The following is a 112,781-nucleotide window of genomic DNA, read 5'->3' on the forward strand; positions in this document are numbered from 1 at the left end:
GCTGCGCTCGGCGGGCATGCTGGAACTGCATGTGGCACCGGTTGCCACAAGGGCGCATGCGGAAGAGCCGCCGCGCATGCAGGGAAATTCCGCCCCGGCGCGCAGCGAGTTCATGCGCGGCCTCATCGGCGGCATCCGTCGCCGACTGGGCCTCGGAGCGACGCGATGAGGGAATACAAGATCCTCTTCACCGGCTCCGTGGGCTCGGGCAAGACGACCGCGATCGGTTGCGTGAGCGACGCGGCACCGGTGGTGACCGACGTGCGCAACTCCGACGCGTCGATCGACAAGGAGCGCACCACGGTGGGCCTGGACTTCGGCCTGCTCACGCTGGAGAGCGGGGACCGCGTCCGCATGTACGGCACGCCCGGGCAGCCGCGCTTCGAATTCCTCTGGAAGATCCTGGTGCGCAACGCGTTGGGCGTGATCGTCCTGATCGACAACTCGCGACCCGATCCGCTGGCGGACTTGGCCATCTACATGACTGGATTTTCCGAAGCGCTTCGCACGATGCCTTGCGTCGTCGGAGTGGGGCGGCTGCGGGCGCATCCGGTGCGGACCCTGGACGACTACGCGGAAGCACTCGCTGCAACGGACCGGGTGCATCCGATTCTTGAAGTGGACGTGCGAAACAGGAGCGATGTGATCCTGCTGATCGACACGCTGCTGGTGCAACTCGAAGCTGATTGTGGGAGAGAGACAAAGTGATGGATCGACAAGACCTTTCCCGTACGGCAGCCGCGCATGCGCAGCGCGAGGCACGCAAGCTGGTCGACGAGCTGGACGGCGTGACGGCCGTCGTGGTCGCGACCATCGACGGCTTCAACGTGGCCTCCGCGGTCATCGGCAATGCGGACCCCGTCCGCGTCGCGGCAATGGCCAGTTCCATCGTGGCCATTGCCAGCGTCGTCTCCGAAGAGGCGCGCCTGGGTCGCCACAAGAGCGTGATCGTGCAGACGGACTCGGGCTTCGCCGTCTTTTGCAGTGTGCCCCGGCGCGACGTCGAACTCGTCATCAATGTGCTCGCCCACGATGCGGCCGTGCTGGCGCTGGTGGCCTATCGCGCCGCGCAGCTGGCCAGGACCCTCACCGACGCATGACCCACCGAGCGGCAAGGCCGCATTTTTTTGAACCACTTTTTTTACTGGAGAACAACTTGGCAACCATCAAGCAGACCCTCGACGACATCCTGACCATCGACGGCGCCATGTGCGCGGCCGTGGTCGACTCTGCCAGCGGCATGATCCTTGGCGCCGCCGGTGCGGGCGTGGACATCGAGGTCGCTGCGGCCGGCAACACCGAGGTCGTGCGTGCCAAGCTCAAGACCATGCGAGCGCTGGGCCTGAACGACGTGATCGAAGACATGCTGATCACGCTGGGAAAGCAGTACCACATCATCCGTCCCTCGGCCTCCAAGGAGGGGGTGTTCATCTACGTCGTGCTGGACAAGCAGCGCGCGAATCTCGCGCTCGGCCGCCGCAAGACGCAGGACGCCGACAAGCACATGGAGTTTTGAGACCGCTCATGCTGGCGAGCGCCCGTTTCGGAGTCCGCGCTTCTATCTATCGCGTGGCCAGCGGAATTTAGATCGCGGAGAAAGCGGGCGATCCATGTCGATGGCCAATCAAGCACCGCGTGTTGACCATTGCTATTTGCAAGCGAAGCTGGAGGCCAGCTCGACGTCGCCGCTCACATAGGTCGCCACTTTGGGGTACGGGCACAGCGGCCGCGTCCGGGTGGCCGACCAGGCGCCGGGCAATTCCGTGTTGACCACGTTGGCGCCCGCCCCGCGCGCAGCGGCGGCGACCGAGTCGGGCGCCTTGCCCTTCTCCACCCACGCCACCAGCGGGGTCAGCATGTCGAACTGGTCCGTCGCAGCGCCTCCTGCGCAGTGGTTCATGCCCGGCACCGGGAAGAAGCGCGCAAAGCCGGAGGCATCGCCGCCATTCGCCGCGCGCAGCTCGTCGTACCAGCGCGTGGTGTCGTCCGACGAGAACACCGCATCGCTGGTGCCGTGGTAGACCATGAGCTTGCTGCCGCGGTCGCGCAGCGTGGCGAGGTTGGCCGGGTTCGGCGGCGTCATGAAGGACATGGCCGACTCGGTGTAGAGCGCGGTGGTCGCGAAGATGCCTGGTGCGTCGGCGTCCATGCTGAAGCCCAGCGCGAAGTCGATGCCCGACGGGCGGCTCGTGCCCAGCGGCGGCGCACTGAACACGAAGCCGACCGCGGCGGTGTCCAGGCTCTGCGAATTGGAGAACTTCCATCGCCGCCAGTCGGCGCGGTTGATGCCCGCGTCGTAGGGGAAGCTGCTGTAGAGCGCGGTGCCCGCGGTGTTGCGTGCACCGGTGAACACGTTGTCCAGCACGGTCTTCTGCGCGGCTGTGAGGCAGGAGCCGGTGCGGGCGCCGCCGCACGTGGGCACATCGGTGGCCAGCGTGAAGGCGGCCTTGCATGCCTGCACGTTCGCGACGAGGCCGTCGGCGGCACCGTCGAGCGCATCGCACTTCGACAGCACTGCGCCAGCGACCGTGTCCATCTCTGCTTGCGTGAAGGCGGTCTGCAGATCCGGTTTGCCGGCAGGCGTGTTGGCCGTGGTGACCTGCGCATATTGCTGGACGCCGTAGAGTTGCGCGACCGCCGCCTTCGGTAGATTGAAACCCGGGTCACCGGCCAGGATGCCGTCGTATTCGTTGGCAGAGCGTGCGGCGGCAACCATCGCGTGGCGCCCGCCATTGGAACAACCACCGAAGTAGGAGCGGTCCGCCCCGCGGCCGTAAGCCTTGGCGATCAGGTTCTTGGCCATCGGCGTCAGTTGCGCCACGGCGTTGTAGCCGTAGTCCAGGCGAGCCTGGGGGTCGATGCCGAAGAATGGAATCTGTGAACCGGAATGCCCCGCGTCGGAACTGATCACCGCGAAGCCCATGTTCAGCGCGGTGGTTGTGGGCGCGCCGCCGCCAACGCCGCCTGTTGCCGGAACCACGCTGCCGTCGAGCCCGCCATTGGCCTGATAGAAGAAGCGTCCGTTCCAGTCGACCGGCAGGCGCATTTCAAAGCCGATGGCGTAGACGCGGCCGTCGACGCTGCTGGTGCGTTCGTTCATCTTCCCCTGAACCAGGCAATGCGCCGACGTCGGGGTGCTCACGCCGGTCACCGTGAGCACGCCTGCGGCAACCGAGGTCACGCTGGTGTAGACCGTGCCGGTGAACGCCGCCTGGCTTGCAAGGTCGGTGCACGACTGCAATGTGCCGGGACGAGCCTCCGAGGAAGTTGCGGGTGGCGTCACGACGGCCGGCGGCGAGGTATTCGGTGCGACAGGAAAGATCGGAAAAAATCCGGCGTTTCCCCCGCCGCCTCCGCCGCACCCTCCGAGCAAAGCGGCCGTACCCACCACGGCCCATGCCGTGCGCCATGACGATGACCCGATGCGATTCATGCTTGTCTCCTGGGACGGCTATTTGCCGGCTTTAAGGTTATTGAAGATAACCAATATAGTTTTCAAACATAACTAAAAAACGAGGAAAAACCCGAATGCGGCGAGATCTGATCTCTCGGATCGAGGTCCGCCGCGAGGTCGTGGAAATGGCACAGGCCAAGCGCTCCTTCAAGCCTGTCAAGGAAGCTGAGCAATGAAGGTCGGCGTGCGCGACCACAGTGCAGTACATGGCGGCCGCGGCGAGTCGTGGCACCCATCTCTGAGCCGCCCCGCAGTTAACTGCGTCGCGGCGGCGGCTTCGGAAAATGGTCGTGAACTCGAGCAACACCCGATGACCAGTGATGTTCGATTGCAGTCGACTTGCCTCTCCTCACGGATCGGCGCGCGGGCGTCTTGGCGACACGGGCTTGCTCTCCTGGTATCTCTCCCAGAGATAAAGACCGGGCAGGGCCAGAAGATGCGCAAAGGCCGCGATGAGTCCGGTTGCGAACAGCGCGACAGCGAACAGCGGCATCGCCGCAATCTCCAGAATCGTTCGGATCAACTTCATGTTCATCGTTTCGGACCCCGGGTGTCCTGTGAGACGCAGTTGCTGCGCGTGTGGGCGCAACCGCCGATGGGTGTCATCACCGCTTCGCCAGCGCTTGGCGGCCGAGTTCAGTGATCTGATGCACCCGCGCCTCGGCGTGCCTGGGATCCGAAGAGATCACGACGGCCTTGATGAAACCGACCGTGTGGAGCATTTCCACACAAGTGACGCCCGGCTGCCCGGTGACGATGAGCGGAAACTCGCGCCCTTGCAGTTCGCGCAGAAAATCCTTCGGCTCAAGCTTCATTGTCGCGCGGCCTCACGGTGGCGAGCTTTCGCGGGCCATCGGCGACCTCCTGTCTGCCGTCGGCGCCTCCATGGCAACCCATTGGCATTCCGGACGCGCCCGCTTGCAGTCCCGCCGTCGATCAAACGATCCGTCATACGTGCTCTCTTAAATGCCCGTTTCAGTGCACAAGCACTTTCGGCATCGGTGAAGACTGGCGCTATCCGCCAAAGGCGACGCCGGCTGCCCGTACCTGTCCTACGTTGCGCGAAGGGCAGGTCGCAAAGGGGTACTGCGACGCGTATGGGTGTGCCGCTCTGGCGTTGACGGCGGCGGCCGCCGCTTCTCTCGGGCCACGAGCGCGGGCGTCGTTCGGTTCGCCGCGCGCCGGGCTCTCTCGGCGCTGCGGCTACACTGCCGCCGCTCGCCGCGGGCATCCGCCTGCGGTGGGCACAGGCCCTGAGCCCGATTTCTCGTCATAGGAATAAATCAACAGTGAACCGCATCGAACTCGTCGAAAAAATCGCCACCACCCACACCGTCAGCAAGGCCGAAGCTGCGCGCATCCTCGAGACCGTTACCAGCGCGATCGTCGCCGCCGTGAAAAAAGGCGATCCCGTGCAGATCGTCGGCTTCGGCACTTTCAAGCAGGTTGCGCGTGCGGCGCGCACCGGCTTCAATCCTCAGGCCGGCACCAAGATCAAGATCGCGGCGCAGAAGGTGCCGAAGTTCGTGCCTGGCGCTTCGTTCAAGGCGGCGGTAGACCCGAAGGCAGCCAAACGCAAGGCGGACAAGGTTGCGGCCGCCAAGCCTGCCGCCAAGAAGGCTGTTGCAAAGAAGAAGTAAGCATCGCGCAGCAATGCGCAAGCGAGCGTGTGGCCCTTCGGGGCCGCTTTGCTTTGCGGGCTCTTTCGCAGCTACCTTTGAAGTAAGCGCCGCGGGCAGCTAGCGGTCGGACGGCGCTGCTGATTGCGGTGGCAGCCGCGATCTGCTCTGCGATGGTCGTATCAAACGCAGAGCTTAAAAAATTGAGTGCTGCGACTGGCAGCAATTCGCGGTCCCGGAATTTTCGGTATGCAAGAGCGAAGCTCACGGTAACGGTATCGCCTGCCACCACTTCAGTATCAAGCCTGAGTAGTGTTCATACCTAGACCCTTGCCGTTTCCCCCTGACGCAGTGCGTTCTGTGCAACTCGCGGAGCCAAGCCTCTAGTCTCTCAAGTTCTGAAGGAACACCGCCGCGATCATGGCGGCCGCTCGAGCGTCTTCGACGATGTCCTCCAAGCGCAATCGAGACCCGTTTTCCCGGCGAAGATCGATCGTGTATCGCAGAACGAGATCTCGGTCGGTCCTAAAAGATGGACTGCTTTCCAACAGCCAGTGATTCACTTCCGAGCGAGATGCGAGACGGAACAATGCACTTACCGGGAAGGCCGCGCGATATTTCTCGCCAGTCTGAAAGTGCAGGTTGAACCGGCAGGGGACCGTATCGTCATCCGACGAGCGTGACGACCAAGCGGCTTCATATTCGGTCGATACACCAATTGACCGGCCTTGTCCCGAACTGCTTATCTGCATGGAATTGATCTAGATGCGTTTTGATGCAATGAGAACGAAAGGCGTAAGAGCCGACTATAAATTTCGAAAGCAGCACCCGGGTCGAGCACTGCGTTGTTTCTTACTGCACTTGTGATGCAGGACACACATCTGAGTGGTCGCCGCGATGTCTCGAAACTCGACGAATAGGCGAGATGTCGATTCGTTGGATGGCAGCTGCGATCTGACGTATCGCAAATTGCATGAAGACCTGATCCTCTTGTCCTGAACTGCTTCGACGTTGACGCCGTATCTCAGGAATCGTTGGGCAGCGATGAGGGAGGCGTATTCCTGGCGTCCATTCGCAGATATACAGCGTGATCGTCTTTCCAAAGCAAACCGCGCAGCTCCATGCTTCGCATGGTCCTATTGACGATTTCGCGCGAAAGTGCCGCATACGAGGCAATCACTTCCTGCGAGATCCGCTTGTCGTAGCCTCCTTTGCGAGCCGGTGCCAAAGAGGTGAGTTCATGAAGAACGCAGGTGATCAATGGTTCCGACGATAGTGAAGAGATGCGGTGCAAATGGACGCGCAGGTTTGCGATGCGGTCCATGATGAGTCTGAGAAATTCGAACGCCACCGGGGGATGTCTTCTGCAAATTGCCCAGATGTCCTCCGCCGGGATGAAATAGACGGAAGCGGGCAAGGCTGCGACGAGGGTGGCCCTTGCATGGAGTGCCGCGTCGCTCATCTCGAGGTTCAGGCAGAAATCTCCTTCGCGAACGAAGTCGGTCGTGACATCGTCATCGACCACCACGCGAAGCAGGCCGGTAGCCACCAGGCATATTTGGCCGCTCCGCTCACCCTTTGCGTAGAGAGTCTCGCCGCGCCGATATGTCCTGAGCTCACTGCGACCGACCAGGAATTCGCGCTCGGGCACCGGGAGGCGTTTGAGGAGGCTGTGCAAAGACATGGGCGTAAAAAAATCAAGATCAACCCGGTCCGCACGGCCCACGGGACTGCAGTGGTTTCCGACGATCAACTCGAGTGAAAAGGGGATGCGGCATCCGCACGTGGGTTGATAGCCCGCTGCGCCGCGGGCTTCAGGCGGCGGCGGAGGCATCGGCTCGGCCGGCTGCGGCTGGGCCTCGGCGCACCAGGGTGGTGCTGCCCGTCAGCAGGGCGCGGTCGCGGAGAAAGGGAGGGATCTAATCCGGTGGCTCCTTGGTGTGGATGTCCAAAGATCTCACACAACGTGCCAGGGCATGAATCCTTTGAAATCAATGACTTGCGCGCGCGGATGGCGCGCCGCTGGATGATCCCAGGACGCCTGGGTGTCCGGTTTTCGGACGCCTGCCAACTTGAGCGATTGAGTGACCCTTCAGGTGCCGCAGCTGCATCACACTATGGGAAATCTCATGCTCATCGCGGCGAGTTGTGAGCTGGGACACATTCATGAATCAAAAGTGAATGCGAAAACCCACTGATATCCGTAGTATCAATTTGTTATCAGTTGCCCACGGAGTTCGCCGGGTGAAGGTGCTTAGAGCCAGCTTTCATCGACGATGAAGGCTGCCAGGCCCGCTAAAAGATTTTTTCCGTGGATCGGCTTGTGCTGCCAGTTCCGAAGGGCAGCGCCATGGCGCCCTTTTGATTCGGATCTCGTGCGGACATAACCCTTCGTCGGCTGTGCATGTGCCGTCGCGCGGGGGACCAAGGGGACAGGTGCGTACGTCCGCGTCTGATCAAGCCGCAACCTCTGTTCACCCAATTTGGCGGGCGGAGACCATTAATTGAAGCACGCGTTTTCCAGCTCTGAAAAATTCGTCCATCGAGGATCCAATGTCCGCTCTCCCGCAGATCGCCGATATGCCCTTTCGGTCGTGCATGTCGACCGTGCCAACTCAGGCGCCGAGCAATTGCTCCTTGCGGAAAGTCTCGCAGCCTCAACTCCATGCGCCCATCCGGAGAGCCTGCGCCTTCGTTCTTATCGAGAATTTTCCGCAACTCGCTGAAGCCTATGACCTGGACTTCGCGAAAAGCGTGAGTCGTGAGATCAGGCAGCGGCTTTGCGCTCGTTTCCTGACTTCAGTCAAAGCCGACCTTGCGTGTCTACGCGATGACTGCTTTTTGTTGTGGAGCAATGATTTCTTCATGAAAGACGATTGCTCCGCTTTGGAACAGTCCGCCAGTGAGCAACTCGAATTGCTGCTCTCGGCGCTTGGAAGCGAGCCCATATCCGCCAGAGGGATCACGGCGTTGGCGCGATTGCATGTGAACTGGATCGATGTGCAAGCGCCGGACCAAATGGGCGATTCGGAGATCGAGCTCACGCTATGGACCGCCCAGCCCTTTCCCGACGCACATGAAAAGCCCACCGATGGGTGGCTACAGAACTATCGTGCCGACATGGACGTGGCCGTCCGTCTGAGTGAAGCACTCCGGGCCGGGCGTCTCACTTTCGCATGGCGACCAGTCGTCAACGCCTACGCTTCGGCATCGACGCTTTACTGGGAAGCACGTCCGGAAGCATTGGTGTACTCAGATCAGCAGACATCGCTCACGCCGGAGGTGTTCCTGCCATGCTTGCAGCGCCTCGGCCTGACTCGCGCGTTCGACAGGCTGGTGGTACGACAGGTCATCGACGCATTGAGACATCAGCCCTTGGTGCAGCTCGGGGTAAGTCTCTTTGCACAAAGCGCGCGAATTGATCACTGGTGGGCGTCCGTTCTGTCGACTTTGAAGTCTTCTCCCGAACTGGCGTCCCGCCTGACAGTGGAGATTTCCGATTCGATGGCGTTCTCGAGTCTGCAGGCGGTCCGAGATTTCTGCGCCAGGCTCCGGTCGTTTGGCTGCCGGATCGCCATCAAGGATTTCGGTGCTGGGCGCGGCAACCTTGCTGCAGCCCAAGCCTGCCGCCCTGACATCATCAAACTCGAGGCATCGTTCCTTCGGCGGGCACGGGAAAGTGAATTCGGCGGCGAGTGTCTTCGCGACATGCTGACGCTCTGCGGCCATTTGGCGATGTACGTCGTCGCTGACGGGATCGAACGCGAAGATGACCTGGGCGTCGCACTCGACGCCGGTGTGCAATGGGTTCAGGGCTATCACCTGCGCGGTACCGAAGAACCCTCAAGACTTGCATCACCGATGAGTTCAATTCAGCGGAGCCTCGACGTAACCAAGGCGACGTATTGCGCTGAAACGCGATGAGGGGTTGATGCATCCTCTGGTCGCCGCGCGATCGAACCATATCTCTTCACCTGACGATGGCCAGTGTTCAAGTGTCTTCGTGAACGCTTGGAAACTCGCGGGACGAACGGCGGCTTCGTCATCTGCGATCGCTCGCCCCGGGGGCATGCAGCACTTCAAAAAATGTATCTGCACCCGCTTCTTAGCAGTTTGAGCACGGCAGACCGAACGGCCTTGATCCAGCGCAGTGAGTTTCGGTCTTACCGGCGCAACGACCTGGTGATCGAGTCCGACGAATGGACTGATCGCATGTACTGCGTCACCGGCGGGTTGCTGCGGGTCGTGGCACGCGGCAATGCGGGCAACGCTGACGTCACGACCGACTTCATCCGACGTGGCGACATTTTTCACGGACCTTTGCTCAGCGAAGATCGCTATCAAGCCGCGTCCACGCTGATCGCCGCTCTGCCTTCGTCGGTTTACCTTGTCCCGGTCGCAGCGGTGCGCGAGCTTTGCGCGAAGCACCCCGAAATGGCGCTTGGCCTGGTCGATCTCACGCTACAGCGCACGGGCCTGCTACGCAGGCAACTGCGACGCATCTCTTCGCTGTCCGCGGAGGCGTTGGTGGGCCGTGTGCTTCATGAGTTGACGCAGCTTGCACCTGTCGGTTCGGGCGGGTACGACAAGCGCATCACGCAGGCGGTGATTGCCTCCTATTCGGGCCTCTCACGTGAAGTGGTCAATAAAACCATGCGCGATATGGAAAGTCGCGGCCTCGTCCGGCGGGACGGGGAGGGCATTCATGTGCCTTCAGATTTTGGCTCGACGGATGTTGGCAACTTGCTGCCCGCAGAGAACAAGCTGTCAAAGGACGACTACCGCCAGCGGGTGCCACCGCCTCGCCCGGATTCTCGTGGATCGGACAACTGAGATGCTTCTTTCATGCAGCGAGGGCTTCATGCGTGGTTGCGCATCCCAATGAATCGATCTCTGATGAATAGTGATGCGGGTCACTTCCGATGCGCAATAGTCCGCGTGAGCGCGAACAGACGAAAGCAAAATATTTGGTTGGAGATTGCGCGTGCGCTGTCCTTCAGTAAATCCGGTGCCGGATCAACTCATTCCATCCTGACCGACTCGAGCAATCAACTGTTCTTCATGATCCACCTATTCTTTCGTTGCCAGTGCCATGCCAGAAAGCTGTCACGCATACATCGAAGGATGTGGATGCGTCTGTTGCCCGGAATGCGCTTGTATCTCTGCGCCAATTGCCAGAGACCACAACTTCTTTCCAGGCGTTTCGTCGATCGCGCACGTGCGATCCGGGATGGCGCCAGCGCGTCTCGAGGGGATTGATATGGTGGGCGCCTCGGAAGCCGATGCGATGGCGCTAGGCGGCGGCTTCTCGGAACGCTTGGGCCAGCTCGTCGCAGCCAAAGGTCGCGGATGCAAAGCTGAATTGGCACGTTGTTGCGGCGTCACCCGACCTGCGATTACGCACTGGCTTTCGGGTCGGAACAAGGGCGTCGAATCGACTTGCCTGTTTGCCATCGCGGATTACTTCGACGTCGATCCCCGCTGGCTGGCCGTGGGCATCGGGTCCGAATGGCCCATTCCTCCGATGGAACGAAAAGTACATCCTCCTATCGGTGAGGTGCTGTCCAAGATCGAGGAAGTCGCTTCTCGGTGCAGACAGATAACACATGAGGAACGCATCGGAATCTATATGTGGTTGACCGGTGAAAGCTGCTGTTGCGCTTCATCTTCGAAATCCGTTTGATTCTCTGTTTGAGAGCATGACTTGGTCACATAGACAGCCGCACTAGGAAAGACAAAATACAGGTCATGGTCTGATCTTCGTGGGCAGGCTCTGGAGCGAAGCGGAGCTTCTTGCTCCGCTCGACGTGGCGGCCGCGCTGCAGCTCGCGGAGGGGACCACAGTGCTGAAGGTGGTGCGCGTGCGTGCAACTGGGCGCACGCCGATCCTGCACAGCGTGGTCTATCTGCCTGAGGCTGTGGGACGGCGTTTTGCGAAGGCGGCATTCGGCAGCGCGGCGCTGAGCGAACTGCTGCAGGACAAGGGCATTCGCTACGACCGTATCGAGATGGTCACCCGTGCCACGCTGGCTGACCTTTCGATTGGAAGCTGCGCGATGTTGCCATCGGGTCCGCGTTGGTGGATGGCATGCGCGTTGGCTACAGCGAGACGGGCTGGCCCTTCGAGTCCAGATTCCGCACAGGTCATCGGACCGCGTCCATACGCACGTCAAGATCGGAGGCTGATCCCCAGAGGGATCTATATCGCTCGGCAAGTGCTGCAGGATCGTATGGCTTCACAAGTCGACCTACGGAATTTCGCGCGTGCTAGATGGCTGCTTCAGACTGAAGCAGCCGATCGTGCTCCGATCTCTCGGTGACCGGTGTCGCGGTAAGCGGTCGTTGACTGGCTGTCTCTCTCAGCACGACCAAGACGGGCGGGGCTACTGGATCGGCGGCGACGCCAACTATCTCGTCCGCCGCGGAAGAGACTATTTCGCAGACGAGAAAGAGGTTGGCGCCAAGAACGAGTTGTCCATCTTCGCAACGATCGGTCCGGCTGCCTCGCTCGCCTTTCTGACCTCGACCCATTCAGGATCGACGACAAACTTGCCCCACTTGGCCTCACGATCGGCCAAGCTCTCCCAGACAAGCATGTAGGTAAGCGCGTTGCTGTCAGGTCCGACTGCAGTCGTCCAAGTTGGCGGCCGAGGCATCCTCAACCGGAATGCTGGCAAGCCTCTAGTGCGTTGACACCGACAGCGGGTTGCGTGGGACGGATCGGGCCTGCATGGGCGTCGCTCGCTCAGGTTGCACAGTTCGATCATGGTGGCGGAAGCGCGCTTGATTTGCCGGGCTGACATGCAACATCGCTCGAAAGCTCGGCAGTCGCTTGCGAAAGGTTGCCACTGGTTCTTCCCAGTCATGTGGGTCTCAGCACCTCAGCAACCAACGAAAGATGCACAGGGTAGTAGGCGTAGAAGACCCGTCGACAGCGGCGCAACGGAATGCCAGTACTTGCCCGCTGCCTTGACCCGAAGGTACATGTCGCCACCATCGGCGTAGCGCTCGCCGATCGCAGTGCCCTTGTGCTTTACGTGCCTCACGAATGTGTCGGTCAGTGGCATGGTGATCCCCCGTGCCGTCGGTACCTGGCTTGCGGCCACGTGCAGGTACCTGTGGAAGTGCCGACAAATTGCGAAGATTCGATGCGGCGGCCCGACATCGTGAGCAGCAAAGAAAAACCCGCCACTCCTGTGAGAAGTGCGAGTTCTGAGGCAGCGTGAAGCTGCATGAAATGGGGGATTGGCCTGCCCGGAGGGGATCGAACCCCCGACAACCTGCTTAGAAGGCAGGTGCTCTATCCAACTGAGCTACGGGCAGATTCCGGGCCGGACAGAAGCAAAAACGAAAACACTGAAAGAAAACTTGGTCGGGGCGAAAGGATTCGAACCTTCGACCCTCTGGTCCCAAACCAGATGCGCTACCAGGCTGCGCTACACCCCGACAAGCCTTCTATTCTAGCCCGGATATTGACCGGATATTGACCGGTTCTTGAGCTTTCTCAGCGTTTCTCGTATTGCGTCTTGCCGAAAAGAACCTGGCGCTCCTTGTCGCCGGTGAGCGGCTGGCGCAGATCGGCCAGCACTTTCACGCCGCGCTGCACCGCCGGGCGCGCGGCAATGCCGTCGAACCAGGCCTTCAGGTGTGGGAAGTCGGTGAGGGTGATGCCCTGGTTTTCCCAACTGCGCAGCCACGGGAAGATGGCGATGTCCGCAATCGAATAACTCTTGCCGGCGATGAACTTGTTCTTCGACAGCTGCTTGTCGATCACGCCGTAGAGGCGCCGCGCCTCGTTGGTGTAGCGGTCGATCGCATAGGCGATCTTCTCGGGCGCATACAGGCGGAAGTGATGCGCTTGCCCGAGCATCGGACCGACGCCGCCCATCTGGAACATGAGCCACTGCAGCACGTCGTAGCGTTCACGGTCGCCGGTGGGCAGGAACTTGCCGGTCTTGCCTGCGAGGTAGACGAGGATCGCGCCCGATTCGAAGAGCGAGATCGGCTTGCCGTCCGGACCGTCGGGGTCGGTGATGGCGGGGATCTTGTTGTTGGGGCTGATCTGCAGGAACTCGGGCGCGAACTGGTCGCCCTTGCCGATGTTCACCGGGTGCGCGCGGTAGGGCAGGCCGCACTCCTCCAGCATGACGTGAACCTTGTGGCCGTTGGGCGTGGGCCAGGAATAGACCTCGATGGGCGATGCGGGCATGTCTCGGGCTCCGGGAGAGGGGATGTGATGGGAGGGAGGCAGCATATACGTGCCCATCCAAACCCGTGCCAGCGCGGGAATTCGCCTTGCGGCAGTCTCTTTCAGCCCACCTGCAGCTGGTGCGTGTTGCACCACATCCAGTCTTCGCCCGGTTCCAGGGACTTGATGACCGGATGCCCCTCGGCCCGTGAATGCCGTGTGGCATGACGGTTCTTCGACGAGTCGCAGCAGCCCACATGGCCGCAGTGCACGCACAGGCGCAAGTGGACCCAGGTGTCGCCGGTCTTCAGGCAGTCCTCGCAGCCCCGCTGCGTGTGAGGTTGCGCGATGGTGGAAGGCACGTGGTCGCAGGCTTTGATGGGCACCGAAGAACTCCTTGGTATGTGATTGAGTGGGTCAGGCCACGACCGTCGCCTGCGACAGGTGCTGATGGATCAGCGCCACCGCCGCAGCGCCTTCGCCGATCGCACCGCCCACGCGTTTGACTGAGCCCGAGCGCACGTCGCCCACGGCGTACACGCCAGGCACGCTGGATTCGAGCGCCGTGGCCGGGCGCGCGGGAAAGCCGCTGCTCGCCGGTGCGCCGGTCAGCACGAAGCCGTGCTTGTCGACCGCGACACCGCAGCCTTCGAGCCACGAGGTTTCGGGCTCGGCGCCGACGAACAGGAAGATGTTGCGCGCCGGGCAGTCGTGCTCGTTGCCGCTGGTGTGACAGCGCCATGTCGCACCCGTGAGGCCTTCGTCGGAGCCGCCATGCAGGCGCACGAGTTCGGTGTGGGGCTGCAGCTCGATGTTGGGCGTGGCCTCGATGCGGTCGATCAGATAGCGCGACATGCTGGCCGCCAGCGAGGGTCCGCGCACCAGCACATTCACCTTGGCCGCATGCCGCGAGAGGAACACCGCGGCCTGGCCCGCCGAGTTGCCGCCGCCGACCAGCGCCACTTCCTGCTGCGAGCAGATCTTCGCTTCGATGGCCGAGGCCCAGTACCAGATGCCGCGGCCTTCGAATTCGGCGAGACGCGGAACGTCGGGGCGCCGATAGCGCGCGCCGCTCGCGATGACCACCGTGCGTGCGTGGATCGTGCGGCCGTCGGCCAGCGCGATGCCGAGGCTTTCGCGCTCGTTCTCGCGCGAGCAGTCCAGCGAGGTGACCTTCGCCGGAATCAGCATCTCGACACCGAACTTCTGCGCCTGCACGAAGGCCCGCCCAGCCAGCGCCTGCCCCGAGATGCCGGTCGGAAAGCCCAGATAGTTCTCGATGCGCGCGCTGGCGCCGGCCTGGCCGCCGAACGCGCGGCAGTCGAGCACGATCACGCGCAGTCCTTCGGACGCGGCGTACACCGCGGTGGCGAGGCCGGCCGGCCCCGCGCCGACCACGGCCACGTCGAACAACTCGTTGTGCTCGACGGTGTCGACCATGCCGAGGCAGCGTGCCAGCGCATCCTCGGCCGGGTTCACCAGCACCGAGCCGTCGGGGCACACGGCCAGCAGCTGGCAGGTGCCATATTGGTTGAGTAGCGCGGCCGCATCGGGGTCCTCGGCGGCATCGACCAGGTGATAGGGGTAGCCGTTGCGGCGCAGGAAGTTTTCCAGCCGCGCCATGTCGGCCGACTGCGGCTTGCCGATCAGCACCGGCCCGCTCGCGCCGGATTCGATCAGCGCCACACGCCGCAGGATCAGCGCGCGGGTGATGCGTTCGCCAAGATCGGCTTCGGCGACCAGCAGCGCGCGCAACTGCTGGGGCGATACGAGCAGCGCCTCCACGTCTTCGTCGGCGTGCCCGTCGACCAGGGCAGGGCGGCCGCTCAGCTGGCCGACTTCGGCCAGGAATTCACCCGGGCCCTGCCGCACGATCGGCACCACGCGCCCGAGCCCGTCGCGCTGTGTGACAGCCACCACGCCCTTGAGCAGAACGAACATGCCGGGTCCGGTTTCGCCGGCGGTAAAGAGGCGCTCGCCGCGTGCGAATTGCTGCACGCTGCCGAAGCGCGCGATGCGCGCAATCTCGGTGTCACTGAGGACGGGAAAGGTCTGGTGAAAGCGGCTGCTGTCGGTGCCGGCTGCTGCGGTGGCCATGTGTCCAAGCTCCATGTCGCGAGTTCACCCGAATTAAACGACGAAGTGCGCCAGGCCGGCTGTAACACCGTCATGCGTATGCAATCTTCCTGACACGCCGGCTTCATCGCAGGTGCGGAGACTCCCTCGGCAGAAAGGGTTCCCCATGAAAGAACTGCCCAACCCGACGTTTCCGCTCTCGCAGCTCGGGCTGCGCGCGGCCTTGTGGCCTGCGCCCACGGTCGTCGCTGTCGCCGGTGCTTCCACCGCGGCCCGCGTGTCGGTGCCGCAGGCACCCGCCGTCATTCTTCCCCCGCCCGTCGAAGCCAAGCAAGGCATCACGGTCGGCTGGGCCCGTCACCTGGACGACGTGCGCGCCGCGCAGCGCCTGCGCTACGACGTGTTCGTCGGAGAGATGGGCGCTCGCGTTTCCTCGCCGCTGGCCGGCCACGACATCGACCTGTTCGACGACTTCTGCGAGCACCTGCTGGTGCGTGACGAGCTCACCAACCAGGTCATCGGCACCTACCGCGTGCTGACGCCGGCCCAGGCGCGCCGCGTCGGCAGCACCTACAGCGACACCGAGTTCGACCTGACCCGCCTGCGCGACCTGCGCGAACGCATGGTCGAGCTGGGCCGCAGCTGCGTGCATCCCGAGCACCGCCAGGGCGGGGTGATCCTTGCGCTGTGGGGTGCGCTGGCCGGCTTCATGCACCGCAACAAGCTGGACACCATGATCGGCTGCGCAAGCATTCCGATGTCGCACAACGGTGTGACGAATGGTGACGCGGCCGCCAGCATCTGGCGGCAGGTCTCGGCCAGCCACATGGCGCCGATCCAGTACCAGGTGCAACCCCGCCTGCCGCTGCCGGTCGAGCGGCTGGACAGCACGCTCGACGTGGAGCCGCCGGCGCTCATCAAGGGTTACCTGCGACTGGGCGCCAAGGTGCTGGGCGCACCGGCCTGGGATCCGGACTTCAACGCCGCCGACCTGCCGATGCTGATGCGCATCGACGACCTGCCGGCGCGCTACCGCAAGCACTTTCTCGGCGCATGAAACCGGCGGCCGTCCGTCCTGACGACGGGCCGCCCGCCCTCCCTCCGGGCATGATGGAGCCGCACAGGGCAGGAGACGCTGCGTCACGCGATCGTCACTCAACTGTCACAAATGACATCGACACTGTCATATTTCCGCCTACGTCTGCTCCCGTGCCGCTTGCTCCAGAATCAGTGTCCATGTCACCAGTCCCTGCAGACCGGTCGCCCGCCGCCGCGGCGCCCACGTTCACCCTGCTCGACCGGGATCACAGCATCCTGTCGTTCAACGAGCGCGTGCTCGACTGGGCCCACCGGCCCGAGGTCCCGCTGATCGAGCGTCTTCGCTACCTTTGCATCGTGTCTTCCAACCTCGACGAGTTCTTCGAGGTCCGCGCCGCGCCGCACCTGATTGCCGGCAGCGCCGGTGACCAGAAGGGCACCTACACCGTCGACTCGTTCGAGCAACTGGCCGAGGCGGCGCACAAGCTGGTGGCACGCCAGTACGCGCTGTACAACGACGAGCTGATGCCGACCTTCGCGACGCACGGCATCCACATCATTTCGCATGGCGAGCGCAACCCGGCGCAGCGCAAATGGGTGAGCGAGTATTTCGAGCGCGAGGTGCGCCCGCTGCTGATTCCCGTCGGGCTGGACCCGGCGCACCCGTTCCCGCAGGTGGCCAACAAGTCACTTAACTTCATCGTACGGCTCGGCGGCAAGGACGCTTTCGGGCGCGAGAACCCGATCCAGATCGTCAAGCTGCCGCGCGTGCTGCCGCGACTGATCCGCATGCCGGCCAAGGTGTCGGACGGCAAGACGCTGTTCGTGGCGCTGTCGAGCGTGGTGCGGGCCCATCTGTCGAGCATGTTCCCGGGCCGCGAGGTGGGTGACTTCTCGCAGTTCCGCGTCACACGGCATTCCGATCTCGCAGTGGACGAGGAAGACGTCAAGAACCTGCGCACCGCCCTGCGCCAGGGCCTGCAGCACCGTCACTACGGACAGGCCGTGCGGCTGGAGGTATCGGCCAGTTGCGCCGAATCGCTCGCGAGCTTCCTGCTGGCGCAGTTCAACCTGCCGCCCGAGTCGCTGTACCGGGTGCATGGGCCGGTGAATCTGGCGCGGCTCACGCAGCTGATCGACCTGATCGACGAGCCGCAGCTGCGCTTTCCGCCGTATTCGGCGTCGTATCCCGTCACGCTGTCACCCGCCCAGTCGTTCTTCGAGCGCCTGCAGCGCGGTGACGTGCTGATTCACCAACCCTTCGAGAGCTTCGACGGCGTGCTCGCCTTCCTGCGCGAAGCGGTGCTCGACCCGCAGGTGCTGGCCATCAAGCAGACGATCTACCGCACCGGCGCCGATTCCGAACTGATGGACCTGCTGCGCGAAGCCGTGCGCCGGGGCAAGGAAGTCACCGTGGTGGTGGAGCTGAAGGCGCGCTTCGACGAAGAGGCCAACATCAACTGGGCCGAAATGCTGGAGTCGATCGGCGCGCAGGTGGTGTACGGCGTGGTGGGCCTCAAGACCCACGCCAAGATGCTGCTGGTGACACGCCGCGAGGGCAAGCAGCTGCGCCGCTACGGCCATCTTTCCACCGGCAACTACAACCCGCGCACCGCCAAGCTCTATACGGACATCAGCCACCTCACGACCGATCCGCTGCTGACGGCCGACATGGAGGCGGTGTTCGTCCACCTGGCGAGCCAGAGCCGCCTGCCCAAGCTCAACCGCATGTGGCTGGCACCCTTCGACCTGCACAAGAACCTGGTCGCGCAGATCGACGCGCTGGGCCTTGCCGCATCGAATGGCGAGCCGACGCGCATCGTCGCCAAGATGAATGCGCTGACCGACGACGCGCTGATCGCCGCGTTGATCCTCGCGGGGCAGAAGGGCGTGAAGATCGACCTGATCGTGCGCGGCGCCTGCACGCTGCCGGCGCAGGTGCCGGGCCTCACCGACAACATCCGCGTGCGCTCGGTGATCGGGCGTTTCCTCGAGCATTCGCGGGTCTTCTATTTCCGCAACGGCGAGGACGAGGCGCTCTACCTCTCGAGCGCCGACTGGATGAACCGCAACATGATGCGGCGCATCGAGCTTGCCTGGCCCGTGACCGACCCGGGCCTGCGCCAGCGCCTCATCGACGAGTGCCTGGTGGCCTACCTGCACGATGGCCGCGACGCCTGGGACCTGGGCGGCGACGGCGTCTACACCCGCGTCGACCGCGACACGAACCCTGGCGAAGAGGGCGCGTCACGCGCCGTCGAGGCGCATGGTGCGCAGACCGCGCTCATGAACCGTTATGCGGCGCGAGGGCATCACGGCGATGCATCCAGCAACTGACGACCGAAAGACGATGACCATGGACTTGATCTTCTGGCGCCACGCCGAAGCCGAGGACTGGACCGAGGGCTGCGACGACATGCAGCGCTCGCTCACCGCACGCGGCGAAAAGCAGGCCAAGCGCATGGCCAGCTGGCTCGATCGGCAACTGCCCGACGGCACCCGCATCGTCTGCAGCCCCGCGCGGCGCTGCGAGCAGACCGCCCTCGCGCTGGGCCGCAAGTACAAGCTGCGCAACGAACTGGCGCCCGACACCACGGCCGATGCGCTGCTGGGCGCGGCCGGCTGGCCCAACGGCAAGTCGGTGGTACTGATGATCGGCCACCAGCCCTCGGTGGGGCAGGCCATCTCGCTGCTGCTGGGTCTCAAGCAGGACAGCTGCCCGGTGCGCAAGGGCGCGCTGTGGTGGATTCGCACCCGCGAGCGCGATGGCGACGTGCAGACCGTCGTAGTGACGGTGCAGTCGCCCGAACTCCTTTAAGTCCGGGTCAAGCGCCGTTCAGTTCCACGCGCCAGTTGCTAGTTTTTTGCCAAGCCAGCACTTCCTCGCGCAGGAGGTGCGCCGACTGCGGATAGGCATCGGCCCAATCGGGTGCGCACACGATGGTGAACGCCCGCGCGCCCAGTGCCGCGAGGTGCAGCGCCTGCGGATCGGGGTCGCGCCGCGCATGGCAGAGGATCACGGCCAGCCGCAGCGCCAGCAACTGCATCACGAAGGTCTCGTCGTCGAGCGCGGCTTCGAGCTTGCGCAGCTTGCCGCGTTGTCCCAGCACCAGTTGGCCGAGGGCGTGCAGTTCGTTCACCGCGAAGCCGGGCGCGTCGGTGTTGTCTAGGATGTAGGCGCCGTGCTTGTGATAGTCGCTGTGCGACACCAGCGCGCCGATCTCGTGCAGTTGCGCGGCCCAGCCGAGCTTGCGCAGCGCGCGGCCCGCGCGGTTGGACGTACTGCCGCCGCGTGCGGCAGGGGCCAGTTGCACGAAGAGCCCGGCAGCGGCTTCGCCCACCCGCTTGGCCTGCGCCGCATCGACCGCGAAACGCGTGGCGAGCCGCGCCACCGTGGCGGTGCGCATGTCGGCCACGCTGTCGTCGCGCTCCAGAAGTTCGTAAAGCACGCCATGGCGCAGCGCACCCTGGGCGACCTTCATCTCCTCGATGCCGAGCAGGTCGAACACCGCGCGCAGTACGCTCACGCCGCCGCCGATCACGGCCTTGCGGTCTTCGCGCATGCCGTCCATGCGCAGCTTGTCGACGCTGCCGGCCTTGAGCAGGCGGTCGAGCAGCCAGTCGAGGCCCTCGCGGGTGACGAGGCCGGGCTCCGCGCCGGCGGCCGCCAGCACGTCGCCGACCGCGCCGATGGTGCCGGAAGCCCCGTAAGCCACGTCCCACTGATCGCGGGTGTAACTGCCGAGCGCGTCGTCCAGCACCGCCTTGGCGGCCACTTCGGCGGCGCGGAAGGCGGCGGGGGTGAACTGGCCTTCTGCGAAATGCTTCATCGACCACGCGACGCTGCCGACGCGGTAGGACTCCACCAGTTCGGCGTCGAGCGCGCGGCCGATGATCATTTCGGTGGAGCGCCCGCCGATATCCACCACCAGACGGCGTTCGCGGTCGGAGGCGTCGGTGTGCGGGAGCATGTGCGCCACGCCCTGATAGATAAGGCGGGCTTCTTCCCGGCCCGGGATCACGTCGATGCCGAAGCCCAGGATGGTGCGTGCACGCAGCAGGAATTCTTCGCGGTTGCGCGCCTCGCGCAGCGTTTGCGTCGCTACGGCGCGCACCTGCGAACGCTTGAAGCCGGCCAGGCGTTCGCCGAAACGCGCCAGCGCGTCCCAGCCGCGCTGCATGGCTTCGGTGGTGAGATTGCGGGCGCTGTCCAGGCCATTGCCCTGGCGCACCGTTTCCTTCAGGTACTCGGTGCGATGGATCTGGCCGTGGTCGACCTGTCCGATTTCGAGCCTGAAGCTGTTGGAACCGAGATCGACTGCCGCGAGGCGGGTGCCGTTTTGCATGTAGTTGTAGTGAAGAGGGCGGTGTTGTCTTTGATCGTAGCGCCGTGACAGGCGCGCCGCCTCCCTAATCGCTCAGCGGCGAGGTTGGGAGGCTAGGCGCGGTGCATGACGGTTGTGTGACAGCGTCACACGGCTGGCGGGGGGGAACACAGGCATTTTCCCTCGACAGCGGGGTGTCATATTGATGTCACACAAGCTTTCTAGAGTCCGTTCCAAGCCCGAAAGGGACTACTTCTTACTTCTAAAGGAAGCTTCATGAAAACGACGTTCAAATTTGCAACCGCCGGTCTCGTGGCCGCGCTGTTCTCCATTCCCGCCCTTGCCCAAGACGTGACCGGCGCCGGCGCCAGCTTCCCGGCACCGCTGTATGCCAAGTGGGCTTCGGACTTCAACAAGGCCACCGGCGTCAAGATCAACTACCAGTCGGTCGGTTCGGGCGCTGGCCTGAAGCAGATCGAAGCCAAGACCGTCGATTTCGGCGCTTCGGACGCTCCCCTGAAGGACGACGAACTCCAGGCCAAGGGCCTGATGCAGTTCCCCACCGTCATCGGCGGCGTGATCCCCGTGGTCAACATCACCGGCATCAAGCCGGGCGAACTGAAGCTCAACGGCCAGGTCCTGGGCGACATCTACCTGGGCAAGATCACCAAGTGGAACGACCCCGCCATCAAGGCACTGAACGGTTCGCTGGCCCTGCCTGACGCCGCCATCGCCCCGGTTCGCCGCGCCGACGGTTCGGGCACAAGCTTCCTGTTCACCAACTACCTGAGCAAGGTCAACGCCGAGTGGAAGACCAAGGTCGGCGAAGGCACGGCCGTGAACTGGCCCACCGGCGCGGGCGGCAAGGGCAACGAAGGCGTCGCAGCCTTCGTGAACCGCCTGCCCAACTCGATCGGCTACGTCGAATACGCCTACGTCAAGCAGAACAAGATGACCTATGCCCAGCTGCAGAACGCTGCCGGCAACTTCGTCGCGCCCGACGACAGCGCCTTCAAGGCCGCTGCTGCTGCCGCCGACTGGAACAAGAGCTTCTACCAGGTGCTGACCAACCAGGCCGACAAGGGCGCATGGCCCATCACCGGCGCCACCTTCATCCTGATGCACAAGGTGCAGGACAAGCCCGCCAACGCGACCACCGTGCTCAAGTTCTTCGACTGGGCCTACAAGGGCGGCGACAAGACCGCTGATGACCTCGACTACGTGCCGATGCCCGACGCCGTCAAGGCCACCATCGCCAAGGCATGGGGTGACGTGAAGGACGCATCGGGCAAGCCCGTCGCGTTCAAGTAAGCCATCCACCCACCAGTCCAGAACGGCGCATCCATGAGCAGCACTTCGCTCGGGGATGCGCCGCCTTCGTCTTTGCCGGAGCGACCCGTGTCATCCACTCTTCCTGCTGCCGCCACGTACGACCTCGCGGCCGACCGTGGCCGCGCCACTGCGCCGCCACCGCCGGTGAAGGCGCCGCGTTCCGGCCCCATGGCCGACCGCCTCTTCGGCTGGGCCGCCAAGGGCGCCGCGCTGCTGACGCTGGCGATGCTGATCGGCATCCTGGTGTCGCTGATCGCCGGTGCCTGGCCCGCCATTTCCAAGTACGGCCTTAGCTTTCTCACCAACAGCACGTGGGATCCGGTCAAGGAAGAGTACGGCGGCCTCGTGATGATCTATGGCACGCTGGCCACCTCGTTCATCGCATTGGTGATCGCGGTGCCGGTGAGCTTCGGCATTGCCCTCTTTCTGACCGAGCTGTCGCCCAACTGGCTCAAGCGCCCGCTGGGCACGGCCATCGAATTGCTCGCCGCCGTGCCGTCCATCGTGTACGGCATGTGGGGTCTCCTGGTGTTCGGCCCGATTCTCTCGACCTGGGTGCAGCAGCCGCTGCAGAAGCTGCTGACGGGCGTGCCGTACCTCGGCGCCCTGGTGTCCGGCCCGCCCGTGGGCATCGGCATTTTGTCGGCCGGCATCATCCTGGCGATCATGATCATCCCGTTCATCGCCTCGGTGATGCGCGACGTGTTCGAGGTGACCCCGCCCCTTCTCAAGGAGTCGGCCTATGGGCTCGGCTCCACCACCTGGGAGGTCGTCTCCAAGGTCGTGCTGCCGTACACCAAGGCCGGCGTCATCGGCGGCATCATGCTCGGCCTCGGCCGGGCGCTGGGTGAAACGATGGCGGTCACGTTCGTGATCGGCAACATGAACCAGCTCAACTCGCTGTCGGTGTTCGAGGCTGCCAACAGCATCACCTCGGCCCTGGCCAACGAATTCGCCGAAGCCGGCGCGGGCCTGCACCAGGCTGCGCTGATGTACCTGGGCCTCGTGCTGTTCTTCATCACCTTCGTCGTGCTGACGCTTTCCAAGATCCTGCTGGCCAAGATGAAGAAGAGCGAAGGAACCAAGTCGTGAGCACTGCGCAAGACCTCCTCAACGCCAAGGCGCTCACCGAGACGCGCCAGGCCAAGTTCGCCTCGCGCAACCGCGTCAACAAGATCGCGCTCACGCTGTCGCTCGCTGCGATGGTGTTCGGCGTGTTCTGGCTGGTGTGGATCCTCTGGGAAACGCTGCGCCTGGGCATCGGCGGCCTGGCCATCGCCACCTTCACCGAAATGACGCCGCCGCCGAACGAAGTGGGCGGCATCGCCAACGCGATCTTCGGCTCGTTCGTGATGGTGATGCTCGCCACCTTCGTGGGCACGCCGATCGGCATCATGGCCGGCATCTACCTGGCCGAGTACAACCCCAAGGGCTGGCTCGCCTCGGTCACGCGCTTCGTCAACGATATTCTGCTATCGGCGCCCTCGATCGTGATCGGCCTGTTCGTCTACGCGGTGGTGGTGGCCTACTTCAAGACCTTCTCGGGCCTGGCCGGCGCGCTGGCGCTCGCGCTGATCGTGATTCCGGTGGTGATCCGCACCACCGAGAACATGCTGCAGCTGGTGCCGCCGGGCCTGCGCGAAGCGGCCTACGCCCTGGGCACGCCGAAGTGGAAGGTCATCATCAGCATCACGCTGCGCGCCGCACGCGCCGGTGTGGTCACCGGCATCCTGCTGGCCGTGGCGCGCATCGCGGGCGAAACCGCGCCGCTGCTCTTCACCGCGCTGAACAACCAGTTCTGGACCGCCGACGTGAGCCAGCCGATGGCCAGCCTGCCGGTCACGATTTTCAAGTTCGCGATGAGCCCGTACGAGAACTGGCAACAGCTGGCCTGGGCCGGCGTGTTCCTGATCACCGTCGCCGTGCTCGCCCTCAATATCCTGGCGCGGGTCCTCACGCGCAACAAACACTGACTGAAGAAGAAGATCTCCCATGCCAAATACCGTCGTACAACCGTCGCGCTCGAAGATCTCGGTCAAGGACCTGAACTTCTACTACGGCAAATTCCACGCGCTCAAGGGCATCAACCTCGAGATTCCCGAGAACAAGGTCACGGCCTTCATCGGCCCGTCGGGCTGCGGCAAGTCGACCTTGCTGCGCACCTTCAATCGCATGTTCGAGCTCTATCCCGAGCAGCGCGCCGAGGGCACGATCGCCCTGGACGGCGAGAACCTGCTCACCTCCAAGCAGGACGTGGCACTCATCCGCGCCAAGATCGGCATGGTGTTCCAGAAGCCCACGCCGTTCCCGATGTCGATCTACGACAACATCGCCTTCGGCGTGAAGCTGTTCGAGAACCTCTCGGCCAGCGAGATGGACGACCGCGTCGAGTGGGCCCTGAAGAAAGCCGCCCTTTGGACCGAAGTGCGCGACAAGCTGCAGCAAAGCGGCTCGGGCCTCTCCGGCGGCCAGCAGCAGCGCCTGTGCATTGCGCGCGGCATCGCGATCAAGCCCGAAGTACTGCTGCTCGACGAGCCGTGCTCCGCCCTCGACCCGATCTCGACCGCCAAGATCGAAGAGTTGATCGCCGAGCTGAAAAACGAGTACACCGTGGTCATCGTGACGCACAACATGCAGCAGGCGGCCCGCTGCAGCGACTACACCGCCTACATGTACCTGGGTGACCTGATCGAATTCGGCGCGACGGAACAGATGTTCTTCAAGCCGCAGCGCAAGGAAACCGAGGACTACATCACCGGCCGTTTCGGCTAAGGAGACACCATGAGCGAGAAACATCTTTCCAGCCAGTTCGACAGCGAACTCAACGGCGTCTCGTCGCGCGTGATGGAGCTCGGCGGCATGGTCGAGTCGCAGATCCACACGGCGGTCTATGCGCTGCTGCAGTTCGATGCCGAGGCGGCCGACCGCGTGATGGAAACCGAGCACCGCGTCAATGCGATGGAAATCGACATCGACCGCGAACTCTCGTCGATCATCGCGCGCCGCCAGCCGACCGCACGCGATCTGCGCCTGCTGATCGCCATCAGCAAGACCACGGCCAACCTCGAGCGCGTGGGCGACGAGGCCAACAAGATCGCGCGCATGGTCAAGTCGATCATCGAGAGCGGTTCGGCCCGCCAGCTGCCCACGACCGAACTGCGCATCGCCGCCGACCTGGCCTCGGGTCTGCTGCGCACCGCGCTGGACGCGTTCGCGCGCCTGGACACGGCCGCGGCGCTGTCGATCCTGAAGGACGACGACCTGATCGACAAGGAGTTCGACGGGTTCGTGCGCAAGCTGGTCACCTACATGATGGAAGACCCCCGCACCATCTCGGCCAGCCTGGACCTGCTGTTCCTGGCCAAGGCCATCGAGCGCATCGGCGACCACGCCAAGAACATCGCCGAGTTCATCATCTACATCGTCAAGGGCGCCGATGTGCGGCACACTTCGATGCAGGAAATCGAGTCCGCGCTGCAGTGACCCCGGCGGCAAGACTCCCCAAAACAGCATGAAGAAACCCCGAGTCCTGATCGTCGAAGACGAGTCCTCGATCGCCGAGCTGATCGCCGTCAACCTGCGCCACAACGGCTTCGAGCCGATATGGTCGGAAGACGGTGTGGCAGCCCAGCGCGAAATCGACGCCTTCCTGCCCGACCTGATCCTGCTCGACTGGATGTTGCCGGGCCAGAGCGGCCTGCAGCTCGCGCGCCAGTGGCGCAAGGACCCGCGCACCAAGGCCATCCCGATCCTGATGCTGACCGCGCGGGGCGACGAGCCCGACAAGGTCGCAGGCCTGGATGCCGGCGCCGACGACTACATCACCAAGCCGTTCTCCACGCAGGAAATGCTGGCCCGCATCCGTGCGGTGCTGCGCCGCCGCGCGCCCGAGGTAGTGACCGAGCGCGTCGAGATCGGCGAGCTCGCGCTCGACACCTCCACGCACCGCGTGACCTGGCAGGGCGCCGCGCTCAAGGTCGGCCCGACCGAGTTCAAGCTGCTGGCTTACCTGATGCAGCACGCCGAACGTGTGCACAGCCGCGCGCAGCTGCTCGACAAGGTGTGGGGCGACCATGTCTACATCGAGGAACGCACGGTCGACGTTCACGTCAAGCGCCTGCGCGAATCGCTGGGTGCCGCCGCGCCGATGGTCGAAACCGTCCGGGGAGCAGGCTACCGCCTGACCGCCCAAGTCACGGTTTGAACGCCGTGGCGTCCCTTGGCCGCGGGCGCGGATAATCGCCCGCCATGCCTTTCCGAATTGCTACTTTTTTAATAGCGTCCCTGGTAATAGGAGCGGGCGCTGTCGGCATTTTTGGCTGGAAGTTCGGATGGCTGGGCGCCTGGCTGGGCGCGGTGCTGTGGCTCGGGCTTGATGCCTGGCGCGCCGAACGGCTGCTGCAGGTGCTGCGCAACGACGCTACCGGCCTGCCGACCCGGGGCCCCGGCGTCTGGGGCGAACTGGCCGAACGCATCCGCAAGCTGCTGCGCGACCGCGAGCAGCAGACTCGTCAGGCCGAAGACCGCCTGCAGGAATTTCTGGCCGCCATCCAGGCGTCTCCCAACGGCGTGATCCTGCTCGACGAGCAGGGCCGCATCGAATGGTGCAACCAGACGGCCGCCGCTCAGTTCGGCATCGATGCCGAGCGCGACCTGCTGCAGCACTTGGCCAATCTCGTGCGCGACCCAGCCTTCGTGGCCTACCTAGCGTCGTGGAACTACAGCCGCGACGTCGTCATCGACGCTTCCGGCCCGGGCCATACGCATCAGCGCAGCCATCCGGTGCGGCTGTCGGTGCAGGTGCACCCCTACGCGGGCAACCGTCGCATGCTGCTGACGCGCGATATCACGGCGCTGGAGCAGGCCGAGGCGATGCGGCGTGATTTCGTGGCGAACGTGTCGCATGAAATCCGTACGCCGCTCACGGTGCTGGCGGGTTTCGTCGAGACGCTGCAGAATCTGCCGCTCGATGCAGACGAACGCACGCGCTATCTCTCGCTGATGGGCCAGCAGTCGCACCGGATGGAAACGCTGGTGAACGACCTGCTGACGCTGTCGCGGCTGGAGGGCAGCGCGGCGCCTTCGGGCAACCAGTGGATTCGCATCCGTGCCTTGCTGGCGCAGTGCGAGGACGAAGGGCGCGGCCTGTCGGGCCGGCTCGCACCGCTGGGCCACCGCCTGTCCTTCACCATCGATGCCGAGTCGGAACTGTCGGGCGCGCCGACCGAGTTGCAGAGTGCGATGTCGAACCTGCTGAGCAACGCGATCCGCTACACGCCCGGCGGCGGCGAGGTGGCTGTCAGCTGGCGGGTGCTGCCCGATGGGCGCGGCGAGTACGCGGTGAAGGACACCGGCCCGGGCATCGCCGCAGAGCACATTCCGCGGCTCACCGAGCGCTTCTATCGCATCGACCGCAGCCGTTCGCGCGAGACCGGCGGCACGGGGCTGGGGCTGGCGATCGTCAAGCACATCGCACAGCGGCACGGCGCCGAACTGCGCATCGAAAGCACGGTGGGCAAGGGGAGCCGGTTCGCGCTGGTGTTTCCGGCGGCGCGGGTGCGCGAGGCGCGCGTGCTGGTGAAGTGAGCCGTTTCAGGCCGGCCGCTTCTTCATCGTCCACTGCAGCAGCGCACCGAACAGCAGGGCCGTGAGCACCAGCGCACCGGCGCTCATGATCCAGAACGCCATCGGCGACTGCATGGCCTCCCACGGCCCCAGGCCGCGGTAGGCGAGCAGGTAGCTGCCGCCCAGCCCCAGGCCCCAGAGCATCGCGCAGTAGATGACCAGCGGCGCCAGCGTCACGCGGTAGCAGCGCAGCAGGAACACGCAGAGCGTCTGCAGGGCATCGGCGACGTGATAGAGCGCCACGGCCAGCAACAGCGCGGCCGCCACCGCGATCACGGCGGGGTTGTCCGAATACACGTTGGCAAGCTGATGGCGCAGCGCGACCATCACGCCCGCGTAGAGCAGCGCGCATGACAGCGTCAGCTCGAAGCCCAGCCGGCAGGCGTGCCTGGCCTTCGCCGCATCGCCGGCGCCCAGCCAGAAGCTCACGCGCGCACTGGTCGCGATGGCCAGCGACAGCGGCGTCATGTAGGCCACGGCCAGCAGGTTCGAGGCGATCTGGTGCGCAGCCGCCGCGGCTGTGCCCAGGCGCGCGATGAACAGCGCCATCAGCGTGAACGAGGTCACTTCCACCAGCACCGCGAGGCCGCCGGGCACGCCCAGCCGGGCGAACTGGCGGATCTGGTGCCAGTCGGGCGGCTCGATGCGTTTCCAGAGCGCATAGCCGCGATAGAAGGGGCTGCTGCGCAACAGCCAGACGGCGCAGCCGAGCATCGCCCAGTTCACGCACAGCGTGGCCCACGCGCAGCCGACGAGGCCCATGGCCGGCAGGCCTGCGCCGCCGAAGGTGAACCAGATCGACAGCGGCAGCTTCGCCACCAGCGACGCCAGTTGCAGCCAGGTGACGAGCTGCGGCTTGCCCAGGCTCTGGTTGAGGGTGCTGAAGAGGCGAAAGAGCAGGGAGGGCGCCAGTGCGAAGGCCAGCACTGCGAGGTAGGCCTCGACCTCGCCGCGCATGTCCGCCGGCACCTGGGTCCAGCGCAGCGCGCCGCCGGGCAGGAGCAGCATCACCATGCCCACCGCGATCAGGATCGCGGCCAGGTACAGCGACTGCCGCACCGAGCGACCCACTTCATTGCTGCGGTCCGCGCCGTGCAGTTCGGCCCACACCGGCAGCAGCGCTTGCAGCACACCCATCAGCGAGACATAGACGCTCACGAAGATGGCCGCGCCGACCGAGAGCGCGGCCAGCGCGTGTTCCGAATAGCGTCCCGCGATGATGGTGTCGGTCACGCCGAAGGCCATCACGGCCAGCTGGCCGACCAGCACTGTGCCGGCGTGGCGTGCGATCAGTCCCCGTTCACCTGTCACGGGTCAGGGCACGATCTTTTGATAGAGCAGCAGGTCGTCCGCGGCGCTGCTGGGGCGGCGCAGGGTGCCGCTGAAGCGCCACTTCTCGAGAGGAATGATGGTGTGCAGCCGCTCGATCGTGTCGGGGCTCACCACCAGCCAGGGGCAGTCGGTGCCCAGCAGCAGCGGCTGCAGGTTGAAGTTGCCGTGGTGGCGCAGCGCCGCGATGTGCGGCCGGCTGAGTGCCAGTTCGGCAATGCAACTGGGCTGGCCCACGCGTTCGGCGACGGCGTGTACCTGGGGCAGGTAGCTGCGCGCGTAGTCGATGGGCGGCAGCCAGAGCGTCATCAGCAGCATCCAGCAAAGCGCAGTGCCGCCGGCCGGCAGCACCAGCGTCTTCCAGAGCGCGGCGCGATGGCGCCCGGTACGCCAGCGCACCAGCCAGCACCATGCAATGGTCGCAGCCAGCGCGAGCACGAAGGCAATCGGCGAGAACTCGGCCACGAAGCCCGGCACCAGGCGCGCGACGCTGGCCGCGGGCTTGCGTGGCATGCCGGTCAGCATCGCGATCCAGTAGAGCCAGCCCAGCACGGCCAAGCCGCTGAAAAAGAGCACGTTGAACCAGTCGATCAGCGCCGAGGCGCTGCGCCGGAAGGTCGGCAGCGCGAAGGCCGCGAGCGTGGCGAAGGCGGGCAGGGCCAGCAGCAGCGAGCGGTCGGAGTAGTCGGTGGTCCAGGTGGCGGCCAGCGGCACGAGCGCGAACCAGAACGGCAGTGCGACGTGGCGTGCCGTGAGCTGCCGGCGCCAGCGCCAGAGCGTCCAGATGGCGAGTGGCCAGACCGGCCAGGTGAACCACAGCAGGAGCTTGGCCTGGCTCCGGATTTCGCCGAGCACCGAGTTGCCGTCGAGCGTGATCTTCCACTGCGTCAGGCCGAGGCCGAACACCAGCGCGGCGGCCAGCAGCGTGACGCCGATCATCGTGAAGAGGGCGCCGCGGGTGTAGCCGGGGCCGTCGTCGGTGCTGGCGTCCGCCCCCGCCTTGGCAGTGCGGCGCCGTTCGTAGGCGATGTAGAGCGCGCTGCCCGTGGCCAGCGCCAAGCCGACCGTCGGGGCGCCGCTCAGCGTCATGCCGAGCGTGCCGATCACCAGCGCGATCACCGGGCCCGCGCGGCGGTACGGCAGCGCGGCCACGCCATAGAACAGGTGCGAGGCGAAGTACAGCTGCGCGAGCGCCGGCGTGGTTTCATGACCGAGCTGGGCGAGGCCCAGACAGGCGATCAGCGCGAGCAGGCCGCCGTCGGCGATGGCGCGCGCGTAGTCGGTCGGGCGCGCCTCGCCGCCGAAGGCGAACGCCACCGGCTGGGCGCGTGCGGTGCGGGCGAGGTAGTAGACGGCGTACCAGGTGGCAGTGAAGGTGCCCCAGAGCAGCAGCGCGAAGACGAATCGCACGGCCAGGTCGGGGTTCAGCCACGCCGGGGCGAGCTTGATCGCCAGGGCGCCGATCCAGTACGGGACCAGCGCGGGCGTCTCGGGCTGCATGCCCAGCAAGAGGGGATCGAACCAGCGCGCGATGCCTTCGGTGCTTCGGGCCAGTTCGGCCATGTAGCCGAAGGCGGTGATGTCGGCGCTCTTCCACGGTCCACGGCCCACCAGGCCCGGCAGCAGGTAGGCCGCGCACAGCAGCAGCAGCGCGATGCGTGGCAGCCGGCGCACGGCATTCTGGGCAACGATCGCGGGAGTGGGCTGGTTCAAAAGGGCGAAAGGAGATTCGGAATGAAAAAGGGCAGCGCGGTAAACCGGGCTGCCCTCGACGCCAAAGCGCGTGCTTTACTTCGAAGCGGCGCCAGTGGTCTTGCCGAAGCGGTTGCGGAACTTCTCGACGCGACCGCCCATGTTGTCGACCGACTTCTGCGTGCCGGTGTAGAACGGGTGCGATTCGCTGGTGGTGTCCAGCTTGAACAGGGGCAGCTCGCGACCGTCGTCGGTCTTGCCCATTTCCTTGGTGTTCGCGCACGAACGGGTCACGAACTTGAAACCGTTCGACATGTCGACGAACAGGATTTCGCGGTAATTCGGGTGGATGCCTTCTTTTGCCATGGTTTTTCCTTTTGCGCTGTTGGAATCAATGCGCGGTCGATGCGAGAGCCACAAGCGCGCTGACGGTCGATGGACTGGGTCGGCGGCTGTCCCGGGATGAGGGGATCGCTGGGCAGGACGCCCGGCTGCACTTTTCGCGGAGCCAGCGATTATCGCATACTGGCCGTTTTGCGCGAAAAGCGGCCTACAGATGACTTCCACAGCGTTGCGAGCCGGCCTCGTCGGCTACGGTTTTGCCGGCCAGACCTTTCACGCGCCGGTGCTTTCGGCGGTTCCGGGGCTCGAACTGGCGGCTGTTGCGAGTTCGCAGCCGCACAAGGTCCACGCGGACTGGCCCGATGTGGCCGTGGTGCCGGACGTGGCGGCGCTCGTGGCCCGGGCTGACATCGACCTGGTCGTGGTCGCCGCGCCCAATGCCCAGCACCATCCGGTCGCCAAGGCGGCGCTGGAGGCCGGCAAGCACGTGGTGGTGGACAAGCCCTTCACACTCGATGTGGCCGAAGCGAGGGAGCTCGAATTGTTGTCTCGACGCAACAATCGCGTCCTGGCGGTCTATCAGAACCGGCGTTTCGACGCCGATTACCTGACGTTGAAGGATCTTCTCGCGAGCGGCGAGTTGGGCCGGCCGGTGTATCTGGAATCGCATTTCGACCGCTTCCGGCCCGAGGTTCGCGAGCGCTGGCGGGAGCAGCCGGTGCCGGGTTCGGGCCTGTGGGTGGACCTGGGCTCGCACTTGGTCGACCAGGCCGTGCAGCTCTTCGGTCGCCCTGACACGCTGCAACTCGACACGGCCGTCTTGCGCGATGGCGCATTGGTCGAAGACTATTTCCACGCCGTGCTGCGCTACGAAAGCGGCCCGCACGCGCCCTTGCGCGTGGTGCTTCATGCCACGACGCTCGCGGCCCACCCCGCGCCGCGCTACATCGTGCACGGCACGCGAGGGAGCTACGTCAAGCACGGCGTTGATCCGCAAGAAGATGCTCTGCGCGCCGGGCAGCGACCGCCGGCCGAAGGTTGGGGTGCCGATTCGCTCGATGGCGAGCTCACGCTGATCGGTAGTGACGGGGCGCCGCACTTTCGCGCCTTGCCAACGCAGGCCGGCAACTACGTCGACTACTACGCGGCGGTCCGCGACGCGATCCTGGGCAAGGGTCCGAACCCGGTCCCGCCCGAGCAGGCCGTCGCGCTGATGGAGCTCCTCGACATCGGCCGCCAGAGCGCAGCCGAAGGCCGCGCCATCCGTATCGAACGCCCATGAAAAAAACGCGTCGGTCCGTGAGGGCCGACGCGCTTTTGCGGGAGAGCGTGGTGCTCAGCCGCCGCGACGCATCATGTCGAAAAATTCGACGTTGGTCTTGGTCGCCTTCATGTTCTTGAGCATCAGCTCCATCGACTCGATCTCGTCCATGTTGTACATGAGCTGACGAAGAATGCGGGTCTTCTGCAGGATCTCGGGTGCCAGCAGCAACTCTTCGCGGCGCGTGCCGCTGCGGTTGAGCTGGATCGAGGGGAACACGCGCTTTTCGTACAGGCGGCGGTCCAGGTGGATTTCGGAGTTGCCGGTGCCCTTGAACTCTTCGAAGATCACTTCGTCCATGCGGCTGCCGGTGTCGATCAGCGCGGTGCCGATGATGGTCAGCGAGCCGCCTTCTTCCACGTTGCGCGCGGCGCCCAGGAAGCGCTTGGGGCGCTGCAGCGCGTTGGAGTCCACACCGCCGGTCAGCACCTTGCCCGACGAGGGCACGACGTTGTTGTAGGCGCGAGCCAGGCGGGTGATCGAGTCCAGCAGGATCACCACGTCCTTCTTGAGTTCGACCAGGCGCTTGGCGCGCTCGATCACCATTTCGGCGACGTGCACGTGGCGGGCTGCGGGCTCGTCGAAGGTCGAAGCGATGACTTCGCCCTTCACGGTGCGCTGCATTTCGGTCACTTCTTCAGGGCGCTCGTCCACGAGCAGCACCATCATGTGCACGTCGGGGTAGTTGGCGCTGATCGCGTGGGCGATGTGCTGCATCATCACCGTCTTGCCGCTCTTGGGCGGCGCCACGAGCAGGGCGCGCTGGCCTTTGCCGATGGGGGCGATGATGTCGATGATGCGGCCCGTGATGTTCTCTTCGCCCTTGACGCCGTCGCGTTCCAGCTTCATCTGCTCCTTGGGGAACAGCGGCGTCAGGTTTTCAAACATCACCTTGTGCTTGTTCTGCTCGGGCGGACCGTCGTTGACCTTGTCCAGCTTGGTCAGTGCGAAGTAGCGCTCGCCGTCCTTGGGCGTGCGCACTTCGCCTTCGATCATGTCGCCGGTGTGCAGGTTGAAGCGACGCACCTGGCTGGGCGAGATGTAGATGTCGTCGGTGCTGGCGGTGAAACTGGTGTCGGGGCTGCGCAGGAAGCCGAAGCCGTCGGGCAGGATTTCGAGCACACCGTCGGCGAAGACCTGTTCGCCGGCCTTTGCGCGCTTCTTGATGATCGCGAACATCAGCTCCTGCTTGCGCATGCGGCCGACGTTTTCGATCTCAAGCGCTTCAGCCTGCTTGAGGACTTCAGACACGTGGAGTGCCTTGAGTTCGTTTAAGTGCATGGAATGACCCCTCGCGGGGTAATCGAAACGGAAAACGGGGGGAGGTTGAATGTGTAGCGAGAACTGCTGCACTAACCGGGGAACTCGAACCGGTTGCCTGAAAGGGCCGGTGATCTGTGGGAGATTATGACAGGAAAAACGCGCCGGCCAATGCATTGCGCATTGGCCGGGTGAAATGCCTTCAGGCGAGTTGCTGGTCGATGAAGGCCGTGAGTTGCGCCTTGCTCATGGCGCCGACCTTGGTGGCGGCCAGCTGGCCGTCTTTGAACAGCATGAGCGTGGGGATGCCGCGAATGCCGAACTTGGCGGGGATGTCGCGGTTCTCGTCGACGTTCAGCTTGGCGATCTGCAGCTTGCCTTCGTAAGTGGCCGACACTTCGTCAAGGATCGGGGCGATCATCTTGCAGGGGCCGCACCATTCGGCCCAGTAGTCGACCAGCACCGGCTGGCTGGACTTGAGCACGTCGGCTTCGAAAGAGGAATCGGAGATGTGTTTGATGAGTTCGCTGGCCATGTGATGTGTCCTTGTGCGCAGAGAGTTTCGGTGCAGCTAAAGTGCAGGTCATTGTGACAGAAACCAAGGGGTGACGTGTCATGCGCAGCCGCTATGGCGGCGATAGCCAAAGGCCTTGCGGATCACGTCCTCGCACTCTCAAACCCCTCGATAGAACATGAACGAAGGCCACCCCGTCCACGCCTTGTGGTGCGACCCCGCCGACGGTGTCGTCGCGCGGATCATCCGCGCCCTCGCCGAACGCGAGTTGCACGCGGCGCGCACCGTGGTGCTGGTGCCGTATGCCCAATTGATGAGCGTGGCGCGCGGCATGTGGGCGCGTTGCGGCAGCGCGGGCTTCGTGCCGCGCTTCGAGACCACGCACAACTGGGCGCGCAGCGCGGGCGGCTTTCTGCCGAGGGGCTACGACATCGCGTTCGACATGGCACGCGACCTCATCACGGCCCAGGCGCTGCTGTCGCAGTCCGGGTTCAACAACGAGCGCTTCGCATTGGCAGGCCGCGTCGTCGAGCTGGCCTACCAGCTCGCGCCGCTCGCGTCGGCATCGCTCCCCGATGAGCGCGTCGGCGAGTGGGCCCAGCGTGCCGCGCAGGTGGCCGAGGCGGGCAGCGAGTCGGAGTGGTTCCGCATCGAGAGCGCGCTGATCCGCATCGCCGTCGCCTGGGCCGCGACCTCGGGCTACGCGACAGACGTGCTGCTGCGAGAAAGCACGCGCAACCAGGTCGATGCGCTGATCGTGCTCGAAGGTTTCCAGACCGATCCGCTCACCCAGACGCTGTGCACCCTGTGGGGCGAGCACGCACTGCATCTCTCGTTGGTGCCCGCGAACACGCCCGTGGACCCCGCGGCTTCGCATGTGGCCGCAGACCCCGAGGACGAGGCCGAGCTCGCCGCCGCCTGCGTGCTGCGCCACCTCGCCGAAGGCCGCGCGCCGGTCGCGCTGATCGCCACCGACCGCGCGCTCACGCGCCGCATCAGCGCCCAGCTCAAGGCACAAGGCATCGTCACGCATGACGAGACCGGCTGGAAGCTCTCGACCACCCGCGCCGCCGCCACGCTGATGAGCGCACTGCGCGCTTGCGCGCACGACGCCGCCAGCGACCAGGTGCTCGAATGGCTCAAGAGCGGCGCCGATGGCGATGCGCTGGCCGTGCAGGCGCTCGAAGTGCGTCTGCGACGCGAGGGCCTGCGCGACTGGTCCGCATGGTGCAGCCTCGCGGCCCGCAGCGAGAAGCCGAGCGATGTGGCGCTGCTGCCCTACACCGAGTCCATCGAGGCACGCCGTGCAGCGATGATGAAGTCCAGGCCCGTGGCCGAGTGGCTGCGCGCGTTGCGTGAGCTGCTCGAAGGCAGCGGGCAATGGACGCCCCTTGCCGACGACATGGCCGGCGGCAAGGTCATCGCCGCGCTGTGGCTCGACGCCGAAGCCCACGGCGATGCCGACGAGTTCCCCGGCGGCCGCCACACGCTCGCCGAGTTCACCGCCTGGGTGCGCGACGTGCTCGAAGACGCGAGCTTCGTGCCGCCCGCCGGCGACCAGGCGCCCAAGGTGATCGTGCTGCCGCTCTACCAACTGCTGGGCCGCGCATTCGGCGCCGTGGTCATCCCGGGTTGCGATGATCGACGCCTGCCCGCATCGCCCGAACCGCCCGGCAACTGGAGCGCTGCCCAGCGCCTCGAACTGGGCCTGCCGTCGCGCGAGACCCTCGAAGCCGCGCAACGCTCGGCCTGGACCGCGGCCTTGCACAACCCTTGGTGCGAACTGGTCTGGCGCCAGTCCGATGCCAGCGGCGAGCCGGTCCGACCGAGCCCGCTGGTGCAGGCGCTGCAACTCGACCATGTGCTGCAGCCCACGGCCGATCCGCGTCCCGCGCGCGACGTGACCTTGCAGCCGACCACCGTCCCCACGCCCTCGGGCGCGTTGCTGCCGCTCGAGAACATCTCGACCAGCGTGTATGAGGACTTGCGCCGCTGTCCCTATCGCTTCTTCGCGCTGCGGCAACTCGGGCTGCGCAGCGCCGACGAGCTCGATGTGGAGGTCGACAAGCGCGACTTCGGCAACTGGCTGCACGCCGTGCTCGGCCATTTCCATGAGGCGTTGATCGAAACCCCGACGCAGGAAGCACAGAAGCGCGTGGAACGCATCGAAGAAGCCGCGCAGCGCGCCACGCGTGAGTACGGCCTCTCCGATGCCGAGTTCCTGCCTTTCGCAGCGGCGTGGCCCGCGGTGCGCGACGGCTATCTCGAATGGCTCGAGGGGCACGAGGCGGGCGGCGCGGTGTTCATCGAATCCGAGCCCTGGAAGGAGCAGCCGCTGGGCGGCCTGCGCCTCGTCGGCCGCCTCGACCGGATCGACCGCACGTCCGATGGCCAGGCCCTCGTGATCGACTACAAGACCGAGTCCGCGAGCGTCACCAAGGAGCGTGTGAAGGACCCGACCGAGGACACGCAGCTCGCCTTCTACGCGGCCCTGGTGGCTGACGACACCTTGCGTGCGGCCTACGTCAACGTGGGCGAGAAGTCCTCGGGCACGCAGACCGTCGAGCAGCCCGCGGTGGTCGAGGCTCGGGACGCATTGGTGGCCGGCATCATGAGCGACTTCACCCGCATCGCCGAGGGCGCGGCGCTGCCGCCGTTGGGCGAGGGCGCTGTCTGCGACTACTGCGCGGCCCGTGGCCTATGCCGCAAAGACTTCTGGGAGGTGTCCAAGTGAACGGCGCAGCCTACGAACACAACGGCCGGCACGTCACGCGCGAAGCCTTCTACACCGTCGCCTGCGATCCGCGCCGCTCGGTGGCCGTCGAAGCCTGCGCCGGCGCGGGCAAGACCTGGATGCTGGTGTCGCGCATCCTGCGTGCGTTGCTCGAAGAGGGCGACTCCGCCTGCGAGCCGCACGAGATCCTCGCGATCACTTTCACCAAGAAGGCCGCCGGCGAGATGCGCGAGCGTCTCGACCAATGGCTCGAACAGTTCGCCGAGCAGAGTCCCGACGAACTGGTGAAGCAGCTCGTGATGCGCGGCGTCGAACCTGCTGCCGCACTCGCTGCCGTGCCGCGACTGAAGGGCCTCTACAGGCGCCTGCTCGAAGGCGGCCGCCCGGTGCAGTTCCGCACCTTCCACGCCTGGTTCGCGGGCCTGCTGCGCAACGCGCCGCTCGCGGTGCTGCGAGAACTGGGCCTGCCGTCCAACTACGAACTGCTCGAAGACGATGCCGAGGCCCGCGGCCACACCTGGCGGCCCTTCTTCGAGGCAGTCACCGCCGACAGGCACGCACTGGCCGACTATTACGCCGTCGTCGCGACGCACGGTCGCTCACAGACGGCGAAGGCGCTGGGCGAAGCGCTGACGAAGCGCGTCGAGTTTTCGTTGGCCGATGCGGAGAACGCCGTCCAGCATTTCAGCGCCATGTATCCGGCGCTCGAAGGCTTTGACGAGCCGACCGATGCCTTGCGTGGTGAACCGGTCCGCCGTCGTTGGTTAGACCGTGCCGCCGCGCTCGGCCGCGAGACAAACAAGACGCCGCAGAAGGCGGCCGAGGCCATCATCGACGTGTTCGGCGTCGGCGAGCCTCCAGCCGACTCGCTCTCTGCCGCGCTCGCGCGTCTGAGAAAGAACTTCTTCGTGGCAAGCGAAGATCGGCTCACCAAGAACCTGCAGAAGTTCCCCGCCGCGCAGGAGGCCGAGACCGAACTCCAGGTGCTCTGCGCCGCGCAGGCCCAGCACGCGGCGTGGCTCTACCAGCAGCGCATGACGCGGCTCACGCGCCTTTTGATCGCCGCCTTCGCCGACGTCAAACGCGCCCACGGCTGGGTCGACATGAACGACGTCGAGCAGGCCGCGCAGTTGCTGCTCGGCCAGTCCGCGTTGTCGGGCTGGGTGCAGGAGCGGCTCGATGCGCGCATCGCGCACCTCTTGATCGACGAGTTCCAGGACACCAATCCGCTGCAGTGGCAGGCACTCTACGGCTGGCTCAGTTCCTACACGGGCGCCGGCAGCAGCGCGCCGCGCGTGTTCATCGTGGGCGACCCCAAGCAGAGCATCTACCGCTTCCGCCGCGCCGAGCCGCAGGTATTTATCGCCGCGAAGAAATTCGTGCGCGAAGGGCTCGATGGCGAACTGCTCAACTGCGACCACACCCACCGCAACGCGCGCGCCGTGGTCGGGCTGGTCAACCAGGCCATGCTGGCCGCGCAGGATGCGGGTGAGTTCGACGGCTACCGAGCTCACACCACCGAGCGCGGCGACGAAGGCGAATTGCTCAAGCTGCCGGCCATCGACCGCGATGCGCTCGGCGACACGGCAGAGGCCTCACCCGCCGACGACGGCATGCTGCACTGGCGCGACAGCCTCGTCACGCCGCGCGTGCTGCCCGAAGAACAACTGCTGCAGAAGGAATGCGAGCAGGCCGCGCGCTGGGTGGCGCAGCGCATCGCCGACGGCATTCCGCCCCGGCAGATCATGGTGCTCGCACGCCGGCGCAATCGCCTCTCCGCGATGCAGGATGCGCTGCGTCAGCGACACATTCCCGTCCAGCAACCCGAGAAGAACGAGTTGCACGACGCGCCCGAAGTGCAGGACATGGTCGCGTTGATCGACGCGCTGGTCTCGCCTGCGCACGATCTCTCGCTCGCGCGGGCGCTCAAGTCGCCGCTCTTCAGCATCGACGACGAGGTGCTGGTGCAACTGGCGTTGCGGCAGCGCGAGCAGCCGTCGTCGAGCTGGTTCGCGTTGATCCAGAAGGGCGAAGGCCTGCCACTAGTGTTGGTCGAGGCGGGTGTCAGCCTGAAGAAGTGGCAGCAGTGGCTCGTCACCTTGCCACCGCACGATGCTATCGACGCGATCTTTCACGATGGCGATGTGCTCGCGAAGTTCGGCGCCGCCGTCCCCGCCGCGATGCGCCAGAGCGCGCTGGCCAACCTGCGCGGGCTGATGTCCGCATCGCTCGAGATCGAAGGCGCGCGCTTCGCCACGCCCTATGCGCTGGTCCGCGCCTTGCGTGCCGGCGGCGTGCGCGCGCCGTCGGTGGCTGCGCCCGATGCGGTGCAATTGCTGACCGTGCACGGCGCCAAGGGCCTGGAAGCCGACACCGTGCTGATGCTCGACTGCGATGCCGCACCGCCGCGTGCGCAAACCATGGGCGTGCTGGTCGAGTGGAAAGGCAGCGACAGCGCGCCGACGCGCTTCGTCTTCCTCGCAAGCGAGAAAACGCCGCCGGCCTGCGCCGCTTCGCTGCTCGATGAAGAACAGCGCGCGCGTCATCGCGAAGAGCTCAACGGTCTCTACGTCGCGACCACTCGGGCGCGTGAGCGGCTGGTGCTGTCGTCGGTGAAGCCGGCGCGTGCCAACGAGGGCAGCTGGTGGGCCCGGCTGGAGTCGGCCTGCGAGCCGACAGAGTCCGATGAGCCGCTGGTTGCGCTGCCCGCCGAGACCGGCGTGGCGAGCTTCTCGATGAAGCGGATGCCTCCGGCGCCTGTCGCTATCGATCAGCTTTCCGACAAGAAGGCGGCTGATGCCACGGTCGATGCGCGCGCTGCAGCTTTCGGCCAAGCCATGCATCGGCTGCTCGAATGGGCGGTGCCAGGCGAGCCGCTTCCCTCGGCACATGTGCGCGCCGCGGCCCGTGAATTCATGCTCGACCCGCAGCAGGCGCGCGGCGCCGCGACGCTGGCCGAGCGCATCCGCGCAGGCGCAGGTGCCTGGGTGTGGGACGATCGCAGGGTCGACTGGCATGGCAACGAAGTCACGCTGGTCCACGAAGGCGAGACCTTGCGCATCGACCGGCTGGTGCGAGAGCGCGACAGCGGCGCTTGGTGGATCCTCGACTACAAATCCGCAGCGCGCCCCGAGCGGGACGCGAACTTGATCGCACAAATGCAGCGCTACCGCGTTGCCGTGCAACATGCCTACCCCGGTGCCACGGTCCGCGTCGCGTTCCTCACCGGGCAGGGCGAACTGGTAAATCTCGAATGACCCTTTCCCCAACCGTCGCCGTGATCGGCGGCGGACCTGCCGGCCTGATGGCGGCTGAAGTCCTCGGCGCGTCCGGCGCGCAAGTGCACGTCTACGACGCCATGCCCTCGGTGGGCCGCAAGTTCCTGCTGGCCGGCCGCGGCGGGCTGAACCTCACCCATTCGGAGCCCTTCGATGTGTTCATGAGCCGGTTCGGCGAGCGTCGTGCGCAGCTTGAGCCGATGCTGGCGAAGTTCGGACCGCAGCAGGTGCGTGAATGGGCGACGGGCCTGGGCATCGAGACTTTCGTGGGCACCTCGGGGCGCGTGTTTCCGACGGACATGAAGGCCGCGCCGCTGCTGCGCGCGTGGCTGCATCGGCTGCGCTCGACGGGGGTGCAGTTTCATATGCGGCATCGGTGGCAGGGTGACGGGGCATTCGATGCGAATGCGCCGCGCTTTGCGACGCCGGCAGGCGAGGTCACCGCCAAGGCCGATGCGGTGGTGCTGGCCCTGGGCGGCGCGAGCTGGGCGCGCCTGGGCTCCGACGGGGCTTGGGCACCGTGGCTGCAGGCACAAGGTGTAATGGTGGCGCCGCTGCTGCCCGCCAATTGCGGCTTCGACGGCGCAGGCTGGAGCGAACATTTTTCGAGCCGTTTTGCGGGGCAGCCTTTCAAATCGGTTGCGATCACCTTCACCGACAGCCAGGGGCGCCACTTTGCACGCAAGGGCGAGTTCGTTGCGACGGCCACGGGCATCGAAGGCAGCCTGGTCTACGCAGCATCGGCGCTGCTGCGCGACGAGATCGCCGCCCGCGGCAGCGCGACACTGCTGCTCGATTTGCTGCCCGACCGCAGCGCCGAACAGGTGCTGGCCGCGGTGAAGCACCCGCGCGGCGCGCGCTCGTTGAGCAGTCACCTCAAGAGCCGGCTCGGCATCGAAGGCATCAAGGCGGGCGTGCTGCACGAAGCGCTGAGCAAGGAGGCGATGCAGGACCCGGTGCAACTCGCCGCCACCATCAAAGCGGTGCCACTGAAGCTGGTCGCGACGCGGCCCGTCGACGAGGCGATCAGTACGGCCGGTGGCGTGCGCTTCGACGCGCTCGATCCGGCGCTGATGGCGACGGCGCTGTCCGGCGTGTTCGCGGCAGGAGAGATGCTCGATTGGGAAGCGCCGACCGGTGGCTACCTGCTCACGGCGTCGATGGCCAGCGGGGCGGCTGCGGCGCGCGGCGCGATCCAGCGGTTGGGCCTGTAGCGGCAGGCCTGCTCAGAAGGTGTGAATGAATCCGGCGTGCCCGAGCAGCCCGCGCAGGCGCACCCGATCAAGGCGCAAAGCGCAGCCATAGCTCGGGCTATGGCGAGCATTTGCAACGCCGAGCGGGTGTGTCTGGGCGGAATGAGCGGGCATGGCGGGTTCGTTCACACCTTCTCAGCGCCCGCACGGCCAGAAGAACACCTGCTCGGGGTCGGCCGCATCGAGGTTGTCGATGTGGCCGCTCTCCCTGAAGCCGGCTTCTTTCAGCAGCGATTGCATCGCCCCGTTGGAGCGGTTCGTGGAGGTGAAAAGCTTTGGGCGTTCGCAGATCGACTGGAAGTGATCGACGAGCCTCAGGCCGAATCGCCTGCGGCGAAACTTCTCGCCGACCATCAGCATCTCGATGAAGCCGGAGTCGAAGAAGTGGTGGTGCAGGACGCCGTAGGCGGCGACGACGCCATCGACCTCGATCACGTGGCAGAAGCGGTCCTCGATCCACCCTTGGATCTGCGCGGCGCGGCGCGCATCGTGCACGGCCACGGTGTCGAGACGCACCAGTGCTTCGAGATCGCTGATGTGGGCGGGCCGGATGTCCAAGTTCATGGATGGCTGCGCGAAGTTCTGGGAGGTTGAGGTGTCCGGAGCCGGTAACTCTTGGACACAGCGCGTGAGCTCTCTGAGAACTCACGGCTTCTGAATGTTAGGTTGACGAGCCTTACCCCTGGCACTGACTACGCAGTTAGGGCTGCTTGGTTCCCCACCTGACCCGGTTGGCCACTTCACCATGCAGGGAGGCCCGTCAGCCTGCATTCTAACCGGGTGAATTTGCCCCCTTCACGGGGGCGTGAATGATTTCGAGGGCGACGGGGAAACAAGCGTGAAGTCGCCTCTCCGCGCCTTTTAGAATGCCCGCAATGTCTTATCTCGTGCTCGCTCGCAAGTTCCGTCCGAAAACCTTCGGTGAGATGGTCGGTCAGGGGCATGTGGTGCAGGCGCTCGAGAACGCACTGACCACGCAGCGCCTGCATCACGCCTACCTTTTCACCGGCACGCGCGGCGTGGGCAAGACCACGGTCTCGCGCATCCTGGCCAAGTCGCTCAATTGCCAGGGGCCGGACGGGCAGGGCGGCATCACCGCCACGCCGTGCGGCGTTTGCCAGGCCTGCCGCGACATCGATTCGGGCCGCTTCGTCGACTACACCGAGCTCGACGCGGCCTCCAACCGCGGCGTCGACGAGGTGCAGTCGCTGCTCGAGCAAGCCGTCTACAAGCCGGTGCAGGGGCGCTTCAAGGTCTTCATGATCGACGAAGTGCACATGCTCACCAACACCGCGTTCAACGCGATGCTGAAGACGCTCGAAGAGCCGCCCGAATACCTCAAGTTCGTGCTCGCGACCACCGATCCGCAGAAAGTGCCGGTCACGGTGCTGTCGCGCTGCCTGCAGTTCAACCTGCGGCCGATGGCGCCAGAGACCATCCTCGAACACCTGACAGGCGTGTTGCAGACCGAGCAGGTGCCGGCCGAGCCGCAGGCACTGCGCCTGCTGGCACGCGCGGCACGCGGTTCGATGCGCGATGCGCTGTCGCTCACCGACCAGGCCATCGCCTTCGGCAACGGCGAACTGATCGAGACCGGCGTGCGCCAGATGCTCGGCAGCGTGGACCGTGGCCATGTGTTCAAGCTGATCGAGGCGCTTGCGCAGGGCGACGGAAAGACGGTGGTCGCCACCTCCGAGGCCTTGCGCCGCGATGGCATGTCGGCTGCTTCCACGCTCGAAGAAATGACGTCGGTGCTGCAGGCCATGGCCGTGTTGCAGGCGGTGCCTTCACGCGCGGAGTCCGCCGATTCGGCCACCGACCCCGACGCCGCCGATACGGCGCGCCTCGCATCGTTGATGCCGGCCGATGAAACGCAGCTGCTCTACAGCCTCTGCCTGCATGGTCGCGGCGAGCTGGGCCTGGCGCCCGACGAGTACGCCGCGCTGACGATGGTGCTGCTGCGGCTGCTGGCCTTCAAGCCTTCCAACGCGGCTGCTTCGACGGCTTCCCCGGAAAAAAAAACTCTGAATGAAGCCCAGGGCGCGGTGCCAAGGGCTCCGGCTCCCGTCGCTCGCCCTGTTCCGGCCCCGGCGCCCGTGGCCGAATCGCCGCCTCGGGCAGCGCCCACGCCGCCCGTTCCGGCACCCGCTGCAGCATCGAATGCGCCGGCATCGGTTCCTGCGGGTCATCGCCTGGCCGTGGTCGACGAGCCCATGCGGCCTTCGGACCACAGGCCTTCTTCCACGGACACCCCCGCCAAAGTCGTCGGCATGCCGATCCGCGTGCAGCCGCCTCCCGGCCAGCGCGATGCGCCACGCACCGACGAGCAACGCGGCCCCGCCGCACCGATCCCGCCCAGCGAGGACGGCGACTTTTGGTACGCCACGGTCACCCAGCTGGTCGCGGCGGAAAGCATCACAGCCCTCTCGCGCGAACTCGCATTGCAATCGCAGCTCGTGGGGCGCGACACCGACCAGTGGATCCTGCGCATCGAGCGCGAAACGCTCAATCAGCCCTCTAGCCGCGAGAAGCTGACCGCGGCGCTCAACGCGCTCGGCCACGACATCAAGCTCGCGATCGAGATCGGTGGCGTGGTCGACAGCCCCGCGCGCCGCAACCGGCACGCAGCCGACGAGCGCCAGCGCGTGGCCGAGGAAGCCATCCACAGCGACCCCGAAGTGCAGATGCTGATGCGCGACTTCGATGCGAAGATCGTCCCCGGAACGCTACGGCCCGCCTGAGGCGAACGCCGCAGCCGCGTCTCTTATCCTTCACCCCTTTTCTTCACCACACATACAGGACCAACGATGTTCAACAAAGGACAACTGGCCGGCCTCATGAAGCAGGCGCAGGCAATGCAGGACAACCTCAAGAAGGCCCAGGAAGAACTGGCCCACATCGAGGTCGAAGGCGAGTCGGGCGCCGGCCTCGTGAAGGTCGTCATGACCTGCAAGCACGACGTCAAGCGCATCACCATCGACCCGAGCCTCCTGGCCGACGACAAGGACATGCTCGAAGACCTCGTGGCCGCAGCCTTCAACGCGGCCGTGCGCAAGGCCGAGGAAACCAGCGAACAGAAGATGGGCAAGCTCACTGCAGGCATGCCGGGTCTCCCGCCCGGCATGAAGCTCCCGTTCTGAGCGATTGATGGCCGACGCCAGTTCGCTCGACGCCTTGGTCGATGCGCTGCGCCGCCTGCCCGGCGTCGGCGTGAAGTCGGCTTCGCGCATGGCCTTTCATTTGCTGCAGCACGACCGCGACGGCGCTCAGCTGCTGTCGCGCGCCTTGCAGCAGGCGGCCGGCAACGTGCGGCACTGCGAACTCTGCAACACCTTCACGGAAGCACCGATCTGCAGCGTGTGCATGGATTCGCGCCGCGACGGGACCAAGCTCTGCGTGGTCGAGACGCCCGCCGACCAGGCCGCACTCGAGCGCACCGGGGCCTTCCGCGGCTATTACTTCGTGCTGATGGGCAAGCTCAGTCCGCTCGACGGCATCGGGCCGAAAGACATCGGCCTGCAGAAGCTGTTCGACCGCGCGCTCGACGGCACGGTGAGCGAAGTCATCCTCGCCACCAACTTCACCGCCGAGGGCGAGGCCACCGCGCACGTGATCGGCGAAGCGCTCAAGCAGCGCGGCCTCACGGTGACGCGCCTTGCGCGCGGCGTGCCGGCCGGCAGCGAGCTCGAGTACGTGGACCTCGGCACCATCGCGCACGCACTGGTCGACCGTCGATAGCGCCATGACCCTTTCCCTGCTCACCATCGCTTACTGGTGCGTGTTCTTCGCCTGCGGCCTGCCGTACCTCGCAGCATGGATCGCGAAGGCAGGCGCCTTCGGCCCGCGCGACAACGTGAATCCGCGTGACTGGGCCGCAAAGCAAAACGGCTGGCGCGCACGCGCCAACAGCGCGCAGGCCAACACCTTCGAAGGGCTGCCGTTCTTCATCGGCGCGGTGATCATTGCGCACCAGCTGGGCGCGAACCAGGCGCGGCTCGACATGCTGGCGGTGGCCTATGTCGTGCTGCGCGTGATCTATCTTGCGATCTACATCAAGGGTCTCGGCGGCGTGCGCAGCGCGGTCTGGGCGCTCGCGTTCCTCGTCAACATCGCGATTCTTTTCCTCGCGAAATAGGCCGCTGCAGGCCATTCGGCAGAGGCCTCGTGGAGGCCTTCATGCTTACGTGGAAACCCGCACGGGATGACCCCGATGCAGGCAACGGGCGCGCACCCCTAAGCTCGATTCACTTCACAAGAATCAAAGAGCCCGCAGGACCCGCTTCATGCTTCATCGCAGAACCCTCATTTCCGCCTCCGCAGTCGCTGCCGCAGCGATTGCGCTGCCGCGGGTTTTTGCGCAAGCCAAGCTGGAAAAGACCAAGGTCTCCATCGCGGTCGGCGGCAAGGCCGCGTTCTACTACCTGCCTCTGACCATCTCCGAACAGCTGGGCTACTTCAAGGCCGAAGGGCTCGAAGTCGAAATTTCCGATTTCGCCGGCGGTGCGCGCGCACTGCAGGCGGTGGTGGGCGGCTCGGCCGATGTCTGCTCGGGCGCCTACGAACACACCATCAACCTGCAGGCCAAGAACCAGTTCTTCCAGGCCTTCGTGCTGCAGGGCCGCGCACCGCAGATCGCGGTGGGCGTGTCGACCAAGAACATGGCGGGCTACACCGGCATCCAGGACTTGAAGGGGAAGAAGATCGGCGTTTCCGCACCGGGCTCGTCGACCAACATGGTGGCCAACCTCGTGCTCTCGCGCGGCGGCCTGAAGGCGAGCGATGTGAGCTACATCGGCGTGGGCGTCGCGGCCGGCGCGCTCACCGCACTGCGCTCGGGCCAGATCGACGCCATCAGCAACACCGACCCGGTGATGACGATGCTCGAGCAGAAGGGCGACGTGAAGATCATCAGCGACACGCGCACGCTCAAGGGCACGCAGCAGGTTTTCGGCGGACCGATGCCCGCAGCCTGCCTCTACGCGCCGATCGATTTCATCCAGAAGAACCCCAACACCTGCCAGGCGCTGGCCAATGCCATCGTGCACGGCCTGAAGTGGCTGCAGACGGCGGGGCCTGGCGACATCATCAAGACGGTGCCCGAGACCTACCTGCTCGGCGACCGCGCGCTGTACCTCGCGTCGTTCGACAAGGTACGCGAATCGATCGCCACCGACGGCCTCGTGCCGTCCGATGGACCCAAGACGGCGCTTGCTGCCATCGCGAGCTTCGACACTGCGGTGAAAGCCGACAAGATCGACCTCGCCAGGACCTACACCAACGATTTTGCTAGGCGCGCGAAGGACAGGTTCAAAGCCTGACTCCGAACGTCCCCGCGACCCGGCCTTGGCCGGGTTTTTTAATCCTGCAGACATGTCCGACCACGCACTCGAACTCCTCTCCATCAGCTGCACCTTCCATTCGAAGGACGACCCAGGCCAGCGCTACACCGCCGTTGCCGACACCACGCTGCGTATCAAGGCGGGCGAGTTCGTCTCGGTGGTCGGGCCCACGGGATGCGGCAAGTCGACGCTGCTGAATGTGGGCGCCGGGCTGCTCGAGCCTTCGTCGGGCACGGTCAAGGTGTTCGGGAAGACGCTCGTGGGCGTCAATGCGCGCGCGGGCTACATGTTCCAGACCGAGGCGTTGATGCCGTGGCGCAGCGCCGTCGCCAACGTGATGGTGGGGCTGCAGTACCGCGGCGTGTCCGATGCGGATGCGCGCGAGCAGGCCGAGGCCTGGCTCTCGCGCGTGGGTCTCTCGGGCTTCGGCGACCGCTATCCGCACCAGCTCTCCGGCGGCATGCGCAAGCGCGTGGCGCTGGCGCAGACGCTGGTGCTCGATCCCGACATCATCCTCATGGACGAGCCCTTCAGCGCGCTGGATATCCAGACGCGCCAGCTGATGGAAAACGAGGTGCTCGAGATCTGGAGCGCGAAGAAGAAGGCGGTGCTTTTCATCACGCACGACCTGGACGAGGCCATTGCGATGAGCGACCGCGTGGTGGTGCTGTCGGCAGGGCCGGCCACGCATCCCATCGGCGAGTTCGACATCGACCTGGCCCGCCCGCGCGACGTGGCCGAGGTACGCACGCAGCCGCGCTTTGTCGAGCTGCACACGCAGATCTGGGAAGTGCTGCGCGACGAGGTGCTCAAGGGCTACGCGCAGCAGCTGAGGAAGGCCGCATGATCCCGCGCCTGAACGAGCGCAACGCGCGCTTCTGGCAGTTGGTGCTGCTGGTACTCATCCTGGTGGGGTGGCACCTGGCGTCGCGCAACCAGCAGTTCGCCTTCTTCGTCGGCGAGCCGATCCAGGTGGCGGGCCGCATCTGGAGCTGGTTCCTGCCGTTCGAGGTGCCGCCGAACCTGCTGTTTCCCGAGGGGCTGAAAGGCAACGCCGACATCTACCGGCACCTGGGCACCACGCTGCTGGAGACGGTGCTGGCCTTCGGCATCGGCACCGTGCTCGGTCTCGCGTGCGGGCTCTGGCTGGCGCTCGCGCCCACGGCGAGCCTGATCCTCGACCCCTACATCAAGGCCGCCAACTCGATGCCGCGCGTGATCCTCGCCCCGATCTTCGCGCTGTGGTTCGGCCTGGGCATCTGGAGCAAGGTGGCGCTGGCGGTCACGCTGGTGTTCTTCATCGTGTTCTTCAACGTCTACCAGGGCGTGCGCGAGGTGAGCCCGGTGGTGCTGGCCAACGCGAAGATGCTGGGCGCCAACCAGCGGCAGCTGCTGCGCACCGTGTACCTGCCGAGTGCCACGAGCTGGGTGTTCTCCAGCCTGCACACCTCGGTGGGGCTGGCCTTCGTCGGCGCGGTGGTGGGCGAATATCTGGGCTCGGCGCGCGGCGTGGGCTACCTGATTCTTCAGGCCGAGGGCACCTTCGACGTCAACACCGTCTTTGCCGGCATCGTGGTGCTGACGGCCTTTGCGCTGGCGCTCGACGGCCTGGTGGGACTGATCGAGAAGCGTCTCATGAAATGGCAGCCGCGCAGCGGCGAGACCGAGAAGCTCTGAAGCGCACGGCCGCACAGCCGCGCCGGGACTCAGGTGCCCCTGCCGTGGGCTTCCGTGTTCACCTGCACCAGCGCGCGGCCCGCGAAGATTCCGCCCGCCATCTCCAGCACGATGCGCTCCGCATCGCGCCGCCGCAGTTCGCCGATGACCTCATCGGCCTCCGTGTCGGAGGCGCCGAGTGCCAGCACACCCTGGCGGCCGAAGACCATCGCCGATTCGAAGGTTTCGCGGATCTGGAATTCGACGTCGAGCTTGCCGATTTCCAGCATGTGCTCGCGATCGTAGGAGCGGACCAGCAACTGCGCATGCGGGAACTCGGCCTTCAGCAGCTCGACGATGCGCGTGGTCGCGGCCTTGTCGTCCACGCACACCATGACGATGCGTGCGGTGTGCGCGCCAGCGGCGTGCAGCACGTCGGCACGCGAGCCGTCGCCGTAGTAGACCTTGAAGCCGAATTCGGCGGCGCCGCGGATGGCCTCGGTGTCGGTGTCGATGATCGAGATCGAGGCGCCGCGCGCAAGCGCGCCCTGGATGGCGATCTGGCCGAAACGGCCGAAGCCGATGACCAGCACGCTGCCGGCCAGTCCCTCGGCCTTTTCGACGCCGTCCATCGAGGCGGCCGAGACCGGCGCGAAGCGGCGGTGCGCGAGCACCACGAGCGGCGTGAGCGCCATTGACAGAACCACCACCGCCGTCATGTTGGCGTTGACCGTCGGGCTGATCACCTTCGCGCCGAGCGCGGAAGAAAACAGCACGAACGCGAACTCGCCACCCTGCGCCATCAACACGGCACGGTCGAGCGCATCGGCGGGCGAGCTCTTCGCGAGCCGCGCCACGCCGTAGATGCACAGCGCCTTCACCACCATCATCGACACCACGCCCGCCACGATCAGCTGCCAGTTCTGCGCCACCACCGCGAGATCGAGCGACATGCCTACGCCGATGAAGAACAGGCCCAGCAGCAGGCCGCGGAAGGGTTCGACGTCGGCCTCGAGCTGGTGGCGGAAGGTCGATTCCGACAGCAGCACGCCCGCGAGGAAGGCACCCATGGCCATCGACAGGCCGCCCAGTTGCATCAGCAGCGCGGCGCCCAACACCACCAGCAGCGCCGCGGCCGTCATGACCTCGCGCGCCTTGGAGTTGGCCAGGATGCGGAACAGCGGGTTGAGCAGCCACACGCCCGCCGCCACGAGCGCCGCAAGCGCGCCCATGGCGATGCCGACGCCGATCCAGCGCGAGGGCGCGACGGCCTGCTGCGCCGCGTCCACCGGTGCGATGAAGGCCACGATGGCCAGGAGCGGCACGATCAGCAGGTCTTCGAAGAGCAGGACCGCGACGATCTTCTGCCCGCGCGGCGCGGCAATGTCGCCGCGCTCGCCGAGCAGCTGCATCACGATGGCTGTGGAAGTGAGCACGAAGCCCATCGCGCACACGAACGAGACGGCCAGCGGAAAGCCGAAGGCCATGCCCACGCCGGTGAGCAGAAAGCCGCACACCACCACCTGCAGGCTGCCGAGGCCGAAGATGTCGCGGCGCATGCTCCAGAGATGCGAGGGCCGCATCTCCAGCCCGATCACGAACAGGAACATCACCACGCCCAGTTCGGCGGTGTGCAGGATCGTTTGTGGATCGGTGAACAGGCCGAAGCCGAACGGGCCGATGGCCAGTCCCGCGGCCAGGTAACCCAGGACTGAGCCGAGGCCCAGTCGCTTGAACAGCGGAACGGCGACGACCGCAGCTCCCAACAGCGTGACGACCTTGACGAGATCGCCCGCGCTTCCTTCAACAGCCATGGCGTGGCCCTCCCTTGTTGTTGTCAGTTCGGCGCAGCCCCGCCGACGGGGGTCAGCGCTTCTTCTTCGAAGGCGTGCCGCCGCGCTTCTCGCGCACGACCTGCTGCTTGCCGCCCGCAGGCACCTTGACGACGTTCTTGCCGCGAGCCGTGCTGGCCTGGGCAGGCGCGCCGCCGCGCTTCGAGGAGGATGCCGCGGCATGGCCGCGCGCCACCGCCACGCCGGCACCGACACGGGCCGCGGGCGCCGCGCGAACCGGCAGGTACACGACCACGCTGTAGCCGCGCTTGAAGGCGTGGTTGGGCTTCACGTCGTTCCACTCGGCCACGTTGGAGGGGGCGAGCTTGTAGCGGCGCGCGATGCTCGCCACGCTGTCGTTGCGCCCGGCCTTGACCGTGGTGCGGCGATTGACGATCTCGGGCTGGAAGCTCAGGTGGCCACCGTCGGCCACGACTGCCGCGACGTCTTCCTTGACGCGGGCGCCGCGCGGCACGATGAGCGTCGAGCCGGCCTTGATGAGCATGCGCGGCGGCACGTTGTTCATCGTGCGCAGGTCGCTCTCGCTCATGCCCGAGCGCTGGGCAGCGTCGGCCACCGTCATGGTGTTGGGCACGACCCAGGCGGTCCAGCTGGCGTACTGGCCTTGCGAGTAGGCGTCGAAGTTGCGCTGGAACACGGCCGCGTTGTCCCAGGGCAGCAGGATCTGCGGCGTGCCCGCGGCGATCAGCACCGGCTTGTGCGCGGCGGGGTTAAGCGCGCGGAAGTCCTCGATGCGTACGTCGGCCAGCTTGGCGGCCAGTTCCACGTCGAGGTCGCGCGTGAGCGTGACGGTCTGGAAGTACGGGTGGTTGGCGATCAGCGGCAGCTCGGCGTTGAAGGCCTGCGGATTGGCCACGATGTTCTTCACCGCCTGCAGCTTGGGCACATACAGCCGCGTTTCGGCGGGCATGTTGAGGTCGCTGTAGGTGGTGGGCAGGCCGGCGCGCTGGTTCTTCGCGATGGCACGGCCCACGCTGCCTTCACCCCAGTTGTAGGCGGCCAGCGCGAGTTGCCAGTCGCCGAACATGCCGTAGAGCTTCTGCAGGTAGTCGAGCGCGGCGCGGGTGGAGGCCAGCACGTCGCGGCGGTCGTCGCGGAAGATGTTCTGCTTCAGGTCGAAGTCGGTGCCGGTGGCGGGCATGAACTGCCACATGCCCGCGGCGCGCGCGCTGGAGACGGCCTGCGGGTTGAACGCGCTCTCGATGTACGGCAGCAGCGCGAGTTCGGTCGGCATGTTGCGCCGCTCGAGTTCCTCGACGATGTGGAACATGTACTTGTTTGAGCGCTCGGTCATGCGCTGGATGTAGTCGGGCCGGCTGGCATACCACTGTTCGCGGTCGCGCACGAGGTCGCTCTCGAGGTTGGGCATCTTGAAGCCGCGGCGGATTCGGTCCCACATGTCGGTCGGCGGAGCCAGCGTGACCACGCTCTGCGAGTGGGCCTCGCTGCTGGACAGGGGAGAGAGAGCGTCGCGCGGGTAGACGGGGGCCGCGCTGCCGGCGACCTTGGAGCCGGTGCCGCCGGTGGTGGTGCCGGCTTTGGGGGAGGTGGAGGAGGTTGAGGAGTTGTCGGTCGGTGCCGCGCAGCCTGCGAGCACCAGTGAACCTGCAAGGCAGGTGGCAGCGAGAAATTTCATCGGAAGTCGTTTTTCCATTGGCGCAGTGCAGCGAACACATCGGCTTCGGCCGCGTCGGCGGAAAGCTCGGCGTGCGCACGCACCGCTCGAAGGACAGTGGCTTCGCGGCTGCGAAGAAAGGGGTTGATCAGGCGTTCGGTTGCCAGTTGCGCGGGCAGTGTGGGCTGCCCTTGCGCGCGCAGGCTTTCGCAGCGCGCGTTGTAGTGAGTCAGATCGGCGTTGCCCGGTTCCACCGCGCGAGCGAAACGCAGGTTAGCAAGTGTGTATTCGTGCGCGCAGCAGACGCGGGTGTCGCCGGGCAGCGCGGCGAGCGCATCGAGCGAGGCCAGCATCTGCGCGGGCGTGCCTTCGAAGAGGCGCCCGCAACCGCCCGAGAACAGCGTGTCGCCGCAAAAGAGCAGCGGCGCACGGCCTTCGGCAGCCGGAAGAAAGTAGGCGATGTGGCCGGCCGTGTGGCCCGGCACGTCGATGACCTCGAAGCTGAGGCCGAGCGCTTCGGCGATGTCGCCTTGCACGTGCGGTGTGAAAGGCTCCGGAATGCGTTCGCGCGCGGGGCCGTGCACCGGCGCGCCCGTGGCGGCATGCAGCGCGGCCACGCCGCCCGTGTGATCGGGATGATGGTGCGTGACTAGAATCGCGGCCAGCTGCAGCTTGTGGTGCGCCAGCGCATCGAACACCGGTTGGGCGTCGCCCGGATCCACGACGATGGCGCTGGACCCGTCGTGCAGCATCCAGATGTAGTTGTCAGCGAAGGCGGGCAGCGGAACGAGGGTCATGAGCGGTCAAATTATAGGTTTGCAGGATTGGTTCGCGACCCCCCCGGGACGCTACCTCCTCGCGTGGGAGCAGGCCCAGTTCGACCAGGCGGTGGCCGACGTGTTCGGCTATCACGCGCTGCAGCTGGGCGCGGCCGAAGTCGAGGGCCTGCGCACCAACCGCATGCCGCACCGCTGGCTGGCGCTGAGCGACCCGATGCGGCCCGCCAAGGCCACGCTGCTGACCGACTTCACCGCACTGCCATTCGCGGCCAACAGCCTCGACCTGGTGGTGATGCCGCATGCGCTGGAACTCAGTCCCGATCCGCACGCCACGCTGCGCGAGGTCGAGCGGGTGCTGGTGCCCGAGGGCCGCGTGGTGATCTGCGGCCTCAACCCGGCCAGCCTCTGGGGCATGCGCCAGCGGCGCGCGCACCTGTACCGCAAGCTCGGCATCGGCGATCTTTACCTGCCAGAAGGCGGCGAGTTCATCGGCTACTGGCGCATGCGCGACTGGCTGCGGCTCCTGAGCTTCGAGGTGGAGTCGGGGCGCTTCGGCGTCTACCGGCCCGCGGTGCGCAGCGAAGCCTGGCTCGAGCGCTGCCGATGGATGGACAAGGCCGGCGAGCGCTGGTGGCCGATCTTCGGTGCGGCGTATTTCCTGGTGGCGGTCAAGCGGGTGCGCGGCATGCGCCTCCTGAGTGCAGATTGGCGCCGTGCTGCGGCACGGGCCACCGCGCCGGTGTCCATCGCCGGCAAGGTACACCGGAGTCAGCCGGATCAAACGGATTGAATCGAAACAAGAAGGAAAAGAGAGCTTGAACGAAGTCGTGATCTACACCGATGGTGCATGCAAGGGCAACCCCGGACCCGGGGGCTGGGGCGCGTGGCTCAAGTCGGGCGCCACCGAAAAGGAACTGTTCGGCGGCGAACTCAACACCACCAACAACCGCATGGAGCTGACCGCCGTCATCGAAGGCCTGGCCGCGCTCAAGCGCCCCTGCAAGGTGCTGCTCTACCTCGACAGCCAGTACGTGCGCATGGGCATCACCGAATGGATCCGCGGCTGGAAGGCCAAGGGCTGGATGACCGCCAGCAAGCAGCCGGTGAAGAACGTCGAACTCTGGCAGCGGCTGGACAAACTGGTGGCCGAGGGTGGCCATACGATCGAGTGGCGCTGGGTCAAGGGCCACTCGGGCGACCCGGGCAACGAGCGGGCAGACATGCTGGCCAACAAGGGCGTGGACAAGGCGCTCGGGCGAATCTGACGTAGGGTCAGCCCCGACGCCGCTCGGGGCGGGCGCTTGCTAGAGTGCCCGCAGTGCAGCGAAGCCGGTCCACGCAGGGCACGATTGTTGCTTGGGTTTTGGGATTCCACCCGCCGGTGGCGCCGTCCATTCGTTCGCAGCATGAACCTCGACTACTCAACGGACACGGTCGAACGCAGCCAGCGCTTCGACTACTGGAGCGATGTGGTGCGCAAGCACTTCATACCCGCCGCGAGCCGCGTGCCGGACCGCGAGCATTTCAACGCGCATTTTTCCGTTCGTTCGCTCGGCAACCTCACGCTCGCGGAGATGTCCTCGCCGCGCCACTACTGGGAGCGCGATGCGCAGCACCTGCGCAGCGGTCCGAACGAAGACTTCATGCTGAGCCTCATGGTGTCCGGGCACGGCGTGCTGTCGCAGTCGGGCCGTGAGGTGGTGCAGCGCAACGGCGACATCGTTCTCTACGATGCCGCGCGCCCCTTCACCTTCGATCTCCTGCCGGAGTCGAACCTGCTCGTGCGTATTCCGCGGTTGCAACTGCTGTGCAGGTTTCCCGAGGCCCAGAACCTGACGGCCATGCACCTGGCCAACGGCCATCCCATCGCCAGGCTGCTGGGCAGCATGATCCGCGAAGCCGCGGTGCTGGAGCTGTCGGGGCAGGAGGGCATGCAGGCCAGTCTTGCGAGCTCGCTGCTGGACATGCTCTCGGCGGTGCTGCAGTTCCAGGTCGGATGCACCGACGCCGTGCAGTCCTCGCACAACGCGCTGTTCCAGAAGACGCGCGACTACATCGCCGCGCACCTGGACGATTGCGAACTCGACGTCGAGCAGATCGCCTCCGCGCAGCACGTGTCCGCCCGCACGCTCGCGCGTGTGTTCGCCGAGCATGGCACCACGCCGATCCAGTGGCTCTGGAAGCAGCGGCTGGAGGCGAGCCACAGCGCGCTGCGCGAAGGCCGCGTGCGGCAGGTCACGCAGGCGGCCTTCCAGTACGGCTTCAGCGATCTCTCGCACTTCTGCCGGGTCTTCAAGAAGGCCTACGGCGTGACGCCGCAGACGCTGCTGCGCGGGCACTAGGAGCGTCACCACAGCCCGCATTCCGCCGCGCGCGGGAGGTTGGCGGTTCCAGCCCATCGCGCTGGCCTTTGCAGCCAAGCCGCGCGGGGCGTTGCTCCCTATCGTGAAGTCCACAAGCTTCCTTCACGAATGGAGACGACGATGAATGCTTCCCCGCCCGCAGATGCGGTCGATGTCGGCGCGCTCGCCCGCTGCGCGGCCCTGGACCTCCGCCCCGAACGCCGCGCCGCGGTCGAAGCGGTGCTGTCCGCCTGGATTCCCGCAGCCAACGAACTGAGCCGCAAGATGAGCGATGCGGCCTACCGCGAGCTGATGCCGGTCACCGCCTTCGCGCATGCGCATGAACTGCCCGAGGACGCCGCATGAGCGAGCTGCCCGATCTCGGCCTCGCCGAAGCCGCGCGCCTGGTGCGCGAGCGCAAGGTCTCGCCCGTGGAGCTGGTGGAGGCATCGCTCGCACGCATCCGCGCGCACGACGGCGTGCTCCGGTCCTTCATCACCGTGTTCGAAGAGCAGGCGATGCAGGTGGCGCGTGCCGCCGAACTGCTCTCGGGTGCGGGCCATGAACTCGGCCCGCTGCAGGGCATTCCGCTCGCGCTGAAAGACAACGTCGCGGTGCGCGGCAGCCGCACCACGGCGGGCAGCAAGATCCTGGCCGACTGGTTGCCCGAGGCCGACGCCACCGTGACCACGCGGCTGCGCCAGGCCGGCGCGATCTTCATCGGGAAGACCAACATGCACGAGTTCGCCTGGGGCGGCACCTCGGCCAATCCGCACTACGGCGCGGTGCGCAACCCCTGGGACCCGGCGCGCTTTCCGGCCGGCTCCAGCGGCGGCTCGGCGGTGGCGGTGGCGGCGCGCTTCTGTTTCGGGGCGATCGGCACCGACACCGGTGGTTCGATCCGCCTGCCTTCGGCCATCAACGGCATCGTGGGCCTGCGCCCGACCTACGGGCGGGTCAGCAACCACGGCGTGGTCCCGCTCGCATGGAGCATGGACACGGTGGGCCCGATGACGCGCAGCGTCGAAGACTGCGCGCTGATGTTCGGCGCCATCGCGGGCTTCGATCCGAAGGACGCGGGCAGCGCGCAACGCGCCTGCGACGACTACCTGAAGGACCTGGGCGGCGGCTGCCGCGGCCTGCGCATCGGCATCGTGCCCGGCTACTTCTTCGAGCACCTGCAGGCGCCGGTGCACGATGCGGTCAAGGAGGCGCTGGCCACCTTCGTCGACCTGGGCGCCGAGCTGGTCGAGGTCGATATCCGCAACATCCACGGCAATATTTCCGCGCAGCTCACCATCGAATCGGCCGAGCCGAGCACCTACCACCAGCGCAACCTGCGCGAACGCCCCGAAGACTACGGCGACGACGTGCGCACCCTGCTGGAAGCAGGCGAACTGCTGCTGGCCACCCAGTACCTGCAGGCCCAGCGCTACCGCGCGCTGCTGCGCGCCGAATTCCTGGAGGCCTTCAAGCGGGTGGATGTGTTCGTCTGCCCGTCGCTGCCCTTCGTCGCCACCCGCATCGGCGAGACGCGCGTGGAGATCGAGCCCGGGCAGGACGAAGACATGCTCTCCGCAATCATGCAGTTCACCGGCGTCGCGAGCCTCACGGGGCTGCCTTCGCTGAACGTGCCCTGCGGTTTCGATCCCGACGGCCTGCCCATTGGCATGCAGATCATCGGCCGGCCCTTCGCCGAGGCCGCGTTGCTGCGCGCGGGCCAGGCCTTCCAGCAGGCCACGGCCTTCCACAAGCGCGCGCCCGTGCTCGGCTGAAAAAAACATCGCTGGCCGGTCCAGCACATCGCAATGGCGCTGCGAGCCAAGCGTTCGCGGCGGCCCTTCGATACCTTCAATACCTTCGACGCGCAGCTTCAGACAAGCCTGTTCCTCGCCCTGATCCACAACGAAACGGAGTCTCCCAGCCATGCCGAGCAACGATCTGCACTACCTCGAACTTCTGGAAGTGGGCCGCCGCATCCAGTCGAAGGATCTGTCGTCCGTGGAGGTGACGAAGGCGCAACTCGAACGCATCGACGCGCTCGACGGAAAGCTCAAGAGCTATGTGCGGGTGCTCGGGGATTCCGCGCTCGCCGAGGCGGCGCGCGCCGAAACGGAAATCGCCAAGGGCGAGATCCGCGGCCCGCTGCACGGCGTGCCGATCGCCATCAAGGACCTGTGCTGGACCGAAGGTGTGCCGACCGCCGCCGGCATGACGCTCTACAAGGACTTCGTGCCCACCACCGACGGCACCGTGGTGCGCAAGCTGCGCGAGGCGGGCGCCGTCATCCTCGGCAAGCTGCAGCTCACCGAGAGCGCCTATGCCGACCACCATCCCTCGGTCTCGCCCCCGGTCAACCCATGGAATGCGGCGCACTGGCCGGGCGTGTCGTCCAGCGGTTCGGGCGTCGCGACTGCGGCAGGCCTGTGCTATGGCTCGCTGGGCACAGACACCGGCGGCTCCATCCGCTTTCCCTCGGCCGCCAACGGCCTCACGGGCCTCAAGCCCACCTGGGGCCGCGTGAGCCGCTACGGTGCCTTCGAGCTGGCCGCGACGCTGGACCACATCGGCCCGATGACGCGCAGCGCGGCCGATGCGGGCGCGATGCTCGGCGCGATTGCCGGCGCCGACGTGAACGATCCGACGGCGAGCCTCGCGCCGGTGCCCGACTACCTCGCCGATATCGGCAAGGGCATCGCCGGCCTTCGCATCGGCATCGACACGCGCTGGACCACCGAGGGTGTAGACGCACCGACGCGCGAGGTGCTGGACGCCGCCATCGCCGCGGTGCGCACGCTCGGCGGCGACCTGCGCGAGGTGCACTTTCCCGATCCCGCGCAGGCCATCGAGGACTGGTTCCCGCTGTGCGGCATCGAGGCCGCCGTGGTGCACGAGAAGACCTATCCGTCGCGCAAGGACATGTACGGCCCGGCGGTCGCAGGCCTCATCGACCTGGGCCTCGCGCAGCGAGGCGTGGACTACCAGAAGATCGTGCTGCGCCGCCACGACTTCAGCGGCAAGGTGAGGGCGATGTTCGAGGACATCGACCTGCTCCTGATCCCCGCCACGGGCATCGCCTCGCCGACCATGGAGCGCATGGCGCAGATGGGCGTCGATGCCGACCTCATGGCCGCGATGCTGCGCTACACCTGCCCCTTCGACATGACCGGCAGCCCGACCATCACGCTGCCCGGCGGCTTTACCGCAGGCGGCATGCCCGTGGCGTTCCAGTTCGTCGCGCGGCATTTCGACGAGGCGCTGCTGGTGCGCGCCGGCGCGGCCTTCCAGCAGGTCACCGACTGGCACCGCCGGCACCCGGCGCTCTGAACCGCCGCGGCTTCCCGCTTTCCTTTCCTTTCTTTTTCTTTCTCCTGAAAGCACATCACCATGAAACTACGTCACGCGCTTTTCTCCCTGGGCTGCACGATGGTGCTGGCCACCGCCGCGACCGCGGCCCTGGCGGCCGAGCCGTTGAAGGTCGGCCTGATGGAAGACGTCTCGGGCGACCTCGCCGTGCTGGGCAAGCCCAAGCTGAACGGCTCGCAACTCGCGGTGGAAGAGATCAACAAGGCCGGCGGCATCATGGGCCGGCAGATCGAGCTGATTCACCTCGACCCGCAGGGCGACAACGCGCGCTACCAGGAGTTCACGCGGCGCCTCTTGAGCAAGGACAAGGTGGACGTGCTGATCGGCGGCATCACCTCGGCCTCGCGTGAAGCGGTTCGCCCGATCGTCGACCGCACGCAGACGCCGTACTTCTATACCAACCAGTACGAAGGCGGCGTGTGCGATGCGAACATGATCAGCATGGGCGCGGTGCCCGAGCAGCAGTTCTCCACGCTCATTCCGTACATGGTCGAGAAGTTCGGCAAGAAGGTGTACGTGGTCGCAGCCGACTACAACTTCGGCCAGATCTCCGCCGAGTGGAACCGCACGATCCTCAAGGACGTGGGTGGCACGGTGGTCGGCGAGGAATTCATTCCGCTGGGCGTCTCGCAGTTCGCGCAGACCATCCAGAACATCCAGAAGGCCAAGCCCGACTGGCTCCTGATGCTCAACGTGGGCGCCGCGCAGGACTCGTTCTTCGAGCAGGCAGCGGCCGCCAAGCTGAACCTGCCGATGGGCTCGTCGGTGAAAGTCATGCTGGGCTTCGAGCACAAGCGCTTCGCGCCGCCCGCGCTCAACCGCATGCACGCCACGGCCAACTGGTTCGAGGAGATCGACACGCCCGCAGCCAACGAGTTCAAGAAGCGCTGGCACGCCAAGTTCCCGAACGAGCCCTACATCAACGACATGGGCTACAACGCCTATAACGCGCTCTACATGTACAAGACGATGGTCGAGAAGGCCAAGTCGACCAAGCTGGCGGACATTCGCAAGGTGATCGCCTCGGGCGAGGCCTGCATCGAGGCGGCCGAGGGCAAGGTCTGCATCGACCCCAAGAGCCAGCACGCCTCGCACGAGATGCGCCTGATCGCGGTGGACGAGAAGCACAACGTGAAGGTGCTCAAGGACTACGGAACGATCCAGCCGTACTGGCTTGGCCAGATCGGCTGCGACCTGACCAAGAAGAACGACCGCAAGCAGTACACGCCGTCGGACCTGCCCAAGAAGCTCTGACGCCTCCGATCGACCGGTTCAGCAGGGAGCAGCGGTGTTCGCCGAAATCTTCTCGTTCTTCTACCAGTTCGCCGACGTGTTCGCGTTCCTCATCCTCTCGGCGGCCGGCCTGGCCATCGTGTTCGGGATGATGGGCGTGATCAACATGGCGCATGGCGAATTCATCATGTGCGGCGCCTACGTCACCGTGGGGCTCGTGCACGCGGGCTTTCCGCTGCCGCTCGCGCAGCTGTGCGGCACGCTCGCCGCGGGGCTGATCGGCGTGGCCGTGGAGTGGAGCCTGGTGCGCAAGCTCTACAAGCGGCCGCTCGATTCGCTGCTCGCCACCTGGGGCTTGAGCCTTATCGTGACGCAGGGCATGCTGCTGGTCTTCGGCTCCACGCTCACCGGCGTGGGCACGCCCGAGGGCAGCTTCGTGGTGGGCGACTACACCTTCTCGGTCTACCGCATGGTGCTGTTCGCAGCCGCCGTGGCGGTGCTGGGCGGCATCTACTTCATCTTCATGCGCACGCGCTTCGGGGTGCATGCGCGCGCCACGATGCAGAACGCATCGATCGCGCAGGCCACCGGCGTGCGCGTGGGGCGCGTGTATGCGCTGAGCTTCGGCATCGGCGCGGCGCTGGCGGGCCTGTGCGGCGCGCTCTATGCGCCCACCATGACGCTGATACCCACGATGGGCGCGGCCTTCCTGGTCGAGGCCTTCGTCACGGTGGTGGTGGGCGGCGCCAACGTGCTGCTGGGCACCGCGCCGGCCGGCATCTTGCTCGCGGTCATCCGCACCGGCCTGAACGGCTGGGGCGGGCAGATCGTGGGGCAGATCGGCATGCTGCTGGCCGTGATCGTGGTGATCCGCATCCTGCCCGAAGGGGTGTCCGGATGGCTGGCCCGCAAGACGCGCTGAACCTGCACGGAGTCACACGAATGTTCCAACTCATCAACGGGCCGCAGACGCTGGGTGCCACGCGCGTCTTCTGGCTTCCCTTCATCGCGGTGCTCGCGGCCGTGCTGCTGTACCCGGCCTTCGCCGACGGCTACGACGTGGGCAACATGGCCTACCTCCTCACCTGGGTCTTCATGGCCATGGGCCTGTGCCTGGTGTGGGGCTACGGCGGCATGCTGTCGTTCGGGCAGACCTTCTTCTTCGGCATCGCGGGCTACGGCTACGGTGTGGCGGCGGTCAACCTCGGCGGCGATGCGGGCACCACGTTCCTCGCACTGGTGATCGCGCTGTGCCTGGCGGCGGCGGCCGCTGCGGTGCTGGGCTACTTCATGATCTGGGGGCGCGTAGGCGGCGTGTTCTTCGGCATCGTCACGCTCTCGGCCACGCTGGTGCTGGCCTTCTTCCTCGGGCAGACGGCCGGGCCCGAATGGCACATCGGCAGCGCGCGGCTGAACGGCTTCAACGGCATGAAGGACATGGCGCCGCTGAACATCCCGTGGTTCGGCGACGATCCGCTCGTGTTCGACGGCATCGCGCTGTACTACCTGGTGGTGGGCCTGATCCTCATCGTGTACCTGGGCCTTCGCATGATGCTGAACTCGCGTTTCGGCAACGTGATCGTCGCGGTGCGCGAAGACCCGCAGCGCGCCGAGCTGCTGGGCTACGACGTGCGCAAATACCAGCTCGCCACCTTCGTGATCGGCTCCACGCTCGCGGGCCTGAGCGGCGTGCTCTACACCTCGTGGGGCCAGTTCATTACGCCGGCCAGCGTGGGGCTGCCGGCCGCGGCGATGCCCATCGTCTGGGTCGCGTTCTCGGGGCGAGGCGACATCACCGCCACGCTGGTGGGTTCGTTCCTCGTGCTCTGGGCCTTCCAGACGATCACGGTCTACAGCCAGCAGGCGGCGCTGCTGCTGATGGGCGCGATGTTGCTGTGCACGGTGATGGTGGCGCCGCAGGGCTTCGTGATCGGCGTGGTGCAGGCGGTGCGGCGGCTGTTCGTGCGACGTGGCGCACCCGAGGTGTCTACGGGGCAGGAGGCGAGCGCATGAACGCCTTGCTGGAAACCCGGTCGCTGTCCAAGCGCTTCGGCGGCCATGCGGCGGTGTCGGAGGTCGACCTGTCGGTGCGCCAGGGCGAGATCCATTGCCTCATCGGGCCCAACGGCGCGGGCAAGAGCACGCTGTTCAAGCTCATCGTCGGCACGCACGAGGCCTCGGAAGGCAGCATCGCGTTCCAGGGGCGCGACGTGACACGCGAGCGTCCGTTCCGGCGCGTGCAGCAGGGCATGAGCATCAAGATGCAGGCGCCCAGCGTGTTCAAGGAACTGCCGGTGCGGCAGAACCTCCACATCGCGCTGCAGCACCACACGCGCCTGGCGGACCTCAAGCGCGAGGAAGACCGGCTGCTCGAATTGCTGGACCTCGCGCAGGACGCTGCAAAGCCCGCCGGTGAGCTCGCCCACGGCCAGCAGCAGTGGCTGGAGATCGGCATGGCGCTCGCGCTCAAGCCGGTGCTGCTGCTGATGGACGAGCCCACCGCGGGCCTCTCGCCCGAGGAAACCTTCAAGACCGGCGAGCTGATCCAGAAGCTCAACGCCGAAGGGATGACGGTGCTGGTGGTCGAGCACGACATGGCCTTCATCCGCCAGATCGCGCAGCGCGTGACGGTGCTGCATTTCGGCAAGGTATTTGCCGAAGGCTCGATCGGCGAAATCATCGCGGACCCGCGCGTGGCCGAGATCTATTTGGGCAAGACACATGACCACTGAGACCATCCTCGAGTTGCAGGGCGTGCAGGCGAGCTACGGCGCCACGCCCATCCTGCAGGGCGTGGACATGAAGGTGCGCAAGGGCGAGATCGTGAGCCTCATCGGCCGCAACGGCGTCGGCAAGACGACCACCATGCGCTGCCTGATGGGCCTCCTGCGCACGCGCGGCGGCAGCGTGCGGCTGCAGGGGCAGGACATCGCGGCGCTGTCGAGCGATGCTCGCGCGCGCCTGGGCATCGGCTACGTGCCGCAAGGGCGCGAGGTGTTCGCGCGCATGACGGTGGCCGAGAACCTGATGGTGGGCGAACTGGTCGGCGGTCCGCGCGGCAAGAAGCAGCCCGACCTGGTCTACCAGTATTTCCCGCGGCTGGCGGAGCGCCGCAACCAGCAGGCCGGCACCATGTCGGGCGGCGAGCAGCAGCAGCTGGCCATCGGCCGCGCGCTGGTGGGCAACCCCGCGCTGATGCTGCTGGACGAGCCCTCCGAGGGCATCCAGCCCTCGATCGTGCAGCTCATCTGCGACGTGCTGCGCGCGATACGGCGCGACCTGGGCACCACCATTCTTTTCGTGGAGCAGAACCTCGACACGATCCTGGACGTGGGCGAGCGCGCCTACGTCATGGAGAAGGGCCGCATCGTCGGGCGCATCGAGCCCGGCCAGATGAACGCGCAGGCAGTGCGCGCCCACCTGATGCTCTGAACAAAACCCACCAAGGAGAAGACCCGATGAACTGGCTCGACCAATCGATCATGCACACCCGAGGCCTCGGCCGCGGGCGCAGCCTGGACACGCACGAACTCACCGAGGCGAAGCAGGGCAAATTCCACTTCACCATCGGCCCCTACACCGAGCCCGTGCTGACGGTGAAGCCCGGCGACCGCATCGTGGTGGAGACGCGCGACGCCTTCGACGGAAAGGTGAAGACCGAGCAGGACCTGCCTTCGAAGGTGCTCACCATGCCCTTCGTGAACCCGCAGAACGGGCCGATCATGATCGAGGGCGCCGAGCCCGGCGACACGGTCGCGGTGCACATCGAATCGATGGCGCCGCGCGGGCCCAATCCGTGCGGCACCTGCTGCATGATCCCGGACTTCGGCGCGTTGAGCGGCACGGCCTTCACCGCACTGCTGAACCAGCCGCTGCCCGAGACGGTGCGCAAGATCGACGTGGACGAAGAGGGCGTCTACTGGAGCAAGCGCGTCACCTTGCCCTACAGGCCGCACATCGGCACGCTGAGCTGCTCGCCCGAGATCGACTCGATCAACAGCCTCACACCCGACCAGCACGGCGGCAACATGGACCTGCCCGACATGGGGCCCGGCAGCATCACCTACCTGCCGGTGCGCACCGCGGGCGGGCGCCTCTTCATCGGCGATGCGCACGCCTGCCAGGGCGACGGCGAGGTGTGCGGCACGGCGGTGGAGTATCCGAGCCTCACGACCATCCGCGTGGACCTCATCAAGGGCTGGAAGCTCGAATGGCCGCGGCTGGAGACCGAGGACATGATCATGGCGATTGGCAGCGCCCGTCCGCTGGAGGACGCGACCCGCATCGCGTACAAGGAACTCATCCTCTGGATGGAGGCGGAGTACGGCTATGACCGCTGGGACGCCTACATGATGCTGAGCCAGTGCGGCAAGGTGCGGCTCGGGAATTTCGTGGATCCGAAATACACGGTGGGCGCGGGCATCTCCAAGCAATATCTCGCGCCTTGAGCGCGGCGCGGCTGGGGAGGCTAGATCGCGCCGTCGAACATCATCACGTCGACCTCTTCGCCCGCAGCGATATGGCCCTGGTCATGATGTAGCACCACCAGTCCGTTGGCCTCGACCATCGAACTCAGCACGCCCGAACCCTGGTTGGTGGCGACACAGACTTCGGGCAATGAGCCCGCCACAGCCTTCACAACCCCCCGCTGGTACTCGGTGCGCCCGGGCTTCTTGCGGATCGGCCCGGCGCTGCGCGCGCGCAGCAGCGGCGGGGGCGCCGAGGCCGCATCGTGGCAGCCCATCATCCGCAGCAGCGCGGGCCGCACGAAGGCGAGAAAAGTGACCATCACGGCCACCGGATTGCCGGGCAGGCCGAACAGCACGGACGGACTGGCGTGCTCCCCGCCGTCGCGCGGAATCAGCCCCACGGCCAGCGGCCGGCCGGGCCGCATCGCGACATGCCAGAACGCCATTTCGCCGACCTGCTGCATCACGTCGCGCGTGTGGTCGGCCGCGCCGACGCTCACGCCGCCGCTGGTGACGATCGCGTCGGCTTCGCTCGCGGCGCGTTGCAGCGTCGCGGCCAGCGTGGCGGGGTCGTCGTGCACGAGGCCCAGGTCGATCACCTCGCAGCCCAGGCGCGCGAGCAGGCCGAACACGGTGTAGCGGTTGCTGTCGTACACCGCGCCTTCGCGGGGCGGCTCGCCGATGCAGAGAATCTCGTCGCCGGTCGAGAAGTAGGCGACGCGCAGTTTTCGCAGCGCCGGCACGCCGGGCAGGCCGAGGCTCGCAACCATGCCAAGGGCGGCTGGCGAGAGCCGCTCGCCCCGCCGCAGAGCCGGTTGGCCCTTCATCAGGTCTTCGCCCGCGAAGCGGCGGTTGTCGCCGCGGCGCAGCACGCGGTCGGGAAAGCGCACAACGTCGCCCTCGACCTGGCAGAACTCCTGCGGGATCACGGTGTCCAGGCCGGCTGGCATCATCGCGCCGGTCATGATGCGCACCGCGTCGCCCGGGGCCAGCGCGCCGCGCCAGGCCGTGCCGGCGAGCGCGGTGCCCACCACGCGCAGCTGGATGGAGTGGTCGGCAGGTGCGTCGGTCGGGAGGATCGCGCCATCGAACGCGTAGCCGTCCATCGCCGAGTTGTCGTGCGGCGGCACGCTCACGGGCGAGACGAGGTCTTCGGCCAGCACGCGGCCGAGCGCGTCGCGCAGCGAAACGCTCTCGCGCTGTGTGACGACGAGCGGCGCAACCAACCGGGCCAGGAAAGTCTGGACGGCATCGACGCTCAACGCGTCGGTGTCATGGCCCGGGAGGGCGGCGGCAATGTCGGCGAGGCTGCTCATCGGTTCTCGAGTGCTTGCAGTTCGGCGAGCGTGTTGGCGTTGAAGAAGGCGTCGGGCGCATCGCCGGGGCGGTCGAAGGGGACGAGCACGGTGCGGTGTTGCGCAGTCCACGCCTGAACCTTGCGGCCACCGCCTTCGGTGAAGCGCAGCAGGCTTTCGTGCAGGTCGGTGCGCAGCAGGCAGAACACGGGTTGCGGGCGCAGCACGGGTTCCGAGCCCTCTTCGGTATCGGGCGCGGCGACCATCGCGATCTCGGCGTTGCCGGCTTCCAGGGCTTCGGCCAGGCGCGCCGCCAGGTCGGGCGGAAAGCGCGGCGTGTCGCAAGGCACGGTGAGCAGGAAGGGCGTCTCGCAGTTCTCAAGCCCCGTGAGGAAACCCGCGAGCGGCCCCGGGTAGTCCGCAAGACTGTCGGTCAGCACCGGAACGCCGAAGGCCTCGTAGGCCGCAAGGTTCCGGTTGGCATTGATCAGCATCTGGCCGACCTGCGCGCCCAGGCGCAGCACCGCATGCAGGGCGAGCGGCACGCCGTTGAAGTTCTGCAGGCCCTTGTCGACGCCGCCCATGCGGGAGCCGCGTCCGCCGGCCAGCAGCAAGCCGGTGATGTCGGAGGGCGCAATGGCGGGGTGCGCAGGCATGGCGGCAGCCTGCGTCATCCGCCGATGTAGCTCATCTCGACGCGGCGCGGGGCCTTGTCGGTTGCATCGCCGTGCGCGGTGTCGTCGGGGCCGCGCAGTGCGCGCAACTCGGAGTAGCGGTCGGCCCGGCCCTGCCAGATGTGGCCGATGGCAGAGGAGATGTCGTCGTCGCTGGCCGTGCCGCGCAGCAACGGCCGCAGGTCGTGGCCGGCGCTGGCGAAGAGGCAGAGGTACAGCTTGCCCTCGGTCGACAGGCGCGCGCGGCTGCAGTCGTGGCAGAAGGCCTGGGTCACGCTGCTGATCACGCCGACCTCGCCGCCGCCGTCGGCATAGGCCCAGCGCTGGGCGGTTTCGCCCGGCGTGGTGGCTTCGAGCGGCATCAGCGGAAACTCTTCGGCGATGCGCGCGATGACGTCGGCCGAGGGCAGCACCTCATCCATGCGCCAGCCGTTGGTGGCGCCCACGTCCATGTATTCGATGAAGCGCAGCACCACATTGCCGCCATGGTGCTCGCGGAAGTAGCGCGCCATCGGCAGGATTTCCTGCTCGTTGGTGCCGCGCTTGACCACCATGTTGACCTTGATCGGGCCGAGGCCGGCGGCCCGGGCCGCGTCGATGCCGGCCAGCACGTCGGCCACCGGGAAGTCGACATCGTTCATGTGGCGGAAGACCGCGTCGTCCAGGCTGTCCAGGCTCACCGTCACGCGCTGCAGGCCGGCGGCCCTGAGCGCTGCGGCCTTGCGCGCGAGCAGGGAGCCGTTGGTGGTGAGCGTGAGTTCGAGCGGCGCGCCGTCGGGCGTGCGGATCTCGGCGAGCTGCTCGATCAGCCCCTCGATGTTCTTGCGCAGCAGCGGCTCGCCGCCGGTGAGCCGGATCTTGCGCACGCCGTGCGCCGCGAACAGGCGCGCCAGGCGCGTCATTTCCTCGAAGCTCAGGAGCGCGCTGTGCGGCAGGTACTTGTAGTCCTTGTCGAACACGTCCTTGGGCATGCAGTAGCTGCAGCGGAAGTTGCAGCGGTCGGTCACGCTGATGCGCAGGTCGGTCAGCGGGCGGCCCAGGCGGTCGAGCAGCAGGCCCGTGGCGGGCACGGCGATGTCCGGCACGGCCACGGCGGGTGGCGTGCGGCCGATCTGCGAGATCGGAATGACGGTGCTGCTGCTGTTCTTCATGGCTTCGAGGGGATGGGTCCGATTTTGCGCCAGGCCTCAAGAGCCTGTGAACAGCAGGCTACTTGATCACCGCCGCATAAATCATGTCCCGGGTCAAGGATCTGTAATGTGTCCGGTATTTCGGCGACTGCAGCATCAGCACGACGAACATCTCGTTCTTGGGGTCCACCCACATGTAGGTGCCGCCCGCGCCGCCCCAGTTGTATTCGCCGCCGGCCGAGGGGTAGGGCGCCTCGCCGTCATTGCGGCGCACCGCGAAGCCGAGGCCGAAGCCGTAGCCCGGGCCCGGCAGGTAGAGCGGGCCAGGCACGATGCCGGCGCCCGCGTTGGAGTGGTCGGCGGTCATCAGCGCGATGGTGCGCGGGCCGAGGTAGCGCTTGCCGTCGAGCGAGCCGCCGTTCAGCAGCATCTGCAGGAAGCGCGCGTAGTCGCCGGCCGTGGACACCAGCCCGCCGCCGCCCGATTCGAGCTTGCGCACGATGCGCGGGTCGTTCAGGTCGGCGCCCACGCCGAAGCTGCGGTCTGTCGGCAGCGGCTCGGCAATGCGCGGCTGGCGGTCCGGCTCGGGCACGTAGTAGGTGGTGTCCTTCATGCCCAGCGGATCGAAGAGGCGCGCCTTCTCGAACTGGTAGAGCGACTGGCCCGACACCACCTCGATCACCCGTCCGAGGATGTCGGTCGACTGGCTGTAGTCCCAGGTCGTGCCCGGCTGGTAGGCCAACGGCAGCTTGGCCAGGCGCTGCGAGAACTCGGCGTTGGTCGGGTCGTTGGTGCCCAGGCCCGCCGCGTTGTAGGCCTGCTTCACCAGGCCCGGCCCGAAGAAGCCGTAAGTCAGGCCCGAGGTGTGGCGCATCAGGTCCTGCACGGTGATCGGGCGGCGCGCGGGCACGGTCTCGAGCACCGGCTTGCCGTCGGCGCCGGGCTTCTCGACGCCGACGGTCATGCTGGCGTACTCGGGCAGGTACGTCGAAATCGGGTCGTCCAGCTTCAGGCGGCCGTCTTCCACCAGCATCATCGCGGCCACAGAGGTGATGGGCTTGCTCATCGAGTAGATGCGGAAGATGCCGTCGCGCTGCATCGGCGTGCCGGCCGTGGGGTCGAGCTTGCCGACAGGCTCGAACCAGGCCAGCTTGCCCTGGCGGGCCACCAGCAGCACCGCGCCCGGGATCTTGCCGGCGGCCACGTCGGCCTTGAGCACGTCGGTGAGCATCTGCAGGCGCTCGGTCGAAAGCCCGACCCGCTCCGGCGTGGCGGTCGGCAGCGATTGCGCCGCGGCCAGCAAAGGTGCGGCCAGGCTCAGGCCGAGCACGGCCGTGCGCAGAGTGCGCCTGAAGAACTTCATGGTGTTGTCTCCGTCCTGTCGTTGATGGAAAACTGGCACGACGGTCTTGGCGCCGCCTGGGAATCCGAATCGGGGATCTGGGGCTACCCCCGGCAGAGCTTGAGGTTTGTGCGGGCCGCGCGGACCACCGGCAGGATGTCCTCGGCATCGGCGGGTGGGTAGTTGTCCTTCACGCCCTGGTCGGTTCGGGCGGCGTCTTCGGCCAGCGGCTCCAGCGTCTTGAGGCAGCCCGCGCGGTCGCCGAGCCTGAACTGCGTGATCGCCAGGTCATTGCGGATGCGGCCCGTGGTGATCCAATCGAGCGTCCTGCTGCATTCGCCGAGCACGGGGGCGAGGGTGGTCTGGGCGGCGGCGAAGTCCTTCGCGTCGTACTGGCGCTTGAAGGTCTTGCGCGTTGCCGCCACGGCCTTGTCGGTGCAGGCCCGGCTGGGCTTGAGGTAGGTGCCTTCGAACGAGGCCCGCGCGCCACAGCTCTGGCGGCAGTCGTCCGAGCCGTTGGAGCTGACCTCGACCGCGCCGCCCTTGAGGGTGAAATTCACCACGCAGCCGGTGTCGTCGATCTTGGACTTGCCGCGGACGATGGTGCCGTCGAGCGAGCAGACGTGGGCATTGGAGCCGACCGTGGTGATGTCGAAGTGCCCGCTGGGCTTGACGCGCAGTGAGCCGGCGCCGCCCTCGTAGATGTAGTCACCGGCTGGCGGGGTGGCGATCTGTGCGCTGGCGATGCCCGCGCCGAACACCAGCAGGAAGGTCGGCACGAGGGGCAGGATGCGGTGCAATTTCATCGGTGCGAAGCCTTTCAGAGGGACGCGAGGCAGTGTATCGGGCTCGTTTCGTCGTGGGGTCGATTTGGCTTGTTTGCACCATCTCCACGGGTGATGTCTTGACGTGGACAATGAGAATTACTATCATCTGGTCGCCTGAGTACGCAGCACGCCGATAACGCAAAGGGCTCTTTCAACCAAGGAGCTTCCGACCGTGCCGTACACCCTGCCAGCCTTGCCCTATGCCTTCGATGCGCTCGAACCGCACATCGATGCGCAGACGATGGAAATCCACCATGGCAAGCACCACCAGACCTATGTGAACAACCTCAATGCGGCCGTCAAGGGCACGCCGCACGAGGACACGCCGGTCGAGCAACTGATCGTCGACATCGACCAACTGCCCGAGGCGCTGCGCGCGCCGGTGCGCAACAACGGCGGCGGCCATGCCAACCACAGCCTGTTCTGGACCGTGATGGCGCCCGCCGGCCAGGGCGGTGGCGGCGCGCCCACGGGCGATCTCGCCAAGGCCATCGACGCCGACCTGGGCGGTTTCGACGCTTTCAAGGACGCCTTCACCAAGGCCGCGCTCACGCGCTTCGGCAGCGGCTGGGCCTGGCTCGGGGTCGCCAAGGGCGGCAGGCTCGCGGTGGAAAGCAGCGGCAACCAGGACAGTCCGCTGATGCGCGGCATCGGCTCGGGCAACACGCCGATCCTCGGGCTCGACGTGTGGGAGCACGCCTACTACCTCAAGTACCAGAATCGCCGCCCTGAATACATCGCGGCGTTCTACAACGTCGTGAACTGGGCCGAAGTGGCCCGGCGCCACGCCGCCGCCCTTGTCGGCGCCTGAGGACATTGCCATGAACGACGAGCCGCAATACCCGCAGGGCACGGCCGCCACGGCGCGATCACGGCCCACGCCCTCAGTGCGCGAATGGATCGGGCTGGCCATCGTCGCGGCCGGCGCACTGGCGCTGGTGTCGCAGTTCTGGCAGTTCGTGCGGGCCGACCCGGTGGTGTGGAACGCCTTGCTTGGCGGCTCGATGGCCGCGCTGGCAACGGCGCTGGGCACGCTCCCGGTGGTGTTCTCGCAGAAGCTGCCCGAGCGGCTGCAGGACACGCTCTTCGGTTTCGGTGCCGGTGTGATGCTGGCGGCCTGCGCCTTCTCGCTGATCATTCCCGGCCTCGATGCGGCGAAGAACATAGGCGTCTTCGGCGGCGGCAGTTGGGCGGCGGGCGGCGTGATCGGCGCGGCCATCCTGCTGGGCGGCATCGTGCTCATGGTGATGGACCGCGTGTTGCCGCACGAGCACTTCATCAAAGGGCGGGAAGGGCAGTCGGCCAAGCAGTTGCGGCGCACGTGGCTCTTCGTGTTCGCGATCGCGCTGCACAACGTGCCGGAGGGCCTGGCCATCGGCGTGGGCTATGCGGGCAACAACGGGCTGCGCGCCGACGCACTGGCCACCGGCATCGCGATTCAGGACGTGCCGGAAGGGCTGGTGGTCGCGGTGGCGTTGCTGGCGGCCGGCTACAAGCGCTGGTTCGCCGTGGTGATCGGCATGGCGTCGGGGCTGGTCGAGCCGCTGGGTGCGGTGCTGGGCGCGGCGGTGGTCGGCCATTCGGCGCTGCTGCTGCCCTGGGGACTGGGTTTCGCTGCGGGCGCGATGCTGTTCGTCATCAGCCACGAGATCATTCCCGAGTCGCACCGCAAGGGGCACGAAGCCTTTGCGACCAGCGGGCTGATGCTCGGCTTCGTGCTGATGATGTTGTTGGACACAGCGTTGGGGTAAGACTTTCCCGTCTCCTTCGTGGGACACCGCGGAACCGGCTTTGCCGGGCCGCTGGTGTCGCGCCCCGGCGAGGGGGTTGGCGAAGCGACACGAAGTGCGCGTAGCCTGGCGGAGAGCCTGTTGCTAGCCGTGCTTGACGGCGACGGTCTTGAGCGTCGTGAAGCCATACAGCGCCTCGAAGCCCTTTTCACGGCCGTAGCCCGACGACTTCACGCCCCCGAAAGGCAGTTCGACCCCGCCGCCCGCGCCATAGTTGTTGATGAACACCTGCCCGCTGCGCACGCGCCGGGCCATGCGGAACTGGCGCGAGCCGTCGGCCGTCCACACGCCGGCAACCAGGCCGAACTGCGTGGCGTTGGCGAGCGCCACCGCTTCGTCTTCGTCCGCGAACTGCATCGCGGCGAGCACCGGGCCGAATACTTCTTCCTGCGCAAGGCGGTGGCCGACCGGCACGTCGCGCAGCAGCGTGGGCGCCTGGTAGAAGCCGGTTTCGGGCGCTTCCTCGACGACGATGCCCTGCGCCACCATCGGGATGCCGGCATGCTGGGCGTCGCTCAGGAAGTCCCACACGCGCTGCTGCTGCGTCTGGCGGATCAGCGGACCCACGTCGAGGTCCATGGCCGCCGGGCCGACGCGCAGGGCTTCGAAGGCGTGGCCCAGGCGCTCGAGCAACGGCTCGTAGATGGCGCGCTGGATCAGCACGCGCGAGCCGGCCGAGCAGGTCTGGCCGGCGTTCTGCACGATGGCGTTGATGACCACCGGAATGGCCGCATCCAGATCGGCGTCCGCGAAGATGATCTGCGGACTCTTGCCGCCCAGCTCGAGCGTGACCGGGCAATGCCGCTCGGCCGCCACCTGCTGGATCAGCGTGCCGATCTTCGGGCTGCCGGTGAAGCTGATGTGGTCGATGCCTTCGTGCCGCGCGAGCGCGTCGCCCACTTCATGGCCGTAGCCCGTCACGATGTTGAGCGCGCCCGCCGGAAAGCCGACTTCGGCCGCCAGTTGCGCCACGCGGATCAGCGAGAGGCACGCATCTTCGGCCGGCTTCACCACGCACACGTTGCCCGCCGCCAGCGCTCCGCCCACGCTGCGCCCGAAGATCTGCATCGGGTAGTTCCACGGAATGATGTGCCCGGTGACGCCGTGCGGCTCGCGCCAGGTGAAGACGCTGTAGCCGTCCTGGTAGGGGATGGTCTCGCCGTGCAGCTTGTCGCAGGCACCGGCGTAGAACTCGAAGTAGCGCACCAGCGCCACCGCATCGGCGCGCGCCTGCTTGACGGGCTTGCCGCAGTCGCGCTGCTCGATCAGCGCGAGCTCGTCGACATGCTCGGCGATCTTCAGCGAGAGCTTGTAGAGCAGGCGGCTGCGGTCGGCGGCGCTGACCTTGTGCCACACGCCCTCGAAGCAGTCGCGCGCGGCGCGCACGGCGGAGTCGATGTCGGCGGCGTTGCTGCGTTGGATTTCGTCGAAGGGCTGGCCATCGGACGGATCGATGACGGGGAGGGTGCGGCCGGAGGAGGAAGGGACGTCGGCGTTGGCGATGTAGTTGAGCTGCATGAGGCGGGATTTTGCGCGAATGCGAAAAAGCCGCGGGCCGGTCGTTTCGTATCCCGAGCGGCGACCAGGAAACACCGCCTAGCAAATCTACTTAGTACTTAAGATTTAACGATCTGGTGAGCTTTGTGAAAAGCAGATCGTCCGTGGAAAAAGCACATGACCATGAGCGTCTTCACGCAGGAAACAAGGGATACAAGCGGATACGATATCGGGAGAGTCAGGCCGAAAACCGTGACTTGGAATGGGCTGTATCGGCAGTGAGGACGATGCAGGTGTGGAGAAGTCTTACTTAAAAACGAAGGAACGTACTGTGGCGATCATCAACGGCACCCCTGGAAACGATACTTTGGTCGGAACCCCTGCTTCGGACACCATTCACGGCGGTGCCGGAAACGATCTGATCGACGGCGGCGCAGGCAACGATTTCATCTACAGCGATTCAGGGGACGACGACATCTGGGGTGGCCAGGGCAATGACACCATTGTCGGCAACGACAGCAATCAGCCCGGTTTGGTCATCGTTCACTACAACGACGGTCCTGCCGGTGTCACGGTGGATTTGCGTGCTGGCACGGCGACGGACGGATGGGGCAATCGCGACACGCTGTCGCAGATCTATGCCGCTGTCGGTTCGGATTTCAACGACGCGCTGACGGCTCTCGGTGCGACGAGTTCTGTCTACCTGAATGGCGGCGCCGGAGACGACAAGATCACCGGCGGTTGGGGTAACGATGGGCTGGTCGGCGGCGCGGGCAACGACGTCATCGACGGTGGCGACGGCATCTTCGGCGCCGCGAACACGCCCTATGGCGCGGTATATCGCCTGTACCAGGCAACCCTTGGCCGGGAGCCGGACGTCGGCGGCGTCGAAGCCTGGGCCGGTGCGCTCAAGGGCGGTACGGCGCTGAATTCGGTCGCATCAGGCTTCGTGGGTTCCGCGGAGTTTCAGTCGGTCTACGGTGCCCTGAACAACTCCCAGTTCGTGACCTTGCTGTATCGGAACGTGCTGGGCCGCACGCCCGACAGCGGCGGTCTGGCAGCTTGGGTGCAGGCATTGAACTCCGGCACCTCTCGCGCGGATGTGGTCGTCGGCTTCTCGGAGTCCAGCGAATTCAAAAGCACCACGTCGACTGACGTCGATGCCTTCATGACGTCGAAGTTCAGCGGGGAGCATCAAGGCGCCATTTATCGTCTCTATAAGGCCACCCTGGGCCGTGAGCCTGATGGTGGCGGCATGGTCAGCTGGACCAACGCCATGGACACGGCCACCCAGACGATCCAATCGGTCGCACAGGGCTTCGTGGGTTCCGCGGAATTCCGCAACACCTATGGCACGCTGAACAACAGCCAGTTCGTGTCGCTGCTCTATCGCAATGTGCTGGGCCGCGATCCCGACCAAGGTGGCTTGGCCGCATGGGTCAATGCGCTGAACAATGGAGCGAGTCGCGCCAGCGTGGTGGTCGGTTTCTCCGACTCCGCCGAATTCCGCGCGAGCACTGCGGCCGGGCAGGCCACCTACATGGCAAACACCTTCGGCAGTTGGTCGGATGTGTTGAGCGGCGGTGCAGGAAACAACACATTGATCGGCGGCCGTGGCGCAGACCTGTTCGTTTTCAGCGCAGGCACCGAAGCCAGCAACAACCAGGTCTACGGGCTCGAGGGCGTTGACCAGTTGAGGTTTTCGGGCTTCGGCTACGGTGGCACGGCCGATGTCCTGAGCCACATGACGCAGAACGGGCAGAACGTGGTGTTCACCGATGGCAACCAGAGCATCACATTCCACCATGCCACGCTCGCGCAGCTTTCGCAGGCCAATATTCAATTGACTGCGTGACGTAGATAACGCGTCGCTGGTGCACTGCCGGGGCTGCAGAGCGACGCGGCGCCTTGATTGAGAAAAGAGCTTGGACTGCTTTGGATCAAAAGGCCATGGAAGAGGGAGGCGCAAGCCAGTCGCAGCAGGCCTTGAATAGTCCTGGCGGTCTCGGCACGCCGCCTCAGCCAGGAGGGGCCTCTTTTCCTGCGCTTCAAGGCCTCTCGGCCTTGCAGCCCATCGTTGCATTCTTCTCCCTGGAGATGAGTGTCCAGGCGCTCGGTCAGGCGATGGGCTGGCGCCCTGAAACTCCTATCGGCGTGCAGGAGCTGCAGCATGCGGCGCAGCATCAGGGGCTCGTGTCGAAGCCTCAGCAGGTACGGGAACTCCCGTCACGCAAATGGCCGCTCCTCCAGCAACGTGGGGGCGCACGGTCACTCCCCATTCCCTGTGTGATCGTTGGTGCCGATGGCAACGTGGTCACAGTGGTTGCCCGACGTGAGACGCGAGGTTCTCCTGCGGGACCACGCCACGGCGCCGCGAGCGAATCGGGTTTTGTCGAACCGAAACAGCCTTCGGAAGAGTTGCTCCTCTGGATACCCAAGACTTCGAAGTTCACATGGGTTTCGATGGCAGACCTCGTGCACAGCCATGGAGAAAAGGGTGTTCTCCCCGTCATCCGTTTTCGCCAGCCCCTGCAACTCGGCGCGACCAGCAGTTCGCCCTCCCGGCGCTTCGGTCTCGGATGGTTCGTTCCTGTGCTGTGGCGCTACCGCAAGCCGCTGGGTCAGGTATTGCTCGGCGCGTTCCTGCTCCAACTGGTCGCGTTGACGACGCCCCTGTTCAGCCAGGTCATCATCGACAAGGTTCTGATGCACAAGAGCCTGTCGACCTTGCATGTTCTGGGCATTGGCATGGCGGGCCTGATCGTCTTCGAGGCTGTGACCAACACGTTGCGCGGATACATGCTCGCCCACACGTCCGCACGCCTCGATGCCGGTTTGTCGAGCGATCTCTTCCGCCACGTGCTCAGCCTGCCCATCCGCTATTTCGAGCAGCGCCAGGCCGGCGACACCCTGGCCCGCACGCGCGAGCTCGAGAACATCCGCAGCTTCTTCACGGGCGGCGCGCTGACGACATTGGTCGACGGGCTCTTCATCGGCATCTTCATCGCGGTGATGCTGCTCTACAGCATCAAGCTGACCATCGTCACTCTCATCGGCTTGCCAATCCTTGCCCTGGTCACGCTCGTAGCCCAGCCCATCTTCGCGAGGGCGCTGCAGACGAAGTTCGACCGCAGTGCGGAGGCCGGCAGCTTCATGGTCGAGAGCATCCAGGGCATTCACACGCTCAAGAGCCTGGCGCTGGCGCCCATGTGGCAGCGCAAGTGGGATCTGCTCGCCGCTCGGCAAGTGGCGGCCGGGTTCGATGTCAGCAAGCTGGGCAATGCGGCGCAGAGCATCTCGCAGGCGGTGCAGCGGATGCTGACGCTGGCGGTGCTCTGGGTTGGCACCACGCTGGTGATGAACAACGACCTCACTGTCGGCGGGCTCATCGCGTTCCAGATGCTGGCCGGGCAGGTGCTGCAGCCCGTGTCCCGCCTGGTGGGACTCTGGCAGAACTTCCAGCAGGTCAAGCTGTCGGTCGATCGGATGGGCGACCTCATGAATGCACAGCCGGAGCCCACCAGCATGAGCGCCCAGGCCATGCCACCGCTGAAGGGCCGCATCGAACTGCAATCGATCCGTTTCCGCTACCAGTCGGAAGCACCGCTCGTGCTGAACGACGTGAGTCTTCTGCTGGAACCCGGTGAAGTGGTGGGCATCGTAGGGCGCTCCGGCTGCGGCAAGTCGACGCTCACGAAGCTCATCCAGCGGCTGTACGGCATGGAGGCGGGACGTGTGCTGGTCGACGGCCACGACATCGCGCATGCCGATCCCCAGCAACTGCGCCGGCAGATCGGCGTCGTGCTGCAGGACAGCTTCCTGTTCAGCGGGACGATTGCGGAAAACATTGCTGTCGCCCACCCGGGAATGTCTTTCGACCGCATCATTTTTGCGGCGCAGCAGGCGGGCGCACACGAGTTCATCACGGCTTTGCCCCAGGGCTACCAGACGCCGGTTGGTGAACGCGGTGCTCTTTTGTCCGGCGGGCAGCGCCAGCGCATCGCCATTGCCCGCGCACTGACGGGCGACCCGCGCATCCTGATCCTGGACGAAGCCACCAGCGCGCTGGACGTCGAGAGCGAACAGGCCATCCAGGCCAACATGGCGCAGATCTGCCGCGGCCGCACGGTCATCATGATTGCCCATCGTCTTTCCACGCTGCGGCATTGCAGCCGCATCGTTGTGCTCGACAGTGGCAAGGTGGTGGAGCAGGGCGGATTGCAGCAGCTCATTGCACAGCAAGGCGAGTTCGCAAGGCTCTGGGCCATGCAGCAGCACGAACCGGGGGCTGGCCCCCACAGGAACTCTGCAGCACATCGTGTCGAGCGGCGCGGCAACCCCGCGGAGACAGAGGCATGAATACCGTGCTGTCACCGAAGGAGAGGGCATTTCACAGCCCGGCGCTCGCCATCGAGGAAACGCCTCCGGCGCCGTTTGCCAGCGGCCTGATGTGGGCGCTGGCGGTGCTGTTGCTGGGCGCCATCGCCTGGGCGTGCATTGGTGAGATCGAGATCGTGGCGACGGCGCCCGGCCGTCTGATTCCCGACGGTCGGGTGAAGGTCCTGCAGACGATCGAGCCGGCCCTCGTGCGCGCCATTCACGTGCGCGAAGGCCAGCGCGTCAAGGAAGGCGACCTCCTGATCGAACTCGATCCGACGCTGTCCCAAGCCGACCTGTCCAGCAGCCAGCAGCGGCTGCAGCAGAATCAGCAGCAGATGGCGCGGCTGATGGTGGAGATGAGGGGGCAGCACCTGCCCATGTCCGCCTCGGGCGTCAACGCCAGCGGGGCGCGAGCCACGCCGGCGCTGACCCCCGACCAGATGGCGACGATCCAGGCCCGCGAAGCGGCATTCGAGGCCAAGCTCGCGGAAGCCAAGGCATCGGTCGATGAAAAGACCAAGGCCCTCAAGGCCGCCGAGTCGACGCACACGAAGCTGCGGCTGAACCTCGGACTGGCGACCAAGCGCTATCAACAGAGTCTGGCGCTGGTCAAGGAAGGCTTCTTCAGCGAAGGCGAGCGCCTCAAGCAAGAGCAGGAAGTGGTCGGCCTGGAGCATGACCTGGCGGCGCAGAGCCAGACACTGGCACAGCTCGCCGCGGGGCTCCAGGAGGCGCGCTTTCGGCAGGCAGCCGTGGAGCAGGAGCGCAAGGTGCAGATTCTTGCCGAGGTCGAGCAGGCCAGCCGCGAGGGCGCAAGCCTCCAGGCCGAGTTCGAGAAGGCCCAGCAGCTCAACGGGCTGAAGACCTTGCGCGCGCCGGTTTCAGGCGTGGTCCAGAGCCTCGGGGTCACGACGCTGGGGAGCGCGGTGGCTGCCAATCAACCGCTCCTGACGATCGTTCCCGAGAACACACCGTTGATAGCCGAGGTCCTGCTGAGCAACAACGACATCGGCTACGTCAAGATCGGCCAGCCCGTCGAGGTCAAGCTCGACAGCTTTCCCTTCACGCAATACGGCGCCGTGGCCGGCACGGTGAAATGGATCAGCGCGGACGCGGAGTTCCAGAACCCGCAGGCGCTCGACAAGCAGACGGGCACGGGCCAAGCCGCTTCGAGCAACCGCAACTTCGACAGCAGCAATTCGGACCAGCGGACGAACGGCCTGGCCTACCGCGTGCAGATCGCCCTTGCCGGGCCCGACGCCAGCATTTGGGTCAAGGGGCATCAGCAACCGCTGCAATCGGGCATGAGCCTGCAGGCGGACATCCAGACCGACAGACGCCGGCTGATCCAGCTGGTGCTGAACCCACTGGAGAAGGGCTGGAACGAGGGGGTCCGGGTCAGATAAACGGGGTCCGCCCCTTTGCCTTTGTTCACTTCGCTCCAGTGGCTTTCGGCAGTGCCCGCACCGCATTCAGCATGCGCTCCACATGCTTGTCCGGATTCAGGTTCTGGTAGTAGTAGGCGACCTTGCCGTCCTGCGAGATCACGTACGACAGCCGGTTGGCGAAGTCCGGCCGGGTCTGCATCAGCGCGTCGAAGCCGTTGATCACGGTCTTGGCTTCGTCCGATGCCACCGGAAACCGGCTCTGGCAGGACTTGACCGAGAACTTCGACAGGGTGTCGATGTCGTCGGCCGAGACGCCGATCACGGTGGCGCCCAGCGCGGCGAATTGGTCGACCGCCTCGGCGAAGGCGTGCGCTTCGATCGAGCAATCGTTGGAGTCGGCCGCCGGAAAGAAGTACAACACCACCGGCCCCTTGGCGAGCGCGTCGGCCAGCGAATAGCGGAAGGTCTTGCCGCCCAGCGCGGCGTTGGCGGTGAACTTGGGCACGGGGTCGCCGATGTCCAGGGCCGCCCAGGCGGGGTGAGCGAGGGCGGCAAGAGCCGTCATCAGGGCGATGCGTGAGAGGATCGAGCGGGCCATGATGTAACTCCGTGCAGGTGTGACGCGAATTCTAGGACCGCGCACCTTTCACAGGGGCGGATGAAACTGACGCACCCCGGCCGGCGTACTCATGGCAGCGATCGAAAAACGAACGAGGGCAATCATCATCATGAACGGCTGGCATCCACTTCTGCGCATGGCGCTTGCGGGCTTCCTGCTGGCAGTGCTCGCTGCCTGCGGTTCGCTGCCGCCGGCGAAAGAGCGGCCCGCCGAGCACGCCACCTCGGCCGACCCATCGACCAGGCTGGCAAAGATCGCGGCCGCCTCCACGCCGCCCGGCGAGCATTCCGGCTTCCGGCTGATGCCGCTCGGCGTGTACTCGCTGGACGCGCGCATCCAGCTCGCGCAGCGCGCCCAGCAGTCGCTGGTGGTGCAGTACTACCAGCTCGAGAACGACGCGGTCGGCCGCCTGCTGCTGCGTACACTGCGCGAAGCCGCGGCGCGCGGCGTGAAGGTGCGGGTGCTGGTGGACGACCTCTACACGGCCAAGAGCCAGCAACTGCTGTTGGCGCTGTCGGAAACGCCCAACGTGCAGGTGCGGCTCTACAACCCCTTCTGCTGCGGCCGCAACGGTTTTCTCTCGCGCTTCGCGGCTTCGCCGTTCGAGATCGTGCGGCTCAACCACCGCATGCACAACAAGCTCTTCATTGCCGATGGCGTGATGGCGGTGGTGGGCGGGCGCAACATCGCCGACGAGTATTTCGTGCTGAGCGAGGCGCAGAACTTCATCGACATGGATGCGCTGGTGGTGGGCAAGGTGGTACCGCAGCTCGAATCCATCTTCGACGCCTACTGGAACAGCGTGCAGGTCTGGCCCATCGCAGACATCGTGAAGGGCGAGGGCGGCCGCATGCCGGGCAGCGCCGAGTTCGACGACTGGATCGGCATGGCCGCGCCGCCGCCGAAGATCGTGCTGCCGCCGTCCGACATCCTGGGCTACGGCCCGATCGCCGAGGAACTCGACGGCGGCCGCATGGGCCTCCTGTGGGGCGAGGCGCGCGCCATCGCCGACCCGCCGACCAAGCCCGCGACCATGACGGCCGAGGAGGCCATCTCCACCAGCGTGACCATGAAGGTCTGGGGCCTCCTGTTGGACGCCAAGACCGAGGTCGACCTGACCTCGCCCTACCTGGTGCCGGGCGAGCGCGGCATGGCGGCGTTCGACGACCTGGCCAAGCGCAAGGTCAAGCTCACGCTGCTGACCAATTCGCTGGCGGCCAACGACGAACCGCTGGTGCACACCGGCTATGCACGCTACCGCGAGCGGTTGCTGCAAAGCGGCGCCGACCTGTACGAACTGAGCCCGCAACGCACCAGCAAGGGCGAGCGCTTCGGCATGTTCGGCAAGTCGCTCGGCCGGTTGCACGCCAAGACCGCCGCCATCGACAAGACGCGCATCTTCATCGGCTCGATGAACCTCGACCCGCGCTCGGCCAGCCAGAACACCGAGATGGGCCTGGTGGTCGACAGCCCGCAGCTCGCGCGCGAGATGCTGCGCATCATCAACATCAGCAAGCTGCAGAACTCCTACCGGCTGCGGCTGGCCAAGGACACCGGCACGCTGCAGTGGCTCACCAACGATGGCGAGAAGGAGGTGATCCTGACCTCCGAGCCCGAGTCAGGCTTCTTCCAGCGCTTCTACAACATGCTCATTGCGCCCATCGTCCCCGAGATGCTGTTGTAGCCTCGGGGGATGGCGCAGACCTTCACTTCACTGCCCGCCCTGCAGGTCATGCTGTGGGGCGTCCTTTTCTTCGGCGGCATTTACCTGGGCTTTGGCGCCATCACCTGGCTGCTGACGAAGCGGGTGCTGCCGGCGCTGGGTATCGGGCGGGTGCTCGATCCGCGGCCGTTGCAGCCGGGGCAGTTGCGGCGCGAGCTCTCGCAGTCGGGCATCTCGGTGCTGATCTTCGGGCTGGGCATGGTGTTTCCTTGGGGCTTGCTGCAGCTGGGCTGGGCGCGGCTCGATCCGGATGCGGGCTGGCGGCAGATCGCCGTCGAGATCCTCGTGCTCGCGGTGTGGAACGACGTGCATTTCTGGATCAACCACCGCCTGCTGCACACGCGCCTGCTGCGCCGCTTTCACGGGCCGCATCACCGATCGTTCGTGACTACGCCGTGGGCCACCTACAGCTTCCACCCCATAGAGGCGTTGATGCTCGGCAACGTGATCCTGTTGCCGATGGTGGTGCACGACTTCAGCTTCTGGTCGCTGGCGGCAGTGCCGGTGTTCAGCCTGTTCTTCAACTGCGTCGGGCACTCGAACTACGACTTCTTCACCGGGGTGTCGTACAGCCATTGGTTCGCCGCGAGCCGGCGGCATCATCTGCACCATGCCTGCCACAACGGCAACTACGGCTTCCAGTTCACCTTCATGGACCGGCTGTTCAGGACCCGCATCGCGGCGGACGCGGCCGAGCCGCATTTCCAGGCCTTCCGGGACAAAGAGGCGCGGCGGCATGGCACCCCGGCCTGAGGCGTCGCGCGGCCTGCCGCGCCTTCGTCATTGGCGCGATTGGCAAAGCCTCGCGTACCTGATCGCGCTGCCTGCATTGGCGGTGTGGCAATGGGGGAACGGCTTCAACGTGCTGCTCTATGGGCTGATGCTGTTCCTCACGCTCGGCGTCGGCGTGATCCACCACAACCATGTGCACCTGCGCATGTGGCGCGGGCGGCGCATGAACCGGCTGACCGACTTCTGGATCACGCTGCTGCAAGGCCATCCGACCTTTGTCTTCTGGCCCGCGCACGTGGCCAACCACCATCGCCACCGGCACGGCCCGAAGGATGTGGCGCGCACCTACCGCTTCGGCGGCGACACCAACCACCTGTGGGGCTACCTGCTGCATCCGTTCCAGGCAGTGTGGGTGCTGATGCCGGTGTTTGTCGGCTGGCTCGCGCGGCTGCGGGCGCATCGGCGGGGTGCCTGGCGCTACTGCATCGCGCAATACGTGCTGTGGCTGGGGAGCTGGGCCGTGCTGCTGGCAGTCGATTGGCGGAAGGCCTTGCTCTTCGTGATCGTGCCGCAGCTGCACGGCCTGCACTGGCTGCTGGCGACCAACTACCTGCAGCACGCGCACGCCGATGGCCGCAAGCCCTCTCGCGAAGAGGCGTTGCGCGATACCGCCAGGGGCAGGCTGAACTACGCACGCAATTTCGAAGGGCTGGTGAACCCGTTGTTGTTCAACATCGGCCTGCACACCGCACATCACGAGAACCCGCATGCCCATTGGTCCGAGCTCACGCACCTGCACCACACGCGCTACCGCGCGCAGGTCGATCCCGTGCTCAACGAGGGCGGGCTGGTTCCCTACATGGTGCGGGTCTTCGTGCTGGGGACCGTGTGGCCGCGTTTTCGCAGCCGCTCGCTGATGCCTCCCGATTCCTCCACTCACTGAACCATGCCTGTTTCATTCCAACGCGTGTACCTCGAGAGCGCCGGCTATTTCATGCCGGGCGAGCCCATTCCCAACGACCGCATGGACGCGTACATCGCGCCGCTCAATCGCATGTCCGAGCGCATCAAGCGGCGCATCCTCGCGGAGAACGGCATCCTCACGCGGCACTACGCCATCGATGCGGAGGGCGTGACGCAGCACACCAATGCGCAGCTGGCCGCGGGCGCGATCCGCGACTGCCTGCAACGCGGCGGCGCGGAGTTGTCGCGCGTGTCGCTGCTGGCCAGCGGCTCCTCGGGCGGCGACACGCTGATGCCGGGGTTCGCCAACATGATCCAGGGCGAGCTCGCGGCGCAGCCGATGGAGACGCATTCGGTGCATGGCATCTGTGCGGCCGGGGTCTCGGCAATCCAGACGGCCGCGCAGGGCATCGAGCTGGGGGCGCACCGCAGCGCGATGGCGGTGGCGAGCGAGATGCCGTCGCGGCTCTTCAAGCGCTCGCGTTTTGCGGCGCGTGGCTACGAGACCGACTTCGACTCGCACTTCCTGCGCTGGATGCTGTCCGATGGCGCGGGGGCGCTGCTGCTGTCCGATGGTTCGCCTGCGCTGGCCGGTGCGCCCGGGCTGCGTCTGAAACTGAAGTGGGTGCACCAGCGCGCCTTCTCTGGCGACTACCCCGTGTGCATGCAGCTCGGCCTGACCGAGGACCGCGCACGCGGCCACCTCGACTTCGGCTCCTGGGCCGAGGCCGAAGCCGCGGGCGCGCTCTCGCTGCGGCAGGACATCCGCCTGCTGCCGCACTTGTTCGATATCGGCATTCACGAATACGCGGGGCTGGTGCGCGACGGCTGGGTCGATCCGAAGCGGGTCGATCACTTCCTGTGCCACTACTCGTCGGAGAAATTCATCCCGGTCGTCGAAGACCTGATGAACAAGGCCGACCTCTCGATTCCGCGCGAGCGCTGGTGGAGCAACCTCGCGTGGCGCGGCAACACGGGGGCGGCGTCGATCCTCATCATGCTGGCCGAATTCCTTCATACGAATACGTTGAAGCCCGGCGAGCAGATCTTCTGCTACGTGCCCGAGTCGGGGCGCTTCATGGCGGCGTACATGCTGCTCGAAGCCGAGGCGACCGATGCGGCGCCTGTGGCGAAGGTGGCGCCTCGAGCGATTGCCGTGCCGGACGACGACCTCGTCATTGCGCCTCCGCACGACCCAGCAGCAGCCCCCGAAGGCCTGGGCGCCTTGCTCACCGAGCTGGCCGCCATCTGGCACGACTACCGCTCACGGGTCTGGCGCACGCCGCTGATCCGCCAGATCCGCGAACGTCGCCTGGCCTTGCCTGACTACCTTAACTGGATGGAGCAGTGGGTGCCGCAGGTGCGCGAAGGCAGCAAGTGGATGCGCGAAGGCGCCGCCTCGCTGAGCGAGCCGTACCAGATGCTGGCCTCGCTGATCGACGTGCATGCGGGCGAGGAGCAGAACGACTTCAATATCCTCTTCAGCGATTACCAGAAGGCGGGCGGCACGGTCGCGCGGATCGACGACCTGCGCCGCAACCCCGGCGGCGAGGCGCTCAACGCCTACCTGCACGGCCTGGCCGCTACGCGCGACCCGATCGGCCTCTTGGGCGCGATCTACATCATCGAAGGCACGGGCCAGCGCATCGTGCCGGCGCTGCTGCCGCTCATCAAGGCGAGCGTGAAGCTGCCGCCCGATGCCTTCCGGTTTCTCGAATACCACGGCCACAACGACGAGAACCACCTGAACCGCTGGCTCGCCGCGGTCGAGATGGTCATGGCCGTCGAAGGGCAGGCCCGCGCGGCCCGCCAGATCATCGACACGGCGCGCCACACGGCCGCGCTGTACCTGATGCAGTTCCAGCACATCACGGAGCGGATGCCGAATGAGCCGAACGCCTGAATTTTTGACCCAAGCCCACGACGAGCGCGACCCGAGCCCATGGCTCGCGCTCTATCTGGACCAGAGCACACCGCTGCCGGACAACGTCAAGTCGGCGTGGCTCGCCGATTCGAGCTCGGGCTCGCGGCAGTACCTGCTGCCGTTTTTGCGGCCGATCGCGCGGCTGACGATCATCCTGATCCAGATCGTGAAGGTGTTCGTGCCGCGCAACTGGTCGCACTCGATGCTGCTGCACCGCTTTCTGGCGTGGGGGCTCAAGCGCTTCGTGTCGCCGGAGGCGAATTGGCTGATCCTGCGGCACTTTCACCTGGGGTCGCAGGTGCTGGCGTTCATCGGGCGCAATTCGCCGGCGCCGGTGATCACCAACCCGCTGGAGCCGGCGGACATCGACGCGCTGAAGGACGAGATGTTCTTGAAGCACGACCTGAACCTCTTCAACTTCGTGATCCGCCTGAACACGGCGCTGCGCGAGAAGGGCGTGGCGCTCTGCAAGGCGGAGGAGGTCGATTTCTCGATGATCAAGGAGCCGGGACTGCGGCTGGAGGACATGCCCCACGGCAAGCTCAATTTCCTCGACCTGCAGAGCGCCATCGAGCTGTTCACGCCGCTCTACCAGCTGATGCTGACCGACAACGATTTCTGGCGCGCGGCCAATTCATTGCAACTGGACGAAACCATCGGCATCTACACGGCAACGATCCTGAATGCGCCCGAGCACCTGATCCTGGTCAACAACAAACATCCGCTGGTGCCGCTGTCGACCCTGCGGGCGGGGCACCGGCTGGTGATCCACGGCCTCTCTACGGAAATGCTCCACAGCCTGCTTCAGCGCATGCAGGCGGCCCAGAAAGCAGGGGAGCCGGAGACGGCCCTGTACGACCAGCCACTTGCATAGGCGTATGCTGCCCCCAGATGCGAACCATGAACACGACCCACAATCCGTCCCCCAAGACCGATCTGGCAGTGACCCAGGTGCTGGCGCAACTGCTGGAACGACTCGAGCACAGCACCGTGCCCGTAGGCGCCGAGCAGTACCGTTCGGTGGTCGAGCACCTGGTGCACGAGTTCGAGGATGTTGCGCCGGGGGCCGATCTGGGCCGCCTGCTCGATGCCTATCCGGCCGCATCCGAGGTTTATGAGAACCTCAACTATCAGCACGCCGGGCTTTGCCGCTCGGCATTGGACGTTTCCCTGGCGGCTGAAGTCAGCGCCAGGGAAGCCATTGCACGCGCCATGGGCGGTGCCAAAACGAACAAGGACAAGACGCATGGCGAAGGGTGAAGTGAAGACGGCAGTGGTGGCGGACGGCCTGCGCTACAAGTCCAAGACACCGGGTTCCCCGTTCCGCGCTTCGGCGTCTTTCAGCGGGGCGACCATGTCCTGCTTCATGTGCGGCAAGCACCGCGTGCGCTCTCAACTGCGCACGCGCCAGGTGCTGGGCAAGTCGCAAACCGTCTGCGCGCCTTCCTGCAAGGCGCTCGACGAAGCGCTGGAGCAGTCGGAAGCGTCTTCGGGCTAACTTTCGGCTAGCACGAAGCGGCGACGTTTTGGCGACATGCCCGCGTGAACATGTCGCAGATCTCCTTCCAAAACGGACTTAATCGATATACAGTTAGAAACAATTGATGCATGTAATTGCATTCATACAAAAGTTCTAATCTGTAGCCGATGACAAATCAATTCCAGCAAGGCCGTGGCTGCCCGGCATCGGGCGTGGACGTTGACGAATGCAAAGGGGTTCTGCCGTGAGTAAACCCCGCCATGTCGTCATGCAGGTGGTCAAGCGCTCGTCCGGCAGTGCCACGCACCATGTCGAATTCCTCATGGACGACAACTTCGCGGAGCGCCTGCGGCAGTTGCGTTCGCTGGTACCGCCCTTGGGTACGCTCAACAAGCAGCGAGATCTGGTGATCGACAAGGTGCGCGTGCGCCTGCCCAATGCCATCTGGCGCTCCGGCAACGAAATCGACCTGGACGGCGGCGTCGAAGGCTCCTGCATCGTCATCGCGGCGGAAGGCTCCTTCAATTGCGGCGGCAAGGACCGCAAGACGCGCGAGAAGCTCGTGACGTACAACTTCTCGATCGCGCGGCTGGTCGAACTCCACGCCGAGCGCCCCGAGGGCGAAACCCTCTACATCCGCGACGGCACCTTCGCCAACGACGAGCCGGCCGATTCGGCCGCCGGCCGCTGGGTCGCGTCGATGCACGAACTCGAAGTGGTGATGCGGGTGCCCGATGCGCCTTCGGATTTCGACACCCTGCACGACCTGTCGCCGCGCGCGGAGCAACAACAGGGGAGCAGCAGCCGCGGCACGCACCGCGCCAGCATGTTCTAAGCCGCTGCGGCTGCCGCCTCGGGCGCGGCACCCACGGGGGTGTACTGCGAGCGGTTGTCGGCCAGCCAACGCGTCGACAGGCTGCTGTCCTGCTGCGCCGGATGGAAGTCGGCACGCAGGTAGCTGCGCCAGCCGCTCAAGTTGCCGCGCAGCAGGCCGTTCTTGCTCAGCAGGATGTGCGCCGCGCTCTTCCAGGTCGCCCACTTCCACAGCTGTTTTTCGTGGCGCAGGTTGTCGATGGTCTGGTGCATCAGGTCACCGAGGAACATGACGGTCACGCGGCGGAACCAGCGCTTGCGCCATTCGTCCGAACCGCCCGTCGCCTTGTAGATGTCGAAAGCGACGGACTTGTGCTCCAGCTCTTCCGCGCTGTGCCACAGCCACATGGTCCGCAGCCGCGGCTCCGCGCCGTCGAGGACCTCGGGGCGGGCCAGCAGCCACTCGGCGAACATCGCAGTGAAGTGCTCGGTGGCGGCGGTGACCGCCAGCGCGTGGCGCGGATCGGCTTCTTCCATCAGCGCCAGGCGCTTGTTGGCGCGCGCCGTCCAGCCATCGACCAGCCCCTGGTTCTCCAGGTGGTTGTTGAAGAGCGAGTGGATGCGCCGGTGCGTGGCTTCCTGGCCGATGAAGCCGCGCACGTCGGCGCGGTACTTTTCCTGTACCTCGGGCGGCAGCGTGGCCACCGCGTCGCGCACGGCGTCGATGAAGAATTGCTCGCCGAACGGAAAACTCATCGACAGGGCATTGAAGAAGGCGGTCGAGAACGCATCGCCGCCGCACCAGTTGCGGGCAAAGGGCGATTGCAGGTCGATCAGCAGGCGGCGGACAACGAGTTCAGTCATGAAAACAATCCTCGGGACATCATAGGAAGAAAATTGGTACAGATTCGTACCGCATGCCTCCATGGTGCGGGTCGATGCTGGTACTGTCAAGTACCGAGACGTAGGAAAATGTGCCATTCATGAGCGACACCATCGAAAAAACCGTGGCCTCCAAGTCTGCCGAGGGCACGGAAAACGAGCACTATGCGCGCCTTCTCCAAGGCATGGCGCAGGCCGTGGCCGCCAAGGGCTACGCCGACACGACCATCGCCGACATCGTGCGCGAGGCGGCCGTGTCGCGCCGCACGTTCTACGAGCACTTCAGCACCAAGACCGAGTGCCTGATCGCGCTGTACGAAACCGCCAGCCGCCTCGCGCTGCATGCAGTGAGCGAGGCTTTCGACCCCGCGCAGCCCTGGCGGGCGCAGGTCGAGCAGGCGATGACCGCGTACTTCGACTATCTGGCGCAGGACCCGGTCCTGTTGCGCACGCTCTTCGTCGAGATCCTGGGCCTCGGCATGCCGGGCCTTGCGGCGCGGCGGCGCGTCAATGACGAGATCGCCAACTTCATCCAGGTCGCGATCAACAGCAGCGGCGCGGGAGACGGCCCGGCCGCGCACCTCACGAGCCAGATGGCGATGACGGTGGTCGGCGGCATCAACGAACTGGTGCTGCAGGCCATCGAGCAGGAGCGTGCGGGCGACCTGCGCGAGCTGGTGGCGCCCGCCACGCGCCTCGTGCGCGCCGTGGCCGCCGAGAGCCAGCGCTAGGCGGCTTCGCGGTCCGCCTTGCGTGGCGCGGCCGCCACCCAGAGAACCAGCAACCCCGCCACGGCGAGCGACACCAGCACGCCGAGATAAGGCAGCACGTCGTGCAGCGAGGCGCCCATCTGGTTGAGCCGAAGCGAAGCCTGGATGCCCGCCGTGCTCGGAAACACCCAGCGCAGGGCTTGCAGCGGCGCCGGCAAGGCCTCGACGGGCCACGAGAAGCCCGAGAGAAATGCCATCGGCAGGGCGGTGAACAGCAGCACCTGCAACGCCCGCTCGCGGTCGCGGAACCAGCATCCGAGCAGCAGCCCGACCGTGCAAATCGCAGGCACATAGAACAGCAGCAGCACCAGCGCCCCGAGCGGATTCCCGCCCCGCGGATAGTCCTGCAGGAAGAACACCCAGCCAAAGTAGAAAAGGCCGCTCAAAAAGCCGAAGGCCGACAGCGCCCCCAGCCGCCCAAACCATGCCCCCATGCCTGCGCGCAATCGCCCGGCCTCGGCCCAGGTGCCCGCCAGCATCGCCGCGCCCATCAGCAAGGTCTGCTGCAGGATCAGCAGCGCCACTGCCGGCACCACGTAGCTGCCGTAGCCCTCGGTCGGGTTGAACAGTGCCACGAGCTGGGTATTGAGCGGACTGCGGCTGCGCGCCGCCTGCACCGCGCTTTGCCCGCCGGCCTGCAGCTTGCGGATCTCGACCCCCGCCGACACCGTCCCCACCGCCTCCGAGAAGCCGTACAGCACCGCCTTGTTCAGCAGCGCATAGGCGCCATTGCCCTCGATCGTCACCACCGCCGAGAGCCCGCGGATCACGTTGCGCTTGAGGTCCGCAGGCAGCAGCGCATAGCCCTCGATCTCGCCGCGCCAGAGCGCCTGCTGGGCCTCGCGCACGTCGGACGTGACCATGCGCACATCGAGCCGCGGATTGGCCATCGCGAAGCGCGCGATCTGCCGCGACAGCCCGCTGTGGTCCTCGTCGACCACCGCCACTGGCACGCGCGTCACGGCCTGCGTGCCGTAGGGCCACGGGTAGAAGAAGCCGTAGATGATGGGCGCGAGCAGCATGATCAGCAGCACGCCCTTGTCGCGCAGCACGGCGAGCACGGTGTCGCGCCAGGCGCTGCCGAAGCGGGTGCGCGCGGGGTCGAGGTCCATCAGCGGCCTCCCCAGGTGTCGGGTGCGGCGGCGGTGCGCACCAGCGCAGCGGCCGATGCCGCCAGCAGCATGGCCGTTCCCAGCACCATCCACAGCGGCGTGCCGACCGAATAGGCCAGCGGCGCGCCCATCTGCAGCTGTTCCATCTGGACGCGGATGTAGTGCGTGTAGGGCAAGAGGCTCGCCCACATCTGGGCAAGGAGCGGCATCGCGACCAGCGGAAAGCCCACGCCGCCGAAAGCGAACGCAGGCGCCGTGATGAAGCCCGTGGCCGAGAGCGCGGTGCGCAGCGACCGCGTGAGCGCCGAGACGAACGCGCCCAGCGCAATGGAGAGCGCGAGGAAGACCACCAGCGCGAACAGCGTCCAGCCCACCGATCCGACCGGATGCCAGCCGCGGCCGGCCGTGATCCACAGCATCGCCGCAATGCCGACCGCCGACAGGCTCGCGAACGGCAGCGCGAGCTTGCCCGCCAGCGCGGCCAGCGCCTCGTGCCAGCGCGGCGCGGCGCCGAGCCATTCAGCGATGGTGCGGTCGCGCAGCTCCCGGCCCACGGCCCATGCGCCCGCCGTCATCGCCAGGATGTGCAGCAGCGCCGGAATGAGCGCGGCACCGAGGAACTGCTCGTAGTCCGTCGAGGTGTTGAACAGCGCCACCATGCTCGCCTTGATCGGTTCCATGCTCACGCGCGCGGACGTCATCGACTCGCCGCGCTTGTTGCGCACCGCGAGTTCGACGCCGCCCGAGACGGTGGCCACCACCGTGCGCACGTCCCGCTGGATCAGGCTCGAATGCGTGCCGAGCTGCGCGTTGTGCAGCAGCACGACCTGGCCGACGCGTCCGCGCTTCACGTCGCGGTTGAGGTCGCGCGGCAACTGCACCGCCGCATCGACCGCGCCGCTGGTGAGCGCGCGCGCCATGGCGCCTTCGTCGGCGTAGTACTGCACGACGCGCAGGCCGGGCGTGGCATCGAGAAAGCGCACCACCTGCCGCGAAAGGGCTGTGCGGTCCTGGTCGAGCACGCCGATCGGCAAGCGCTCGGGCAGGCCGGCCGAGAAGATCCACCAGATCAGGAACACCGCGAGCAGCGGCGCCCACGAGATCATGGCCAGATCCCAGGGGCGGGTGCGCAGCAGCGCGAATTCGCGCCGTGCGCTGGCAGCGGAGAAGCCGCGGAGGCTCATCGCCGGGTCGTCAGTCGACCAGCACGCTCATGCCCGGTCGCGCGCCGTCGATGGGCTTGAGCGGCCGCGCGCGGACCTCGAAGGTGCGCACGTCGAAGCCATTGCCGCCGCGCGTCGCGCGCCACGTCGCGAAGTCGGGCAGGGCGGCGCTGTAATAGACCTTGAAGCGGGCCACGCGGTGCGCGTCGGACTTGTCCTTGTCGTTCGCCAGCGCCGGCAGGCGGGCATCGAACTCGCTGCCGACCGCGAAGCGGGCGAGCCGGTCTTCGCGCACGTTCAGCACGACCCACTGGTCGTTCAGGTCGACCACGGTGACCACTGCCACGCCCTGCGGCGACAGCTCGCCGACCTTGGCAAGCACCTTGGCCACTTCGCCGCCCACGGGGCTGCGCAGCTCGGTCTCGGCCTTGGCGGCTTCCGCCTCGGCCACCACGCCGGCCACCTGGCGCGCCTGCGCGCTGGCCGCGGCCTGGTCCTCGGGGCGGGCGCCGATGCGTGCCATGTCGTACTGCGCCTTCGCCGCGATGGCTGCGTCGCGCGATGCCTTCCAGTTGGCTTCGGCCTCGTCGCGCTTCTGGTCGGCGACCAGGCCTTCGCGTGCGAGGCCATCGACGCGGCGGAACGAGGTCTGCGCGAGTTGCGCGGCGGTCTCGGCGCGCTGCCACTGCATGCGCGCCATCTCCACCTCCTGCGGGCGGGCGCCGTTCTGCGCCTTGTCGGCGACGGCCTGCGCGGCCTGCTCGGCGGCCGTGGCCTGCGCGAGCTTGGCGCGCACTTCGGGGCTGTCCATGCGCACCAGGAGCGCGCCGGCCTGGATGCGGTCGCCTTCCTTCACCGCCACTTCGGCGATGCGCGCGGTGACCTTGCCGGCCACGTCGGTCTCGCGCGCCTCCATCTGGCCCTGGAACACCTCGGCCGCGGGCTGCGAGGCGCGCCAGAAGCCCCAGACGAGCAGCACCAGCACAAGCAGCGCCACAGCGATGGCGATCAGTTTTCGGGTCTTGGCACTCATGGTCAATTCACCTTCACGTCGGCACGCGCGATGTACTCGGAAAACTTCTCGGAGAGGCCCGCGCTCTCGAGTAGCTGCGCGAGCGCCTGCACGTACTCGTTGGCCGCCTGCGCCCGCTCGGTCAGCACCTTGGCGCGGTTGGTCTCGGCGTCGATCAGGTCGAGCGTGGTGCTCGTGCCTTCGCGCAGGCCCGCCACGCGCAGCTTCACCACTTCTTCCGAGAGTTCGACCGAGACCTTCATGTCGAGGTACTGGCGGCGGGCGTTTTCCAGCGCGCGCCAGTTGCGTTCGACCAGCAGCGAAATGTCGCTGCGTGCCTGCGCATTGGTGTGCTCGGCCTGTTCGACCTGCTTCTGCGAGGAGGCCGAGAGCGCATCGCGGTCGACCGAGTCGTACAGCGTCCAGCGCACGCCCAGGCCCGCCACCCAGTCGGCATTGCCGCTCTTGAGTTGCCGCGTGCCGAAGGCAATGACCTGCGGGCGGCGTAGCGCCTCTTCGCCCTCGTGCAACTGCTCGGCCTGCGATTTCTTGGCCGCGACCTTGCCGAGGCCCGGATGCCGGGTGAGCGCCGAATCGATGAAGTAGTTGAGCGGCTCGATGGGCGTGCTGATGAGAAAGAGCGGCGTCTGCGGCGTCACGGTGCCGTCGGCGCGCACCGTGCGGGCGAGGGCGACGGCTGCCAGTGCTGCATCGTCCTCGGCCTTGCGCGCGTTGCGTCGGGCTTCCTCGTAGGCGGCGCTCGCCTGCAGCCGCTCGACGCGCGAGATCACACCGGCCGCGAGCATCTTCTGCGCGGCCGCGTCATGTTGGGCGATGGTGCGCTCGGCCTGCGCGCGCAGCGTGGCCGCGCGCTGCGCGAGCTGGGCGCCGAAGTAGCGCTGCACCAGCAGCGTGTCGACCTCGTGGCCGGCCTGTTCGGCATCCGCCTGCGCCTCGCGCGTTTGTGCCGAGACGAAGCCGCGCACCGCATCGGTCGCACCGCCCAGGTAGATCGGCCAGACTGCCGAGATCGAGGTGTTGGTGCCCGTGTCGTGCCGGTTGAGCGTGTAGCTGTTGGGCAGTTGCGGGATCGGCACGCGGGAGATGAAGCTCTGGATCGACGGCGGCAGCGACTGGCCGATCTGCCCGAGCTTCTGGTTGAGCGGATCGAGGTCCAGGTTCAGGTTGGCGTTGTACGCATAGGCCAGCCCCGAGACGCTCACCACCGGACCGCCCAGGCGCTTCAGGCCTTCGCTCTGCAGCTCTTTGGATTCGACGGCCGAGCGCGCCGCGGCCAGCTTGTCGGAGCGCTCGACCATGCGGGCGCGCGCCGCGTCGAAGCTCAGGGGCAGGGCGTCCGCGCGGTTTTGAGCGACGGCTCCCGCGCCCAGCGCCAGCGCGGGCAGCGCCAGCAGCACCAATCGAAAGGGGCGGCGTGGGCTCAGCACCTTGCCGTTGTGTTTCAGCCCGGCTTTCTCTGCGCCGGGTCGTAGAAGAACTGCTCTTCGGCGATACGTTCGCCGTCCCAGCGCTGCCAGGCGATTTCTTCCATGCGCATCCGCGTGCCTCCCTTGAAGGTGAACTCGAAGATCCAGTGGATGGCCACGTGGTCGCCGTTCACCAGCACGGGCCGCACGCAGGTGGACACCACCGACTCGGTGCGGTCGAGCACGGCGGTTTCCTGAGCGACCAGCGTGCTGCGGCCCCGCCGCGGCTCGGCCTGGTTCTCGCGCATGGTGGCGTCTTCGGTGTAGTAGTCCTCGATGACCTGCGCATGCGCGCCGCCCTCCACGGCGGCGATGAAGGCTTCGAGCCGTGCGGGCGTGGGCATGTTCAGGACTTCACTTTCACTTCGACGCGGCGCGCCTCGGAAGGCGGGCCGTCGGCCTGCGACTGCTCGGGCTTGGCCAGCTCGATCTTGTCTTCGGGCGCGCCCGCGGCCTTGAGCGCATCGCTCACGGCCATGGCGCGCTGCTTGGCAAGCTCGGCGTTCTTGGCCGGGTCGCCGCTCGCATCGTGGTAGCCGCTCACGAGCACGGTGCTGCCGCTCTGCACGGCCTTGATGACATCGGCCAGCGCCTCCTTGGCGTTGGGCGTGACTTCGGAACTGGCGCTCGCGAAGTAGAACTTCACGACACCGTTCTCGACCTTCACCGCGGCGGCTTCGACCGCGGACACCGCGCCCGAGGCAACGGCGGCTGCCGGCGTGGTGGGTGCGGGTGGCACTGTGGCCGCAGGCGCCGTCACGGCGGTCGGCGTCTCGACCTTGGCGGGCGCCATCGCCGCCGCATCGCCGGAGTGGAACTTCACCACCAGCGGCACGATGAGCAGCGCCACGATGTTGATGATCTTGATCAGCGGGTTCACGGCCGGACCGGCGGTGTCCTTGTAGGGGTCGCCCACGGTGTCGCCGGTGACGGCGGCCTTGTGCGCCTCGGAGCCCTTGCCGCCGTGATGGCCGTCCTCGATGTACTTCTTGGCGTTGTCCCATGCGCCGCCGCCCGTGCACATCGAGATCGCGACGAAGAGGCCCGTGACGATCGTGCCCATCAGCAGGCCGCCCAGCGCCTTCGGTCCGAGCACGAGGCCCACGACGATCGGCACCACCACCGGCAGCAGCGACGGGATCATCATTTCCTTGATGGCCGCGCCGGTCAGCATGCCCACGGCCTTGCCGTACTCGGGCTTGCCGGTGCCTTCCATGATCCCGGGGATCTCGCGGAACTGGCGACGCACTTCCTCCACCACCGCGCCGGCCGCGCGGCCCACGGCTTCCATCGCCATCGCGCCGAAGAGGTAGGGAATCAGCCCGCCGATGAAGAGGCCGACGATCACCATCGGGTCGCTCAGGTTGAAGCTGATGTTCAGCCCGAAGCTCTCCAGCTTGTGGGTGTAGTCGGCAAAGAGCACCAGCGAGGCGAGGCCGGCCGAGCCGATGGCGTAGCCCTTGGTCACCGCCTTGGTCGTGTTGCCGACCGCATCGAGCGGGTCGGTCACGGCGCGCACGCTGTCGGGCAGCTCGCTCATCTCGGCGATGCCGCCGGCGTTGTCGGTGATGGGGCCGTAGGCGTCGAGCGCGACCACGATGCCCGCCATGCTCAGCATGGAGGTTGCGGCGACCGCGATGCCGAACAGGCCGGCCAGCGAGTACGAAGCCAGGATCGCGATGCACACGAAGATCACCGGCCAGGCGGTCGATCGCATCGAGACGCCCAGGCCCGCGATGATGTTCGTGCCGTGACCCGTGGTCGAAGCCTGCGCGATGTGCTGCACGGGCTTGTACTGCGTGCCGGTGTAGTACTCGGTGACCCACACCAGGGCCGCGGTGAGCGCCAGGCCCACGAAGCAGGCGCCGAACAACTTCAGCTGGCTGCCGCTCGCTGCGATGGCGTTGTCCGGAATGATCCAGGCCGTGACGAACCAGAACGCGATCAGCGACAGGATGCCCGCGACCGCCAGCCCCTTGTAGAGCGCCGGCATCACGTTGACCATGCCCGGCGACGCCTTCACGAAGAAGCAGCCGATGATCGACGCGATGATCGAGACACCGCCGAGAGCGAGCGGATACAGCACCGCGTTGCCCGGCGCCGTGGTGACCATCAGTGCGCCGAGCACCATGGTGGCGATCAGCGTCACCGCGTAGGTCTCGAACAGGTCGGCCGCCATGCCGGCGCAGTCGCCGACGTTGTCGCCCACGTTGTCGGCGATCACCGCCGGGTTGCGCGGGTCGTCTTCCGGGATGCCGGCCTCGACCTTGCCCACCAGGTCGGCGCCGACGTCGGCGCCCTTGGTGAAGATACCTCCGCCCAGCCGCGCGAAGATCGAGATCAGCGAGGAGCCGAAGGCAAAGCCGATCAGCGGATTGAGGATGGCCGCCAGGGTGTGGTCCGACTTCGGTGCGCTGCCGGCCAGGAACCAGTAGAAGCCGGTCACGCCCAGGAGGCCCAGGCCCACCACCAGCATGCCGGTGATGGCGCCGCCGCGGAACGCCACGTCCAGCGCCGGGCCGATGCCCTTGGTGGCCGCCTGCGCCGTGCGCACGTTGGCGCGCACCGACACGTTCATGCCGATGAAGCCGCAGGAGCCCGAGAGCACCGCGCCGATGATGAAGCCGACCGCCGTGGTCAGGTCGAGGAAGAGGGCGATCAGGACCGCCAGGACGACGCCGACCACCGCGATGGTGGTGTACTGCTTGGCGAGGTAGGCCGAGGCGCCGGCCTGGATGGCGGCGGCGATTTCCTGCATCCGGGCGTTGCCCGGATCCTTGGCGAGAATCCAACTTCGGGCCCAGAAACCGTAGCCGACGGCCACGAGGCCGCAGACGATGGCGAGTATCAGGGGGGTGTTGCCGATCATGCTTTGCTTCTCCATTCGTTCGTTGTGACTTGTGGAGACGGACAGCATGGATCCTGCGCGCAACGCGTACGGGACCCAGGTTTTCCGTCGCGTTGCTTCCTCGAAGCTCGCTGCACCGAAAAGGTGAGGAGCCGATTGGCCAACGGGTGCAATTTACAGGCAAAAACGCGGTCGTGTGCGACCGCCCGGTGACACGGAAAGTAAACTCAGGGTTTGTCCCCGTCCCCCCAATACTTTTCAACTACTCGAAAAACGTCATGTCCTTCGACAAAGTCTCCCCCGGCAAGAACGTCCCCGATGCCTTCAACGTCGTGATCGAAATCCCGATGAATGCCGACCCGATCAAGTACGAAGTCGACAAGGAATCCGGCGCGATCTTCGTGGACCGCTTCATGACGACGGCCATGTACTACCCCGCCAACTATGGCTACGTGCCGCAGACCCTGTCGGGCGACGGCGACCCGGTCGACGTGCTGGTGATCGCCCCGTACCCGCTGCTGCCGGGCGTGGTCGTGCCCTGCCGCCCCCTGGGCATCCTGATGATGGAAGACGAAGCCGGCGTCGATGGCAAGGTGCTGGCCGTGCCCACCGACAAGGTGCTGCCGATCTACAGCCACTGGAAGTCGGTCGACGACGTGAACCCGATGCGCCTGAAGGCCATCAGCCACTTCTTCGAGCACTACAAGGACCTGGAAGCCGGCAAGTGGGTCAAGGTGCTGGGCTGGGAAGGCATCGATGCGGCCAAGAAGGAAGTCATCGACGGCATCGCCGCGTACAAGAAGTAATCCAGGCCTTCACTTCGCGCCCTCGAGCTCGAACGGCGAGCGGCGCGGATCGCGCACATAAACGCCTTTCAACGAGGGTGCGCATTCGGGTCCGTCGGCGACCGTGATGCGGTCGGCGGCGAACTGGAAGGTGCGGGTGCAACGCTCGCCCTCTGCCACCCTCAGGCGCTGCCCGGCTTCGAGCACGTTCCTGCCCTGCAGCAGCATGTTGCCGCGTGGGTTGGGGCAGATGTAGATCTCCACATCGAGCTGCCCGCCGTCACCGGGCGTGACGTCGAGGAATCGGCTCTCGTGCGGGCATTTGCCCTGCACGTAGCGGCCCATCCATTGCAGCAGCGGATGGCTGAGGTAGGTGATGCGGCGCTGGTAGTCCTGCGTCAGGCAGTCGACGTTGCCTTTGCATTCGCGGTTGCGCATCGCAATCCAGTCGCGCTGGTCGCGCCGCAGAATCGTTCCCCATTGGCCCGCGTCGGGCATTTCGAGTTGACGCTGGTAGAGCGCGGCCAAGGCCTCGTCCTGCCGCGACAGGCCCGGGTCGGCGCAGATGGTTTTCTCGGTGGCGTTGCCGGCCCTGGTGCAGTCGAAGCTCGCGGCACAGGCGTGGCCGGCGCTCGCGAAGCAGAGCGCAGCAAGAGCGAAACGAATCAATGGGCGCATGCGGTCCTCCTCGGAATCTGGCTTTTCCGGCCCGATGCTAGGAGAGGCGCCGTGCGCCGTCGATGTGCCAAACGGTCAAGGGCGCTATGCCCTTGGACAGAGCTTGTGCTTCAGCTTGCCCCCTTGAACGGGCTGCGCTCGCCCAGGTGGTCCATGTAGTTCTCGATGCCGGCCCCCTCGCGCTCGAGAAAGCGCTCGACCGCATCGGAGAACGCCGGATGTGCCAGCCAGTGGGCGCTGGTGGTCTTCACCGGCATCAGCGCGCGTGCCATCTTGTGCTCGCCCTGCGCGCCGCCCTCGAAACGCCGGGCGCCGTGTTCGATGCACCAGGCAAGGGGCTGGTAGTAGCAGGCCTCGAAGTGCAGGCAGTCGACGCGCTCCAGCGCGCCCCAGTAGCGGCCGTAGGCGACGAGTGGTTCGTCCGGCTGCGTGGAGAGTGCGATCAGGCTGCTTGCCATGGGCTTGCCGTCGCGCTCGGCGACGAACAACAGCCACGCTTCGGGCAGGGTGTCGGCCATGCGCTGGAAGAAGTCGCGCGTGAGGTAGGGCGGGTTGCCGTGCTCGCGGTAGGTGCGCTCGTAGCAGCGGTAGAAGAAATCCCAATCGGCCTTCGAGATGTCCTTGCCGCGCGACCAGCGGAAGCTCACGCCCGCATCGGCGACCTTGCGGCGCTCCTGGCGGATCTTCTTGCGCTTGTCGTGCGCGAGGCTGGCGAGGAAGGTGTCGAAGTCTGGATAGCCGGCATTCCTCCAATGGAACTGCACGGTATTGCGCAGCATCAGGCCCGCTTCGGTGCAGGCCGTGATGTCTGCATCTGCACCGAACAGCAGGTGCAAGGAAGAAAGTTCTTCCTGCTTGCACCAAGCGACCAGCGCTTGCACCAGCAGGGTGCGGCTCTGCGGATCGCGCGCCAATAGTCGTGTGCCTGGCACCGGCGTGAACGGCACTGCCACGACCGCTTTGGGGTAGTAGGCGAGCCCGTGCTGCTCATACGCATTGGCCCAGGCCCAGTCGAACACGTACTCGCCGTACGAATGGTCCTTGATATAGACGGGGCAGGCGGCTTCGAGCTGCTTGCCACGCCAGAGCGTGACGAACTGCGCCGTCCATCCGCTGGCGGGCGATGCACTGCCGCTTTCGTGCAGCGCCGCGAGGTATTCGTGGCGCATGAAAGGCGAGGGCTCGACCTGCGCTGCGAGCAGCGCGTTCCAGGCTTTCGGGCTCACGTCCGACGGCGACGCCAGAACCCGAATGACATAATCGTTCAAGCCTTTTTCTTCCTTCTGTATGACGCTCAAGCTCGCCATCGCGCAACTCAATTTTGTGGTGGGCGACCTCGCCGGCAACGCAAGAAAGATCGTCGATGCCGCACGCAACGCCCATGCGCAAGGCGCGCGCCTGCTCCTGACACCCGAACTCTCGATTGCCGGCTACGCAGCGGAGGACCTGTTCCTCCGTCCTGCCTTCACCGAAGCCTGTGATGATGCCGTGAAAGGCATAGCCGCCGCGCTGGCCGATCTCAAAGACATGGTCGTGGTGGTGGGGCATCCGACCGGCGGGAGCCTTCGCAGCCGCTCCGTGGCAGTGCAGATGCGCCACAACGCGGCCAGTGTCATCAAGGAAGGGCGCATCCTCGAGACCTACGCCAAGCGCGAGCTGCCCAACTACCAGGTGTTCGACGAGCGCCGCTATTTCACGCCGGGGCAGGGCACCTGCGTGTTCGAGGCGGGCGGGGTTTCCGTGGGGCTTCTGATCTGCGAAGACGCCTGGTTCGACCAGCCGGCTGAACTGGCCCGCGAGGCCGGCGCCGAGGTGCTCGCGGTGATCAACGCCTCGCCGTACCACGTGGGCAAGGAGGGCGAGCGCGTTGCTCGCATGGCCGATCGTGCACGCGTGGTGGGGTTGCCGCTGGTTTACGCACATCTGGTCGGCGGGCAGGACGAAGTGGTGTTCGACGGTGCTTCGTTCGCGCTGCAGGCTGACGGCGCGCTCGCCATGCAGGCCGAGAGCTTCCAGGAGAAATTGGTCTTTGCGCAGTTGGAGCGCACACCGCAAGGTGGCGTCGGCTTCGTAGCCCAGCCCGATGCGGTGGTGGCTCCGCGCGACGCCGAAGCGCAGCTGTGGGACGCCTTGGTGCTCGGCGTGCGCGACTACATCGGCAAGAACGGCTTTCCGAGCGCCATCCTGGGGCTCTCGGGCGGCATCGACTCCGCATTGGTGCTCGCCATCGCGGTCGATGCACTCGGCAAGGACAAGGTGCGCGCGGTGATGATGCCTTCGCCTTACACCGCCGACATCAGCTGGATCGATGCGCGGGAGATGGCAAGCCGCCTCGGCGTGCGCTACGACGAGATTTTGATCGAGCACACCTTCGAATCCTTCAAGGGTGCCCTGGCCGAGGGATTCAAGGGCCGCCCCGAGGACACTGCCGAGGAAAACATCCAGGCCCGCATCCGCGGCACGCTGCTGATGGCCCTGTCGAACAAGTTCGGCTCGATCGTGCTCACCACCGGCAACAAGAGCGAAATGGCCACCGGCTACTGCACGCTCTACGGCGACATGGCGGGCGGTTTCGCGGTCATCAAGGACCTGCTCAAGACCACGGTGTTCGCGCTCGCGCGCTGGCGCAACGCCCACGACCCGTATGGCACCGGCACGGAGCCGATCCCGGAGCGGATCATCACGCGCCCTCCGAGTGCGGAGCTTCGGCCCGACCAGACCGATCAGGACAGCCTGCCGCCCTACGACATCCTCGATGGAATCCTGGCACGCTACATGCAGGACGACGAGGGCATCGACGAGATCATTGCCGCGGGCTACGAACGCGCGGTGGTCGAGCGGGTTGCGCGGCTCATCAAGATCAATGAATACAAGCGGCGCCAGGCGCCGGTAGGAATCCGGGTCACCCACCGCAGCTTCGGCAAGGATTGGCGTTACCCTATCACCAGCAAATTCAACGAAACCGCCGGAGCACGAAAACCATGAAGCAGATCACCGCCATCGTCAAACCTTTCAAGCTCGAGGACGTGCGCGAGGCCTTGGCCGAAGTGGGCGTCACCGGCCTGACCGTGACCGAGGTCAAGGGCTTCGGCCGCCAGAAGGGCCATACCGAGCTCTACCGCGGCGCCGAATACGTGGTCGACTTCCTGCCCAAGATGAAGGTCGAAGTCGTCGTCAACGAGGGCGACGTGGAGCGCTGCATCGAGGCCATCGTCAATTCGGCACGCACCGGGAAGATCGGCGACGGCAAGATATTCGTCACCGCCGTCGAGCGCATCGTGCGCATCCGTACGGGTGAAGAAAACGAAAACGCCGTCTGAAGCAAAAAAGCCCCGTTGACCGGGGCTTTTTCTTTCGAGACGGGCGTCAGAGGTTTTCCGACAGCCTGTCTTCGCGCGGATGGAGCGGCACTTCGGCGCGCAGCGTAGTGAGCAGATCGGTGGCGTCGGTGCCGGTGCGGATCAGCTGCATCTGCCAGTCGCCCATGAAGCCCTCGCGCACGCTGTGCGCAAGAAAATCGAGCAGCTTGTCGTAGTAGCCGGCGGTGTTGAGGATGCCCGTTGGCTTGTCGTGGTAGCCGAGCTGGCGCCAGGTCCAGATCTCGAACAGCTCTTCAAAGGTGCCGATGCCGCCCGGCAGGGCGATGAAGGCGTCGGCGCGCTCGCCCATCATGGCCTTGCGCTCGTGCATGGTGTCCACCACGTGCAGTTCGTCGCACAGCGGGTTGGCCAGTTCCTTGTCGACCAGGGCCTTGGGGATGATGCCGACGACGCGGCCGCCGGCCAGACGGGTGGCTTCGGCCACCGTGCCCATCAGGCCGGTGCGGCCGCCGCCGTAGACCAGTTGACCGCCATGCTGGCCGATCCATTGGCCGACAGCCTTGGCGGCCTCGGAAAACTCGGGACGCTCGCCGGGGCGCGAGCCGCAATACACACAGATCGAAAATTCAGGATTCATCCCGCCATCATGCCTCGGGATGCGTGCCCGCTCATGACATGAAGCGCGTCCACAACGCCGCCGCCCAGATGCCGCCGCACAGGGTGAGCGAGAGCAGCACCGCGGCGCTGCCCATGTCCTTGGCGCGCTTGGAGAGGTCGTGCCATTCGGGGCCGATGCGGTCGATGGCGGCCTCCACGGCGGTGTTGAGCAGTTCCACGATCATCACCAGGATCGCGCTGCCGGCGAGCAGCGCCACCTCGACCCAGCTGCGGCCCAGCCAGAAGGCGGCCGGGATCATCACGATTGACAGGATCGCTTCCTGACGGAAGGCAGGCTCGCTCCAGCCGGCGCGAAGCCCATGGAGCGAGATCAGCGTGGCATGAAAGACGCGCTCGAAGCCCTTTCGGGCCTTTTGCGGATTGACCGCGGGGTCGGGAAGCTCGGGCAGGGCACTCATCGGCGGCTCATGGGCTTGGAGGTGATGAGCCGCGTACCGGCCCAGGCGTCATGCCAGAACTGGCGATCGGGGTGAAAACGAGCGAGTACGGCCCAGATGGCGATCCAGCCAAGCAGCAGAACCAGCGTTTCGACCACCGGCACACCCAGCAAGGGATGAAGTGCCAGTGGAGGCAGAAACCAGATCCAGCTCAGGATATAGCGCAGGAAGGCGCGCGATTGCGTCAGCGGGCGGCCTTGCCGGTCCACGATGCGGATGTTCCAGGTCTTCATGCCCAGCGTCTGTCCCTTGCACCAGAACCAGACGAAGTACACGCCGAAGATCACGAACAGGTAGGCGAGCAGCAGGGGGCGGCGCGTCTCATCCATGGCGTTGCGCATCTGGCTGAGGGTGATGAAAAGCCAGCCGGCCGTCATGGCCACTGCGAACAGCAGCATGCCCTCGTAGAGCCAGCAGGCCATCCGACGCCACAGGCCGGGCACTGTCGAAGCAGGAGCGCTGGGTGTCGGTGCTTCAGGCGAGACAGGCTGATCGGGCCCCGAGGCCTCGGGAGAACTGGAAACCATCGAAGCCTTGGTGTCAGGGGGCGGAAGGGGGCTGCTCGGCAACCGCCGGCGTTGGCGCCGGGACCTGGGCCTCGGCGGGAACCGGTGGCGATGTGACGTTGACGGGCGCAGGCGCCGTGGTGGGCGTAATGCTCGCCGCGGCAGGCGTCCGCTCCAACGGGGTTGTCACCACGATGGCGGCAGGCATGGACGGCGCCATCGGCGGCGGCGCCAGCACGATCCTGGGCGTGTGCTGGCCGGGCGGAGTGACGGCGGGCACCGGCACGAGCTTTTGCGACGAGACGGGACGCACCGGAATGGCCGCGCCACGCGGCTTGGCCGGGGCGCGCTCGGCCAGCTTGCGCTTTTCTTCTTCGCTCAAGGCCTGGTATTGCTCCCATTTGGCCTTGCGCTCGTCGGCCGGCACGCGCTTGACCTCGGCGAAGTTCAGGCGCGCCTGGGCCCGCTGCTGATTGCTCAGGGCGGCCCACTCGATCATGCGGCTGTGCAGGGTGACTTGATCATCCGCCGACATGTTCGCGAAGTTTCGTGACAGTGCCAGCCACTTGCGTTTTTGCCCGGTGTTCATCGTGGTCCAGTGCGGGACCAGGGGCTTGAGGGCCTGCTGCTGTTCGGTGGTGAGTTCGCTCCAGAGCGGCTTGGTTGCAGGAACTGTCTTGGTGGTGCCGGCTGCCGCGGAACTCGCAACGCCCGTCTGGCCGGCCTTGCTGATCTCGGAAGGCGGCTGGGCGCAGGCGAGCGTCAGGCCGAAGGCTGCGACGGCAAACGCGCCCGCCCAAACAAATGCGCCCGCCGTGAGCGGGCGCAAGGGACGGGGGATGTTCGCGCTGGAGTTGGAGCGGCGTCGCATTCGGTCGGAGAGGGTCAGTCGGAGGCGCCGTCGGCCTTCAGGAATTGGGCAAAGCCCGGGTCGGTGTAGGCGGCGGGGGGCAGGTCGCCGGTGAGGAGGGCGGAGTCGACCTCGGCCAGCTCGCTGGCGCGGTCGTCGTCCTGCATCACGCTGATGGTGATGAGGCCGGCCACGAGGGCGATCAGCGGCACCACCGATCCGATGCGGGTCCACCAGCCGCCGCCCAGCGTGAGCGTACGGCCGGACTGCACCACCTCGGGTGCGGTCCGCAATTGCGGCGCCTGCTTGCGCGCGGCCACGGCCTGCGCGCGCGCAACGCGCAGCCGCTCGCCGATGTCGTGCGACAGCTCCTGGTTGCCGGCAGAAAGCCGGGCAGCCAGGCGCTGACCGAACTGATCTTCGGCGGCGATAGAAGAGGTTGGAACCTTAGTGTTCATAGCGATATTCCCTTGGCCTTGAGCGCCTTGCTCAGAGCGTGAACGGCTCGCGAACAATGGGTTTTGACGCTGCCCTCGGAGCAGCCCATTGCGGCGGCCGTCTCTGCGACGTCCATTTCCTCCCAGTAACGCATCAGGAAAGCCTCGCGTTGACGGCCCGGCAATGCGGCGATCTGCTCCTCGATCTCGTGGAAGACCTGGGCGCGGCGGGTGGTGTCTTCGGCACTTTCCGTCTCTCTGGAGTCGGTTGGAGAGACGAAGTTCTCCAGAAGGTCGAAATCTCCGTCGTCGTCGACCGAGTCGAAGTCGCTCAGGTTCGAGAACAGCGCGCGCCGGGTTTTCTGGCGGCGGAACCAGTCGAGCGTGCAGTTCGACAGGATGCGCTGGAACAGCATCGGCAACTCGTTGGCCGGCTTGTCGCCATAGTGCTGCGCCAGCTTCATCATGCTGTCCTGCACGATGTCGAGCGCCGCTTCTTCGTCCCGCACGTGGTAGACCGAGCGCTTGAAAGCGCGTCGTTCGACGCTTTTCAGGAAGTCGGAGAGTTCTTGTTCAGTGGCCAAGCGAGAGGGGGCGCGCAAAGGCGCGCCGCGTGGGAAGGGATGTCTAGCGAACGCTTATGGTTTTCCGCCGCGGATTATGCCCCGATGCCTTTACAAGCCACCTGAAGCGAATCTGAACCGCCGGGTAATGTCATAATCCGCCCTGCAAGTCAAAAGGCAAACGGGTCAAGGTCCGGCGGAACATCAGTCCGCTCATGGCCATGGCCTCAAGTCCTGGCGCGACCCCACAAGGGTTGGCAAGGGGCACCCAAGGTTTTTCGTTCCCGAAAAAACACAAAGGTTGATCATGGAAATCTCGAAGGCGGAGATCATCTCCGCAGCAGCCGCGTCCTCTGGCGCCGGCAACCCACCGCAAGAACTCATGGGCGCTGAAGTGCTGGTCAAGGCACTGCAGGCCGAAGGCGTCCAGTACATCTGGGGCTACCCCGGCGGCGCGGTTCTGTACATCTACGACGCGTTCTACAAGCAGGACACCATCCAGCACGTTCTGGTGCGCCACGAGCAGGCCGCAGTGCACGCAGCCGACGGCTATGCGCGCGCCACTGGCGAAGTCGGCGTGGCACTGGTCACCTCCGGCCCCGGCCTGACCAATGCGGTCACCGGCATCGCCACGGCGTACATGGACTCGATCCCGATGGTGATCATCTCGGGCCAGGTGCCAACGGCCGCCATCGGCCTCGATGCTTTCCAGGAATGCGACACGGTCGGCATCACCCGCCCCATCGTCAAGCACAACTTCCTCGTCAAGGATCCCAAGGATCTGGCCATGACGATGAAGAAGGCCTTCCACATCGCACGCAGCGGCCGTCCGGGCCCGGTGGTGGTGGACGTGCCCAAGGACGTTTCCTTCAAGAAGACGCCTTACGCCGGCTATCCCGACAAGGTCGAGATGCGCTCGTACAACCCGGTGCGCAAGGGCCACGGCGGGCAGATCCGCAAGGCGCTGCAACTGCTGCTGGCCGCCAAGCGCCCGTACATCTACACCGGCGGCGGCGTGCTTCTGGGCAATGCCTGCAACGAACTGCGCACGCTGGTCGACATGCTGGGCTACCCGGTCACCAACACGCTGATGGGCCTGGGCGCCTATCCGGCGAGCGATCGCAAGTTCCTCGGCATGCTGGGCATGCACGGCACGATCGAAGCCAACAACGCGATGCAGAACTGCGATGTGCTGCTGGCCGTGGGTGCGCGCTTCGACGACCGCGTGATCGGCAACCCCAAGCACTTCGCGACGAACGAACGCAAGATCATCCACGTCGACATCGATCCGTCGAGCATCTCCAAGCGCGTGAAGGTCGACATCCCGATCGTCGGCGACGTGAAGGACGTGCTCACCGAACTGATCTCGATGATCCGCGAGAGCACCACCAAGCCCGACGCAGGTGCGCTGGCTGACTGGTGGAAGACCATCGAGGCCTGGCGCTCGCGCGATTGCCTGAAGTACGACCGCGGCAACAAGGACGTGATCAAGCCGCAGTACGTGGTCGAGACCCTCTGGAACATGACCAAGGACGCCGACGCGTACATCACGTCGGACGTGGGCCAGCACCAGATGTGGGCCGCCCAGTACTACCGCTTCGACGAGCCGCGCCGCTGGATCAATTCGGGTGGCCTGGGCACCATGGGCGTGGGCATTCCCTATGCCATGGGCATCAAGCTCGCGAAGCCCGATTCGGAAGTGTTCACCATCACCGGCGAAGGCTCGGTGCAGATGTGCATCCAGGAACTCTCCACCTGTTTGCAATACAACACGCCGATCAAGATCTGCTCGCTCAACAACCGCTACCTGGGCATGGTGCGCCAGTGGCAGGAGATCGAATACTCCGGCCGCTACAGCCATAGCTACATGGATGCACTGCCCAACTTCGTGAAGCTCGCCGAGGCCTATGGCCACGTCGGCATGCTGATCGAGCGTCCACAAGACGTGGAGCCTGCGCTGCGTGAAGCGCGCAAGCTCAAGGACCGCACGGTGTTCATGGACTTCCGCACCGATCCCACCGAGAACGTGTTCCCGATGGTGAAGGCCGGCATGGGCATCACCGAGATGCTGTTGGGCTCCGAAGATCTCTGATCTGCGGCGCATTCGCTCTTAACTCTTTACTGACGAATCTATTGCCCGCCGAGCCTGCGCATTACCGTGCGTGGGGGAGGGCGGCGAAAGCGAAAGCTTCCGCGCTGGCGAAAAGAGGAGTCACGCAAACATGAAACACATCATTGCAGTGCTGCTGGAAAACGAGCCGGGTGCTCTTTCCCGCGTGGTGGGCCTGTTCTCGGCCCGTGGCTACAACATCGAATCGCTGACCGTCGCGCCGACCGAGGACGCCAGTCTCTCGCGCATGACCATCGTCACGACCGGTTCGGACGACGTGATCGAGCAGATCACCAAGCACCTGAACCGCCTGATCGAGGTCGTGAAGGTCGTCGACCTGACCGAAGGCGCCTACACCGAGCGCGAGCTCATGATGGTGAAGGTGCGCGCGGTGGGCAAGGAGCGGGAAGAAATGATGCGCATGGCCGAGATCTTTCGCGGCCGCATCATCGACGTCACCGACAAGAGCTACACCATCGAACTCACCGGCGATCACGGCAAAAACGACGCTTTCTTGGAAGCGATCGACCGTAGCGCTATCCTCGAGACTGTCCGCACCGGTGCCAGCGGCATCGGGCGCGGCGAGCGCATCCTGCGCGTGTAGGGGGTGAAGATCCCCTCAGTTCCACGTTTCAAATCAACATGAGGAGAAGGTAAATGCAAGACTTGCTGGGTTTCGAGAAGATGGTGACCCCGATCATCATTCGGATTCTGTACTTCCTCGGACTGCTGGGTGTGCTCGCTGCAACGGTCATCTCGTTGTTCCAGGGCCGCATCCTGGCTGCCATCGGTATTCTTGTATTCGGCGCGATCATGGTTCGCGTCTACAGCGAATTGCTGATCCTGCTGTTCCGCATTCACGACAACCTCGTGTCCATCAACCAGCAAATGAAGGACCGGAATCCCTCCGGCCAACTGTGAGTGAACGCACCCCCGCTTCAGGGGGTGCTCGAGATTAATTAGGAAAGACGCATCATGAAGGTTTACTACGACAAGGACGCCGACCTCAGCCTCATCAAGGGCAAGACGGTCGCAATCATCGGTTACGGGTCGCAAGGTCACGCGCACGCGCAGAACCTGAACGACAGCGGCGTCAAGGTCGTGGTCGGCCTGCGCAAGGGTGGCGCTTCGTGGGACAAGGTCGGCAAGGCCGGCCTGCAGGTCGCCGAAGTCGCCGATGCCGTGAAGTCGGCCGACGTGGTCATGATCCTGCTGCCCGACGAGCAGATCGCCAACGTCTACAAGAACGACGTGGCCCCGCACATCAAGGAAGGCGCTTCGCTCGTCTTCGCCCACGGCTTCAACGTGCACTACGGCTTCGTGCAGCCGCGCGCCGACCTCGACGTGTGGATGGTCGCCCCCAAGGCCCCGGGCCACACCGTGCGCAGCACCTACACGCAAGGCGGCGGCGTGCCCCACCTCGTGGCCGTGCACCAGGACAAGACCGGCAAGGCGCGTGACCTCGCGCTGAGCTACGCCACGGCCAACGGCGGCGGCAAGGCCGGCATCATCGAGACCAACTTCCGCGAAGAAACCGAGACCGACCTGTTCGGCGAACAAGCGGTTCTGTGCGGTGGCACGGTCGAGCTGATCAAGGCTGGTTTCGAAACGCTGGTGGAAGCCGGCTACGCCCCCGAAATGGCGTACTTCGAATGCCTGCACGAGCTCAAGCTGATCGTCGACCTGATCTATGAAGGCGGCATCGCCAACATGAACTACTCGATCTCGAACAACGCCGAGTACGGCGAGTACGTCACGGGCCCGCGCATCGTGACCGACGAGACCAAGAAGGTCATGAAGCAAGTGCTGCGCGACATCCAGACCGGCGAATACGCCAAGAGCTTCGTGCTCGAAGCCGCTGCCGGCCAGCCCGCGCTGATCAGCCGCCGCCGCCTGAATGCAGAGCATCAGATCGAAGTCGTCGGCGAAAAGCTGCGCGCGATGATGCCCTGGATCAAGAAGAACAAGCTGGTCGACCAGACCCGCAACTGATCCGAGAGCCAGAAAGGGTGCTTCGGCACTCTTTTCCCAAGGGCCACCCGTTGCGGTGGCCCTTTTGTTTGTCGGGGGCGCAGCGCCCCCTGAACTACACTGCGAACCATGCGACTCACAGATCAAAATGCTATCGAATGGATAGCTGCTCGCGCAGTGCCCATGAGGGACGGAGGCAATTTCAATGCATGACGACACGCTCCCCGACGATGTGCAGCCGCGCAAACGTCGCAAGGGCATCTACATCCTGCCGAACCTGTTCACGCTGGCGGCGTTGTTCGGCGGCTTCTACTCGGTCGTGATGGCGATGAACGCGCGCTTCGACCTCGCGGCGCTCGGCGTGTTCGCCGCGATGATCCTCGACAGCCTGGACGGACGCGTCGCGCGCATGACCAACACGCAGAGCGCGTTCGGCGAGCAGATGGATTCGCTGTCCGACATGGTGTCGTTCGGCGCGGCGCCGGCGCTCATCGCCTACGAATGGTCCCTCAAGGGCCTGGGGCGTTGGGGCTGGATCGCGGCCTTCGTTTACTGCGCCTGTGCTGCATTGCGGCTTGCACGCTTCAACGTGAACACCGGCGTGGTCGACAAGCGCTGGTTCCAGGGGCTGCCGTCGCCGGCTGCGGCGGCGCTTGTGGCAGGTTTCATCTGGCTCGTGAACGAATGGGGCAAGCGCGGCGGCGAGGTGCTGTACCTCTCGTGGACGCAGATCACCTGGGTCACGTTCGCGTTCACGCTCTATGCGGGTCTCTCGATGGTGACGAACGCGCCGTTCTACAGCTTCAAGGACGTGCAGATGAAGAAGAGCGTGCCCTTCGTCGTGATCGTGCTCATTGCGCTCGGCATCGCGGTCATCAACATCCATCCGCCGACGGTGCTGTTCGGCCTCTTCGTGGCTTACGGCTTGAGCGGCTATGTGGTCTACGCATGGCGCAAGGCCAAGGGCCAGCCGGTCAGCGTGATCAGTACCTCGACCGAGGAGCCCGACGAGCGCGGCTTGCATAACTGAATGTGGCTTGTGCTACATTCGCAACCCTCATGACCAAGATTTCGCTGCTGGCCCTACTAGCCCTCCCTCACGGGCGGAGACGGTAGCGCACGCGCAAATCCCTCACCACGGCCCGTTCGCACCAGCAACGGGCCGTTTGTTTTTGGGGTTGCTGGTTGATTACCAACCATCACAGAGAAATCGACATGCTCAAGCAACCTCAAGCCAAATACCGCGCATTCGCCCCGATCGGCCTCAAGGACCGCACCTGGCCCGATGCCGTGCTGACCAAGGCTCCGATCTGGCTGTCGACCGACCTGCGCGATGGCAACCAGGCCCTGGTCGAGCCCATGGACATCGCTCGCAAGATGCGCATGTTCGAGACACTGGTGGCGATTGGCTTCAAGGAAATCGAAGTCGGCTTTCCCTCCGCCTCCCAAGTCGAATTCGACTTCGTGCGCAAGCTCATCGAGGAAGACCGCATTCCCGACGACGTGACGATCCAGGTGCTGACGCAGGCGCGTGACCACCTCATCGCCCGCACCTTCGAATCGCTGCAAGGCGCCCCGCGCGCCATCGTTCACCTCTACAACGCGGTGGCCCCGGTCATGCGCCGCGTGGTGCTCGGCATGGACGAAGACCAGATCGTCGAACTCGCCAGCAGCCACGCACGCATGTTCAACGACTTCGCCGCGAAGCAGCCGAACACGCAGTGGACCTTCCAGTACTCGCCCGAAATGTTCTCGGGCACCGACGTGGTCTTCTCCAAGCGCGTGGTCGATGCGGTCACCGAAGTCTGGGCGCCGACGCCCGAGCGCAAATGCATCGTCAATCTGCCCACCACGGTTGAACACTCCACGCCGAACATCTTCGCGGACATGATCGAGTGGATGCACCGCAACCTGGCGCGCCGCGACTCCATCGTGCTGTGCGTGCACCCGCACAACGACCGCGGCACCGGCACCGCTGCCGGCGAACTGGCCTTGATGGCGGGCGCCGAGCGCATCGAGGGTTGCCTCTTCGGCAATGGCGAGCGCACCGGCAACCTCGATCTCGTGAACGTTGCGCTCAACCTCTACACGCAGGGCGTTTCGCCCGAGCTGGACTTCTCGAACATCGACGAGATCCGCGCGACAGTCGAGCACTGCAACCAGATTCCCGTGCATCCGCGCCACCCTTATGTCGGCGACCTCGTCTACACCTCGTTCTCCGGCTCGCACCAGGACGCGATCAAGAAGGCCTTCGCCGCGCGCAAGGAAGGCGACATCTGGGACATGCCCTACCTCCCCATCGACCCGAAGGACGTGGGCCGCAGCTACGAGGCGGTGATCCGCGTGAACAGCCAGTCGGGCAAGGGCGGCATGGCCTACCTGCTCGAGAGCGAGTACGGTCTCGAGATGCCGCGCCGCCTGCAAATGGAATTCATGCAGACCGTGCAACGCGTGATGGACGTCGCTGGCAAGGAGCTCACCGCCGCCGACCTCTGGCAGCTCTTCGTGAGCGAGTACGGCATCGAGACCGCACAGTCGCTCCAGCACCGCGTGATCGAGGAAGAAGGCGAGGGCGCCGACGCCTCGGTCGTCCTGCGCGGCGATCTGCCATGGGACGGTGAAACCCGCGCCATCGAAGGCCGCGGCAACGGCCCGATCGACGCCTTCACGCAAGCACTGAGCAAGGCCACGGGCCACACCGTGCGCGTGATGGACTATCACCAGCACGCGATCGGCGCCGGTGCCGATGCGAAGTCGGTGGCCTACCTGGAACTGCGCGTGGACGAGAGCCAGACGTTGTTCGGCGTCGGCATCGACGCCAACGTGATCACGGCGTCGCTGAAGGCCATCGTCTCGGGTGTGCAACGTGCGCGGAGCCGGGGCGCGCACAGCGCACAATCGGTGGTTGAAGTCGCCTGACGTTTCGGGCCGGTTTTGCCGGCCGGAAGCGCGAGGTGGAAACGAACAAAAGGAGATTCACGATGGCTGACCAACTCATTATTTTCGACACCACCTTGCGCGACGGCGAGCAATCGCCCGGCGCCTCCATGACGCGCGACGAGAAGATGCGCATCGCCAAGCAACTCGAAAGGCTGAAGGTCGATGTCATCGAAGCGGGTTTCCCGGCCAGCTCGAACGGCGACTTCGAAGCGGTCAAGGCGATTGCCAATGCGATCAAGGATTCGACGGTGTGCGGCCTGTCGCGCGCCAACGACCGCGACATCGCGCGCGCTGCAGAAGCCCTCAAGGGGGCCGCCCGCGGGCGCATCCACACCTTCATCGCGACCTCGCCGCTGCACATGGAAAAGAAGCTGCGCATGTCGCCCGACGAGGTGCACGAGCAGGCGAAGCTCGCGGTGCGTTTCGCGCGCAACCTCGTGAGCGACGTGGAGTTCAGCCCCGAAGACGGCTATCGCAGCGACCCGGATTTCCTGTGCCGCGTGCTCGAAACCGTGATCGCCGAGGGCGCCACCACCATCAACGTGCCCGACACCGTCGGCTACGCCATCCCCGAGCTCTACGGCAACTTCATCAAGATGCTGCGCGAGCGCGTTCCCAACAGCGACAAGGCGATCTGGTCGGTGCATTGCCACAACGACCTCGGCATGGCCGTGGCCAACTCGCTGGCCGGTGTGAAGATCGGTGGCGCACGCCAGGTGGAATGCACGATCAACGGGCTGGGCGAGCGGGCGGGCAACTGCTCGCTCGAGGAAGTGGTGATGGCGGTCAAGACCCGCCGCGACTACTTCGGGCTCGACCTGAACATCGACACCCAGCACATCGTGGCCGCGAGCCGCATGGTGAGCCAGACCACCGGCTTCGTGGTGCAGCCCAACAAGGCGGTAGTAGGCGCCAATGCCTTCGCGCATGCCTCGGGCATCCACCAGGACGGCGTGCTCAAGGCGCGCGACACCTACGAGATCATGCGGGCCGAGGACGTGGGCTGGGCCGCCAACAAGATCGTGCTGGGCAAGCTCAGCGGCCGCAATGCATTCAAGCAGCGGCTGCAGGAACTGGGCGTGACGATGGCCGGCGAGGCCGACATCAACGCCGCCTTCCTGCGCTTCAAGGAGCTGGCCGATCGCAAGTCCGAAATTTTCGACGAGGACATCCTGGCGCTCGTCAGCGCGGAAGAGCTGTCGAACGTTGACGAACAGTTTGCATTTGTCTCTCTCTCCCAGCACAGCGAAACCGGCGAACGCCCCCAGGCGAAAGTCGTCTTCACCGTTCAGGGCAAGGAAGTGACCGGAGAATCCGACGGCAATGGCCCGGTTGATGCTTCGCTGAAAGCCATCGAGTCGCACGTCAAGAGCGGTGCCGAGATGGTTCTTTACTCGGTGAACGCGATCAGCGGCTCGACAGAGAGCCAAGGTGAAGTTACAGTTCGGTTACAAAACGCAGGGCGGGTGGTCAACGGTGTGGGTGCAGACCCAGACATCGTGGTCGCTTCGGCAAAGGCTTATTTGAGTGCTCTCAATAAGTTACAGAGCCAAGCTGAGAGAGTTGCAGCGCAAGGTTAGGTTTTCAGGCGTTCCTTGGTATTCGAATGAAGAAAAGGATGCA

At 65.9% G+C, this 112,781-nt stretch carries 107 protein-coding genes, 2 tRNA genes and 1 other RNA gene (1 of these 110 cut by a window edge); 66 read left to right on the plus strand and 44 right to left on the minus strand.

Annotation, left to right across the window (positions count from 1 at the left end):
* The 4 genes in view from ACSFA7_RS20200 to ACSFA7_RS20215 are tightly spaced (at most 56 nt apart) and all read left to right on the plus strand, a layout consistent with a single transcriptional unit that may run on beyond the window.
* Positions 1-169: the 3' portion of a hypothetical protein gene (locus ACSFA7_RS20200; RefSeq protein WP_435501029.1), read on the plus strand. Its footprint begins 533 nt before the window's first position; the window shows 169 of its 702 coding nt (coding positions 534-702); the start codon falls outside the window, past its left edge; the stop codon is at positions 167-169.
* A complete protein-coding gene (locus ACSFA7_RS20205) occupies positions 166-708 on the plus strand; it encodes a GTP-binding protein (RefSeq protein WP_435501030.1) in 543 nt (180 codons plus the stop codon). Before ACSFA7_RS20200 ends, ACSFA7_RS20205 begins: the two co-directional genes overlap by 4 nt.
* Positions 708-1,100 (plus strand): roadblock/LC7 domain-containing protein, encoded by a 393-nt coding sequence (locus ACSFA7_RS20210; protein ID WP_435501031.1) that lies wholly within the window; start codon positions 708-710, stop codon positions 1,098-1,100. Before ACSFA7_RS20205 ends, ACSFA7_RS20210 begins: the two co-directional genes overlap by 1 nt.
* A gap of 56 nt (positions 1,101-1,156) precedes the next feature.
* On the plus strand, positions 1,157-1,516 hold the full coding sequence (locus ACSFA7_RS20215; protein ID WP_435501032.1) for a hypothetical protein: 360 nt from the start codon (positions 1,157-1,159) through the stop codon (positions 1,514-1,516).
* Positions 1,517-1,648: 132 nt separating this feature from the next.
* On the opposite strand, the gene ACSFA7_RS20220 is transcribed toward ACSFA7_RS20215, so the two are convergent.
* The 3 genes from ACSFA7_RS20220 to ACSFA7_RS20230 all read right to left on the minus strand — a co-directional run bounded on the left by ACSFA7_RS20220 (position 1,649) and on the right by ACSFA7_RS20230 (position 4,269).
* On the minus strand, positions 1,649-3,433 hold the full coding sequence (locus ACSFA7_RS20220; RefSeq protein WP_435501033.1) for a tannase/feruloyl esterase family alpha/beta hydrolase: 1,785 nt from the start codon (positions 3,431-3,433) through the stop codon (positions 1,649-1,651).
* Between the two features lie 370 nt (positions 3,434-3,803).
* Entirely contained in the window at positions 3,804-3,983 is a 180-nt protein-coding gene (locus ACSFA7_RS20225) for a hypothetical protein (RefSeq protein WP_435501034.1), read from the minus strand.
* A gap of 76 nt (positions 3,984-4,059) precedes the next feature.
* Entirely contained in the window at positions 4,060-4,269 is a 210-nt protein-coding gene (locus tag ACSFA7_RS20230; protein ID WP_435501035.1) for a hypothetical protein, read from the minus strand.
* Positions 4,270-4,716: 447 nt separating this feature from the next.
* Between ACSFA7_RS20230 and ACSFA7_RS20235 the strand changes: the two genes are divergently transcribed.
* On the plus strand, positions 4,717-5,094 hold the full coding sequence (locus ACSFA7_RS20235; RefSeq protein ID WP_435501316.1) for an HU family DNA-binding protein: 378 nt from the start codon (positions 4,717-4,719) through the stop codon (positions 5,092-5,094).
* A 362-nt stretch (positions 5,095-5,456) separates the two neighbouring features.
* Here the strand turns inward: ACSFA7_RS20235 and ACSFA7_RS20240 are convergent, their stop codons facing one another.
* Complete coding sequence (locus ACSFA7_RS20240; protein WP_206173838.1) at positions 5,457-5,825, minus strand: hypothetical protein; 369 nt, start codon at positions 5,823-5,825, stop codon at positions 5,457-5,459.
* Positions 5,826-6,097: 272 nt separating this feature from the next.
* On the minus strand, positions 6,098-6,757 hold the full coding sequence (locus ACSFA7_RS20245) for a Crp/Fnr family transcriptional regulator (RefSeq protein ID WP_435501036.1): 660 nt from the start codon (positions 6,755-6,757) through the stop codon (positions 6,098-6,100).
* An 869-nt stretch (positions 6,758-7,626) separates the two neighbouring features.
* Between ACSFA7_RS20245 and ACSFA7_RS20250 the strand changes: the two genes are divergently transcribed.
* The 4 genes from ACSFA7_RS20250 to ACSFA7_RS20265 all read left to right on the plus strand — a co-directional run bounded on the left by ACSFA7_RS20250 (position 7,627) and on the right by ACSFA7_RS20265 (position 11,393).
* Positions 7,627-8,997 carry an EAL domain-containing protein gene (locus ACSFA7_RS20250; protein WP_435501037.1) on the plus strand — a complete coding sequence of 457 codons (1,371 nt, stop codon included), beginning with the start codon at positions 7,627-7,629 and terminating at the stop codon, positions 8,995-8,997.
* Between the two features lie 213 nt (positions 8,998-9,210).
* Complete coding sequence (locus tag ACSFA7_RS20255) at positions 9,211-9,906, plus strand: Crp/Fnr family transcriptional regulator (protein WP_435501038.1); 696 nt, start codon at positions 9,211-9,213, stop codon at positions 9,904-9,906.
* 427 nt (positions 9,907-10,333) lie between these two features.
* Positions 10,334-10,756, plus strand: coding sequence for a helix-turn-helix domain-containing protein (locus tag ACSFA7_RS20260; RefSeq protein ID WP_435501039.1), 423 nt, complete (start codon positions 10,334-10,336; stop codon positions 10,754-10,756).
* A gap of 79 nt (positions 10,757-10,835) precedes the next feature.
* A complete protein-coding gene (locus ACSFA7_RS20265) occupies positions 10,836-11,393 on the plus strand; it encodes a UTRA domain-containing protein (RefSeq protein ID WP_435501040.1) in 558 nt (185 codons plus the stop codon).
* 111 nt (positions 11,394-11,504) lie between these two features.
* Here ACSFA7_RS20265 and ACSFA7_RS20270 read toward each other — a convergent pair whose 3' ends face one another.
* The 6 genes from ACSFA7_RS20270 to ACSFA7_RS20295 form a co-directional block, all read right to left on the minus strand.
* A complete protein-coding gene (locus tag ACSFA7_RS20270; protein WP_435501041.1) occupies positions 11,505-11,939 on the minus strand; it encodes an NIPSNAP family protein in 435 nt (144 codons plus the stop codon).
* Positions 11,940-12,319: 380 nt separating this feature from the next.
* Positions 12,320-12,396 (minus strand) — tRNA-Arg (locus tag ACSFA7_RS20275).
* A 46-nt stretch (positions 12,397-12,442) separates the two neighbouring features.
* Positions 12,443-12,519, minus strand: a tRNA-Pro gene (locus ACSFA7_RS20280).
* Between the two features lie 58 nt (positions 12,520-12,577).
* On the minus strand, positions 12,578-13,282 hold the full coding sequence (locus ACSFA7_RS20285; protein ID WP_435501042.1) for a glutathione binding-like protein: 705 nt from the start codon (positions 13,280-13,282) through the stop codon (positions 12,578-12,580).
* A 101-nt stretch (positions 13,283-13,383) separates the two neighbouring features.
* Positions 13,384-13,647 carry a UBP-type zinc finger domain-containing protein gene (locus tag ACSFA7_RS20290; protein WP_435501043.1) on the minus strand — a complete coding sequence of 88 codons (264 nt, stop codon included), beginning with the start codon at positions 13,645-13,647 and terminating at the stop codon, positions 13,384-13,386.
* 31 nt (positions 13,648-13,678) lie between these two features.
* Entirely contained in the window at positions 13,679-15,358 is a 1,680-nt protein-coding gene (locus tag ACSFA7_RS20295) for an FAD-dependent oxidoreductase (RefSeq protein WP_435501044.1), read from the minus strand.
* Positions 15,359-15,503: 145 nt separating this feature from the next.
* On the opposite strand from ACSFA7_RS20295, the gene ACSFA7_RS20300 reads away from it, so the two are divergent.
* The 3 genes from ACSFA7_RS20300 to ACSFA7_RS20310 are packed head-to-tail and all read left to right on the plus strand — an operon-like array spanning position 15,504 to position 19,193.
* Complete coding sequence (locus ACSFA7_RS20300; protein ID WP_435501045.1) at positions 15,504-16,394, plus strand: GNAT family N-acetyltransferase; 891 nt, start codon at positions 15,504-15,506, stop codon at positions 16,392-16,394.
* Positions 16,391-18,712, plus strand: coding sequence for a polyphosphate kinase 1 (ppk1, locus tag ACSFA7_RS20305; protein WP_435501046.1), 2,322 nt, complete (start codon positions 16,391-16,393; stop codon positions 18,710-18,712). The genes ACSFA7_RS20300 and ppk1 overlap by 4 nt, the downstream gene beginning before the upstream one ends.
* 19 nt (positions 18,713-18,731) lie before the next feature.
* Complete coding sequence (locus ACSFA7_RS20310) at positions 18,732-19,193, plus strand: SixA phosphatase family protein (protein WP_435501317.1); 462 nt, start codon at positions 18,732-18,734, stop codon at positions 19,191-19,193.
* 7 nt (positions 19,194-19,200) lie between these two features.
* Here ACSFA7_RS20310 and ACSFA7_RS20315 read toward each other — a convergent pair whose 3' ends face one another.
* Entirely contained in the window at positions 19,201-20,721 is a 1,521-nt protein-coding gene (locus ACSFA7_RS20315) for a Ppx/GppA phosphatase family protein (RefSeq protein WP_435501047.1), read from the minus strand.
* A gap of 255 nt (positions 20,722-20,976) precedes the next feature.
* Here ACSFA7_RS20315 and pstS point away from each other — a divergent pair, with 255 nt between their 5' ends.
* Genes pstS through phoR form a run of 7 tightly spaced genes read left to right on the plus strand, consistent with a single transcriptional unit; the run spans position 20,977 to position 27,618 of the window.
* A complete protein-coding gene (gene pstS, locus ACSFA7_RS20320) occupies positions 20,977-22,011 on the plus strand; it encodes a phosphate ABC transporter substrate-binding protein PstS (protein WP_435501048.1) in 1,035 nt (344 codons plus the stop codon).
* Between the two features lie 33 nt (positions 22,012-22,044).
* On the plus strand, positions 22,045-23,124 hold the full coding sequence (pstC, locus tag ACSFA7_RS20325) for a phosphate ABC transporter permease subunit PstC (protein WP_206173827.1): 1,080 nt from the start codon (positions 22,045-22,047) through the stop codon (positions 23,122-23,124).
* Positions 23,121-24,005 (plus strand): phosphate ABC transporter permease PstA, encoded by an 885-nt coding sequence (pstA, locus tag ACSFA7_RS20330; RefSeq protein WP_435501049.1) that lies wholly within the window; start codon positions 23,121-23,123, stop codon positions 24,003-24,005. The genes pstC and pstA overlap by 4 nt, the downstream gene beginning before the upstream one ends.
* 19 nt (positions 24,006-24,024) lie before the next feature.
* On the plus strand, positions 24,025-24,804 hold the full coding sequence (gene pstB / locus ACSFA7_RS20335) for a phosphate ABC transporter ATP-binding protein PstB (protein WP_435501050.1): 780 nt from the start codon (positions 24,025-24,027) through the stop codon (positions 24,802-24,804).
* Between the two features lie 9 nt (positions 24,805-24,813).
* Positions 24,814-25,515: a phosphate signaling complex protein PhoU gene (phoU, locus tag ACSFA7_RS20340; protein WP_013540927.1), complete on the plus strand. Its 702-nt coding sequence runs from the start codon at positions 24,814-24,816 to the stop codon at positions 25,513-25,515.
* 28 nt (positions 25,516-25,543) lie between these two features.
* Complete coding sequence (gene phoB / locus ACSFA7_RS20345; protein ID WP_435501051.1) at positions 25,544-26,236, plus strand: phosphate regulon transcriptional regulator PhoB; 693 nt, start codon at positions 25,544-25,546, stop codon at positions 26,234-26,236.
* Between the two features lie 44 nt (positions 26,237-26,280).
* Positions 26,281-27,618 (plus strand): phosphate regulon sensor histidine kinase PhoR, encoded by a 1,338-nt coding sequence (gene phoR / locus ACSFA7_RS20350; protein ID WP_435501052.1) that lies wholly within the window; start codon positions 26,281-26,283, stop codon positions 27,616-27,618.
* Positions 27,619-27,624: 6 nt separating this feature from the next.
* Here phoR and ACSFA7_RS20355 read toward each other — a convergent pair whose 3' ends face one another.
* The 3 genes from ACSFA7_RS20355 to ACSFA7_RS20365 all read right to left on the minus strand — a co-directional run bounded on the left by ACSFA7_RS20355 (position 27,625) and on the right by ACSFA7_RS20365 (position 31,044).
* Positions 27,625-28,968 carry an MATE family efflux transporter gene (locus ACSFA7_RS20355; RefSeq protein ID WP_435501053.1) on the minus strand — a complete coding sequence of 448 codons (1,344 nt, stop codon included), beginning with the start codon at positions 28,966-28,968 and terminating at the stop codon, positions 27,625-27,627.
* A 3-nt stretch (positions 28,969-28,971) separates the two neighbouring features.
* Positions 28,972-30,699 carry a hypothetical protein gene (locus tag ACSFA7_RS20360; protein ID WP_435501054.1) on the minus strand — a complete coding sequence of 576 codons (1,728 nt, stop codon included), beginning with the start codon at positions 30,697-30,699 and terminating at the stop codon, positions 28,972-28,974.
* Between the two features lie 75 nt (positions 30,700-30,774).
* Complete coding sequence (locus ACSFA7_RS20365; RefSeq protein WP_007836661.1) at positions 30,775-31,044, minus strand: type B 50S ribosomal protein L31; 270 nt, start codon at positions 31,042-31,044, stop codon at positions 30,775-30,777.
* A 190-nt stretch (positions 31,045-31,234) separates the two neighbouring features.
* On the opposite strand from ACSFA7_RS20365, the gene ACSFA7_RS20370 reads away from it, so the two are divergent.
* Positions 31,235-32,302, plus strand: a complete 1,068-nt coding sequence (locus tag ACSFA7_RS20370) for an oxidoreductase (RefSeq protein ID WP_435501055.1) — start codon at positions 31,235-31,237, stop codon at positions 32,300-32,302.
* A 54-nt stretch (positions 32,303-32,356) separates the two neighbouring features.
* Here ACSFA7_RS20370 and rho read toward each other — a convergent pair whose 3' ends face one another.
* Together rho and trxA are read right to left on the minus strand one after the other, a co-directional pair.
* Positions 32,357-33,622: a transcription termination factor Rho gene (rho, locus tag ACSFA7_RS20375; RefSeq protein WP_013540932.1), complete on the minus strand. Its 1,266-nt coding sequence runs from the start codon at positions 33,620-33,622 to the stop codon at positions 32,357-32,359.
* A gap of 181 nt (positions 33,623-33,803) precedes the next feature.
* Complete coding sequence (gene trxA, locus ACSFA7_RS20380; RefSeq protein WP_042578306.1) at positions 33,804-34,136, minus strand: thioredoxin TrxA; 333 nt, start codon at positions 34,134-34,136, stop codon at positions 33,804-33,806.
* Between the two features lie 157 nt (positions 34,137-34,293).
* On the opposite strand from trxA, the gene ACSFA7_RS20385 reads away from it, so the two are divergent.
* Genes ACSFA7_RS20385 through ACSFA7_RS20395 form a run of 3 tightly spaced genes read left to right on the plus strand, consistent with a single transcriptional unit; the run spans position 34,294 to position 41,341 of the window.
* Complete coding sequence (locus tag ACSFA7_RS20385; protein ID WP_435501056.1) at positions 34,294-36,849, plus strand: PD-(D/E)XK nuclease family protein; 2,556 nt, start codon at positions 34,294-34,296, stop codon at positions 36,847-36,849.
* On the plus strand, positions 36,846-40,106 hold the full coding sequence (locus ACSFA7_RS20390) for a UvrD-helicase domain-containing protein (protein WP_435501057.1): 3,261 nt from the start codon (positions 36,846-36,848) through the stop codon (positions 40,104-40,106). Before ACSFA7_RS20385 ends, ACSFA7_RS20390 begins: the two co-directional genes overlap by 4 nt.
* Entirely contained in the window at positions 40,103-41,341 is a 1,239-nt protein-coding gene (locus tag ACSFA7_RS20395; protein WP_435501058.1) for a TIGR03862 family flavoprotein, read from the plus strand. Before ACSFA7_RS20390 ends, ACSFA7_RS20395 begins: the two co-directional genes overlap by 4 nt.
* A 174-nt stretch (positions 41,342-41,515) precedes the next feature.
* On the opposite strand, the gene ACSFA7_RS20400 is transcribed toward ACSFA7_RS20395, so the two are convergent.
* Positions 41,516-41,944, minus strand: coding sequence for a GNAT family N-acetyltransferase (locus tag ACSFA7_RS20400; RefSeq protein WP_435501059.1), 429 nt, complete (start codon positions 41,942-41,944; stop codon positions 41,516-41,518).
* A 101-nt stretch (positions 41,945-42,045) separates the two neighbouring features.
* Positions 42,046-42,142, minus strand: an RNA gene (gene ffs, locus ACSFA7_RS20405) — signal recognition particle sRNA small type.
* A gap of 113 nt (positions 42,143-42,255) precedes the next feature.
* Here ffs and dnaX point away from each other — a divergent pair.
* From dnaX to ACSFA7_RS20440, 7 genes are all read left to right on the plus strand, one after another.
* Positions 42,256-44,121, plus strand: coding sequence for a DNA polymerase III subunit gamma/tau (gene dnaX, locus ACSFA7_RS20410; RefSeq protein ID WP_435501060.1), 1,866 nt, complete (start codon positions 42,256-42,258; stop codon positions 44,119-44,121).
* A 66-nt stretch (positions 44,122-44,187) separates the two neighbouring features.
* Entirely contained in the window at positions 44,188-44,520 is a 333-nt protein-coding gene (locus ACSFA7_RS20415) for a YbaB/EbfC family nucleoid-associated protein (RefSeq protein WP_007836669.1), read from the plus strand.
* Positions 44,521-44,527: 7 nt separating this feature from the next.
* Complete coding sequence (gene recR, locus ACSFA7_RS20420; protein ID WP_013540938.1) at positions 44,528-45,118, plus strand: recombination mediator RecR; 591 nt, start codon at positions 44,528-44,530, stop codon at positions 45,116-45,118.
* Between the two features lie 4 nt (positions 45,119-45,122).
* Positions 45,123-45,515 carry an MAPEG family protein gene (locus ACSFA7_RS20425; RefSeq protein ID WP_435501061.1) on the plus strand — a complete coding sequence of 131 codons (393 nt, stop codon included), beginning with the start codon at positions 45,123-45,125 and terminating at the stop codon, positions 45,513-45,515.
* 148 nt (positions 45,516-45,663) lie between these two features.
* Positions 45,664-46,698 carry an ABC transporter substrate-binding protein gene (locus ACSFA7_RS20430; protein ID WP_435501062.1) on the plus strand — a complete coding sequence of 345 codons (1,035 nt, stop codon included), beginning with the start codon at positions 45,664-45,666 and terminating at the stop codon, positions 46,696-46,698.
* Positions 46,699-46,750: 52 nt separating this feature from the next.
* Positions 46,751-47,566 (plus strand): ABC transporter ATP-binding protein, encoded by an 816-nt coding sequence (locus ACSFA7_RS20435; RefSeq protein WP_435501063.1) that lies wholly within the window; start codon positions 46,751-46,753, stop codon positions 47,564-47,566.
* A complete protein-coding gene (locus tag ACSFA7_RS20440; RefSeq protein WP_176657051.1) occupies positions 47,563-48,396 on the plus strand; it encodes an ABC transporter permease in 834 nt (277 codons plus the stop codon). The genes ACSFA7_RS20435 and ACSFA7_RS20440 overlap by 4 nt, the downstream gene beginning before the upstream one ends.
* Positions 48,397-48,425: 29 nt before the next feature.
* On the opposite strand, the gene ACSFA7_RS20445 is transcribed toward ACSFA7_RS20440, so the two are convergent.
* The 3 genes from ACSFA7_RS20445 to gloB are packed head-to-tail and all read right to left on the minus strand — an operon-like array spanning position 48,426 to position 52,640.
* Entirely contained in the window at positions 48,426-50,189 is a 1,764-nt protein-coding gene (locus ACSFA7_RS20445) for a monovalent cation:proton antiporter-2 (CPA2) family protein (protein WP_435501064.1), read from the minus strand.
* A gap of 52 nt (positions 50,190-50,241) precedes the next feature.
* Positions 50,242-51,864 carry a transglycosylase SLT domain-containing protein gene (locus tag ACSFA7_RS20450; protein ID WP_435501065.1) on the minus strand — a complete coding sequence of 541 codons (1,623 nt, stop codon included), beginning with the start codon at positions 51,862-51,864 and terminating at the stop codon, positions 50,242-50,244.
* A complete protein-coding gene (gene gloB, locus ACSFA7_RS20455) occupies positions 51,861-52,640 on the minus strand; it encodes a hydroxyacylglutathione hydrolase (protein WP_435501066.1) in 780 nt (259 codons plus the stop codon). Before gloB ends, ACSFA7_RS20450 begins: the two co-directional genes overlap by 4 nt.
* 19 nt (positions 52,641-52,659) lie before the next feature.
* Here gloB and ACSFA7_RS20460 point away from each other — a divergent pair, with 19 nt between their 5' ends.
* The 12 genes from ACSFA7_RS20460 to ACSFA7_RS20515 all read left to right on the plus strand — a co-directional run bounded on the left by ACSFA7_RS20460 (position 52,660) and on the right by ACSFA7_RS20515 (position 64,011).
* Positions 52,660-53,412, plus strand: a complete 753-nt coding sequence (locus tag ACSFA7_RS20460) for a class I SAM-dependent methyltransferase (RefSeq protein WP_435501318.1) — start codon at positions 52,660-52,662, stop codon at positions 53,410-53,412.
* Positions 53,413-53,437: 25 nt separating this feature from the next.
* On the plus strand, positions 53,438-53,887 hold the full coding sequence (rnhA, locus tag ACSFA7_RS20465) for a ribonuclease HI (RefSeq protein ID WP_042576760.1): 450 nt from the start codon (positions 53,438-53,440) through the stop codon (positions 53,885-53,887).
* Between the two features lie 141 nt (positions 53,888-54,028).
* Positions 54,029-54,964: a helix-turn-helix domain-containing protein gene (locus ACSFA7_RS20470; protein ID WP_435501067.1), complete on the plus strand. Its 936-nt coding sequence runs from the start codon at positions 54,029-54,031 to the stop codon at positions 54,962-54,964.
* A 141-nt stretch (positions 54,965-55,105) separates the two neighbouring features.
* A complete protein-coding gene (locus ACSFA7_RS20475; protein WP_435501068.1) occupies positions 55,106-55,330 on the plus strand; it encodes a hypothetical protein in 225 nt (74 codons plus the stop codon).
* Complete coding sequence (locus ACSFA7_RS20480) at positions 55,327-56,739, plus strand: amidase (protein WP_435501069.1); 1,413 nt, start codon at positions 55,327-55,329, stop codon at positions 56,737-56,739. The genes ACSFA7_RS20475 and ACSFA7_RS20480 overlap by 4 nt, the downstream gene beginning before the upstream one ends.
* Positions 56,740-56,890: 151 nt before the next feature.
* Positions 56,891-58,291 (plus strand): amidase, encoded by a 1,401-nt coding sequence (locus tag ACSFA7_RS20485; RefSeq protein WP_435501070.1) that lies wholly within the window; start codon positions 56,891-56,893, stop codon positions 58,289-58,291.
* 60 nt (positions 58,292-58,351) lie between these two features.
* Positions 58,352-59,584, plus strand: coding sequence for an urea ABC transporter substrate-binding protein (locus tag ACSFA7_RS20490; protein ID WP_435501071.1), 1,233 nt, complete (start codon positions 58,352-58,354; stop codon positions 59,582-59,584).
* Positions 59,585-59,618: 34 nt separating this feature from the next.
* A complete protein-coding gene (locus ACSFA7_RS20495) occupies positions 59,619-60,485 on the plus strand; it encodes an ABC transporter permease subunit (protein ID WP_093432021.1) in 867 nt (288 codons plus the stop codon).
* Positions 60,486-60,505: 20 nt separating this feature from the next.
* Positions 60,506-61,576, plus strand: a complete 1,071-nt coding sequence (locus tag ACSFA7_RS20500) for a branched-chain amino acid ABC transporter permease (RefSeq protein ID WP_435501072.1) — start codon at positions 60,506-60,508, stop codon at positions 61,574-61,576.
* Positions 61,573-62,295: an ABC transporter ATP-binding protein gene (locus tag ACSFA7_RS20505; RefSeq protein ID WP_435501073.1), complete on the plus strand. Its 723-nt coding sequence runs from the start codon at positions 61,573-61,575 to the stop codon at positions 62,293-62,295. The genes ACSFA7_RS20500 and ACSFA7_RS20505 overlap by 4 nt, the downstream gene beginning before the upstream one ends.
* A complete protein-coding gene (locus tag ACSFA7_RS20510; protein ID WP_435501074.1) occupies positions 62,285-62,995 on the plus strand; it encodes an ABC transporter ATP-binding protein in 711 nt (236 codons plus the stop codon). The genes ACSFA7_RS20505 and ACSFA7_RS20510 overlap by 11 nt, the downstream gene beginning before the upstream one ends.
* 26 nt (positions 62,996-63,021) lie before the next feature.
* On the plus strand, positions 63,022-64,011 hold the full coding sequence (locus ACSFA7_RS20515) for an acetamidase/formamidase family protein (protein ID WP_435501075.1): 990 nt from the start codon (positions 63,022-63,024) through the stop codon (positions 64,009-64,011).
* A 20-nt stretch (positions 64,012-64,031) separates the two neighbouring features.
* On the opposite strand, the gene moeA is transcribed toward ACSFA7_RS20515, so the two are convergent.
* The 5 genes from moeA to ACSFA7_RS20540 all read right to left on the minus strand — a co-directional run bounded on the left by moeA (position 64,032) and on the right by ACSFA7_RS20540 (position 69,279).
* The gene (gene moeA / locus ACSFA7_RS20520) at positions 64,032-65,348 is read right to left on the minus strand and encodes a molybdopterin molybdotransferase MoeA (protein WP_435501076.1); all 1,317 of its coding nucleotides are present in this window, start codon (positions 65,346-65,348) and stop codon (positions 64,032-64,034) included.
* The gene (gene mobA, locus ACSFA7_RS20525; RefSeq protein WP_435501077.1) at positions 65,345-65,983 is read right to left on the minus strand and encodes a molybdenum cofactor guanylyltransferase MobA; all 639 of its coding nucleotides are present in this window, start codon (positions 65,981-65,983) and stop codon (positions 65,345-65,347) included. Before mobA ends, moeA begins: the two co-directional genes overlap by 4 nt.
* Positions 65,984-65,997: 14 nt before the next feature.
* Positions 65,998-67,152, minus strand: a complete 1,155-nt coding sequence (gene moaA / locus ACSFA7_RS20530) for a GTP 3',8-cyclase MoaA (RefSeq protein ID WP_435501078.1) — start codon at positions 67,150-67,152, stop codon at positions 65,998-66,000.
* A 58-nt stretch (positions 67,153-67,210) separates the two neighbouring features.
* A complete protein-coding gene (locus ACSFA7_RS20535) occupies positions 67,211-68,494 on the minus strand; it encodes a serine hydrolase domain-containing protein (protein WP_435501079.1) in 1,284 nt (427 codons plus the stop codon).
* Between the two features lie 83 nt (positions 68,495-68,577).
* Positions 68,578-69,279, minus strand: a complete 702-nt coding sequence (locus ACSFA7_RS20540; protein ID WP_435501080.1) for a hypothetical protein — start codon at positions 69,277-69,279, stop codon at positions 68,578-68,580.
* Positions 69,280-69,472: 193 nt separating this feature from the next.
* Between ACSFA7_RS20540 and ACSFA7_RS20545 the strand changes: the two genes are divergently transcribed.
* Together ACSFA7_RS20545 and ACSFA7_RS20550 are read left to right on the plus strand one after the other, a co-directional pair.
* Complete coding sequence (locus ACSFA7_RS20545; protein WP_435501081.1) at positions 69,473-70,111, plus strand: superoxide dismutase; 639 nt, start codon at positions 69,473-69,475, stop codon at positions 70,109-70,111.
* Positions 70,112-70,121: 10 nt separating this feature from the next.
* Positions 70,122-71,051: a ZIP family metal transporter gene (locus ACSFA7_RS20550; protein ID WP_435501082.1), complete on the plus strand. Its 930-nt coding sequence runs from the start codon at positions 70,122-70,124 to the stop codon at positions 71,049-71,051.
* A gap of 123 nt (positions 71,052-71,174) precedes the next feature.
* Here the strand turns inward: ACSFA7_RS20550 and ACSFA7_RS20555 are convergent, their stop codons facing one another.
* Positions 71,175-72,608 carry an aldehyde dehydrogenase family protein gene (locus ACSFA7_RS20555; protein ID WP_206173793.1) on the minus strand — a complete coding sequence of 478 codons (1,434 nt, stop codon included), beginning with the start codon at positions 72,606-72,608 and terminating at the stop codon, positions 71,175-71,177.
* Positions 72,609-72,918: 310 nt separating this feature from the next.
* Between ACSFA7_RS20555 and ACSFA7_RS20560 the strand changes: the two genes are divergently transcribed.
* From ACSFA7_RS20560 to ACSFA7_RS20570, 3 genes are all read left to right on the plus strand, one after another.
* Positions 72,919-74,442, plus strand: a complete 1,524-nt coding sequence (locus ACSFA7_RS20560; protein WP_435501083.1) for a DUF4214 domain-containing protein — start codon at positions 72,919-72,921, stop codon at positions 74,440-74,442.
* Between the two features lie 209 nt (positions 74,443-74,651).
* Positions 74,652-76,946 carry a peptidase domain-containing ABC transporter gene (locus tag ACSFA7_RS20565; RefSeq protein WP_435501084.1) on the plus strand — a complete coding sequence of 765 codons (2,295 nt, stop codon included), beginning with the start codon at positions 74,652-74,654 and terminating at the stop codon, positions 76,944-76,946.
* Positions 76,943-78,373, plus strand: coding sequence for an HlyD family type I secretion periplasmic adaptor subunit (locus tag ACSFA7_RS20570; RefSeq protein WP_435501085.1), 1,431 nt, complete (start codon positions 76,943-76,945; stop codon positions 78,371-78,373). The genes ACSFA7_RS20565 and ACSFA7_RS20570 overlap by 4 nt, the downstream gene beginning before the upstream one ends.
* A 25-nt stretch (positions 78,374-78,398) precedes the next feature.
* Here ACSFA7_RS20570 and ACSFA7_RS20575 read toward each other — a convergent pair whose 3' ends face one another.
* Positions 78,399-78,953, minus strand: a complete 555-nt coding sequence (locus ACSFA7_RS20575; protein WP_435501086.1) for a peroxiredoxin — start codon at positions 78,951-78,953, stop codon at positions 78,399-78,401.
* A 130-nt stretch (positions 78,954-79,083) separates the two neighbouring features.
* Between ACSFA7_RS20575 and ACSFA7_RS20580 the strand changes: the two genes are divergently transcribed.
* From ACSFA7_RS20580 to ACSFA7_RS20615, 8 genes are all read left to right on the plus strand, one after another.
* Positions 79,084-80,658, plus strand: coding sequence for a phospholipase D family protein (locus ACSFA7_RS20580; RefSeq protein ID WP_435501087.1), 1,575 nt, complete (start codon positions 79,084-79,086; stop codon positions 80,656-80,658).
* Between the two features lie 9 nt (positions 80,659-80,667).
* Positions 80,668-81,450, plus strand: a complete 783-nt coding sequence (locus tag ACSFA7_RS20585) for a sterol desaturase family protein (RefSeq protein ID WP_435501088.1) — start codon at positions 80,668-80,670, stop codon at positions 81,448-81,450.
* Entirely contained in the window at positions 81,434-82,372 is a 939-nt protein-coding gene (locus tag ACSFA7_RS20590; protein WP_435501089.1) for a fatty acid desaturase family protein, read from the plus strand. Before ACSFA7_RS20585 ends, ACSFA7_RS20590 begins: the two co-directional genes overlap by 17 nt.
* A 3-nt stretch (positions 82,373-82,375) precedes the next feature.
* Positions 82,376-84,295: an iron-containing redox enzyme family protein gene (locus ACSFA7_RS20595; RefSeq protein ID WP_435501090.1), complete on the plus strand. Its 1,920-nt coding sequence runs from the start codon at positions 82,376-82,378 to the stop codon at positions 84,293-84,295.
* Positions 84,279-85,190, plus strand: coding sequence for a DUF6999 family protein (locus ACSFA7_RS20600; RefSeq protein ID WP_435501091.1), 912 nt, complete (start codon positions 84,279-84,281; stop codon positions 85,188-85,190). Before ACSFA7_RS20595 ends, ACSFA7_RS20600 begins: the two co-directional genes overlap by 17 nt.
* 17 nt (positions 85,191-85,207) lie before the next feature.
* Positions 85,208-85,576: a hypothetical protein gene (locus ACSFA7_RS20605; RefSeq protein ID WP_206173786.1), complete on the plus strand. Its 369-nt coding sequence runs from the start codon at positions 85,208-85,210 to the stop codon at positions 85,574-85,576.
* Entirely contained in the window at positions 85,563-85,814 is a 252-nt protein-coding gene (locus ACSFA7_RS20610) for a hypothetical protein (RefSeq protein ID WP_206173785.1), read from the plus strand. The genes ACSFA7_RS20605 and ACSFA7_RS20610 overlap by 14 nt, the downstream gene beginning before the upstream one ends.
* 226 nt (positions 85,815-86,040) lie before the next feature.
* A complete protein-coding gene (locus ACSFA7_RS20615) occupies positions 86,041-86,631 on the plus strand; it encodes a hypothetical protein (protein WP_435501092.1) in 591 nt (196 codons plus the stop codon).
* Here the strand turns inward: ACSFA7_RS20615 and ACSFA7_RS20620 are convergent.
* Positions 86,628-87,473, minus strand: coding sequence for a metal-dependent hydrolase (locus ACSFA7_RS20620; RefSeq protein ID WP_435501093.1), 846 nt, complete (start codon positions 87,471-87,473; stop codon positions 86,628-86,630). The genes ACSFA7_RS20615 and ACSFA7_RS20620 overlap by 4 nt on opposite strands.
* Before the next feature lie 119 nt (positions 87,474-87,592).
* On the opposite strand from ACSFA7_RS20620, the gene ACSFA7_RS20625 reads away from it, so the two are divergent.
* Positions 87,593-88,222 (plus strand): TetR/AcrR family transcriptional regulator, encoded by a 630-nt coding sequence (locus tag ACSFA7_RS20625; RefSeq protein WP_435501094.1) that lies wholly within the window; start codon positions 87,593-87,595, stop codon positions 88,220-88,222.
* Here the strand turns inward: ACSFA7_RS20625 and ACSFA7_RS20630 are convergent.
* From ACSFA7_RS20630 to ACSFA7_RS20655, 6 genes are read right to left on the minus strand one after another with little or no spacing between them, the layout of a single operon-like run.
* The gene (locus ACSFA7_RS20630) at positions 88,219-89,373 is read right to left on the minus strand and encodes an ABC transporter permease (protein ID WP_435501095.1); all 1,155 of its coding nucleotides are present in this window, start codon (positions 89,371-89,373) and stop codon (positions 88,219-88,221) included. The two genes, ACSFA7_RS20625 and ACSFA7_RS20630, sit on opposite strands and share 4 nt — an antisense overlap.
* Positions 89,373-90,557, minus strand: coding sequence for an ABC transporter permease (locus ACSFA7_RS20635; RefSeq protein WP_435501096.1), 1,185 nt, complete (start codon positions 90,555-90,557; stop codon positions 89,373-89,375). Before ACSFA7_RS20635 ends, ACSFA7_RS20630 begins: the two co-directional genes overlap by 1 nt.
* 10 nt (positions 90,558-90,567) lie before the next feature.
* Complete coding sequence (locus tag ACSFA7_RS20640) at positions 90,568-91,569, minus strand: HlyD family secretion protein (RefSeq protein WP_435501097.1); 1,002 nt, start codon at positions 91,567-91,569, stop codon at positions 90,568-90,570.
* Positions 91,570-91,571: 2 nt separating this feature from the next.
* Complete coding sequence (locus ACSFA7_RS20645; RefSeq protein WP_435501098.1) at positions 91,572-92,996, minus strand: TolC family protein; 1,425 nt, start codon at positions 92,994-92,996, stop codon at positions 91,572-91,574.
* A gap of 14 nt (positions 92,997-93,010) precedes the next feature.
* Positions 93,011-93,379 (minus strand): nuclear transport factor 2 family protein, encoded by a 369-nt coding sequence (locus ACSFA7_RS20650; protein ID WP_435501099.1) that lies wholly within the window; start codon positions 93,377-93,379, stop codon positions 93,011-93,013.
* A 2-nt stretch (positions 93,380-93,381) separates the two neighbouring features.
* Positions 93,382-95,904: a sodium-translocating pyrophosphatase gene (locus ACSFA7_RS20655; RefSeq protein WP_435501100.1), complete on the minus strand. Its 2,523-nt coding sequence runs from the start codon at positions 95,902-95,904 to the stop codon at positions 93,382-93,384.
* A 257-nt stretch (positions 95,905-96,161) separates the two neighbouring features.
* Between ACSFA7_RS20655 and ppa the strand changes: the two genes are divergently transcribed.
* Positions 96,162-96,689, plus strand: a complete 528-nt coding sequence (gene ppa / locus ACSFA7_RS20660) for an inorganic diphosphatase (RefSeq protein ID WP_013540971.1) — start codon at positions 96,162-96,164, stop codon at positions 96,687-96,689.
* Between the two features lie 9 nt (positions 96,690-96,698).
* Here ppa and ACSFA7_RS20665 read toward each other — a convergent pair whose 3' ends face one another.
* The gene (locus ACSFA7_RS20665) at positions 96,699-97,346 is read right to left on the minus strand and encodes a lysozyme inhibitor LprI family protein (RefSeq protein ID WP_435501101.1); all 648 of its coding nucleotides are present in this window, start codon (positions 97,344-97,346) and stop codon (positions 96,699-96,701) included.
* Positions 97,347-97,456: 110 nt separating this feature from the next.
* Positions 97,457-98,614, minus strand: coding sequence for a GNAT family N-acetyltransferase (locus tag ACSFA7_RS20670; RefSeq protein WP_435501102.1), 1,158 nt, complete (start codon positions 98,612-98,614; stop codon positions 97,457-97,459).
* Positions 98,615-98,633: 19 nt separating this feature from the next.
* Between ACSFA7_RS20670 and ACSFA7_RS20675 the strand changes: the two genes are divergently transcribed.
* Positions 98,634-100,331, plus strand: coding sequence for an NAD+ synthase (locus ACSFA7_RS20675; RefSeq protein ID WP_435501103.1), 1,698 nt, complete (start codon positions 98,634-98,636; stop codon positions 100,329-100,331).
* Entirely contained in the window at positions 100,328-100,666 is a 339-nt protein-coding gene (locus ACSFA7_RS20680) for a P-II family nitrogen regulator (RefSeq protein ID WP_013540975.1), read from the plus strand. The genes ACSFA7_RS20675 and ACSFA7_RS20680 overlap by 4 nt, the downstream gene beginning before the upstream one ends.
* A gap of 46 nt (positions 100,667-100,712) precedes the next feature.
* Here ACSFA7_RS20680 and ACSFA7_RS20685 read toward each other — a convergent pair whose 3' ends face one another.
* Genes ACSFA7_RS20685 through ACSFA7_RS20710 form a run of 6 tightly spaced genes read right to left on the minus strand, consistent with a single transcriptional unit; the run spans position 100,713 to position 104,158 of the window.
* Complete coding sequence (locus tag ACSFA7_RS20685) at positions 100,713-101,303, minus strand: LOG family protein (RefSeq protein WP_435501104.1); 591 nt, start codon at positions 101,301-101,303, stop codon at positions 100,713-100,715.
* Between the two features lie 31 nt (positions 101,304-101,334).
* Complete coding sequence (locus tag ACSFA7_RS20690; protein WP_176657090.1) at positions 101,335-101,742, minus strand: diacylglycerol kinase; 408 nt, start codon at positions 101,740-101,742, stop codon at positions 101,335-101,337.
* Positions 101,739-102,308 carry an RDD family protein gene (locus ACSFA7_RS20695; RefSeq protein WP_435501105.1) on the minus strand — a complete coding sequence of 190 codons (570 nt, stop codon included), beginning with the start codon at positions 102,306-102,308 and terminating at the stop codon, positions 101,739-101,741. Before ACSFA7_RS20695 ends, ACSFA7_RS20690 begins: the two co-directional genes overlap by 4 nt.
* Before the next feature lie 13 nt (positions 102,309-102,321).
* Entirely contained in the window at positions 102,322-103,158 is an 837-nt protein-coding gene (locus ACSFA7_RS20700; RefSeq protein WP_435501106.1) for a DUF3106 domain-containing protein, read from the minus strand.
* A 14-nt stretch (positions 103,159-103,172) separates the two neighbouring features.
* Positions 103,173-103,595, minus strand: a complete 423-nt coding sequence (locus ACSFA7_RS20705; protein ID WP_435501107.1) for a DUF3619 family protein — start codon at positions 103,593-103,595, stop codon at positions 103,173-103,175.
* Positions 103,592-104,158, minus strand: a complete 567-nt coding sequence (locus tag ACSFA7_RS20710) for an RNA polymerase sigma factor (protein ID WP_013540981.1) — start codon at positions 104,156-104,158, stop codon at positions 103,592-103,594. Before ACSFA7_RS20710 ends, ACSFA7_RS20705 begins: the two co-directional genes overlap by 4 nt.
* Before the next feature lie 286 nt (positions 104,159-104,444).
* Between ACSFA7_RS20710 and ACSFA7_RS20715 the strand changes: the two genes are divergently transcribed.
* From ACSFA7_RS20715 to ACSFA7_RS20745, 7 genes are all read left to right on the plus strand, one after another.
* Entirely contained in the window at positions 104,445-106,229 is a 1,785-nt protein-coding gene (locus ACSFA7_RS20715) for an acetolactate synthase 3 catalytic subunit (protein ID WP_206173765.1), read from the plus strand.
* A gap of 130 nt (positions 106,230-106,359) precedes the next feature.
* The gene (gene ilvN / locus ACSFA7_RS20720; RefSeq protein WP_013540983.1) at positions 106,360-106,851 is read left to right on the plus strand and encodes an acetolactate synthase small subunit; all 492 of its coding nucleotides are present in this window, start codon (positions 106,360-106,362) and stop codon (positions 106,849-106,851) included.
* 53 nt (positions 106,852-106,904) lie between these two features.
* Complete coding sequence (locus tag ACSFA7_RS20725) at positions 106,905-107,168, plus strand: DUF4282 domain-containing protein (protein ID WP_042579951.1); 264 nt, start codon at positions 106,905-106,907, stop codon at positions 107,166-107,168.
* A 54-nt stretch (positions 107,169-107,222) separates the two neighbouring features.
* The gene (gene ilvC / locus ACSFA7_RS20730) at positions 107,223-108,239 is read left to right on the plus strand and encodes a ketol-acid reductoisomerase (protein ID WP_042579952.1); all 1,017 of its coding nucleotides are present in this window, start codon (positions 107,223-107,225) and stop codon (positions 108,237-108,239) included.
* Positions 108,240-108,423: 184 nt separating this feature from the next.
* Positions 108,424-109,248 (plus strand): CDP-diacylglycerol--serine O-phosphatidyltransferase, encoded by an 825-nt coding sequence (gene pssA / locus ACSFA7_RS20735; RefSeq protein ID WP_013540986.1) that lies wholly within the window; start codon positions 108,424-108,426, stop codon positions 109,246-109,248.
* Positions 109,249-109,433: 185 nt separating this feature from the next.
* Positions 109,434-111,137, plus strand: a complete 1,704-nt coding sequence (gene leuA, locus ACSFA7_RS20740; RefSeq protein WP_435501108.1) for a 2-isopropylmalate synthase — start codon at positions 109,434-109,436, stop codon at positions 111,135-111,137.
* A 62-nt stretch (positions 111,138-111,199) separates the two neighbouring features.
* Positions 111,200-112,738: a 2-isopropylmalate synthase gene (locus ACSFA7_RS20745; protein ID WP_435501109.1), complete on the plus strand. Its 1,539-nt coding sequence runs from the start codon at positions 111,200-111,202 to the stop codon at positions 112,736-112,738.
* The last annotated feature ends 43 nt before the right edge of the window (positions 112,739-112,781 follow it).

This window comes from Variovorax trehalosi (assembly GCF_051216415.1).
Lineage (GTDB): Bacteria > Pseudomonadota > Gammaproteobacteria > Burkholderiales > Burkholderiaceae_C > Variovorax.

Coding starts and splice junctions, on each gene's coding strand:
- ACSFA7_RS20205 (WP_435501030.1), top strand. CDS start 166: ATGAGGGAATACAAGATCCTCTTCACCGGCTCCGTGGGCTCGGGCAAG.
- ACSFA7_RS20210 (WP_435501031.1), top strand. CDS start 708: ATGGATCGACAAGACCTTTCCCGTACGGCAGCCGCGCATGCGCAGCGC.
- ACSFA7_RS20220 (WP_435501033.1), bottom strand. CDS start 3,433: ATGAATCGCATCGGGTCATCGTCATGGCGCACGGCATGGGCCGTGGTG.
- ACSFA7_RS20225 (WP_435501034.1), bottom strand. CDS start 3,983: ATGAAGTTGATCCGAACGATTCTGGAGATTGCGGCGATGCCGCTGTTC.
- ACSFA7_RS20230 (WP_435501035.1), bottom strand. CDS start 4,269: ATGAAGCTTGAGCCGAAGGATTTTCTGCGCGAACTGCAAGGGCGCGAG.
- ACSFA7_RS20240 (WP_206173838.1), bottom strand. CDS start 5,825: ATGCAGATAAGCAGTTCGGGACAAGGCCGGTCAATTGGTGTATCGACC.
- ACSFA7_RS20245 (WP_435501036.1), bottom strand. CDS start 6,757: ATGTCTTTGCACAGCCTCCTCAAACGCCTCCCGGTGCCCGAGCGCGAA.
- ACSFA7_RS20250 (WP_435501037.1), top strand. CDS start 7,627: ATGTCCGCTCTCCCGCAGATCGCCGATATGCCCTTTCGGTCGTGCATG.
- ACSFA7_RS20260 (WP_435501039.1), top strand. CDS start 10,334: ATGGTGGGCGCCTCGGAAGCCGATGCGATGGCGCTAGGCGGCGGCTTC.
- ACSFA7_RS20270 (WP_435501041.1), bottom strand. CDS start 11,939: ATGACTGGGAAGAACCAGTGGCAACCTTTCGCAAGCGACTGCCGAGCT.
- ACSFA7_RS20285 (WP_435501042.1), bottom strand. CDS start 13,282: ATGCCCGCATCGCCCATCGAGGTCTATTCCTGGCCCACGCCCAACGGC.
- ACSFA7_RS20295 (WP_435501044.1), bottom strand. CDS start 15,358: ATGGCCACCGCAGCAGCCGGCACCGACAGCAGCCGCTTTCACCAGACC.
- ACSFA7_RS20300 (WP_435501045.1), top strand. CDS start 15,504: ATGAAAGAACTGCCCAACCCGACGTTTCCGCTCTCGCAGCTCGGGCTG.
- ppk1 (WP_435501046.1), top strand. CDS start 16,391: ATGAAACCGGCGGCCGTCCGTCCTGACGACGGGCCGCCCGCCCTCCCT.
- ACSFA7_RS20310 (WP_435501317.1), top strand. CDS start 18,732: ATGGACTTGATCTTCTGGCGCCACGCCGAAGCCGAGGACTGGACCGAG.
- ACSFA7_RS20315 (WP_435501047.1), bottom strand. CDS start 20,721: ATGCAAAACGGCACCCGCCTCGCGGCAGTCGATCTCGGTTCCAACAGC.
- pstS (WP_435501048.1), top strand. CDS start 20,977: ATGAAAACGACGTTCAAATTTGCAACCGCCGGTCTCGTGGCCGCGCTG.
- pstC (WP_206173827.1), top strand. CDS start 22,045: ATGAGCAGCACTTCGCTCGGGGATGCGCCGCCTTCGTCTTTGCCGGAG.
- pstB (WP_435501050.1), top strand. CDS start 24,025: ATGCCAAATACCGTCGTACAACCGTCGCGCTCGAAGATCTCGGTCAAG.
- phoU (WP_013540927.1), top strand. CDS start 24,814: ATGAGCGAGAAACATCTTTCCAGCCAGTTCGACAGCGAACTCAACGGC.
- phoB (WP_435501051.1), top strand. CDS start 25,544: ATGAAGAAACCCCGAGTCCTGATCGTCGAAGACGAGTCCTCGATCGCC.
- phoR (WP_435501052.1), top strand. CDS start 26,281: ATGCCTTTCCGAATTGCTACTTTTTTAATAGCGTCCCTGGTAATAGGA.
- ACSFA7_RS20365 (WP_007836661.1), bottom strand. CDS start 31,044: ATGGCAAAAGAAGGCATCCACCCGAATTACCGCGAAATCCTGTTCGTC.
- ACSFA7_RS20370 (WP_435501055.1), top strand. CDS start 31,235: ATGACTTCCACAGCGTTGCGAGCCGGCCTCGTCGGCTACGGTTTTGCC.
- rho (WP_013540932.1), bottom strand. CDS start 33,622: ATGCACTTAAACGAACTCAAGGCACTCCACGTGTCTGAAGTCCTCAAG.
- trxA (WP_042578306.1), bottom strand. CDS start 34,136: ATGGCCAGCGAACTCATCAAACACATCTCCGATTCCTCTTTCGAAGCC.
- ACSFA7_RS20385 (WP_435501056.1), top strand. CDS start 34,294: ATGAACGAAGGCCACCCCGTCCACGCCTTGTGGTGCGACCCCGCCGAC.
- ACSFA7_RS20395 (WP_435501058.1), top strand. CDS start 40,103: ATGACCCTTTCCCCAACCGTCGCCGTGATCGGCGGCGGACCTGCCGGC.
- ACSFA7_RS20400 (WP_435501059.1), bottom strand. CDS start 41,944: ATGAACTTGGACATCCGGCCCGCCCACATCAGCGATCTCGAAGCACTG.
- dnaX (WP_435501060.1), top strand. CDS start 42,256: ATGTCTTATCTCGTGCTCGCTCGCAAGTTCCGTCCGAAAACCTTCGGT.
- ACSFA7_RS20415 (WP_007836669.1), top strand. CDS start 44,188: ATGTTCAACAAAGGACAACTGGCCGGCCTCATGAAGCAGGCGCAGGCA.
- recR (WP_013540938.1), top strand. CDS start 44,528: ATGGCCGACGCCAGTTCGCTCGACGCCTTGGTCGATGCGCTGCGCCGC.
- ACSFA7_RS20425 (WP_435501061.1), top strand. CDS start 45,123: ATGACCCTTTCCCTGCTCACCATCGCTTACTGGTGCGTGTTCTTCGCC.
- ACSFA7_RS20430 (WP_435501062.1), top strand. CDS start 45,664: ATGCTTCATCGCAGAACCCTCATTTCCGCCTCCGCAGTCGCTGCCGCA.
- ACSFA7_RS20435 (WP_435501063.1), top strand. CDS start 46,751: ATGTCCGACCACGCACTCGAACTCCTCTCCATCAGCTGCACCTTCCAT.
- ACSFA7_RS20440 (WP_176657051.1), top strand. CDS start 47,563: ATGATCCCGCGCCTGAACGAGCGCAACGCGCGCTTCTGGCAGTTGGTG.
- ACSFA7_RS20445 (WP_435501064.1), bottom strand. CDS start 50,189: ATGGCTGTTGAAGGAAGCGCGGGCGATCTCGTCAAGGTCGTCACGCTG.
- ACSFA7_RS20450 (WP_435501065.1), bottom strand. CDS start 51,864: ATGAAATTTCTCGCTGCCACCTGCCTTGCAGGTTCACTGGTGCTCGCA.
- gloB (WP_435501066.1), bottom strand. CDS start 52,640: ATGACCCTCGTTCCGCTGCCCGCCTTCGCTGACAACTACATCTGGATG.
- ACSFA7_RS20470 (WP_435501067.1), top strand. CDS start 54,029: ATGAACCTCGACTACTCAACGGACACGGTCGAACGCAGCCAGCGCTTC.
- ACSFA7_RS20475 (WP_435501068.1), top strand. CDS start 55,106: ATGAATGCTTCCCCGCCCGCAGATGCGGTCGATGTCGGCGCGCTCGCC.
- ACSFA7_RS20480 (WP_435501069.1), top strand. CDS start 55,327: ATGAGCGAGCTGCCCGATCTCGGCCTCGCCGAAGCCGCGCGCCTGGTG.
- ACSFA7_RS20485 (WP_435501070.1), top strand. CDS start 56,891: ATGCCGAGCAACGATCTGCACTACCTCGAACTTCTGGAAGTGGGCCGC.
- ACSFA7_RS20490 (WP_435501071.1), top strand. CDS start 58,352: ATGAAACTACGTCACGCGCTTTTCTCCCTGGGCTGCACGATGGTGCTG.
- ACSFA7_RS20500 (WP_435501072.1), top strand. CDS start 60,506: ATGTTCCAACTCATCAACGGGCCGCAGACGCTGGGTGCCACGCGCGTC.
- ACSFA7_RS20505 (WP_435501073.1), top strand. CDS start 61,573: ATGAACGCCTTGCTGGAAACCCGGTCGCTGTCCAAGCGCTTCGGCGGC.
- ACSFA7_RS20510 (WP_435501074.1), top strand. CDS start 62,285: ATGACCACTGAGACCATCCTCGAGTTGCAGGGCGTGCAGGCGAGCTAC.
- ACSFA7_RS20515 (WP_435501075.1), top strand. CDS start 63,022: ATGAACTGGCTCGACCAATCGATCATGCACACCCGAGGCCTCGGCCGC.
- moeA (WP_435501076.1), bottom strand. CDS start 65,348: ATGAGCAGCCTCGCCGACATTGCCGCCGCCCTCCCGGGCCATGACACC.
- mobA (WP_435501077.1), bottom strand. CDS start 65,983: ATGCCTGCGCACCCCGCCATTGCGCCCTCCGACATCACCGGCTTGCTG.
- moaA (WP_435501078.1), bottom strand. CDS start 67,152: ATGAAGAACAGCAGCAGCACCGTCATTCCGATCTCGCAGATCGGCCGC.
- ACSFA7_RS20535 (WP_435501079.1), bottom strand. CDS start 68,494: ATGAAGTTCTTCAGGCGCACTCTGCGCACGGCCGTGCTCGGCCTGAGC.
- ACSFA7_RS20540 (WP_435501080.1), bottom strand. CDS start 69,279: ATGAAATTGCACCGCATCCTGCCCCTCGTGCCGACCTTCCTGCTGGTG.
- ACSFA7_RS20550 (WP_435501082.1), top strand. CDS start 70,122: ATGAACGACGAGCCGCAATACCCGCAGGGCACGGCCGCCACGGCGCGA.
- ACSFA7_RS20555 (WP_206173793.1), bottom strand. CDS start 72,608: ATGCAGCTCAACTACATCGCCAACGCCGACGTCCCTTCCTCCTCCGGC.
- ACSFA7_RS20570 (WP_435501085.1), top strand. CDS start 76,943: ATGAATACCGTGCTGTCACCGAAGGAGAGGGCATTTCACAGCCCGGCG.
- ACSFA7_RS20575 (WP_435501086.1), bottom strand. CDS start 78,953: ATGGCCCGCTCGATCCTCTCACGCATCGCCCTGATGACGGCTCTTGCC.
- ACSFA7_RS20580 (WP_435501087.1), top strand. CDS start 79,084: ATGAACGGCTGGCATCCACTTCTGCGCATGGCGCTTGCGGGCTTCCTG.
- ACSFA7_RS20585 (WP_435501088.1), top strand. CDS start 80,668: ATGGCGCAGACCTTCACTTCACTGCCCGCCCTGCAGGTCATGCTGTGG.
- ACSFA7_RS20590 (WP_435501089.1), top strand. CDS start 81,434: ATGGCACCCCGGCCTGAGGCGTCGCGCGGCCTGCCGCGCCTTCGTCAT.
- ACSFA7_RS20595 (WP_435501090.1), top strand. CDS start 82,376: ATGCCTGTTTCATTCCAACGCGTGTACCTCGAGAGCGCCGGCTATTTC.
- ACSFA7_RS20600 (WP_435501091.1), top strand. CDS start 84,279: ATGAGCCGAACGCCTGAATTTTTGACCCAAGCCCACGACGAGCGCGAC.
- ACSFA7_RS20605 (WP_206173786.1), top strand. CDS start 85,208: ATGCGAACCATGAACACGACCCACAATCCGTCCCCCAAGACCGATCTG.
- ACSFA7_RS20610 (WP_206173785.1), top strand. CDS start 85,563: ATGGCGAAGGGTGAAGTGAAGACGGCAGTGGTGGCGGACGGCCTGCGC.
- ACSFA7_RS20620 (WP_435501093.1), bottom strand. CDS start 87,473: ATGACTGAACTCGTTGTCCGCCGCCTGCTGATCGACCTGCAATCGCCC.
- ACSFA7_RS20625 (WP_435501094.1), top strand. CDS start 87,593: ATGAGCGACACCATCGAAAAAACCGTGGCCTCCAAGTCTGCCGAGGGC.
- ACSFA7_RS20630 (WP_435501095.1), bottom strand. CDS start 89,373: ATGGACCTCGACCCCGCGCGCACCCGCTTCGGCAGCGCCTGGCGCGAC.
- ACSFA7_RS20635 (WP_435501096.1), bottom strand. CDS start 90,557: ATGAGCCTCCGCGGCTTCTCCGCTGCCAGCGCACGGCGCGAATTCGCG.
- ACSFA7_RS20640 (WP_435501097.1), bottom strand. CDS start 91,569: ATGAGTGCCAAGACCCGAAAACTGATCGCCATCGCTGTGGCGCTGCTT.
- ACSFA7_RS20650 (WP_435501099.1), bottom strand. CDS start 93,379: ATGCCCACGCCCGCACGGCTCGAAGCCTTCATCGCCGCCGTGGAGGGC.
- ACSFA7_RS20655 (WP_435501100.1), bottom strand. CDS start 95,904: ATGATCGGCAACACCCCCCTGATACTCGCCATCGTCTGCGGCCTCGTG.
- ppa (WP_013540971.1), top strand. CDS start 96,162: ATGTCCTTCGACAAAGTCTCCCCCGGCAAGAACGTCCCCGATGCCTTC.
- ACSFA7_RS20665 (WP_435501101.1), bottom strand. CDS start 97,346: ATGCGCCCATTGATTCGTTTCGCTCTTGCTGCGCTCTGCTTCGCGAGC.
- ACSFA7_RS20675 (WP_435501103.1), top strand. CDS start 98,634: ATGACGCTCAAGCTCGCCATCGCGCAACTCAATTTTGTGGTGGGCGAC.
- ACSFA7_RS20680 (WP_013540975.1), top strand. CDS start 100,328: ATGAAGCAGATCACCGCCATCGTCAAACCTTTCAAGCTCGAGGACGTG.
- ACSFA7_RS20685 (WP_435501104.1), bottom strand. CDS start 101,303: ATGAATCCTGAATTTTCGATCTGTGTGTATTGCGGCTCGCGCCCCGGC.
- ACSFA7_RS20690 (WP_176657090.1), bottom strand. CDS start 101,742: ATGAGTGCCCTGCCCGAGCTTCCCGACCCCGCGGTCAATCCGCAAAAG.
- ACSFA7_RS20695 (WP_435501105.1), bottom strand. CDS start 102,308: ATGGTTTCCAGTTCTCCCGAGGCCTCGGGGCCCGATCAGCCTGTCTCG.
- ACSFA7_RS20700 (WP_435501106.1), bottom strand. CDS start 103,158: ATGCGACGCCGCTCCAACTCCAGCGCGAACATCCCCCGTCCCTTGCGC.
- ACSFA7_RS20705 (WP_435501107.1), bottom strand. CDS start 103,595: ATGAACACTAAGGTTCCAACCTCTTCTATCGCCGCCGAAGATCAGTTC.
- ACSFA7_RS20715 (WP_206173765.1), top strand. CDS start 104,445: ATGGAAATCTCGAAGGCGGAGATCATCTCCGCAGCAGCCGCGTCCTCT.
- ilvN (WP_013540983.1), top strand. CDS start 106,360: ATGAAACACATCATTGCAGTGCTGCTGGAAAACGAGCCGGGTGCTCTT.
- ACSFA7_RS20725 (WP_042579951.1), top strand. CDS start 106,905: ATGCAAGACTTGCTGGGTTTCGAGAAGATGGTGACCCCGATCATCATT.
- ilvC (WP_042579952.1), top strand. CDS start 107,223: ATGAAGGTTTACTACGACAAGGACGCCGACCTCAGCCTCATCAAGGGC.
- pssA (WP_013540986.1), top strand. CDS start 108,424: ATGCATGACGACACGCTCCCCGACGATGTGCAGCCGCGCAAACGTCGC.
- leuA (WP_435501108.1), top strand. CDS start 109,434: ATGCTCAAGCAACCTCAAGCCAAATACCGCGCATTCGCCCCGATCGGC.
- ACSFA7_RS20745 (WP_435501109.1), top strand. CDS start 111,200: ATGGCTGACCAACTCATTATTTTCGACACCACCTTGCGCGACGGCGAG.